The sequence below is a fragment of the Ruegeria sp. AF3 genome (assembly GCF_056536285.1).
Genome location: NZ_JBQFJM010000001.1, coordinates 1739398 through 1853731, shown reverse-complemented (window position 1 = coordinate 1853731; position 114334 = coordinate 1739398). Strand labels below are relative to the sequence as shown.

At 57.0% G+C, this 114334-nt stretch carries 109 protein-coding genes and 4 pseudogenes (2 of these 113 running past the window's edge); 66 read left to right on the top strand and 47 right to left on the bottom strand.

Going from position 1 to position 114334, the window contains the following annotated elements; translation table 11 throughout:
- The 9 genes from ACR3FC_RS09385 to ACR3FC_RS09345 form a co-directional block, all read right to left on the bottom strand.
- A protein-coding gene (locus ACR3FC_RS09385; protein WP_480476866.1) for a vWA domain-containing protein crosses the window boundary here: on the bottom strand, positions 1-56 show its 5' end (the start). 1135 nt of this gene lie to the left of the window's left edge; the window shows 56 of its 1191 coding nt (coding positions 1-56); it begins with the start codon at positions 54-56; its stop codon lies off the left edge, out of view.
- Complete coding sequence (locus ACR3FC_RS09380; RefSeq protein ID WP_480474465.1) at positions 56-922, bottom strand: AAA family ATPase; 867 nt, start codon at positions 920-922, stop codon at positions 56-58. Before ACR3FC_RS09380 ends, ACR3FC_RS09385 begins: the two co-directional genes overlap by 1 nt.
- A 104-nt stretch (positions 923-1026) precedes the next feature.
- Entirely contained in the window at positions 1027-3444 is a 2418-nt protein-coding gene (locus tag ACR3FC_RS09375) for an aerobic carbon-monoxide dehydrogenase large subunit (RefSeq protein ID WP_480474463.1), read from the bottom strand.
- Positions 3441-3935 (bottom strand): (2Fe-2S)-binding protein, encoded by a 495-nt coding sequence (locus ACR3FC_RS09370; RefSeq protein ID WP_480474462.1) that lies wholly within the window; start codon positions 3933-3935, stop codon positions 3441-3443. Before ACR3FC_RS09370 ends, ACR3FC_RS09375 begins: the two co-directional genes overlap by 4 nt.
- Before the next feature lie 14 nt (positions 3936-3949).
- Positions 3950-4783 (bottom strand): FAD binding domain-containing protein, encoded by an 834-nt coding sequence (locus ACR3FC_RS09365; protein ID WP_480474461.1) that lies wholly within the window; start codon positions 4781-4783, stop codon positions 3950-3952.
- Positions 4784-4922: 139 nt separating this feature from the next.
- Positions 4923-6020 carry an MHYT domain-containing protein gene (locus ACR3FC_RS09360; protein ID WP_480474460.1) on the bottom strand — a complete coding sequence of 366 codons (1098 nt, stop codon included), beginning with the start codon at positions 6018-6020 and terminating at the stop codon, positions 4923-4925.
- Positions 6021-6105: 85 nt separating this feature from the next.
- A complete protein-coding gene (locus ACR3FC_RS09355; RefSeq protein WP_480474458.1) occupies positions 6106-7599 on the bottom strand; it encodes a heme biosynthesis HemY N-terminal domain-containing protein in 1494 nt (497 codons plus the stop codon).
- A 10-nt stretch (positions 7600-7609) separates the two neighbouring features.
- The gene (locus tag ACR3FC_RS09350; RefSeq protein WP_480474457.1) at positions 7610-8896 is read right to left on the bottom strand and encodes a COG4223 family protein; all 1287 of its coding nucleotides are present in this window, start codon (positions 8894-8896) and stop codon (positions 7610-7612) included.
- Positions 8897-8950: 54 nt separating this feature from the next.
- Positions 8951-9664 (bottom strand): uroporphyrinogen-III synthase, encoded by a 714-nt coding sequence (locus tag ACR3FC_RS09345; protein WP_480474456.1) that lies wholly within the window; start codon positions 9662-9664, stop codon positions 8951-8953.
- Positions 9665-9762: 98 nt separating this feature from the next.
- Between ACR3FC_RS09345 and tsaD the strand changes: the two genes are divergently transcribed.
- From tsaD to ACR3FC_RS09320, 5 genes are all read left to right on the top strand, one after another.
- Positions 9763-10860: a tRNA (adenosine(37)-N6)-threonylcarbamoyltransferase complex transferase subunit TsaD gene (tsaD, locus tag ACR3FC_RS09340; RefSeq protein WP_480476864.1), complete on the top strand. Its 1098-nt coding sequence runs from the start codon at positions 9763-9765 to the stop codon at positions 10858-10860.
- Positions 10857-11819 (top strand): NAD(P)H-dependent glycerol-3-phosphate dehydrogenase, encoded by a 963-nt coding sequence (locus tag ACR3FC_RS09335; protein ID WP_480474455.1) that lies wholly within the window; start codon positions 10857-10859, stop codon positions 11817-11819. Before tsaD ends, ACR3FC_RS09335 begins: the two co-directional genes overlap by 4 nt.
- 1 nt (position 11820) lies before the next feature.
- A complete protein-coding gene (locus ACR3FC_RS09330; protein WP_480474454.1) occupies positions 11821-12090 on the top strand; it encodes a YciI family protein in 270 nt (89 codons plus the stop codon).
- Positions 12090-12512 carry an EVE domain-containing protein gene (locus tag ACR3FC_RS09325; RefSeq protein ID WP_480474453.1) on the top strand — a complete coding sequence of 141 codons (423 nt, stop codon included), beginning with the start codon at positions 12090-12092 and terminating at the stop codon, positions 12510-12512. The genes ACR3FC_RS09330 and ACR3FC_RS09325 overlap by 1 nt, the downstream gene beginning before the upstream one ends.
- Before the next feature lie 160 nt (positions 12513-12672).
- Positions 12673-13968 (top strand): hypothetical protein, encoded by a 1296-nt coding sequence (locus tag ACR3FC_RS09320; RefSeq protein WP_480474452.1) that lies wholly within the window; start codon positions 12673-12675, stop codon positions 13966-13968.
- A gap of 219 nt (positions 13969-14187) precedes the next feature.
- Here the strand turns inward: ACR3FC_RS09320 and ACR3FC_RS09315 are convergent, their stop codons facing one another.
- From ACR3FC_RS09315 to ACR3FC_RS09300, 4 genes are all read right to left on the bottom strand, one after another.
- Positions 14188-14529, bottom strand: coding sequence for a DUF2853 family protein (locus ACR3FC_RS09315; protein WP_480474450.1), 342 nt, complete (start codon positions 14527-14529; stop codon positions 14188-14190).
- Between the two features lie 137 nt (positions 14530-14666).
- The gene (locus ACR3FC_RS09310; RefSeq protein WP_480474449.1) at positions 14667-15416 is read right to left on the bottom strand and encodes an extensin-like domain-containing protein; all 750 of its coding nucleotides are present in this window, start codon (positions 15414-15416) and stop codon (positions 14667-14669) included.
- A gap of 13 nt (positions 15417-15429) precedes the next feature.
- Complete coding sequence (gene ahcY / locus ACR3FC_RS09305) at positions 15430-16818, bottom strand: adenosylhomocysteinase (RefSeq protein WP_480474448.1); 1389 nt, start codon at positions 16816-16818, stop codon at positions 15430-15432.
- A gap of 102 nt (positions 16819-16920) precedes the next feature.
- Complete coding sequence (locus ACR3FC_RS09300) at positions 16921-17235, bottom strand: hypothetical protein (RefSeq protein ID WP_480474447.1); 315 nt, start codon at positions 17233-17235, stop codon at positions 16921-16923.
- A 206-nt stretch (positions 17236-17441) separates the two neighbouring features.
- Here ACR3FC_RS09300 and ACR3FC_RS09295 point away from each other — a divergent pair, with 206 nt between their 5' ends.
- Together ACR3FC_RS09295 and ACR3FC_RS09290 are read left to right on the top strand one after the other, a co-directional pair.
- The gene (locus ACR3FC_RS09295; protein ID WP_480474445.1) at positions 17442-18035 is read left to right on the top strand and encodes an HD domain-containing protein; all 594 of its coding nucleotides are present in this window, start codon (positions 17442-17444) and stop codon (positions 18033-18035) included.
- Positions 18036-18046: 11 nt separating this feature from the next.
- Positions 18047-18760, top strand: a complete 714-nt coding sequence (locus ACR3FC_RS09290) for a hypothetical protein (RefSeq protein ID WP_480474443.1) — start codon at positions 18047-18049, stop codon at positions 18758-18760.
- A 33-nt stretch (positions 18761-18793) separates the two neighbouring features.
- Here ACR3FC_RS09290 and ACR3FC_RS09285 read toward each other — a convergent pair whose 3' ends face one another.
- Entirely contained in the window at positions 18794-19348 is a 555-nt protein-coding gene (locus ACR3FC_RS09285) for an ActR/PrrA/RegA family redox response regulator transcription factor (protein WP_050604676.1), read from the bottom strand.
- An 81-nt stretch (positions 19349-19429) separates the two neighbouring features.
- Positions 19430-20056: an SCO family protein gene (locus ACR3FC_RS09280; protein WP_480474441.1), complete on the bottom strand. Its 627-nt coding sequence runs from the start codon at positions 20054-20056 to the stop codon at positions 19430-19432.
- A 90-nt stretch (positions 20057-20146) separates the two neighbouring features.
- On the opposite strand from ACR3FC_RS09280, the gene regB reads away from it, so the two are divergent.
- The 10 genes from regB to ACR3FC_RS09230 all read left to right on the top strand — a co-directional run bounded on the left by regB (position 20147) and on the right by ACR3FC_RS09230 (position 32753).
- Positions 20147-21544 (top strand): sensor histidine kinase RegB, encoded by a 1398-nt coding sequence (gene regB / locus ACR3FC_RS09275; RefSeq protein ID WP_480474439.1) that lies wholly within the window; start codon positions 20147-20149, stop codon positions 21542-21544.
- Between the two features lie 66 nt (positions 21545-21610).
- Positions 21611-23116 carry a PAS-domain containing protein gene (locus tag ACR3FC_RS09270; RefSeq protein ID WP_480474437.1) on the top strand — a complete coding sequence of 502 codons (1506 nt, stop codon included), beginning with the start codon at positions 21611-21613 and terminating at the stop codon, positions 23114-23116.
- A 42-nt stretch (positions 23117-23158) separates the two neighbouring features.
- Complete coding sequence (gene tsaE / locus ACR3FC_RS09265) at positions 23159-23632, top strand: tRNA (adenosine(37)-N6)-threonylcarbamoyltransferase complex ATPase subunit type 1 TsaE (protein WP_480474435.1); 474 nt, start codon at positions 23159-23161, stop codon at positions 23630-23632.
- On the top strand, positions 23629-24633 hold the full coding sequence (locus tag ACR3FC_RS09260) for an aminoglycoside phosphotransferase family protein (protein WP_480474433.1): 1005 nt from the start codon (positions 23629-23631) through the stop codon (positions 24631-24633). The genes tsaE and ACR3FC_RS09260 overlap by 4 nt, the downstream gene beginning before the upstream one ends.
- Positions 24630-25316, top strand: a complete 687-nt coding sequence (locus ACR3FC_RS09255; RefSeq protein WP_480474431.1) for a nucleotidyltransferase family protein — start codon at positions 24630-24632, stop codon at positions 25314-25316. The genes ACR3FC_RS09260 and ACR3FC_RS09255 overlap by 4 nt, the downstream gene beginning before the upstream one ends.
- Positions 25309-28233 (top strand): double-strand break repair protein AddB, encoded by a 2925-nt coding sequence (gene addB / locus ACR3FC_RS09250; RefSeq protein WP_480474429.1) that lies wholly within the window; start codon positions 25309-25311, stop codon positions 28231-28233. Before ACR3FC_RS09255 ends, addB begins: the two co-directional genes overlap by 8 nt.
- Entirely contained in the window at positions 28230-31589 is a 3360-nt protein-coding gene (gene addA / locus ACR3FC_RS09245; protein ID WP_480474427.1) for a double-strand break repair helicase AddA, read from the top strand. The genes addB and addA overlap by 4 nt, the downstream gene beginning before the upstream one ends.
- A gap of 60 nt (positions 31590-31649) precedes the next feature.
- Positions 31650-31970, top strand: coding sequence for a thioredoxin (gene trxA, locus ACR3FC_RS09240; RefSeq protein WP_209505247.1), 321 nt, complete (start codon positions 31650-31652; stop codon positions 31968-31970).
- 73 nt (positions 31971-32043) lie between these two features.
- A complete protein-coding gene (locus ACR3FC_RS09235) occupies positions 32044-32394 on the top strand; it encodes a Lin0512 family protein (protein ID WP_480474426.1) in 351 nt (116 codons plus the stop codon).
- Positions 32391-32753: a Lin0512 family protein gene (locus tag ACR3FC_RS09230; RefSeq protein ID WP_480474425.1), complete on the top strand. Its 363-nt coding sequence runs from the start codon at positions 32391-32393 to the stop codon at positions 32751-32753. The genes ACR3FC_RS09235 and ACR3FC_RS09230 overlap by 4 nt, the downstream gene beginning before the upstream one ends.
- A 62-nt stretch (positions 32754-32815) precedes the next feature.
- Here ACR3FC_RS09230 and ACR3FC_RS09225 read toward each other — a convergent pair whose 3' ends face one another.
- Positions 32816-33010 carry a DUF1127 domain-containing protein gene (locus ACR3FC_RS09225; RefSeq protein WP_209505251.1) on the bottom strand — a complete coding sequence of 65 codons (195 nt, stop codon included), beginning with the start codon at positions 33008-33010 and terminating at the stop codon, positions 32816-32818.
- 197 nt (positions 33011-33207) lie between these two features.
- On the opposite strand from ACR3FC_RS09225, the gene hslV reads away from it, so the two are divergent.
- Positions 33208-33765 (top strand): ATP-dependent protease subunit HslV, encoded by a 558-nt coding sequence (hslV, locus tag ACR3FC_RS09220; protein ID WP_480474424.1) that lies wholly within the window; start codon positions 33208-33210, stop codon positions 33763-33765.
- Here hslV and ACR3FC_RS09215 read toward each other — a convergent pair.
- Positions 33757-34998 (bottom strand): MFS transporter, encoded by a 1242-nt coding sequence (locus ACR3FC_RS09215; RefSeq protein WP_480474423.1) that lies wholly within the window; start codon positions 34996-34998, stop codon positions 33757-33759. The genes hslV and ACR3FC_RS09215 overlap by 9 nt on opposite strands.
- A gap of 191 nt (positions 34999-35189) precedes the next feature.
- On the opposite strand from ACR3FC_RS09215, the gene hslU reads away from it, so the two are divergent.
- The 5 genes from hslU (at position 35190) to rfbA (ending at position 40163) form a co-directional block, all read left to right on the top strand.
- On the top strand, positions 35190-36497 hold the full coding sequence (gene hslU / locus ACR3FC_RS09210) for an ATP-dependent protease ATPase subunit HslU (protein ID WP_480474422.1): 1308 nt from the start codon (positions 35190-35192) through the stop codon (positions 36495-36497).
- A 311-nt stretch (positions 36498-36808) separates the two neighbouring features.
- Complete coding sequence (gene rfbC, locus ACR3FC_RS09205; RefSeq protein WP_480474421.1) at positions 36809-37366, top strand: dTDP-4-dehydrorhamnose 3,5-epimerase; 558 nt, start codon at positions 36809-36811, stop codon at positions 37364-37366.
- A 3-nt stretch (positions 37367-37369) separates the two neighbouring features.
- Complete coding sequence (rfbB, locus tag ACR3FC_RS09200) at positions 37370-38413, top strand: dTDP-glucose 4,6-dehydratase (protein ID WP_480474420.1); 1044 nt, start codon at positions 37370-37372, stop codon at positions 38411-38413.
- Positions 38410-39276: a dTDP-4-dehydrorhamnose reductase gene (rfbD, locus tag ACR3FC_RS09195; RefSeq protein WP_480474419.1), complete on the top strand. Its 867-nt coding sequence runs from the start codon at positions 38410-38412 to the stop codon at positions 39274-39276. Before rfbB ends, rfbD begins: the two co-directional genes overlap by 4 nt.
- Complete coding sequence (gene rfbA, locus ACR3FC_RS09190; protein ID WP_480474418.1) at positions 39273-40163, top strand: glucose-1-phosphate thymidylyltransferase RfbA; 891 nt, start codon at positions 39273-39275, stop codon at positions 40161-40163. The genes rfbD and rfbA overlap by 4 nt, the downstream gene beginning before the upstream one ends.
- 302 nt (positions 40164-40465) lie before the next feature.
- On the opposite strand, the gene ACR3FC_RS09185 is transcribed toward rfbA, so the two are convergent.
- Both ACR3FC_RS09185 and ACR3FC_RS09180 read right to left on the bottom strand, forming a co-directional pair.
- The gene (locus tag ACR3FC_RS09185; protein ID WP_480474417.1) at positions 40466-41641 is read right to left on the bottom strand and encodes a rhamnan synthesis F family protein; all 1176 of its coding nucleotides are present in this window, start codon (positions 41639-41641) and stop codon (positions 40466-40468) included.
- 159 nt (positions 41642-41800) lie between these two features.
- Positions 41801-42558 (bottom strand): annotated as a pseudogene (locus ACR3FC_RS09180) (IS5 family transposase).
- Between the two features lie 93 nt (positions 42559-42651).
- Between ACR3FC_RS09180 and ACR3FC_RS09175 the strand changes: the two are divergent.
- The 12 genes and pseudogenes from ACR3FC_RS09175 (at position 42652) to ACR3FC_RS09120 (ending at position 54042) form a co-directional block, all read left to right on the top strand.
- Positions 42652-42810 carry a transposase gene (locus ACR3FC_RS09175; RefSeq protein WP_480474416.1) on the top strand — a complete coding sequence of 53 codons (159 nt, stop codon included), beginning with the start codon at positions 42652-42654 and terminating at the stop codon, positions 42808-42810.
- 140 nt (positions 42811-42950) lie between these two features.
- Positions 42951-43259 (top strand): IS3 family transposase, encoded by a 309-nt coding sequence (locus ACR3FC_RS09170; protein ID WP_480476862.1) that lies wholly within the window; start codon positions 42951-42953, stop codon positions 43257-43259.
- 73 nt (positions 43260-43332) lie between these two features.
- Positions 43333-43626: pseudogene (locus ACR3FC_RS09165) on the top strand (integrase core domain-containing protein); the annotation flags it as partial.
- A 319-nt stretch (positions 43627-43945) separates the two neighbouring features.
- Entirely contained in the window at positions 43946-46579 is a 2634-nt protein-coding gene (locus tag ACR3FC_RS09160; protein ID WP_480474415.1) for a rhamnan synthesis F family protein, read from the top strand.
- A gap of 34 nt (positions 46580-46613) precedes the next feature.
- On the top strand, positions 46614-47543 hold the full coding sequence (locus ACR3FC_RS09155) for an NAD-dependent epimerase/dehydratase family protein (protein WP_480474414.1): 930 nt from the start codon (positions 46614-46616) through the stop codon (positions 47541-47543).
- 126 nt (positions 47544-47669) lie between these two features.
- Positions 47670-48419, top strand: coding sequence for a hypothetical protein (locus ACR3FC_RS09150; RefSeq protein ID WP_480474413.1), 750 nt, complete (start codon positions 47670-47672; stop codon positions 48417-48419).
- 18 nt (positions 48420-48437) lie between these two features.
- The gene (locus ACR3FC_RS09145; protein WP_480474412.1) at positions 48438-49115 is read left to right on the top strand and encodes an acetyltransferase; all 678 of its coding nucleotides are present in this window, start codon (positions 48438-48440) and stop codon (positions 49113-49115) included.
- Positions 49112-50032, top strand: coding sequence for a glycoside hydrolase family protein (locus ACR3FC_RS09140; protein WP_480474411.1), 921 nt, complete (start codon positions 49112-49114; stop codon positions 50030-50032). Before ACR3FC_RS09145 ends, ACR3FC_RS09140 begins: the two co-directional genes overlap by 4 nt.
- A complete protein-coding gene (locus tag ACR3FC_RS09135) occupies positions 50029-50988 on the top strand; it encodes a GNAT family N-acetyltransferase (protein ID WP_480474410.1) in 960 nt (319 codons plus the stop codon). The genes ACR3FC_RS09140 and ACR3FC_RS09135 overlap by 4 nt, the downstream gene beginning before the upstream one ends.
- Positions 50985-51404 carry a sugar 3,4-ketoisomerase gene (locus ACR3FC_RS09130; protein WP_209508306.1) on the top strand — a complete coding sequence of 140 codons (420 nt, stop codon included), beginning with the start codon at positions 50985-50987 and terminating at the stop codon, positions 51402-51404. The genes ACR3FC_RS09135 and ACR3FC_RS09130 overlap by 4 nt, the downstream gene beginning before the upstream one ends.
- Entirely contained in the window at positions 51401-52510 is a 1110-nt protein-coding gene (locus ACR3FC_RS09125) for a DegT/DnrJ/EryC1/StrS family aminotransferase (RefSeq protein ID WP_480474409.1), read from the top strand. Before ACR3FC_RS09130 ends, ACR3FC_RS09125 begins: the two co-directional genes overlap by 4 nt.
- Positions 52507-54042: a hypothetical protein gene (locus tag ACR3FC_RS09120; protein ID WP_480474408.1), complete on the top strand. Its 1536-nt coding sequence runs from the start codon at positions 52507-52509 to the stop codon at positions 54040-54042. The genes ACR3FC_RS09125 and ACR3FC_RS09120 overlap by 4 nt, the downstream gene beginning before the upstream one ends.
- A 255-nt stretch (positions 54043-54297) precedes the next feature.
- Here the strand turns inward: ACR3FC_RS09120 and istB are convergent.
- Together istB and istA are read right to left on the bottom strand one after the other, a co-directional pair.
- Positions 54298-55085 (bottom strand): annotated as a pseudogene (gene istB, locus ACR3FC_RS09115) (IS21-like element helper ATPase IstB).
- Positions 55083-56603, bottom strand: a pseudogene (gene istA, locus ACR3FC_RS09110) (IS21 family transposase); the annotation flags it as partial. The pseudogenes istB and istA, both read right to left, overlap by 3 nt.
- A gap of 494 nt (positions 56604-57097) precedes the next feature.
- Between istA and ACR3FC_RS09105 the strand changes: the two are divergent.
- The 5 genes from ACR3FC_RS09105 (at position 57098) to ACR3FC_RS09085 (ending at position 63295) form a co-directional block, all read left to right on the top strand.
- Positions 57098-57955 (top strand): glycosyltransferase family 2 protein, encoded by an 858-nt coding sequence (locus tag ACR3FC_RS09105; RefSeq protein WP_480474407.1) that lies wholly within the window; start codon positions 57098-57100, stop codon positions 57953-57955.
- Between the two features lie 372 nt (positions 57956-58327).
- On the top strand, positions 58328-59125 hold the full coding sequence (locus tag ACR3FC_RS09100; RefSeq protein WP_480474406.1) for an inositol monophosphatase family protein: 798 nt from the start codon (positions 58328-58330) through the stop codon (positions 59123-59125).
- 4 nt (positions 59126-59129) lie between these two features.
- Positions 59130-60824 (top strand): Na/Pi cotransporter family protein, encoded by a 1695-nt coding sequence (locus ACR3FC_RS09095; protein ID WP_480474405.1) that lies wholly within the window; start codon positions 59130-59132, stop codon positions 60822-60824.
- 153 nt (positions 60825-60977) lie between these two features.
- Entirely contained in the window at positions 60978-62078 is a 1101-nt protein-coding gene (locus tag ACR3FC_RS09090; RefSeq protein ID WP_480474404.1) for an alpha/beta hydrolase, read from the top strand.
- Entirely contained in the window at positions 62075-63295 is a 1221-nt protein-coding gene (locus ACR3FC_RS09085; protein WP_480474403.1) for an MFS transporter, read from the top strand. The genes ACR3FC_RS09090 and ACR3FC_RS09085 overlap by 4 nt, the downstream gene beginning before the upstream one ends.
- On the opposite strand, the gene ACR3FC_RS09080 is transcribed toward ACR3FC_RS09085, so the two are convergent.
- Genes ACR3FC_RS09080 through ACR3FC_RS09070 form a run of 3 tightly spaced genes read right to left on the bottom strand, consistent with a single transcriptional unit; the run spans position 63292 to position 65578 of the window.
- Entirely contained in the window at positions 63292-63879 is a 588-nt protein-coding gene (locus tag ACR3FC_RS09080; RefSeq protein WP_480474402.1) for a Smr/MutS family protein, read from the bottom strand. The two genes, ACR3FC_RS09085 and ACR3FC_RS09080, sit on opposite strands and share 4 nt — an antisense overlap.
- Complete coding sequence (mltA, locus tag ACR3FC_RS09075) at positions 63879-64919, bottom strand: murein transglycosylase A (protein ID WP_480474401.1); 1041 nt, start codon at positions 64917-64919, stop codon at positions 63879-63881. Before mltA ends, ACR3FC_RS09080 begins: the two co-directional genes overlap by 1 nt.
- Positions 64916-65578, bottom strand: a complete 663-nt coding sequence (locus ACR3FC_RS09070) for a Tim44/TimA family putative adaptor protein (RefSeq protein WP_480474400.1) — start codon at positions 65576-65578, stop codon at positions 64916-64918. The genes mltA and ACR3FC_RS09070 overlap by 4 nt, the downstream gene beginning before the upstream one ends.
- 108 nt (positions 65579-65686) lie before the next feature.
- On the opposite strand from ACR3FC_RS09070, the gene ACR3FC_RS09065 reads away from it, so the two are divergent.
- Positions 65687-66187: an FxsA family protein gene (locus ACR3FC_RS09065; RefSeq protein WP_480474399.1), complete on the top strand. Its 501-nt coding sequence runs from the start codon at positions 65687-65689 to the stop codon at positions 66185-66187.
- Between the two features lie 54 nt (positions 66188-66241).
- On the top strand, positions 66242-66742 hold the full coding sequence (gene secB / locus ACR3FC_RS09060) for a protein-export chaperone SecB (protein WP_209506872.1): 501 nt from the start codon (positions 66242-66244) through the stop codon (positions 66740-66742).
- Positions 66743-66766: 24 nt separating this feature from the next.
- On the opposite strand, the gene dnaQ is transcribed toward secB, so the two are convergent.
- Genes dnaQ through ACR3FC_RS09040 form a run of 4 tightly spaced genes read right to left on the bottom strand, consistent with a single transcriptional unit; the run spans position 66767 to position 69501 of the window.
- Positions 66767-67489 carry a DNA polymerase III subunit epsilon gene (gene dnaQ, locus ACR3FC_RS09055; protein ID WP_480474398.1) on the bottom strand — a complete coding sequence of 241 codons (723 nt, stop codon included), beginning with the start codon at positions 67487-67489 and terminating at the stop codon, positions 66767-66769.
- Positions 67482-68075 (bottom strand): dephospho-CoA kinase, encoded by a 594-nt coding sequence (coaE, locus tag ACR3FC_RS09050; RefSeq protein ID WP_480474397.1) that lies wholly within the window; start codon positions 68073-68075, stop codon positions 67482-67484. The genes dnaQ and coaE overlap by 8 nt, the downstream gene beginning before the upstream one ends.
- A complete protein-coding gene (locus ACR3FC_RS09045) occupies positions 68072-68905 on the bottom strand; it encodes a shikimate dehydrogenase (protein WP_480474396.1) in 834 nt (277 codons plus the stop codon). Before ACR3FC_RS09045 ends, coaE begins: the two co-directional genes overlap by 4 nt.
- Entirely contained in the window at positions 68902-69501 is a 600-nt protein-coding gene (locus ACR3FC_RS09040) for a Maf family protein (protein WP_480474395.1), read from the bottom strand. The genes ACR3FC_RS09045 and ACR3FC_RS09040 overlap by 4 nt, the downstream gene beginning before the upstream one ends.
- A 404-nt stretch (positions 69502-69905) precedes the next feature.
- On the opposite strand from ACR3FC_RS09040, the gene ACR3FC_RS09035 reads away from it, so the two are divergent.
- The 7 genes from ACR3FC_RS09035 to ACR3FC_RS09005 all read left to right on the top strand — a co-directional run bounded on the left by ACR3FC_RS09035 (position 69906) and on the right by ACR3FC_RS09005 (position 77277).
- Positions 69906-70355 (top strand): CopD family protein, encoded by a 450-nt coding sequence (locus ACR3FC_RS09035; RefSeq protein WP_480474394.1) that lies wholly within the window; start codon positions 69906-69908, stop codon positions 70353-70355.
- Positions 70356-70477: 122 nt separating this feature from the next.
- Positions 70478-71749, top strand: a complete 1272-nt coding sequence (gene rho / locus ACR3FC_RS09030; RefSeq protein WP_267364726.1) for a transcription termination factor Rho — start codon at positions 70478-70480, stop codon at positions 71747-71749.
- A 30-nt stretch (positions 71750-71779) separates the two neighbouring features.
- Positions 71780-73066, top strand: coding sequence for a tRNA uridine-5-carboxymethylaminomethyl(34) synthesis GTPase MnmE (mnmE, locus tag ACR3FC_RS09025; protein ID WP_480474393.1), 1287 nt, complete (start codon positions 71780-71782; stop codon positions 73064-73066).
- 12 nt (positions 73067-73078) lie between these two features.
- Entirely contained in the window at positions 73079-74947 is a 1869-nt protein-coding gene (mnmG, locus tag ACR3FC_RS09020; RefSeq protein ID WP_480474392.1) for a tRNA uridine-5-carboxymethylaminomethyl(34) synthesis enzyme MnmG, read from the top strand.
- The gene (rsmG, locus tag ACR3FC_RS09015) at positions 74947-75564 is read left to right on the top strand and encodes a 16S rRNA (guanine(527)-N(7))-methyltransferase RsmG (RefSeq protein WP_480474391.1); all 618 of its coding nucleotides are present in this window, start codon (positions 74947-74949) and stop codon (positions 75562-75564) included. The genes mnmG and rsmG overlap by 1 nt, the downstream gene beginning before the upstream one ends.
- A complete protein-coding gene (locus ACR3FC_RS09010; RefSeq protein ID WP_209506882.1) occupies positions 75557-76360 on the top strand; it encodes a ParA family protein in 804 nt (267 codons plus the stop codon). Before rsmG ends, ACR3FC_RS09010 begins: the two co-directional genes overlap by 8 nt.
- Before the next feature lie 20 nt (positions 76361-76380).
- Positions 76381-77277, top strand: coding sequence for a ParB/RepB/Spo0J family partition protein (locus ACR3FC_RS09005; RefSeq protein ID WP_480474390.1), 897 nt, complete (start codon positions 76381-76383; stop codon positions 77275-77277).
- Here ACR3FC_RS09005 and ACR3FC_RS09000 read toward each other — a convergent pair.
- The 4 genes from ACR3FC_RS09000 to rph are packed head-to-tail and all read right to left on the bottom strand — an operon-like array spanning position 77267 to position 80091.
- Positions 77267-77620 carry a YbaN family protein gene (locus ACR3FC_RS09000; RefSeq protein WP_480474389.1) on the bottom strand — a complete coding sequence of 118 codons (354 nt, stop codon included), beginning with the start codon at positions 77618-77620 and terminating at the stop codon, positions 77267-77269. The genes ACR3FC_RS09005 and ACR3FC_RS09000 overlap by 11 nt on opposite strands.
- A gap of 2 nt (positions 77621-77622) precedes the next feature.
- On the bottom strand, positions 77623-78777 hold the full coding sequence (gene hemW, locus ACR3FC_RS08995) for a radical SAM family heme chaperone HemW (RefSeq protein ID WP_480474388.1): 1155 nt from the start codon (positions 78775-78777) through the stop codon (positions 77623-77625).
- Positions 78767-79381: an RdgB/HAM1 family non-canonical purine NTP pyrophosphatase gene (gene rdgB / locus ACR3FC_RS08990; RefSeq protein WP_480474387.1), complete on the bottom strand. Its 615-nt coding sequence runs from the start codon at positions 79379-79381 to the stop codon at positions 78767-78769. Before rdgB ends, hemW begins: the two co-directional genes overlap by 11 nt.
- Positions 79378-80091 carry a ribonuclease PH gene (gene rph, locus ACR3FC_RS08985; protein WP_480474386.1) on the bottom strand — a complete coding sequence of 238 codons (714 nt, stop codon included), beginning with the start codon at positions 80089-80091 and terminating at the stop codon, positions 79378-79380. Before rph ends, rdgB begins: the two co-directional genes overlap by 4 nt.
- A gap of 112 nt (positions 80092-80203) precedes the next feature.
- Between rph and hrcA the strand changes: the two genes are divergently transcribed.
- Positions 80204-81268 carry a heat-inducible transcriptional repressor HrcA gene (hrcA, locus tag ACR3FC_RS08980; protein ID WP_480474385.1) on the top strand — a complete coding sequence of 355 codons (1065 nt, stop codon included), beginning with the start codon at positions 80204-80206 and terminating at the stop codon, positions 81266-81268.
- Positions 81269-81278: 10 nt separating this feature from the next.
- Positions 81279-81842 carry a nucleotide exchange factor GrpE gene (locus ACR3FC_RS08975; protein WP_480474384.1) on the top strand — a complete coding sequence of 188 codons (564 nt, stop codon included), beginning with the start codon at positions 81279-81281 and terminating at the stop codon, positions 81840-81842.
- A gap of 56 nt (positions 81843-81898) precedes the next feature.
- Here the strand turns inward: ACR3FC_RS08975 and mutS are convergent, their stop codons facing one another.
- On the bottom strand, positions 81899-84514 hold the full coding sequence (gene mutS, locus ACR3FC_RS08970) for a DNA mismatch repair protein MutS (RefSeq protein WP_480476860.1): 2616 nt from the start codon (positions 84512-84514) through the stop codon (positions 81899-81901).
- Between the two features lie 161 nt (positions 84515-84675).
- Here mutS and ACR3FC_RS08965 point away from each other — a divergent pair, with 161 nt between their 5' ends.
- Together ACR3FC_RS08965 and ACR3FC_RS08960 are read left to right on the top strand one after the other, a co-directional pair.
- The gene (locus ACR3FC_RS08965) at positions 84676-86931 is read left to right on the top strand and encodes an NADP-dependent malic enzyme (RefSeq protein ID WP_267363735.1); all 2256 of its coding nucleotides are present in this window, start codon (positions 84676-84678) and stop codon (positions 86929-86931) included.
- A 3-nt stretch (positions 86932-86934) separates the two neighbouring features.
- Complete coding sequence (locus ACR3FC_RS08960; RefSeq protein WP_480474383.1) at positions 86935-87807, top strand: ribokinase; 873 nt, start codon at positions 86935-86937, stop codon at positions 87805-87807.
- On the opposite strand, the gene msrA is transcribed toward ACR3FC_RS08960, so the two are convergent.
- The 4 genes from msrA to ACR3FC_RS08940 form a co-directional block, all read right to left on the bottom strand.
- A complete protein-coding gene (gene msrA / locus ACR3FC_RS08955) occupies positions 87804-88475 on the bottom strand; it encodes a peptide-methionine (S)-S-oxide reductase MsrA (RefSeq protein WP_480474382.1) in 672 nt (223 codons plus the stop codon). The genes ACR3FC_RS08960 and msrA overlap by 4 nt on opposite strands.
- Before the next feature lie 256 nt (positions 88476-88731).
- Positions 88732-89013, bottom strand: a complete 282-nt coding sequence (locus ACR3FC_RS08950; RefSeq protein WP_480474381.1) for an SCP2 sterol-binding domain-containing protein — start codon at positions 89011-89013, stop codon at positions 88732-88734.
- 79 nt (positions 89014-89092) lie between these two features.
- Positions 89093-89497 (bottom strand): DUF1810 domain-containing protein, encoded by a 405-nt coding sequence (locus ACR3FC_RS08945; RefSeq protein WP_480476858.1) that lies wholly within the window; start codon positions 89495-89497, stop codon positions 89093-89095.
- A gap of 32 nt (positions 89498-89529) precedes the next feature.
- On the bottom strand, positions 89530-90756 hold the full coding sequence (locus ACR3FC_RS08940) for an argininosuccinate synthase (protein ID WP_209506894.1): 1227 nt from the start codon (positions 90754-90756) through the stop codon (positions 89530-89532).
- A 142-nt stretch (positions 90757-90898) separates the two neighbouring features.
- Between ACR3FC_RS08940 and ACR3FC_RS08935 the strand changes: the two genes are divergently transcribed.
- Together ACR3FC_RS08935 and ilvA are read left to right on the top strand one after the other, a co-directional pair.
- Positions 90899-91660, top strand: a complete 762-nt coding sequence (locus ACR3FC_RS08935; RefSeq protein ID WP_480474380.1) for a hypothetical protein — start codon at positions 90899-90901, stop codon at positions 91658-91660.
- 58 nt (positions 91661-91718) lie between these two features.
- A complete protein-coding gene (gene ilvA, locus ACR3FC_RS08930) occupies positions 91719-92945 on the top strand; it encodes a threonine ammonia-lyase IlvA (protein ID WP_480474379.1) in 1227 nt (408 codons plus the stop codon).
- On the opposite strand, the gene ACR3FC_RS08925 is transcribed toward ilvA, so the two are convergent.
- Entirely contained in the window at positions 92942-93271 is a 330-nt protein-coding gene (locus ACR3FC_RS08925) for an Hpt domain-containing protein (RefSeq protein WP_480474378.1), read from the bottom strand. The two genes, ilvA and ACR3FC_RS08925, sit on opposite strands and share 4 nt — an antisense overlap.
- 162 nt (positions 93272-93433) lie before the next feature.
- Between ACR3FC_RS08925 and ACR3FC_RS08920 the strand changes: the two genes are divergently transcribed.
- On the top strand, positions 93434-94708 hold the full coding sequence (locus tag ACR3FC_RS08920; protein ID WP_480474377.1) for a PP2C family protein-serine/threonine phosphatase: 1275 nt from the start codon (positions 93434-93436) through the stop codon (positions 94706-94708).
- Here ACR3FC_RS08920 and ACR3FC_RS08915 read toward each other — a convergent pair.
- A complete protein-coding gene (locus tag ACR3FC_RS08915) occupies positions 94705-95148 on the bottom strand; it encodes an NUDIX hydrolase (RefSeq protein ID WP_480474376.1) in 444 nt (147 codons plus the stop codon). The genes ACR3FC_RS08920 and ACR3FC_RS08915 overlap by 4 nt on opposite strands.
- A gap of 76 nt (positions 95149-95224) precedes the next feature.
- Here ACR3FC_RS08915 and hslO point away from each other — a divergent pair, with 76 nt between their 5' ends.
- From hslO to ACR3FC_RS08875, 8 genes are all read left to right on the top strand, one after another.
- Entirely contained in the window at positions 95225-96211 is a 987-nt protein-coding gene (hslO, locus tag ACR3FC_RS08910) for an Hsp33 family molecular chaperone HslO (RefSeq protein WP_480474375.1), read from the top strand.
- Positions 96204-96800: a CoA pyrophosphatase gene (locus ACR3FC_RS08905; protein ID WP_480474374.1), complete on the top strand. Its 597-nt coding sequence runs from the start codon at positions 96204-96206 to the stop codon at positions 96798-96800. The genes hslO and ACR3FC_RS08905 overlap by 8 nt, the downstream gene beginning before the upstream one ends.
- Positions 96797-97951, top strand: a complete 1155-nt coding sequence (locus ACR3FC_RS08900; protein WP_480474373.1) for a CCA tRNA nucleotidyltransferase — start codon at positions 96797-96799, stop codon at positions 97949-97951. The genes ACR3FC_RS08905 and ACR3FC_RS08900 overlap by 4 nt, the downstream gene beginning before the upstream one ends.
- A 191-nt stretch (positions 97952-98142) precedes the next feature.
- Positions 98143-99981: an ABC transporter ATP-binding protein gene (locus tag ACR3FC_RS08895; protein ID WP_480474372.1), complete on the top strand. Its 1839-nt coding sequence runs from the start codon at positions 98143-98145 to the stop codon at positions 99979-99981.
- Positions 99978-101810 (top strand): ABC transporter ATP-binding protein, encoded by a 1833-nt coding sequence (locus ACR3FC_RS08890; RefSeq protein WP_480474371.1) that lies wholly within the window; start codon positions 99978-99980, stop codon positions 101808-101810. Before ACR3FC_RS08895 ends, ACR3FC_RS08890 begins: the two co-directional genes overlap by 4 nt.
- Before the next feature lie 39 nt (positions 101811-101849).
- Positions 101850-103079 carry a class I SAM-dependent RNA methyltransferase gene (locus tag ACR3FC_RS08885; RefSeq protein ID WP_480474370.1) on the top strand — a complete coding sequence of 410 codons (1230 nt, stop codon included), beginning with the start codon at positions 101850-101852 and terminating at the stop codon, positions 103077-103079.
- 21 nt (positions 103080-103100) lie between these two features.
- The gene (locus ACR3FC_RS08880) at positions 103101-103886 is read left to right on the top strand and encodes an ion transporter (protein WP_480474369.1); all 786 of its coding nucleotides are present in this window, start codon (positions 103101-103103) and stop codon (positions 103884-103886) included.
- Between the two features lie 59 nt (positions 103887-103945).
- Entirely contained in the window at positions 103946-104464 is a 519-nt protein-coding gene (locus ACR3FC_RS08875; RefSeq protein WP_480474368.1) for a L,D-transpeptidase family protein, read from the top strand.
- Here the strand turns inward: ACR3FC_RS08875 and ACR3FC_RS08870 are convergent.
- From ACR3FC_RS08870 to cysQ, 7 genes are all read right to left on the bottom strand, one after another.
- Positions 104448-105899 (bottom strand): nodulation protein NodH, encoded by a 1452-nt coding sequence (locus ACR3FC_RS08870; protein WP_480474367.1) that lies wholly within the window; start codon positions 105897-105899, stop codon positions 104448-104450. The two genes, ACR3FC_RS08875 and ACR3FC_RS08870, sit on opposite strands and share 17 nt — an antisense overlap.
- A gap of 6 nt (positions 105900-105905) precedes the next feature.
- Positions 105906-107606: a DUF5927 domain-containing protein gene (locus tag ACR3FC_RS08865; protein WP_480474366.1), complete on the bottom strand. Its 1701-nt coding sequence runs from the start codon at positions 107604-107606 to the stop codon at positions 105906-105908.
- Positions 107603-108589, bottom strand: a complete 987-nt coding sequence (locus ACR3FC_RS08860; RefSeq protein WP_480474365.1) for a glycosyltransferase family 2 protein — start codon at positions 108587-108589, stop codon at positions 107603-107605. The genes ACR3FC_RS08865 and ACR3FC_RS08860 overlap by 4 nt, the downstream gene beginning before the upstream one ends.
- Before the next feature lie 185 nt (positions 108590-108774).
- Positions 108775-109818 (bottom strand): glycosyltransferase family 2 protein, encoded by a 1044-nt coding sequence (locus ACR3FC_RS08855; protein WP_480474364.1) that lies wholly within the window; start codon positions 109816-109818, stop codon positions 108775-108777.
- A 7-nt stretch (positions 109819-109825) separates the two neighbouring features.
- The gene (galE, locus tag ACR3FC_RS08850) at positions 109826-110809 is read right to left on the bottom strand and encodes a UDP-glucose 4-epimerase GalE (RefSeq protein WP_480474363.1); all 984 of its coding nucleotides are present in this window, start codon (positions 110807-110809) and stop codon (positions 109826-109828) included.
- A gap of 71 nt (positions 110810-110880) precedes the next feature.
- Entirely contained in the window at positions 110881-111681 is an 801-nt protein-coding gene (locus ACR3FC_RS08845) for a 3-deoxy-manno-octulosonate cytidylyltransferase family protein (protein WP_267364430.1), read from the bottom strand.
- Entirely contained in the window at positions 111681-112478 is a 798-nt protein-coding gene (cysQ, locus tag ACR3FC_RS08840) for a 3'(2'),5'-bisphosphate nucleotidase CysQ (protein ID WP_480474362.1), read from the bottom strand. The genes ACR3FC_RS08845 and cysQ overlap by 1 nt, the downstream gene beginning before the upstream one ends.
- A 122-nt stretch (positions 112479-112600) precedes the next feature.
- Here cysQ and ACR3FC_RS08835 point away from each other — a divergent pair, with 122 nt between their 5' ends.
- On the top strand, positions 112601-113425 hold the full coding sequence (locus ACR3FC_RS08835) for an ABC transporter permease (protein WP_267364436.1): 825 nt from the start codon (positions 112601-112603) through the stop codon (positions 113423-113425).
- On the opposite strand, the gene ACR3FC_RS08830 is transcribed toward ACR3FC_RS08835, so the two are convergent.
- On the bottom strand, positions 113422-114024 hold the full coding sequence (locus tag ACR3FC_RS08830) for an alpha-ketoglutarate-dependent dioxygenase AlkB family protein (protein WP_480474361.1): 603 nt from the start codon (positions 114022-114024) through the stop codon (positions 113422-113424). The two genes, ACR3FC_RS08835 and ACR3FC_RS08830, sit on opposite strands and share 4 nt — an antisense overlap.
- A gap of 212 nt (positions 114025-114236) precedes the next feature.
- Here ACR3FC_RS08830 and dnaK point away from each other — a divergent pair, with 212 nt between their 5' ends.
- Positions 114237-114334, top strand: partial view of a molecular chaperone DnaK gene (gene dnaK, locus ACR3FC_RS08825; RefSeq protein ID WP_480474360.1) — the beginning only. It continues 1810 nt past the right edge of the window; the window shows 98 of its 1908 coding nt (coding positions 1-98); it begins with the start codon at positions 114237-114239; the stop codon falls past the right edge of the window.

The following is a 114334-nucleotide window of genomic DNA, read 5'->3' as shown; positions in this document are numbered from 1 at the left end:
CCCGACATACGGTCGGCAAGACCCGAGGCCCGAGAGGGAAAGCGCGTAACCTGCATCACGCGACCTTTCCAATCAGGCGATCCATCACCTCGGGCGGTGCCGCATTGTAATCTGCGGCAGTTTTCAGCAAACACACCAGCGTCGCCTGGACGTCTTCGCGGGATTTGGCCAGATCATTGACACCCAACCCGGACAGGGCTGCTGCCCAATCCAGCATTTCGGCGATGCCCGGTTTCTTCTCAAGGTCTTCCTGACGCAGCGCCTGTACAACACCGATGATCTGACGCGCCAGAATCCCCTCGATTTCAGGCAGTCGCGCCCGCAGGATTGCCAGTTCGGTCTCCCTCGAAGGATAGTCAAGAAAGCTGTACAAACACCTTCTGCGCAGCGCATCCGACAAATCCCGCGTCCCGTTGGCCGTCAGAATGACAACAGGCCGCACATGTGCCTGCACCGTTCCCAACTCGGGTATGGTGATCTGAAAGTCTGACAGGATTTCCAGAAGATAGGCTTCGAACTCCTCATCCGCCCGATCAATCTCATCAATCAACAGAACCGGAGGTTTCGTTTCCGAGATAGCCTCTAACAAAGGCCTTTTCAGCAAATATTCATCCGAAAACAGCTGCGCCTCCGCGACGCCGCCTTGCGCTTCGCTCGCCCGGATCGCCAATAGCTGTCGCTGATAGTTCCATTCATAGATGGCATGACTGGCATCCAGACCTTCGTAGCATTGCAGACGTATCAATCGCGTACCGCGCCAGGCTGCCACCGCTTTCGCAACTTCGGTTTTCCCCACACCCGCCGGCCCCTCCAGCAACAAAGGGCGCCCAAGTTTCCGCGCCAGATGCAGCGCCATGACCAACCGATCATCGGCAACATAGCCCTGCGCGGCCAACCCGTTCTGCACGTCGTTCAAGGTCAAAACCAGGATCCTATCTTCATCTGGCCCCAAATATCCCGGGGGAGGTTCGGAGGGGCAGAGCCCCCTCCGTCCAGTCGGACCGGCAACAGCCGGTCCGATCCCATTCACCCATGCATCCCCAGACCATTGGCAATCTTCCAAATCCGCCAGTGGTCGTGCGGCATATGGCTCTGCACCAGTCCAAAGGGTCGGAACGCGTCATGCACTGCGTTAGAGAAAGCGGGCACACCGCCGACATTTGGGCTTTCCCCCACACCCTTTGCGCCAATCGGATGGTGCGGGGACGGGGTCACCGTATGGTCGGTGGTATAGTTCGGCGTCTCCCACGCGGTCGGCAGGAAGAAATCCATCAGCGTACCGGTCTTCACATTGCCCATATCATCATAGGCAATCTCCTGACCCATCGCGATGGCCAACGCCTCGGTCACACCCCCATGGACCTGCCCCTCGATGATCATCGGGTTGATCCGAGTGCCACAGTCATCCAGCGCATAGAACTGCCGGACTTCCCATTCACCAGTATCCACGTCAATCTCCATGACACAGATATAGGCTCCGAACGGATAAGTCATATTGGGCGGGTCATAGTAACTGACGGCCTCCAGACCCGGCTCCAGCCCAGGAATGGCCTGATTATAGGCGGCGAATGCGATTTCCTTCATGGTCTTGAACCGCTCAGGCGCGCCTTTGACAGCAAAGCGATCCACGTCCCATTCGACGTCATTGTCGTGCACCTCCAGCAGATAGGCCGCGATCATCTGGGCTTTTGCCCGAATTTTGCGGGCCGCCATCGCCGTGGCCGCGCCAGCCACCGGAGTGGACCGGGATCCATAGGTCCCAAGCCCGTAGGGCGCGGTATCCGTGTCACCCTCTTCCAGCGTGATGTCATCGGCGGGCAGGCCGATTTCACTGGCGATGATCTGGGCAAAGGTTGTGGCGTGGCCCTGCCCTTGACTGATCGTCCCCAGCCGCGCGATCGCTGATCCGGTCGGATGAATGCGAATCTCGCAGCTGTCGAACATCCCCAGCCCGAGGATATCGCAGTTCTTCACCGGTCCGGCTCCGACGATTTCCGTGAAATGCGTCAGGCCGATGCCCAGCAGCTTGCGCGTTTTTCCTTCCTTGAAATCCGCGATCCGCTGCGCCTGTTCCGCCCGCAGACCCTCATAGTTCACAGCCTTCAGCGCTTTGTCCCAAGCGGTGTGATAATCGCCCGAGTCATATTCCCAGCCCAGCGCGGATTGATAGGGAAACTGATCTGCCTTGATGAAGTTGATCCGACGCAGCTCGGCCGCGTCCATGTTCAGCTTGATGGCCAGAACCTCGATCATGCGTTCGATGAAATAGGCGGCTTCGGTCACGCGGAAGGAACAGCGATAGGCCACACCGCCCGGCGCCTTGTTGGTATAGACGCCATCCACCGCCAAATAGGCAGTCGGGATGTCATAAGACCCGGTGCAGATATTCATGAACCCGGCAGGGAATTTGGTCGGGTCGGCACAAGCGTCGAAACCGCCATGATCCGCAGTGGTGTGACACCACAACCCAGTGATCTTGCCTTCCTTGGTGGCAGCAATCTTCCCCTGCATCCAGTAGTCGCGGGCAAAGGCAGTGGACATCAGGTTTTCCATCCGGTCCTCGACCCATTTCACCGGTTTGCCGGTAACAATCGAGGCCACCACCGAGCACACATAGCCTGCGTAGGCCCCCACCTTGTTGCCAAACCCACCACCGATATCGGGGCTGATCACGCGGATATTGTGCTCGGCCAGCCCCGAAATCAGCGACACAACCGTGCGGATCGCGTGCGGAGCCTGGAACGTCCCGTACAGAGTCAGCTTGCCAGTCACCTTGTCCATCGACGCCACGCAACCGCAGGTCTCAAGCGGGCACGGATGGGTGCGGTGGTAATAGATCATCTCTTCGGCGACCACGTCTGCCTCGGCCAGCACAGCTTCGGTCGCGTCCTTGTCGCCCTGTTCCCACGTGAAGATGTGGTTGTGATGCTTACGCGGCCCATGTGCGCCTTCGGTCTGACCTTCCAGATCTTCGCGGAGCACCACGTCCGACTTCAACGATTCGAACGGGTCCGTGATGACAGGAAGCTCTTCGTATTCGACCTCGACCAATTCAACGGCATCCGCCGCGACATAGCGGTCTTCGGCGACAACATAGGCAACTTCCTGGCCCTGGAACAGCACCTTGCCATCGGCCAGCACCATCTGCTTGTCACCGGCCAATGTCGGCATCCAGTGCAATCCCAAAGGCGACAGGTCTTCGGCGGTCAAAACGGCGATCACGCCGGGCAGTGCCAAAGCGGCCTCTTTGTTCACGCTGACGACACGGGCATGAGCATAGGGGGAGCGCACAAAATCGCCAAACAGCATCCCGTCCAGCTTGATGTCATCAACGTAATTACCCTTGCCTTGGGTGAAACGCACGTCCTCGACGCGCTTTCGGGCGCAGCCCATACCTTTGAGGTTGGCAGCGCGTTCTTCGGGGGTCAGAGTCTGGTCGTTCATTCCGCGGCCTCCTTCTGAGCATTGAGCAAATCAGCCGAGGCCGAGATCGCCTTGACGATATTCTGGTATCCGGTGCAGCGGCACAGGTTTCCGGCCATGCCGAAACGGATTTCCTCCTCGGTCGGGTTCGGGTTTTCCTGAAGCAGACGATGCGCCCGGGTGATCATGCCCGGCGTGCAGAACCCACATTGCAGCCCGTGATGTTCGCGAAACATTTCCTGCAACACTCCAAGGCTGCCATCATCATTGGTCAGGCCTTCAACGGTTGTGATCTCAGCACCGTTTACCTGCGCTACAAAGGCGGTGCAGGATTTGACCGACTTGCCGTCGATATCCACGGTGCAGGCACCGCAGTGGCTGGTTTCACACCCGATATGTGGGCCGGTGATTTTCAGGTCTTCCCGCAGGAAGTGGATCAGCAGCGTGCGCGGCTCGGCCAGACCTTCAACCTGCTTGCCGTTTACGGTCAGTTTGACATGCATTTTCGACATTGGTTCCCTCCCCCTCAGCCCGCGCGGCTTTGCGCACGGTCGATGGCGCGGCGCAGCACCACGGCTGCCACGTGTTTCTTGAATTCGACGGGGCCGCGGTTATCAGCGACCGGATCGATTGCGTCTAGCATTGCGGCAACGCACCCTTCGACATCGCCCGCAGCCAGCGCGGTGCTGGCCTCATCCGACCAGATGGGCGTGTCGGCCAGATTGGTCATCGCAACCGAGGCCTGACCGTTGCCAACCATCACAGCCGCAGCGGCGGTCGCATAATCTCCTATCTTGCGCTTTTGCTTTTGATAGGCCTGCCCCACGCCTGCACCCGGTACAGGGATCGAAATCCGGGTCAGGATTTCTTCGTCTTCGCGGGCGGTGAAATACGCGGCCTCATAAAAATCACGCGCGGCAACTGTCCGCTTCCCGTCCGGGCCGGACAACTCGAACGAGGCGTTCAAGCACTGCATCAGCCCCGGCATGTCATTGCCCGGGTCACCATTGGCCACATTGCCACCGACAGTACCCATGTACCGCACTTGCGGATCCGCAATCTGAAGAGCCGCCTCGCGGATCAGCGGAATGGCATCGGCCAGATCCCCATGGGTGATCAGCTCGTGCTGCGTGACCATCGCACCCAAAGTAACGGTGTCAGGCCCGACCTCAATCCCCTTAAGCTCTTCGATGGCCTGAAGATCGACCAGATGACCCATCTCGGCCATGCGAAGCTTCATCATCGGGATCAGGCTATGCCCGCCCGCGATCACGCGCGCCTCGTCCCCGTATTCCTGTAGAATGCCGATGGCCGAGGCAATGTCGCCTGGCCGGTGATACTCAAAGCCGGCTGGTATCATGTTTTTCCTCCCTGGGTCCGGGCGATATGCCTTGGGGGACCTGAGGTAAGGAAAGAACGGCGGATTTAACTGATCCAGTTAAGGAAAACGGAGCGCGCGGCTTGTTTCACGAAATGCGAAAGAACTGCACGAGTTGCGCCTACAATCCCAGTGCTTCGCGAATATCCGTCAGGCGGGACCGGCTGACCGGCACCTTGCTCAGCGCGTCAACGCCATCGAAATAGCAGGTGCCATTGTCCTTGTGACGTTCAAAGCGCGAGACGTGTTTCGGGTTCACCAGATAGCTACGATGCGCCCGCAGGAAGCCTTCGGGCAAAAGTCGCGTTTCCGCATCCGTGATCGACCAGGGGCAGAACAGTTTCTCTGCATTCATATAGAGAACCGTGTAATGCCCCTCGGCCCGAATGGCGGCGATCCGCGCGGGATGCGCAAAAAAGGTCTGGCCTTCGCGCTCATACGGAACACCAGCGCGCATTGGGGCGGGTTCCGACACAGGTCCCGAGGCAGGTGCAGCAGGTGCAGCCACGGGCTTTGGTTCTATGAACGTGATACCGGTCAATAGGAAAGCGCCACAGATCAGGAATACGGATACCGTCACCCCCATTGCCAAAACCTGATTATCCAGCGCTGGACCCGCCCCGCCGAGGCTGTCGCTCGCGACGAAATCAGTCAGGCCCGTGGCAACAAAGTGCATTGTGAACACCGCCAGTCCGAAACAAACCGTGCCAAGCAGGATGTTCCGTTGTGTCCGGTTGCCATAAGCCACCCAAATTGCAGCCACCGACAAGATTACTGATGCCAGTGCTGACAGAGCAACATCGAAAATGTCATAGACAGGGCGGCAAAGCTGCATACCAGCCATCCCGACAAAGTGCATCGCGACGATGCCCAGCCCGACAATCACACCAGATCCGATCATCGTCTGAACCGAGCGAGGCCGGAAATGCAGCAGCAGCAACGCCAGCCCGACCATCAGGATCGCGACCAGTGCCGACATCAGAGTGATCAGGGCATCATAGTAAAACAGAATTGGCAGTTGCAGCCCCAGCATCGCCACGAAATGCATCGACCAGATGCCGCCGCCCAGAATGACAGCGGCCAATGCCACCACGAACTTGCGCCGCTGGCTATCCAGCCTTGACGCGCCGTGCGTCAGGTACAGACCCGTGAACCCGGCCATGAGCGCCACGGCAAGCGAAGCCACCACCAACCAAGTGTTGTGAGAATAGTCCAGCATTTGGATTTGAACGCCCTCCCCGACGCGAGGATGACGTTAGCAAACCGAATTGATTGCGACAATTCACAGTTAGCAACAGCAGGGCTCAGACCTGTTTCTGAGCCTCTGCGTCGTCCGCCACCTCTACAGCATCCACTGAGACTTCAACCACATCATCGTCTTCCGCAGGCTCGACTGTTTCGGGTTCTTCGGTCTGGCTCTCAAGTGCACCGACGATCAGGGGCAGCATGTGAACCCCGGTCGCTGTTGCAATCTCGGGTGTCTGTGGCGTTTGCCAACTGAGCGTATCGAAGCTGTGGCAGTTCTGACAAACAGGTCCCCATTCGGGTTGAATGTCATGACAGTTGTCGCACACCCATTGCGGGCCGCGCGGCGCGTTCAGTGCCTTGGCAAGCCAGCCTTGGACAACAGCGTCGGTGGCACCCTCGCCGCGTTCAATGGCGGCCATCAATGTATAGGCGCGCGCGTCACCCCGTTTTTCCACGACATCACCCAGGGCACGGCGGGCTTCGGGGAAGTCTTCGGCCACAATGTTCAGTTCGGCCAGGATTAGACGGGTTTCCAGATTTTCGGGATGGGTGCGGGTCAGCGCCGTGAAACGCCTGACCCGTTGTTCCGGGGTTTCATCCGGCGCGATCTCGGCAAAGGCATGGGCCAGATCCGGATGTGGGCGAACTTCCCACGCTTTTTTCAGGATCTTGGTCGCTGCCCGGGACTTGCCCTTGGCGATATACGCGCGGGCCGCCATGGCGGCGGCAGGCACCAGGTCGGGCGACAGGCGATTGGCTTCGATCGCGCGCTCTTGTTGCTCGACAGTCGCGCCTTCATCCAGGATTCCCTTGGCTTCGGACAGCGCCAGAACCGCATCGCGACGTTTGAATACGTCGCGCGGCAGATACCCGGCTTTCAACTTGGAAGTCAGCGTCGACCGGGCACCAGCCCAATCCTGCGCCTTGGTCTGCAAATTCAGCAGAACATCCTGTGTCTCTTCGTGACGCGGTTTGATGGCCAGTGCCTTTTCGGCCAGCTTGCGGGCGGTTTCATCATCTCCCTCGGCCAGCTTCTGTTTCATGATACCGCGCACCCCGACAAATCGGGTCGCACTGTTTGTCACCAGTTTCTTGTAGGTGTCCGAAGCTTTCTTGGTGTCACCCGTCATCTCGGCAGCCTGCGCCACCAGAAGATCCGTCAGTTCCGGCTTGTTCAACAGCTTTTCGGCTTTACTGGCCTTGGTCATGGCAATGCGCCCCTCGCCCGAGGCCAACGCCATCAACCCATCGGCCAGCGCCTGATAGCCGCGCTGTTCCCGGCTGCGGTCGAAATAACGCGACAGGGCGGTTTCGTCGCCGTTGAGGAATTTGAGCGTCGCAACCAAAAGGCTGAGCAGTTTGAAGAACAGCCAGACCGCAAATACCAGAATACCCAGCGCAATCACCGACTGAAGCGGCCCAAGGGTGAATTCCGTGCCCGCGACGGTGATCTGCACCCCACCGCTGGTTTGCATCAGGAAGTGACCGCCCAGCGCCAGCAGGCCGATAATCGCAACAAAAACGAGGATCTTAAACAATGACCACAGCATGGCAGGTCCTTCAGTTCGAGTTCAGGCTGGAAGCCAGCGTATTCACGGCGTCAATGGCGGACGCTCGTGTCCCGGCCGCCTGCTCCCAATCGGCCATCGCAGCCTGCGCCACTTCGGGAAGTGATTTCAGTTCATTCAACGCTTTGGTCAGGTCGCCATTCGCAAGCTCAGCCTGCGCGCGCGACAAAACAGCGTCTGGACCATCACCTTGCTGAGGCGTGACGGAACGGGCGCCCGTTTGACGTTGCAGGAAGGCGACCAAACCCGTTCCTTTGTCAGCCTCGCGCGCCTCGGCCAATGCATTTCGCGCGGCAGGTTCGAACGACGCCCGAAGCGCGGTCAGAGTTTCCACGCCTTTTTCCGACGGGCCGGACAGGGCGTCCGGTACATTCACACCGCCTGCCTTCAGTTCAGCAACCAGTTCCGAAAAAGGCTGGCCGGTGTCCAGCTGTCCACGCAGACGCGCCAGAATGGCAGCATTCATTGCAGCTTGTGCATCTGCCGAGGCTTTCGCTTCGAGAGCCTGAGCGTCCGAAACCATTTTTTCGACTTCAGCCCGTTGCGCCGCCAGCGAGTCCTGAAGTTTCTTCAGTTCCGCCTCAAACGCGGCGGTTGCCTCGGGCGAGGCAGTGGAGGCGATCGGGGCTTTTTCCAGCGCAGCGACCCGGTCCGTCAATGGCGCGACCTGACCGGACAGCGCATCAACCGAGGATTTTACCGTGCCGAGGTCGCTCTCAACCGGTGTCAGCTTGTCCGACAACGTTTTGACCTGATCTGCCAGTCCAGACACATCAGGGCTGTTTGCAAGCGCCTGTGACAGCTTGGCGATCTGGTTCGACTGTTCTGTCAGCTTTGCTTCCAGCTCTGCCAGCGCTCCCGAGTTGTCCGGGCCGGTTGGCAACAGCCCTCCATTGCCCAGCGCGAAACCTGCAACGGCGGCCAGCGCCCCACCCAACAGGGCCGGAACGAAACCGCCGCGTTTTTCAACTACGCGTTCGACGGTCTTTTCAGTGACCGGGGCTTCGGCTTCGGCTTCGGCTTCGGCTTCGGCTTCGGCTTCGGCTTCGGCTTCGGCTTCGGCTTCGGCTTCGGCTTCGGCTTCGGCTTCGGCTTCGGCTTCGGCTTCGGCTTCGGCTTCGGCTTCGGCTTCGGCTTCGGCTTCGGCTTCGGACAGGTCTTCTTCTACAGGTTCAGCCGGGTCAACAGGCGTATCTTCCTGCCGCAGATCAGTTTCAACTGCATCATCTGCTAGGAGGGGTTCCACCGGCTTTTGATCGGATTTCTTCTTACCAGCCACCGCAATATTCCCCTTATCGAATCCAAATTCAGATGAATAACAGCCCAGGTTAAGTTAATCGGGGACCTCGCCACCCTCAACCCGCAACACATGTTTCACAAGCTTTTTAACAGCTTTACGCATTTTCTTCGGTGTCGGATGTTTTGCAATCTTCAGGTGCTCATAGTCCAAAGAATAAAGGGGATCAGCCGTAGCCTGGCTGATCGCAACCAGCCAAAGGGGGGCTGATCCGGCCCAGATATCGGCAAAATGTCGCGCCGTGCGCGGCGAGAAAAGCGGAGCAATTATCGGCAGATTTCCTTCGGCGGCCTCGGTGGCCTCGGGTGTTAGCGGCAACAACCGCTGCTGATAGACTGGCTGTTCCCGAACGGTCAGACCAGATTCGGTCAGGCGGCCAGCGATATTACCCCGTGTATGTTCACCCCGCAGGTGCAAAAGCGGGCTTTTGGGCCGATGCTTGAGCAGATGCCCAACCAATTCTTCTGCCGTGGTTCCGACCATCTTGGCCTGCCACCCATACCCTTTCGCGGTACCGGTTGTTGCGGGCCCCACGCAATAGGCCGGCAGAGTGCGGTCAACACCTTTCGAAACCGCCGCATTTACCGCATTGGCCGATGTAAAGATCAATCCTTTTACACCTTTGGTATCCACCGCAACTGGCAGTGGCCGGATTTCCATTATCGGCGAATAGAGGGCCTGTACCCGAGATCTGACGCGGGTTGGCAACTGCTCGACAAACCTTTCCGAGGCGGAGCGAGGGCGGGTCATCAACAAAAACAACGTGTGGCGCCTTGACCCTTCAGGATTGTTTGCATCCGCGCAGGGTGATACCCCGCCGTATATACATGATGCAACGGATCAGGGTGATGGTGCAAACACTTACCGTATTGGGTTTGGAAAGCAGCTGTGACGACACAGCCGCAGCTGTCGTGCGCCAGACCGAAGGTGCCAAAGCCGAGATCCTGTCTTCTGTGGTGCGCGGTCAAACCGATCTGCACAGCGCCTTTGGCGGTGTCGTGCCCGAGATTGCGGCCCGTGCGCATGCCGAAAAGCTGGATGTCTGTGTCATGCAGGCACTGGAGGCCGCCGGTCTGTCGCTGCGCGACATGGACGCTATTGCCGTCACCGCCGGGCCCGGTCTGATCGGAGGGGTCATGTCCGGTGTCATGTGCGCCAAAGGGTTGAGCGCCGCCACGGGCTTGCCGCTGATTGGCGTCAATCATCTTGCCGGTCACGCCCTGACACCCCGCCTGACGGACGGCATCGCCTTCCCTTACCTCATGCTTCTGGTGTCGGGCGGCCATTGCCAATACCTGATCGCCAATAACCCCGAGCAGTTTACTCGCCTGGGCGGTACAATCGACGACGCACCTGGGGAAGCCTTTGACAAGACCGCTCGCCTGCTGGGCCTGCCGCAACCCGGCGGCCCGTCTGTCGAGGCTGAGGCCCGTGATGGCAATCCCCAGCGGTTCCGTTTTCCCAGGCCACTGCTGGACCGGCCCGGCTGTGACTTGTCTTTTTCGGGGCTGAAAACAGCGTTGATGCGGATGCGCGACCAGATCGTAGCCGACAAGGGTGGGCTGACCCGTCAGGACCGTGCTGATCTGTGCGCAGGATTCCAGCAGGCCATAGTGGACACATTGGCCGAGAAAACCCGCCGCGCGATTGATCTGTACCTTGATCACAAACCTGTTGATCCCGTTGTCGCGGTCGCAGGTGGGGTGGCAGCGAATTCGGCTATTCGGACAGCATTAGAGTCTGTTTGTGCGCAGCAAGGCGCTCGGTTTACAGCACCTCCGCTGGCTTTGTGCACAGACAATGCCGCGATGATTGCCTATGCGGGCCTTGAACGCTTTCGCACCGGCGCGCGCGACGGTCTGGACCTGACTGCCCGCCCCCGCTGGCCGCTCGATCAACGCAGCCCGGCAATGCTGGGCAGCGGTAAGAAAGGGGCCAAGGCATGAACGTATCTGTCCTGGGATCCGGCGCGTTTGGTACCGCTTTGGCAATCTCGCTATCAGGCAACGGGCCAGTAACGCTGTGGTCCAGAAACGCCGATCAGGCGCGGCAGATGCATGAGACGCGCGAAAACTCCACCAGGCTGCCTGGTGTTTCCTTACGCACGAACATCGCCGTAACCGCAAATATCGCTGAGGCGTCGAAGGCTGACATTCTGCTTTTGGCCGTTCCTATGCAGCAATTGCGCAGCGCCTTGCAAGATCGCGCCCCGGTGCTGCACGGCAAGACACTGGTCGCTTGCTGTAAGGGGATAGAGTTGGATTCTGGCCTCGGGCCCGTTGCGGTCATCAGGGATGTTGTCCCTGACGCCCCGATCGCTTTGCTGACAGGACCCAGTTTTGCTGATGACATAGCGCGCGGTTTGCCCACTGCGTTAACGCTGGCTTGCGGTGATACGAATCTTGGCAAAACATTGCAGACCGAGCTGGCCACTGCGAACCTGCGCCTCTATCGGACCACTGACACCATAGGTGCTGAACTTGGCGGGGCGCTGAAGAACATCATGGCCATCGGTTGCGGCGCAGCAATCGGCGCGGGGCTGGGGGACAGCGCCCGAGCCGCGTTGATGACTCGCGGTTTTGCGGAAATGCAGCGCTTTGCCGCCCTGCGGGGCGCGCGTCCTGACACCCTGATGGGCTTGTCCGGGCTTGGAGATCTGGTGTTGACCTGTTCCTCAGAGCTGTCCCGAAACTACCGTTTTGGTCTTAGTTTGGGCCTGAACCAACCATTTGACCAACATACTACTGTCGAAGGCGTCGCCACCGCGCGCGCCATGTCAGAGATTGCCGTCAAGGAAGGGCTGGACATGCCCATCAGTACAACGGTGGCGGATCTGAGCCATGGTGCCTACAGTGTGACCGAGGCCATCCAAAACCTGCTCAATCGCCCACTCAAGGAGGAATAACATGCTGATCGCACTCATCGCCCGTGACAAAGCCGGGGCACTGCAAACCCGGTTGGACAATCGCGCGGCCCATCTGGCCTATATCGAAGAAACGGGTGTTGTATCGCAGGCAGGGCCGCTGCTGGATGGCGACGCCATGATCGGTTCGCTGGTTGTGCTCGACGTCGAAGATCTGGCTACTGCGCAAAACTGGGCAGATAATGACCCCTATGCGAAGGCTGGATTGTTCCAGTCGGTTGAACTGATTCCCTGGAAAAAGGTGATCGGCTGATGGCATATTGGCTTTTCAAGTCCGAACCTTCGACCTGGAGCTGGGAACAGCAAATGGCCAAGGGGGATAAGGGCGAGGAATGGGACGGTGTGCGCAACTATCAGGCGCGCAATTTCATGCGTCAGATGGCCATTGGGGATTGGGGGTTCTTCTACCACTCTCAAAAGGACAAGTCAGTTGTTGGTATTGTCGAAGTATGCGCCGAGGCACATCCCGACAATTCCACCGATGATGAGCGCTGGGAATGCGTGGATATCAAGGCCGTCCGGTCCTTTTCCAAACCCGTGACACTGGACCAGATCAAGGCCGACGAACGGCTTGCCGAAATGGTGTTGGTGAAAAACTCTCGTTTATCGGTGCAGCCGGTAACTGACGATCAATGGAAGGCGATCTGCGCCTTGGGTGAAACGCAGCCGGATTGACCTGCCGTCCTGTACAAGGTGCAAAACTTCTCAAACGCCCGGCAAGGTGTTATGTTTCCAAGGGCTACGCCGGGTAGGGACCTGAAGGTTATGATTGCTCTGATCGTAACCGCTTGGTGTTGTTCGGATAAATTCGATATGTTTTGAAAGTTTGAACCCCGTGTCTGACACTGAAAACGGCAACGGGACACTCGATAACACCGTTGCTGCGAAAAGCACGAGAACCTGGGAAGCGCGCCTGAAAGAGGCGCGGGAGAAGCGCGCGTCGGTGCTTGCGGGGGCGCAAGAAGAGGCGCTGAAAGAACCTGCTTCGACCTCTGCGCAATCGGACGTTCTGCCCCCACCGGACGATACAGATACTGAGCAGATCGTTTCCGAACGGGTCCGCTCGCTAAATCTGGACAAGCCACGCGTCAGAAAAAAACGGAAAACTCGGGTCGCGTTAGTACTGGTTGCCCTTTTGTGCGGGGCCGCCTTGCAATGGGTCATTGCAAATCTTTTAGATGACTGGCCAACCGCAGACGCAGAAGATCAGGCCGTTCTGAATGCGCTTTCTGAAACCTTTCTGGCCCCCGAAGAACCGCCTGAGGCCGCAGCCACCAGCCTGCCGGACCCGAAAGACGCCCCTATACCAGAGGATCTGTTGGTTTCAGGGCCCCCTGAGCCTGAGCCTCTCTCAATACCCGCTGACGTCAGCGAACTCTTGGACAAGCCAAATAGCGAGTCAGTCGATCCGGTTGTTTTGGATCAATCCAGTGCAACCCTTTCCCAGGAACTGGAAAACACTGTCATGCCGGAAAGCGAGTTTGCAACCGGCCCGAATCCCGAAGCGGTAACGGAGAAGCCGGAGATTTCCTTAACACCGCCCAAGATTTTCATTCCTGCCCGGATGGAACCCACGTTGGCCGCCGCGACCGCCTCAGACATTCAAGCCGCGATTCCTGCCTGGTATGAACCACGACTTCGCAATCCCAATCCGCTGAACAAGGGCGGATTATCGCAGATATCACAGATAACCAATGATCCCATTCCGCAAGAGATCGACACACCCGCCAACCCGCCCTACGCCGAGGTGAAACCGCTTCTTGTGACGCCGATCATTGATCTTGAGGTCTCGCTTTTTGTACCGTCGAGAGTTTCGCAAGAGACCAGCAACCGGGCGTTGGAACTGCTTGTCCGAGGTCAGGCAACAGTGGTGGCAACAGCTCGGGTGGGATACCGGGTCAGAGAAACCCAGGTCCGGTTTTATCACCCCGATGACGCCGAAAACGCCGCGATGGCCGCCGATGCACTGGGGGGTATTTCACGGGACTTCACAAGCTCGGGCAGCAAGACGCGCCCGGGGCGGATCGAGGTTTATCTGGAAGGCAGCGGCGGAAATGCGGACGACAATTCAACGGTTCAACCTGACAGAGCAGAAAACCTCATCGCGCGTATTCTTAAAGAGTTCAGATGAGTAATGAGGGAAGGCTCTGACGATACAGAACCTTCCCTACCCCCGCGTGCTCCCTACTCACCACACGCGTATGGAAATATCTGGTTCTGACCGTCCTGGTCACGGATTGACCTTAGCCCAACCGCGCGCAGCGTTTCAAACGCCAAGTCCTTAAAAAACAACTCAAATACGAAACGCCTGCCGGAAAGACGACAGGCGTTTCAGGATTGCGCGGTTAGATCAGCCGTAAACAGCTTCTTTCCCGAAATGCTTGGTCAGCATGTAATAGACCACGGCGCGGTATTTGTTGCGCTCGGACATGCCATAAGTTTCCATGGCTTTGTTGATCGCTGCCATCAGCTCGGGACCATCTGACAGGCCCAGTTTCTTGATCAGGAAGTTGTTCTTGACGGTTTCCAACTCGGGCGCCTGGCTGGCTGCAACAGTTGCCGCATCTGCGTCATAAATTGCCGGGCCGCAACCGATTGTGACCTTGGTCAGCAGGACCATATCGGGGTTCATCCCACATTTGTTTTTCAGATCTTCAGCGTATTTGGCTATCAACTCGTCGCGCTTGCCCATGTCCCAATCTCCTTTATCCGTTAATCCGGCACCAATCACCGATGGCCGAGACTAGACGTGTCACAGGTCAGCCCAAAAGGATAAAATATTGCGTTTCCTCCCCCTTAACGAGGGCTGGAATGCACGGGCTACAAGACCTATCTACAATACCCCCAGCCCGAACCTTGCAGGTGAAAATGATCCGCGTGCAAGCGATTGAAGTCCGGGCCCAGAACCACACGAAACCAATCGCACGCGCCCCGCCAGATTTGCCGCAGGAATGCGGGTTCGGGTCCGGAGCCCTGCCAGTCATTTAACAGGGTCAGCACGCGGCCATCGGTCGTCTCCACACCGATGATATCGATCGAGTCCGCACGGGCATGGCTGCTCCATCCGTTGTTTTCACCTCGTAGGGTGCGCATGCGCCTGCAATTGTAGCTTCCGACATGGCGCAATCGGGCAATGCCGGTTCCAAGCAGTTCGTACGCGGCCGGCTGAACGACATGGTGTTCCCACATCGTCAGCCGCAATGTTGTGGCGCAACTGGTTTCAACGGCTTCGATGTGCGAAGTGGCCAGCCGGGTCAGAAGGCCCCGTGCGGCAATGCCACAGTTCTGATCAATGACCAGATCCTCCATCGCCTCGAAATGAACGCCTGCTTCGGTCAATGTAGCCCGACACTGGGTTTCATCCGCCAAGGCCCGGTTCAGTTGATACCTGGTGACCGGCGTGACCGGCGCGCTGACTTTAAGGTCATGCAATGGGTTCCAGTGAGATGGCACCGGTGTCTTTGGATGCGCCAGCAGCACCCAGCCACCGCCACCCAGCACGATCGCCACAACCAGAACCCTGAAAACAAAGAACGCCGCCGAGTAAAGAAACCGGCGGCGTCCGTTATTCTGTGTCATCGTCAGACGACAATCAGTAGCGGTAGTGTTCCGGCTTGTATGGACCTTCTGGTTTGACACCGATGTACGCGGCCTGATCCGCATCCATCTTCGTCAGCTTCACGCCGATGCGATCCAGATGCAGGCGGGCTACTTTTTCGTCCAGATGCTTGGGCAGGATGTAGACCTTGTTCTCGTACTGATCACCTTTGGTGAACAGCTCGATCTGTGCCAGAACCTGGTTGGTGAACGAGGCCGACATCACAAAAGACGGGTGACCTGTGGCGTTGCCAAGATTGAGAAGGCGGCCTTCAGACAGCAGGATCAGACGGTTGCCCGAAGGCATCTCGATCATGTCCACCTGCTCCTTGATATTGGTCCACTTGTGGTTCTTCAGGCTGGCCACCTGAATCTCGTTGTCGAAGTGCCCGATATTGCCGACGATGGCCATGTCCTTCATCTCGCGCATATGCTCGATGCGGATCACGTCCTTGTTGCCGGTGGTGGTGATGAAGATATCCGCGCTGGCAACTTCGTCTTCCAGCAGGGTTACTTCGAACCCATCCATCGCAGCCTGCAGCGCGCAGATCGGGTCAACTTCGGTCACCTTCACGCGCGCACCCGCGCCACGCAAGCTGGCGGCTGAACCCTTGCCGACGTCGCCATAGCCGCAAACCACGGCAACCTTACCGGCCATCATTGTGTCGGTGGCGCGGCGAATACCGTCAACCAGCGATTCCTTACAGCCGTATTTATTGTCGAATTTCGACTTTGTGACCGAGTCATTCACGTTGATCGCCGGGAAGGGCAGGTGGCCGTCTTTCACCAGTTGATACAGGCGGTTCACGCCGGTGGTGGTTTCCTCGGAAACGCCTTGGATCTGGTCACGTATCTTGGTGAACCAGCCGGGGCTTGCCGCCATGCGCTTGGCGATCTGCTTCTTGATCACCTCTTCCTCTTCCGAACCCGGAACAGGGATGACGTCTTCGCCCGCTTCCGCACGTGCACCCAGCAGGATGTACAGGGTCGCGTCGCCACCATCGTCGAGGATCATGTTCGGGCCGTCTTCGAACAAGAAGGATTTATCCAGGTAATCCCAATGCTCTTCCAGCGTCTGACCCTTGATGGCGAAGACGGGAATGCCTGCCTCGGCAATCGCGGCTGCTGCATGGTCCTGGGTCGAGAAGATGTTGCACGACGCCCAGCGCACATCCGCGCCCAGCGCAACCAGCGTTTCAATCAGAACAGCTGTCTGGATGGTCATGTGCAGCGATCCAACGATACGCGCACCTGTCAGAGGTTTGCTTTCCCCATATTCCGCACGCAGGGACATCAAGCCCGGCATCTCGGTTTCGGCAATGTCCAATTCCTTGCGGCCGAACCCGGCCAGCGAAATGTCTTTAACGATATAGTCCACGGCCATCTGGCGCTCCGTTTTCGGTAAATCACAGTCCCGGCTGCCCCTAGCACTCCTTGGGGCAGGTGGCAACTTTGAAGACTGTTACCGGAAGCTTGGTGGCCGCTTTCAGCTTGGCGTGCCTTCGATTTTTATCTTTGGTATCGCTTCAAAAAAATCGGTGCCAACGGCAACAATACAACTGATTCCGTTCGCATTGGTTACCAAAACGGTATAGCTGCCCGTTTCCTTCGAGGCCCACACCTCCATCACAGACTGCGCGTCGCGCGTCTTTTGCAGGCCGCCAAAGGCCAATTCCTCGGCATAGTTTTCCTGCAATTTGGTGACGATGTCGCCGCGCTCTGCACAACTCCGGGCAAAGGCTGGTGGGGCGGTCGCAGCCATTCCAAAGGTCAGGGCAATGGCGAATAAACGCTTGAACATGACAAACTCCTATCGTTTCGCGTTTCACGGTCGAGAGGAGCACACCGGGAGAAGCATGTGCCCCCCTCGGTTTTGATGTCGGGATCATGGCGCGCCGTTTCAAAGCACAAATGCTCAAGAAACTGTTGGCAGCAAGTGATCCAGACAGGTACATCATAGCACAAAAATATGGCGCAATCGCGTCCGGTCAGGCGAGGCATAGCAAAATGGCAACACAACCCAGGGCATGGCAGCGCATGTTATCGGGGCGTCGGCTGGATCTGCTGGACCCGACCCCGGTGGATATCGAGATCGAAGATATCGCGCATGGGCTTGCTTTTGTGGCACGTTGGAACGGGCAGACACGCGGCGATTTCGCCTATTCCGTGGCCGAGCATTCCCTATTGGTTGAGGAACTCTTCGGAAGAATTGCGCCCAAGACACCCGTCAAATGGCGGCTGGCAGCCCTGTTACATGATGCGCCGGAATACGTGATCGGCGACATGATTTCGCCGGTCAAATCTGCCGTGGGCCCCGGTTACGGCGCGCTGGATGACCGGTTGGCGGCGGCGATCCACATCCGGTTCGGCCTGCCCGCTGAAGTGCCGAAAACGGTGAAACGGCAGATCAAAAAGGCCGACAAGATCAGCGCCTGGATGGAGGCAACCCAGATCGCAGGCTTTTCCGAGGCCGAGGCGACGAAATTCTTTGGTCGCCCGGATAAAGCGGTGATGGAGGGATTGGAGATCACGCTTAGGCCACCGGTTAAGGTGCGGCGGGCATTCTCTGATCGGTATAAAGTTTTGTTGTCAGAGTTTTAAGGACAGTTTGAGTGATTAAGTTTTTTCTTTCAGTTAGTTTAATATGCTGTGCTGCATTCAAGGTTTCCGCATCACCAGAAGACGATGCAAAGTACATTGCAAGTCAATTTCTACTGGAAGAACAGATTCTTACGTTGCGGAAAAATGCCTCAATATATTATGTTGAATACCTCAAGGAACTGTTGGGTAAACACAACATCCGTGTAACAGACACTAAGCGCCTTGTAAGCCTTGTACCCGAAGAAATTACGGATATTGCCATCAACGGGCATCTTGATGAAATTGCGCAATGGCAACTTGATGCATACACCACACAGCAGTTGAGCAAGGTCAAAGAATTTTATCTCACCGGCACTTGGCAGAAACTAAGAAAGCTAAGTTACAAAGAATGTAAGGCTGGATGGGTAGAAAAAACTGTCATTGTTCCACAAGTGCACGGATATGAAGAAGCCCGAATTCAAAGACATCTTTCCCCAAAAGAGTTCCAGAGTTATCTGGATTTCTTTGGCAGCGAAACCGGAAAAGCCTTTGGTAAACTGCATGAATACGAGGTTGTGTGCAGTGAGCAGTATACATCTACAAACGTTTTCATACTAAGACGTGGAGAAACAACGTTAAGAACAGAATTTGTACTTAGTGCGCTTAAAACAAAAGGGCTATTTCAGTTCTCAAACCCAGTTGCCCGTAAAGAGTTTATTGCAAAAATCGAGAGTGAGATTCGATAAACCTCACTCTGCGAACAAACGCTCGATTTAAATTCACCGCGGGCTGCGTTTCGCCAGTATCCGCTGCAAGGTCCGGCGGTGCATGTTCAGCCGCCGCGCCGTTTCGCTGACATTGCGATCACACAGCTCATAGACCCGCTGGATATGTTCCCAGCGCACGCGGTCCGCGCTCATGGGGTTTTCCGGCGGCGGGGGCAGTTCGTCGCCCTTGGCCAGCAAGGCGTTGGTGATGTCGGTGGCGTCGGCGGGTTTCGACAGATAATCGGTTGCGCCGATTTTTACCGCGGCGACTGCGGTCGCAATCGCCCCGTACCCGGTCAGAACCACGACCCGGCTGTCGGGGCGCTTTTCGCGCAGAACCTCAACCACATCCAGACCATTGCCATCCTCCAGTCGCAGGTCAACAACTGCGTAAGCCGGTGGGCGGGCGGTGGAAATTGCACGACCTGCGGCGACGGATCCTGCGGTTTCAACCTCGAACCCACGCTTTTCCATGGCCTTGGCCAAACGTCTCAGGAACGGCTCGTCATCATCCACCAAAAGCAGGGATTTGTCAGGGCCGATATCAAGCTGAGAACTGTCTGCCATATGTTAGGTCTTTCCGCTATTTCATGCCTTTGGCTTAAACATGAGTAATAGCAGCGCAGAAACAAAGGTCAAACAACCTTGTTAATGCGCAGCCTGGTCCAGAAAGCACCCGACCTTGTCCGCCATCTGTTCGGCCGTGTCATCGCGCTTGAAGAATTCAAGGAAACCATGTTCGGGCGTCACCAGATAGGTGAAGGTGGAATGGTCAACAAGATAGAATTCGTCGCTTTTATCCTGTGCCTTGTAAAAGGTCTTGTAAGCCTTGCTCGCCGCCCTGACCTGTTCGGGTGAACCGGTCAGCGCAATCGTCTTACCGCCAAGATTGAAGGCATAATCATCCACAACCTCGGGCGTGTCCCGTTCGGGATCGATCGAGATGAACAGCGCCGTTGCCGACTGCCCGCGCTGGTTCAGGATATCCACGGCCTCAACATTGCGGGACATGTCAAACGGGCAGACATCGGGGCAGAATGTATAGCCGAAATAGACAAGTGTGGGTTCGGTGATAACATCTTTGTCGGTCACCGTCTCACCTTTGCCATTCACCAGTTCAAACGGCCCGCCGATAGCAGCGGTCCCCCCGGCGATCTGCCCGGACCGGCACTGTGCAAACTGGTCACCAGAACCGCCCCCACGCGTCAAAAGCCACATCGCACCTAGGCCAATAGCCAGAACGAGAGTTGCAAGAATTGCGTATAGGCGGGTCATTTCGGTTTTCCGGTCGCAAGGAGTTGTTGATCGTTTCGGCTGGGACACCTAACAAGATGACCAGCCTTTGCAACAGGACATAAGCGACCAATGGCAGATTCCAATCAGACTTTTTGGCGCGGCCAGGAACGCAGCAGCTGGATCCGCCTGCGCACCCTTATCCTGTTGCGATGGGTTGCCATCTTTGGTCAGATCACCGCCATCACCGTGGCCCAGCAATACTATCATGTGCAGCTGGAACTGGGCCTGTGCTATCTGGCCATCGGGATCTCGGTCATGGGTAACCTGACCGCCATTCTGTTGTTTCCACAGAATAAGCGGATGTCCGAGTTCGAAAACTTCCTGATGGTTCTGTTCGATCTTCTGCAACTGTCGATCTTGCTGTATCTGACAGGCGGGCTGAACAACCCCTTTGCCCTTCTGCTTCTGGGGCCGGTCACGATTTCCGCCAATGTGATGAGCACACGGTCGACCTTGATTGTCGGGGCTGTTGCAATTGTTCTGACCACTCTGCTGGCGGAATTCCACCTGCCGCTGCGGACCAACATCGGGGTGGTTTTGGACATTCCGGAAATCCTGCTGTTTGGCAACTGGGCGGCTATTATTATCGCCATCGTCTTTATCGGTGCCTATTCTCACCGCGTCAGTTCCGAGGTTCAGTCCATGTCCGAAGCGCTGGCTGCCACCCATATGGCGCTGGCGCGCGAGCAAAAACTGACCGATCTGGGCGGCGTGGTCGCCGCCGCCGCGCACGAGCTGGGCACCCCTCTGGCAACAATCAAACTGACGAGTGCGGAACTGATCGAAGAGCTGGACGACCGTCCCGACCTCAAGGAAGACGCGGCCTTGATCCGCGAACAGGCCGATCGGTGCCGCGACATTTTGCGCGATATGGGTCGTGCCGGAAAAGATGACCTGCATTTGCGGCAGGCTCCACTTTCAACAGTGGTGAACGAAGCCGCCGAACCGCATGTTGACCGGGGCAAGGTCGTTCATTTTTCGGAAGGCCCGGCGCAGGACGGAGATGTGCTGCAACCCTCGATTCTGCGAAAGCCCGAGATCATTCACGGACTCCGCAACCTGATCCAGAATGCCGTAGATTTCGCCCGCGCCAATGTCTGGGTCGAAGCCGAATGGACGGACAGCAAAATCACCGTCAGCATCATGGATGACGGGCGCGGCTACCCGTCGCACATGATTGGCCGCATCGGTGATCCCTTCATGCGCCGCAGACGGGCCGAAGCCGACCTGCGAACCCGTCCGGAATACGAAGGCATGGGACTGGGGCTGTTCATCGCAAAAACGTTGCTGGAACGCAGCGGCGCCGAGCTGAAATTCGCTAATGGCACGGATCCGTATCAGCGTCTGACCGATCAAAAAGACAGGACAGGTGCAATCGTCAAGGTCTCGTGGCCGCGCAACCTGATTGACGCGCAAAAAGGTGACACTCCGGTTCCATCCGGTTCCAACAAACGCATTCAAGTATGAGTTAAGGAGCCGTTAACCTATCCTGCCCATAGTCAGCCGGGGTTTGGTTCTACCTTGGGGAAATTAATGGCCGATTGGATCATTCTGGCCGCGATCAGCCTGGTATCGGGATGCTTTGCCGTACAGTGGTTATTGCCACGCCAGACGCGACGCGACGATGTCTTTGGCTTGTTTTCAACAACATCCCTGTTTGATGCGGTATTCCTGTTTGATGGTGATCACCTGATCAGCCACTCCGATATCGCGCTTGCCGGGTTCGAGCATGTTGGAAGCTGGCAGGATTTGCACCGCCTGCTGAAAAGAGATTTCCCCACCTTCCCCGAAACACCCGAAAAAGTTCGCGACCAAAACGTACTGGTAATCTCGGCCATTGATTGCACAGTCGAACGCGAAGTGGTGTGTGAATGGATCGACGGGATTGTCCGCGTGCGTCTGCACGAACCGGCCCGAATCTCTCCGACCAGGTCAAGCGCGCTGAGTGAACCGAGCCGTCTGGCCATGGAACAGGCCCCCTATCCGGTATGGTTGCTGGATCACAACAGCCAGGTGCAGTGGTGCAATGCAGCTTATGTCACGCTTGTTCGCCGGGCACGTGGTCAGGATGCCGATCTGACTGCCCCTCTGTTCCCGGACACCTCTGATGCTCCGTCGCTCGGAAAATCAAGAGTGGCGGTGGAAGTGACAGGAACCAACAGCAAGTTGTGGTTCGACCTGACGCAGATCGTGCAGGACGACGGGCGGTTATGTTACGCCACAGACATCAACGCTATTGTCGAAGCAGAAACCGCGCAACGCAAGTTCGTGCAGACCATGACCAAGACCTTTGCTCAACTTTCGATCGGCCTGGCCATTTTCGACCGCAACCGACAACTGGCGTTGTTCAACCCGGCCCTGATCGATCTGACCACGCTGCCGCCGGATTTCCTCAGCTGCCGCCCGAACATCAGCAGTTTTTTCGACCGGCTTAGGGATCAGCACATGATGCCAGAGCCCAAGAACTACCGTACATGGCGGCGTCAGATGAACGACCTGCTCGAAGCAGCCGAGGGCGGTAATTATCACGAAACATGGTCGCTGCCCTCTGGCTCAGTTTATTCTGTAAGCGGCAGGCCGCACCCCGACGGGGCTGTTGCGTTTCTGTTCGAAGATATTACGGCCGAAATCACGTTAACGCGCCGCTTCCGGTCCGAGATGGACTTGATGCAATCCATATTGGACAAGCTGGCCGATGCAATCGCTGTATTTGCCGATGATGGCACCCTGGCCCTTACCAACTACGCCTACGAAAAGCTTTGGGGCGACGCACAGGAAATCGGCTTTCAGACAGACACGGTCACCGATGTCACGCGGCGGTGGCAGGACCATTGTGTTGCTACGCCGATTCTGGGAGAGATCCGGGATTTCGTCGAAATGCGGGATAACAGGGCGGAGTGGACGGCTGAAATCCGGATGCGGTCGGGCATCACTTTGGACTGCACGGTTTCACCGGTTCATAACGGTGCGACGATCGTGCGGTTTGCACCCGTGGATCTTCTGACAAAAACCGCCCCGTTGAAACAGATCAGCGCCTGAACCGGGGTTGCAGCCGATTGGGCAGAACGTCATTGTGGCGCCATGACGACGCCCCCCCAAACCCTGACCTTCAGATCGCCCGATGAAACCGCAGATTTTGCGACCCGTGTCGGGTCTTCGCTTGATGCCGGGGATGTCCTGTTGCTTAGTGGTGCAATCGGCAGCGGCAAGACGCATTTCGCACGCAGCCTCATTCAATCACTCATGCCTGAACCGGAAGATGTGCCGTCACCCACATTCACTTTGGTTCAGACCTACGACACCCCGGCCGGTGAGATCTGGCACTGCGATCTTTATCGGCTGAACGCGTTAGAGGAAGTGGATGAACTGGGTTTGGTCGATGCCTTTGACACAGCAATCTGCCTTGTGGAATGGCCGGAAAAGCTGGGCGCACTAGCCCCTGCCGCTGCGTTAAAGCTGGCCTTCGAAACAGACCCTGACACAGAAGATACCCGCCACGTGTCCTTGTCATGGGCCGATCCGAAATGGGTAAAAAAGCTGGAGAATGCCGGATGACAAACAGGACAGTCCTGGCAGAAGCCCTTATTGCACAAACTCCTTGGGCCGGGGCAACGCGTGCACCACTGGCCGGCGACGCATCGAACCGCCGGTACGAACGTGTGACCGATCCGGTCAGTGGGCGAACGGCTGTCCTGATGGATGCGCCACCTGACAAGGGCGAAAGCGTCGAATCGTTTGTGCGCATTGCCGAGTATCTGCGTTCGATTGGACTGAGTGCGCCCGAGATTTACGCAGAAGACGCTGAATATGGATTTCTGCTGCTGGAAGATCTGGGTGATGATCTGTTTGCACGTGTTCTGAAAAAAGACCCGTCCAAAGAACGCCTTTTGTACGAGGCCGCAACAGACGTGTTGCTTCACCTGCATCAGGCCCCATTATTGTCGCTACCGTCCTACGACCCGGCCCTGATGACGGACCTGGCGGCGCTGGCGCTTACGAAATATGCCGCTGGAATTCAGGGCAATGTTGATCAGGACGTTCTGGACCGGTTCGAACTTCGGTTTGCCGATATTCTGCACCGTGAAACCTCTGGGGGCAAAGTTGTCATTCAAAGGGACTATCACGCGGAAAACCTTCTTTGGCTGCCCGAGCGCGACGGCATAAGGCGCGTCGGATTGCTGGATTTCCAATTGGCCATGCTGGGGCACCCCGCCTATGATCTGGTGTCCTTGCTTCAGGACATTCGCCGCGATGTTTCGGTCGGGACAGAAATGCAGATGATCAACCGTTATATTGCAGAGTCAGGTATGGATGATCACGAGTTTCGGACCGCGTACAGCGTATTGGGCGCGCAGCGAAATCTTCGCATCCTTGGCGGTTTTTCGCGGCTGGCAACCGATTACGGCAAGCCGCAATATCTGGACATGATCCCGGCGGTCTGGTCGCACCTCATGCGGGATCTGGAACACCCTGCCCTTGTTTCGGTGGCCTCGCTGCTGCACGACGCTCTGCCCCGACCAACACCTCAGAATTTGGCCAGGCTGAGGCCCCAATGACCGGATCACCCTTTGCCGTAATGTTGTTTGCCGCCGGGTTTGGCACCCGTATGGGCGCGTTGACCAAGGACCGACCCAAACCGCTGATCGAAGTGTCCGGGCGCGCCCTGATCGACCACGCGCTGGATCTTGTCGACAACCTTGGCCCTGTTCGCACAGTGGCAAACGTGCATTACCACGCCGATCAGCTCGACGCGCATCTCAGGCCCAAAGGCATTCTGATATCGCCGGAAGAGCCGGAGATTTTGGAAACCGGCGGCGGGTTGCGCGCAGCCCTGCCATTGCTGGGCACCGACCCTGTGTTCACACTGAATACCGACGCAATCTGGTCCGGCCCAAATCCATTGATGCTGCTGCAAAACGCATGGGACCCGTCCCGCATGGATGCGCTTTTGATGTGTGTTCCGACTGCGCAGGCCATTGGTCACGACAGGCCGGGTGATTTTACCGCCGATCAGGTGGGGCGGATCACGCGTGGGCCCGGCTTGGTTTACGGGGGCGCGCAGATCCTCAAGACACAAGGGTTGCACGCCATTTCGCAACCGGCGTTTTCGTTGAACCTGCTTTGGAACCAGATGCACGATCAAGGGCGTTTGTTCGGCATTGAGTATCCCGGTCGCTGGTGTGATGTGGGCCACCCAGATGGGATCGCTCTGGCCGAGGATTTGCTGGCAGATGTTTGACCCCGGACCCCTGCCCCGCGTCTTCGCCGTCCCGCCCGGTACGGATTTCCCCAAGGCGTTGGTCGACGGCCTGAGGCGGCGTTGTTCAGGCCCGCCCGAGGCTTTGGCGCGGGTGGGGCTGGTGTTGAACACGCGGCGTATGGAACGGCGCGTACGTGATCTGTTCAATCAGGGGCCACCATGCCTGCTGCCCCGCATATCGCTGCTAACCGATCTGGGGGACAACGCTGATCTGGCGCATATTCCACCTGCCATCCCGCCCCTTCGGCGGCGTCTGGAATTGTCTCAGCTGGTGGCCAAATTGTTGGAACAACAACCGGATCTGGCCGCCCGGTCGTCGATTTTTGACCTGTCCGACAGTCTGGCGGCGCTGATCGACGAAATGCAGGGCGAAGGTGTGTCACCGGACACGATCCGGGGGCTGGATGTCAGCGACATGTCCGGCCATTGGGCGCGGGCTCAGAGCTTTATCGGTATCGCAGATCATTTCATTGACACGGGCTCGCAGGTGATGGACGCGCAGGCCCGCCAACGTCGCGTGGTCGAAAACCTGATCGCCCGCTGGCAAACCGATCCCCCCCTGCATCCGGTTATTCTGGCCGGGTCAACCGGTTCGCGCGGCACCACGCTGATGCTGATGGACGCCGTCGCGCGCTTGCCGCAAGGGGCGCTGGTACTGCCCGGATACGATTTCGACCAGCCGGATCACGTTTGGGAAGGGTTGGATGATGCGTTGACTTCGGAAGATCATCCGCAATACCGGTTTCGCAAGTTGATGCGCGGGCTGGGCCTGTCACCCGGCCAGATCACCCCCTGGACAGACCTGAACGCCCCCTCGCCTGCCCGTAACCGTCTGGTTTCCCTGGCTTTGCGCCCGGCCCCGATCACCGATGCCTGGATGAGCGAAGGCCCGAAACTGGCTGATCTACTCGGCGCAACCAAAGACCTGACACTGGTCGAGGCGCAATCACCGCGGGACGAGGCTTTGGCCATTGCCCTGCGCCTGCGACAGGCTGCTGAAACCGGTCAGACCGCCGCCCTGATCACGCCCGATCGCATGTTGACCCGTCAGGTCAGCGCCGCGCTGGACCGGTGGAACATTCTGGCGGATGACAGCGCCGGCCTGCCGCTGCAACTCTCGCCTCCGGGCCGGTTTCTGCGACATGTGGCTGGTCTGTTCACGCGCCGTCTGGAGGGCGAGGCGCTGCTTACCTTGCTAAAACACCCTTTGTGCCATGACGGCAGTGAACGCGGTAACCATTTGCTGCACACGCGTGATCTGGAACTGGACCTGCGCCGCAATGGCCCGCCATTTCCGGATGGCACCAGCCTCGCAGCATTTGCAGTACGCAAAGAAGCCCCCGAAAGCTGGGCCCACTGGGTTGTTCACCACTTCTGCGATCAACAGATCTGTGGCGAGTTGGCGCTTTCCGACTGGGTAGATCGGCTCACAACACTTGCCGAGGCGATCTCGGCCGGCAGTGCAGGTGAAACCGGCACGCTTTGGGACAAGAACGCGGGTCAAAAAGCGCTGGCAGTGCTGAATTCCTTCAGGGATGAGGCGCAACATGGCGGGCCGATGACAGCCCATGATTTTGCCGATCTTCTGGGCGCGTTGCTTGCAGGGGAAGAGGTCCGCGACCGCGACGCGCCACATCCGCATATCATGATCTGGGGCACACTCGAAGCGCGGGTACAAGGTGCGGACCTGTTGATCCTTGGCGGATTGAACGAAGGCAGTTGGCCAGAAGCTCCGGCTCCTGACCCCTGGCTGAACCGGCAGATGCGTGACAAAGCGGGGTTGTTGCTGCCCGAACGGCGGATTGGCCTGTCGGCGCATGATTTTCAACAGGCCATCGGCGCGCCCGAGGTCTGGCTAACCCGCGCAACCCGCTCGGACGATGCGGAAACGGTGCCGTCCCGTTGGGTGAACCGGCTGACAAACCTGTTGCAAGGCCTGCCTGAGCAGGGTGGCCCCCAAGCGCTGGCCGAAATGCGCGCCCGTGGCCAAAACTGGCTGAATTGGTCCGACGCTCTGGAAGACGCGCCGCGCATTGACCCCGCGCAACGCCCATCCCCGCGCCCGCCAGTTGCCGCGCGTCCACGTCACCTGTCAGTAACGGAAATCAAGCGGCTAATTCGCGATCCTTATGCCATCTATGCCAAGCATGTGCTGCGTTTGAAACCTCTCGACCCGCTTGTCCAGGCACCCGACGCGTTGCTGCGGGGGATCGTAATCCACGAAATCCTCGAACATTTCGTCAAGGATAGCGTGCTCGACAACGCCTTGCTGACGCGTGAGAATTTCCTGAAGCGCGCGCACGCATTGCTGGAGCAGCATGTCGCCTGGCCCACGGCGCGGCACCTGTGGCTTGCGCGACTGGAACGGATCGCAGACGACTTTATCAGCGCCGAACTTTCGCGCCGGGGTGATGGCGGGCCAGTGGCCTTTGAAGCGGCGATGAAGCTGGTGCTGAACCCGCTGGATTTCACCATAACAGGGCGCGCCGACCGGATCGATCACAACAGCCGGGGGGCCTTGCGGATCATCGACTATAAAACCGGCGCGCCTCCGACAGAAAGCCAGCAGTCCAAATTCGACAAGCAATTGCTGATCGAGGCCGCAATGGCCGAGCAGGGCGGTATCGAAGGGCTTGACCCGATGGCGGTGGCAGAGGCGATCTTCATCGGGATGGGTGGTGCCTATAAAGAGGTGCCCGCGCCGCTGCTGAAAGAACCCGCCGACAAGGTTCTAGCCGAGCTGAAAGAGCTGATTTCGGCTTATTTAGAATCTGATCAGGGGTATTCGTCCCGCCGAATGCTACACAAGGATACGGATATCGGTGACTATGATCATCTGGCCAGGTTCGGCGAGTGGGACCGGACAGCCGAAACGCGCCCCGAGGATTTGACATGAGCGCGCGCAACGAAGCAACCGAACGGCAGGTGCAGGCCGCGCGACCAGATGCCTCGACCTGGCTGGCCGCCAATGCGGGGTCTGGAAAGACACGGGTTCTGACCGATCGGGTGGCGCGCCTGCTGCTGGGTGGCGTCCAACCGCAGCACATTCTTTGCCTGACCTATACCAAAGCCGCTGCCAGCGAGATGCAGAACCGGTTGTTTGACCGTCTTGGCAAATGGGCCATGCTGGAAGATGCCAGGCTGCAAAAGGACCTGGCCGAATTGGGCGTGACTGGCACCATCGATTCAGATCGATTGGCCCAAGCGCGCACCCTGTTTGCCCGCGCCATTGAGACGCCGGGTGGCTTGAAGATTCAGACAATTCACTCTTTCTGCGCCTCGTTGCTGCGTCGTTTCCCGCTCGAGGCCGGGGTCAGCCCGCAGTTTTCGGAAATGGAAGACCGTGCGGCAGCTTTGCTAAGGGAAGAAATTGTTGAAGATTTTGCAGAAGGCCCGCAGGCCGGGCTGATCGAAGACGTGGCCCGGTTTGTCACCGATACAGGCTTTGACAAGCTGACTGCGGCGATCACCCAGAAACGCAACCTGTTCGCGCGGCAACTGGATTGGTCTGATCTTCTGCAACGCTTCGAACTGCCCTCGCATTTCGACGATAATGCGTTGTTCCAAAGCGTTTTTCAGGGTGGTGAGGTCCAGCTGATCCAATCAATGCTGCCCGTATTGCTCGAAAGTGGAGGCAATAATGCCAAGGCTGCGGCAAGGCTGGCAGGGTTCACCGACGCACGATTGGCTCACTTGCCCATGCTGGAAGACGTGCTGCTGACCGGAAAAGGCGCAAAAGAACCGTTTACCGCCAAGATCAACGGCTTTCCCACCAAACCCCTTCGCGAAGGTGCGCTGGCGGACCGGATGCCTCAACTCGAAGCTCTCATGCTGCGGGTCGAGGCCGCGCGTGAACGCCGACTGGCGCTGGTTGCCGCCCAGAAAACCGCCGTTTTGCACCGCTTTGCCGCTGCATTTCTACCGGAATATGAACGCCGCAAGCAGTTGCGGGGGTGGCTGGATTTCGACGACCTGATCCTGCGCGCACGTCAGGTTCTGAATGACCCGGCGGTGGCCGAATGGGTGCTGTACCGTCTAGACGGGGGTATCGACCACATTCTTGTCGACGAAGCGCAAGACACCAGCCCCGATCAATGGGATGTGGTCGAAAAACTGGCTCAGGAATTCACCAGTGGGGAAGGGGCCCGATCAGGGGTCGAGCGCACGATTTTCGTGGTCGGCGATAAAAAGCAATCGATCTATTCCTTTCAGGGCGCCGACCCGCAAGCTTTTGACCGGATGCAGGAAGAGTTTGACCGAAAACTCGCTGAATCAGGCTCTAAACTGTGGGATTCGACGCTGGAATATTCATTCCGATCCTCCAGCGCGATCTTGTCTCTGGTCGACACGCTTTTTGAGAACCGCGCCGATGCGGGATTTCAGAAGGAAAGCCAGCACCGCGCCTTCAAATCCGATTTGCCCGGTCGGGTTGATCTTTGGCCCGTCGTCGAGAAAGTCGAAGACGCGGAAGAGGGGGATTGGACCGATCCGGTGGACCGGCCCGGATCGCGGCATCATACCGTTATTCTGGCCAAACGGGTGGCTGAGACGATCAAAGAAATGATCGATGGCGGCGAAACGATCCCTGAAGACGGGGACACGCAGGGCCAGTTTGTTCGACGCAAAGTGCAACCGGGTGATTTTCTGATCCTTGTGCAACGCCGGTCCGACTTGTTTGCCGAAATCATTCGCGCCTGCAAGGTTGCCGGGCTTCCCATCGCCGGGGCGGACAGGCTGAAAGTGGGTGCCGAACTTGCGGTCAAGGATCTGGCTGCGCTGCTTAGCTTTCTGGCCACGCCCGAAGACAGCCTGTCGCTGGCGACAGTTCTGAAATCCCCACTGTTCGGATGGTCCGAGCAGCAGCTTTTCGATCTGGCCCATCGGCGGGAGGAGCAATTCCTGTGGGCTGCTTTGCGCAGACGCGCCGACGATTTCCCCAAAACCCTGGCCGTGCTGAACGATCTGCGCAGTCAGATCGACTTTCTGCGCCCCTATGACCTGATCGAACGCATTCTGACCCGACATGACGGGCGGCGAAACCTGTTGGGCCGACTGGGACCCGAGGCAGAAGACGGTATCAATGCCCTGCTGTCGCAGGCGTTGGCCTACGAGCGGACGGATATCCCCAGCCTGACGGGATTTCTGGTCTGGATGCAGACCGACGATCTGGAAATCAAACGACAGATGAGCGGGGTCGGCAATATGATCCGGGTGATGACGGTGCACGGCTCGAAAGGTCTGGAGGCTCCGATCGTCATTCTGCCGGATACCGGCAAACGTCAGCCGCCACGCGACGCCGAAATCATGGTGGCAGACGGGACACCGCTGTGGAAGGTTTCGGCAGACCAATCGCCAAACCTGATCACTCACGCCCGGTCAGAGGCGCGCACCCGCGAGGAAAACGAGCGGCTTCGCTTGCTATATGTGGCTCTAACACGGGCCGAAAAGTGGCTGATCGTGTCGGCGGCGGGTGATCTGGGTAAAGATGGCAACAGCTGGTACCAGATGGTAGAGGCGGCGATGGAAAAGGCCGGGGCAACGCAACTGCCTGGTTCAGATACACGTCGGCTGTCCCATGGCGACTGGGATGGGTTGCCATTGGTCGAGCAGTCAGTTGCATCGGCCAAACATGCAGAACTGCCCGACATGTTCCTGCACCCCGCACCGGAACCAGTTGTACCGGCGGCCTCTATCAGCCCTTCGGATCTGGGTGGGGCCAAGGCGTTGCCGGGTGACGCTGGTATGGATGAAGACGCTGCTAAACTGCGCGGAACCCGCGTGCACCTGCTGCTTGAGCATCTGCCCAAAGTCACGCAGAACCACTGGCCAGAGCTTTGTGCCCGCCTGCTGCCCGACATGAGGCAAGAGGATCAGGGCGCATTGCTGACCGAAGTCACAGGCGTACTGACATCCGAAAGCCTGCGACACATTTTCACGCCGGACACATTGGCCGAAATACCTGTTACTGCCGACCTGAACGGGCAGCGAATGTATGGGATTGTCGACCGCCTGATCGTGACAGACACCGATGTCCATGTGATTGATTTCAAATCAAATGCCACCGTTCCGAACCGGGTCAAAGATTGCCCCGAAGGGTTACTTCGCCAAATGGGCGCGTATGCGCAGGCCCTGTCGCAGATCTATCCAAACCATAAGATACGCACCGCAATCCTCTGGACAAGAACGGCAAATCTTATGTGGCTGCCACACGATCTTGTGACGGATGCCCTGGCCTGCACCCAGATATCTTGACCTTGCCTACTGCCGCCCCTACCTTCACAACCCAAGCGCATTTCATTCAGGAGACATAATATGTCGACCGTAGCCGTCACCGACGAAACCTTTGACGCCGAAGTCAAGAACTCGGACGTTCCAGTTGTAGTGGATTTCTGGGCCGAATGGTGCGGACCCTGTAAGCAGATCGGTCCGGCACTGGAAGAGCTGGCCGCCGAATATGGCGGCAAGGTCAAGATCGCCAAGGTGGACGTGGACAACAACCCGAACTCTGCCGCCGCCATGGGCGTGCGCGGCATTCCGGCGCTGTTCATCTTCAAGGACGGTCAGGTTGTATCGAATCGCGCAGGCGCTGCCCCCAAAGCCGCGCTGCAAAGCTGGATCGACGAATCCATCTAATCTGGCGATAACGAATTGTTCGAAAGGCGCCTCTGATCGGGGCGCCTTTTTTGTTGAATCGGCGGGGAAACCAATGGCGAAAACGCGCGTTCTTGTAGAGTTCGGGATGGGCACATCCCTGCGCCGGATGGACTATACCGAGGCGTCGCTGCGGGCGATCAGAGACGCGCTGTGGCACAACTCGGTCAATATGGCCGAGCTGTTTGGTTTCCCGAAAGAGGTGATGATCATCGATGCCGAGATCGGCGTGCAGCAGCCGGATCAAGTGGATACAGACGCCCTCAAAGCCGTTTTCCCTTATGGCCAGCCCAACATTACTGTCACAAAGGGTGGGCTGGACATCGAAAAACCGCATGGCGACGGCCACACGGTCATCGCCAACGCCGCACTGATCGTTTCTTGCGACATGGACCCTGCGCAATGAGTGAAAAGCGGATCATCCTGGAAATGGGCACCGGCAATGACCTTTATGGTCAGGATTATACCAAAGCAGCCCGCCGCGCGGTTCAGGACGCGCTGCATCATTCATCCATCACGCTGTTTTCAAAGCTGGGGATCGATCACAACGAAATGCGCGTGCGTGTGACAATCGGCGTTCAGAATCCGGAACAGGTGAACTGCGAGCTGGTTGCTGCCGACTTGCCACGGGGCCGGGCCGAGGTTCGCGCGGTCAAAGGTGGTCTGGATGTCGCCGATGAAGAGACTGGCACTCTGCACGTCATTGCAACTGCTGCGGTCGAGGCCTTTTTGCCCGATCTTGCCGGGAAATACGCCCAGGGCTGAGCAACGAAAAAGCCGCTCGGAAATCCGGGCGGCTGGTTCGGTTTGACGATCTGTCGGTTGGATCAGATTTTAGCGATATCCGCGCGGCTCAGACCGATATCGTCCAGCTGCGTGTCGCTGAGTTCCGACAGAAGGTTCCGTGTTTTACGGGCTTCATTCCATGCGACAACATTGTCGAATGCATTGATGAAAACGTCCGCCACGTGCAGGATGGTAGCTGCTCCGAGCGGCGCATGAATATTAGCTGTAGTTGCCATGTGCGCAGTCCTTATTGAAGAAACAGCCGACCCGTTGTCGGTTGTGAGCCTCATCTAGTACCGCTTGGCCGGACTCACAATTGCTGGTCCGGTAACCCCGAATTGCATTTTTTGCATATCTTTTGGGCAGTTTGGCAATGGGTTGCGCCAACAACCGGTCCGGCCCATATATACCGCCAGCAAAAGCGGAGACGATCATGGCAGATAACGACTTTCCCGGTTGGCACGGCACAACGATCATTGGCGTCAAGAAGGACGGTCATGTCGTCATTGCCGGCGACGGTCAGGTGAGTCTGGGTCAAACCGTGATCAAGGGCACAGCGCGCAAGGTGCGCCGCCTGTCTCCCGGAGGGTTCGAGGTCGTGGCAGGTTTTGCCGGATCGACAGCGGATGCCTTCACATTGCTGGAACGGCTCGAAGCCAAGCTTGAGGCTACGCCCGGTCAACTGGCCCGCGCCTCGGTTGAACTCGCCAAGGACTGGCGCACCGACAAGTATCTGCAAAAGCTTGAGGCGATGCTGATCGTGACAGACGGCAGAGATCTTCTTGTCATCACCGGGGCAGGGGACGTTCTGGAACCCGAACACAATGTGGCTGCCATCGGGTCGGGAGGCAATTTCGCTCTGGCCGCCGCGCGTGCCATGATGGACAGCGACAAATCCGCAGAAGACATCGCCCGGCAATCCATGGCCATCGCAGCAGATATCTGCGTCTACACCAATGGCAACCTGACGGTTGAGACGATCTCAGGCTAAAAGCGCCTTGATCTCTTTGCCTTTCCATCGACGGTGCATGCCGATCAACCCCAGGATCGCCGCAACGATCACGATGTAATAGGGCACGCGGATATCGATGCTCATCAATCCGCCACCGATCAGTGACATGATCCCTCCCGCAAGGCAGAACACGGCAGTGGCCACGCCCATGGCCCAGCCCTGATCCGCCTCGCTGACGCTTGAGGAGAACAGGCCCAACAGCGTTGGATAGGCGATGCCGAACAGGAAATAGAAGAAGAACACGGGGACATAGCTGAATACACCGCTTGGGCTGAAGGCAAAGGCAAACCCGCAAATGACCATCACCACAAGCGACGTGTAAATGATCGCGTGTTTGCTGAACCTTTCCTGGGCAGGCTTCACCAGGAACGTACTGGAAAAAGCCAGCGCCACACCGATGACAACCATCGCCACGCTGCCACCAATGACCCCATACCCGAATGCGCTGGTCAGGAAATTGTCGACAAACACGTAGAATGTGACATTGGCGATCATGAAAAACGAATAGACCGGCAGGATTTTCAGAACCAGCGGGTGTTCGCCAACTGCGATCAGACTGTCGGTAATATCGCGGGGACGAAACACAAAGGGCTCGCGCCTGGTTCGGGTGTCCTTGAAAAACAGAAGCACCAGAAATATCGCCACCAGAACCAACACGAACGCGCCATAGAACGGGGTTTTCAGCGTGGCAAAGCCGCCAAACAGCGCCGAATCCGACAAAACTGCGCCGATGATCGGCCCGCCGACAAGGCCAAAGCTGACACCTGTCACGATGTAGCCCATGTTTCGGTCCCGGTCAGACGCGTCAGTGCTGCCATCGATCATCGCTGCCTGCGCGATGGGCTGATTGCCCGCAGTGAACCCGGTAATCGAACGGCCGACGATCAGCAGAAGCAGGTTATTGAGATAAAGCGCCACAATGGTCAGCGCATATCCGGCCAACGCCCCCCCAAGGCAGACCAGCAACGCATTCTTTCGCCCGATCGAGTCAGACACTTTCGAGACATAAACAACACCCAGAAACCACGACAGGAAAAAGCATCCGATCACCAGACCGTAGTAAAAATGCCTACGGCCCACTGGCGTGCTTTCCGGCAGGAAACCTGAGCTCGTTTCCATGATCAGCGAATTGATGATGGGAAAGACCAGACCTTGCCCAATCAGATCCACAAACACCACAAACAACAGGGTAATCTTGGCAATCTTCGTCATTCTGTATGCTCCTGACGCTCGTAACCCTGACGCAACCGTAACAGAGGGTTCGTGTTTTCCCCAAGCAAAGGATTTGCAAACCGCATGAGGCATTGTTAACCAACGCGGCCAAGACCCGCGGTTTGCTTGTTTTCGTCAAAGCCATGATTACCTAGACCGCATCACGCAAATACGACCGAGAGGATTGCCCTTTGACCGACCTGACCCCGCGCGAGATTGTCTCGGAACTGGATCGATTCATTATCGGGCAAAAGGATGCCAAGCGCGCTGTGGCCGTTGCCCTGCGCAACCGCTGGCGCCGCAAGCAGTTGCCGGACGATATTCGCGAAGAGGTGTATCCAAAGAATATCCTGATGATCGGCCCCACCGGTGTCGGCAAGACCGAGATCAGCCGCCGTCTGGCCAAGCTGGCGCGCGCACCCTTTATCAAGGTCGAAGCCACGAAGTTCACCGAGGTAGGCTATGTCGGTCGCGACGTGGAACAAATCATCCGCGATCTGGCCGATGCCGCCATTCTGCAAACACGGGAATTCATGCGCGAAGACGTCAAGGCCAAAGCCTATCAGGCCGCCGAAGACCGCGTGATTGACGCCATCGCTGGTACGGATGCCCGTGAAGGCACACGAGAGATGTTCCGCAAAAAGCTCAAGGCGGGTGAACTGGATGAAACGGTCATCGAACTGGACGTCGCGGACAGTTCAAACCCAATGCCGATGTTCGATATCCCAGGACAACCTGGCAGTCAGATGGGGATGATGAATCTGGGCGATATCTTTGGCAAGGCGTTTGCCGGGCGCACTGTAAGGAAACGTCTGACTGTCGCCGAAAGCTATGACGTGCTGATCGGAGAAGAGGCAGACAAGCTGCTGGACGATGAGACGGTCACCCGCACCGCATTGGAATCGGTGGAACAGAATGGCATCGTTTTTCTGGACGAGATTGATAAGGTCTGTGCCCGCACAGAAGCGCGTGGCGGTGATGTAAGTCGCGAAGGGGTGCAGCGCGACCTGCTGCCCCTGATCGAAGGTACAACCGTCTCGACAAAACACGGTCCGGTGAAAACCGACCACATCCTGTTCATCGCATCCGGCGCGTTCCATATCGCCAAACCGTCAGACCTTTTGCCCGAGCTGCAAGGCCGTCTGCCCATCCGGGTAGAGCTGCGTGCGCTGACCGAGGAAGACTTCGTGCGCATCCTGACTGAAACCGACAACGCACTGACCCGGCAGTATACAGCCCTCATGGCCACCGAAGAGGTCACGGTTGGGTTTACCGAAGATGGTATTGCCGCCTTGGCACGGATCGCAGCCGACGTGAACCAGAGCATTGAAAACATTGGTGCGCGGCGACTTTACACAGTCATGGAACGGGTCTTTGAAGAGCTGTCATTCACTGCACCAGACAGGGCCGGAACAGAAATAACTGTCGACGCACAATTCGTGGACGACAATCTGGGTGAATTGACCAAATCAGCAGATTTGAGCCGTTACGTTTTGTAGCAGCTCGGATCCGATACTGCCGCTTTTCTGCGTTTCTTTCATCCGCTCTTTCGTTCCAAGCAAAGCGGTTTACTATTTGTGTGATTATATTTATGGCCACCGGCAAGGACTGGACAACCAGAAATTTAGCAAAGAGCCCAATCAAGAAGGTCGCCGAAACCATCAGACGCATAACTCGACAAAAGAGCTTGCCCATTCAATTTGTTCGCGCAGTCAGTTAACTACGCTCTGAAAATTTCGAATCGAAGTCACATTTCATACACGTGTGGCAAAGCCAAAACACAGGCAACAGGTGGTTGAGGTTAGGTGTTATGGAGATTGAGCAGACGGGGTTGTCGGGTGTGTTGGTTATTCGCCCGCAGCGGCATGGGGATTTGCGCGGGTTTTTTTCTGAGAGCTGGAACAAGGCGCGGCTGGAGGAGGCTGGGGTTGTGTTGCCGGAATTTGTGCAGGACAACCATTCGCTGTCGTCCGCGGTGGGGACATTGCGCGGCCTGCATTTTCAGGCGCCTCCGCATGCGCAGGGCAAATTGGTGCGGGCGGGCCGGGGGGCGCTTTATGATGTCGCTGTCGATATCCGCAAGGGATCGCCGACCTATGGGCAATCTTTCGGCATCGAGCTCAGCTTTGAGAACGGGCGACAGCTTTGGGTGCCGCCGGGTTTTGCCCATGGTTTTGTGACGTTAGAGCCCGACACCGAAATCTGCTACAAATGTACCAGCTCTTACAATGCGGATGCCGATGGGGGTGTGCGCTGGGACACCTGTGGTATTGATTGGCCCTTGCAGGGGAACCCGGTGCTGAGCGACAAGGACAGGATTGCGCCTGCCCTGGCCGATTTTGACAGCCCGTTTGTTTACGAAGGATAGAATATGAAACTGTTGGTGACAGGTGGTGCGGGTTTCATCGGGTCCGCGGTCGTGCGGCGTGCCATTGCTGATGGACATCAGGTCGTGAACCTTGATGCGCTGACCTATGCGGCCTGCCTCGACAATGTTGCCGAGGTTGCAGAGAACCCGAACTATGCCTTTGTTCACGCAGATATCCGCGACCCTGCGGCCCTGAAGGCGGTGTTTGCCGAACATGCGCCTGATGCGGTAATGCACCTGGCGGCAGAATCCCATGTTGACCGGTCCATCGACGGGCCGGGGGCTTTCATCGAAACCAATGTCCTGGGCACATACAACATGCTGGAGGCGGCGCGCAGCTATTGGGCCGGACAGGGAAAACCGGACACTTTCAGGTTCCACCATATCTCGACCGATGAAGTCTTTGGCAGCCTGGGGCCCTCCGGCCAGTTCACCGAGGATACTCCCTATGATCCGCGGTCACCCTATTCCGCATCGAAAGCCTCCAGCGATCATCTGGTCCGGGCCTGGCACGAGACCTATGGCCTGCCGGTGGTGCTGACCAACTGTTCGAACAATTACGGACCCTATCATTTCCCTGAAAAGCTGATCCCCGTTGTGATCCTGAACGCAATCGCGGGCAAGGCGCTGCCGATCTATGGTGACGGCTCGAATGTCCGCGACTGGCTGTATGTCGAGGATCACGCCGACGCGCTTTTGCTGGTGGTGCAAAAGGGGGCTGTCGGCCGGTCCTACAACATCGGTGGCGAGAACGAGCGCAGCAATCTGGAACTGGTGCAGACGCTTTGCACGATCCTGGACGATCTGCGCCCGAAACCGCAGGGGGTCTATGCGGACCAGATCACCTTTGTCACAGACCGCCCCGGGCATGATGCGCGTTACGCCATCGATCCCTCGCGGATGCGCAACGAAATGAACTGGCGCCCATCCGTGACGGTAGAGGAGGGTCTGCGCAGAACGGTTGAATGGTACCTGAACAATGAAGAGTGGTGGCGGTCCCTGCAAGGCCGGTCCGGCGTTGGCGAACGGCTGGGGGTCAGCGCGTGAAACTTCTGGTCTTCGGGGCGACCGGTCAGCTGGGCCGGGAACTGATCCGGTGTGGCGGGGAAATCTCGGTTGAAGCGCTTGGGCGCGACAAGGCGGATTTTACCGATCCCGAAGGGTGCGCGGCCTTAGTTCGCAACACCGATGCGGATGCGGTGATCAACGCCGCCGCATATACCGCCGTCGACAAGGCCGAAGCGGAGGAAGACCTTGCCCTGCTGATCAACGGAGCCACGCCCACGGCGCTGGCCAAAGCCGCGGCCGGGCGCGGATTGCCGTTTGTTCAGGTCTCGACAGATTATGTGTTTGACGGGGCGGGCACGGCCCCGTTCTTACCCAACCACGCGACCGGCCCGCTGGGCGCCTATGGGCGCACCAAGCTGGCGGGTGAGGCCGGTGTGATTGCGGCGGGCGGACCCCATGCAATCATACGAACCTCGTGGGTGGTGTCGTCACATGGGCATAACTTCGTCAAAACCATGCTGCGCCTCGGCAAAGAGCGTGACCACCTGACGATCGTCGCAGACCAGATTGGCGGTCCAACCCCGGCATCGGCACTGGCCGGGGCCTGTATCGGCGCGGCCCGTGCCCTTTTGACAAACCCGGATGAAAAGACCGGAATTTACCATTGCAGCGGTGGCCCTGATGTCAGCTGGGCCGATTTTGCCCGCGAGATCTTCGATCAGGCCGGCATTGACTGCAATGTCGAAGACATCCCGTCCAGCGCATACCCGACCCCCGCGAAACGCCCCCTGAACAGCCGCCTGGACTGCACGACACTGACAACGGACCTGGGCGTGCCCCGTCCGGATTGGAAGGCGGGCCTGCACAGCATACTTGAAGACCTTGGAGAGCTCGGCACATGACGACCCGGAACGGCAAGAAACGCAAAGGTATCATTCTGGCAGGCGGGTCAGGTACCCGTCTTTATCCGATCACGATGGGCGTCTCGAAGCAGCTTTTGCCCATCTATGACAAGCCGATGATCTATTACCCCCTTTCGGTGCTGATGCTGGCCGGGATCCGCGACATCGCGATGATCACGACGCCGCAGGATCAGGAGCAGTTTCAGCGCCTGTTGGGCGACGGAAGCCAATGGGGCCTGTCCCTGACCTGGATTGTTCAACCTTCTCCTGACGGGTTGGCGCAAGCCTATATTCTGGCAGAAGACTTTCTGGATGGTGCCCCCTCGGCCATGGTGCTGGGCGACAACATTTTCTTCGGGCACGGCCTGCCCGAGATCCTGCAATCGGCAGACGCCAAAGAGACGGGAGGCACCGTCTTCGGCTATCGGGTCGCTGATCCCGAACGCTACGGGGTCGTGGCCTATGACGAGGCTGGCGCCGTCACCCAGATTGTCGAGAAACCTCAAGTGCCGCCATCGAACTACGCCGTGACCGGGCTGTACTTTCTGGACGGCTCTGCCCCTGAACGGGCCCGCGCCGTAAAACCGTCTGCACGCGGCGAGCTTGAGATTGTCACCTTGCTTGAAATGTACCTTGAGGCCGGGTTGCTCAGCGTCAACCGCATGGGACGCGGTTATGCCTGGCTGGATACCGGAACCCATGCAAGCCTGCTGGACGCCGGAAACTTCGTGCGCACGCTTCAGGACAGGCAAGGCCTGCAAACCGGATCACCCGACGAAATCGCCCATACGCTGGGCTGGATCAACGACCACGACCTCGAAGCCCGCGCCCGCAAATTCGGCAAAAACGAATACGGAAAATACCTCAAAAACCTGCTCAGTCATTAGGCTAAGCCAGCGGCATCTGCTGTGGTAAGGCGGTTCCAGAAAACTTCGCAAATTGAGTCAAGCGGGTTTGGTTCCTGATCCCGCAACTTAACACCATGCCTTTCACTGGCGGTAAGGTGTCTCGCACGCTCCCCTGCGCTTGCCGGTGGATCGTCAACCATGGTCTGTCGGAAAAACACATTTAAGTCAAACTGATCGGCAGAAGAGAAGAGCGGCTGAAAAAAACTGATCCCGTTCAGTTTTCATGGAGCGGCTCAGTCTTGCTTTGCCCAATCACAGCCGGAATCCTGAAGCTTGTTACTTCACTGTATATGGGTTTCCGCGTCTTGGCGTACTATTTTGGATGCTTCTTGTTGAATGTCCTGGCCCACCGGCCCTCGGATTCGGGAAATAATTGCCAACATCAACCCAGCCCCCTTCGGGGATAGCCACAGCGGAGACTTTTTGAGAAACTGAAAACCACGATGAGACATAGTGTAGGATGGCAGGCAATAGGCGCAGGCGTAACGCGACACGCTTGTCAGGATAAATGCAATACGGTCGGAACGCCCCTCTGCGCTAAGTGCATCAAGGCTCAAAACTTGTTCTTTTACTGCGTCCAAGGCAACGTCGCCGGGAATAACGTCGCCGGGAATGATAAGTTCCCGCGCAACCCTATCGACTTCCTTGTCCGTCAAGGCTGCCAATTCGCGGTCAAGCGCATCAACCTCGCATGTGGCGCGATGCGTATACCCATGCTTCAAAACCCATTGTGACAATCCAATTTCACCACGGCGTACCGTTCTTGTTTTGTCATTTCGAATTTCTAGTTTGCGCCAGTACTTTACAAAACCTGGGTTTCTTAAGATGGCTGGACCAATACCAAGTGCATAAGAAGCATAGTGGAAATTTCGGTGCGTCACTCGAAACTTCCACGTAATTTCCCGAAATTTCGCCGGATCGACCCGAGGCATCGCAAAGTTGGAAGTAGCTGCTGCGAAATCCACATCTAAGTCGCGGGCGTCATCAAACCAAGTGCGTTTTTGTGGGACCAACCATGCGGAATCATTTAAGAGCCAAAGCCGAGTCAGCTCTGGGAAACGGTTGGCCACCTCCAGTACGCCATCCCGGTACCCGCCAAAATCATATCCGAAGTTTGGACGTTCTATAATCAGTGAAGCGTGTGGGCTAAGTTCAGCAAAATCTGCCGTGCTGAGCGGCAGATTGGATACGACGACTGGGGAAATGCCTGCCTGAACCATCTGCTCCAAGGCATACAGATGGGAAGGCAAGACTCCCGTTTTAGGAAAAATAAGAAATATTCCGATTTCTGAACCAAATGAAACTGCGCCTCGAGAGCGCTTCACTTGCCGAGACAATACCCAGTCGTAATACCGACGGAGATATAAATGCCGCAAAAGCTCGGCGGGTAGGTGCATGAGCTTGCGGCCCGCGCGCGCCAATTCTCGCTGAATTTTCCATAACGGTGGTAAATTCATTCACACTTGTCCAATTGTCGTTTCGATTTCAGTTTCCAAGCTGACTAGGTCGTCACAAATGGGCCGAACTCTTAATCTAAGTATCAACTGATACTGAATGGTTCGAAACGCCTCTAGCACATGCCCTTGGGTTTCAAAACCCAAAACTAGGGTCAGGACTCATAGCCAGTAAATGACGAGTGCGGCGAGTGCGATGGCAGAGAGGAAGACTTTTGGGCAGCGGTCGTATCGGGTTGCCACGCGCCGCCAATCCTTGAGCCTGCCGAACATGATCTCGATCCGATTTCGGCGTTTGTATCTGCGCTTGTCGTACTTGACGGGTTTCTTCCGCTGTTTTCGGCCAGGGATGCAGGCGCGTATCCCTTTGTCTTTCAACGCTTCCCGGAACCAATCTGCGTCATAACCGCGATCCCCGAGCAGCCAATCGACGTTCGGCAGGCTGCTCAGTAATGCCCGCGCTCCGATGTAATCGCTGACTTGCCCGGCTGTGATGAACAGATTAAGAGGACGTCCCTGACTGTCACAAATCGCGTGGAGCTTGGTGTTCATTCCTCCCTTGGTGCGTCCGATCAGGCGTCCGCGCCCCCCTTTTTCACGCCCATGCTGGTCGCTGTTCGGTGGGCCTTGAGATAGGTCGCGTCGATCATGACAGTCTTCTGTTCGCCGTGCTCGGCAGCCAGACCCGCCATCATCCGGGCGAAGACACCCTTGTCGCTCCACCGCTTCTAGCGATTGTAGAGCGTCTTGTGCGGGCCATAGGCTGTAGGCGCATCACGCCATCGTAACCCGTTGCGATTGACGAAGATAATACCGCTCAAAACACGTCGATCATCGACTCGGGGCTTGCCGTGGGATTTCGGGAAGAAGGGCTCAAGACGCGCCATATGCGCATCCGTCAGCCAGAAAAGATCAGACATGTTCACCGCTCGTTTTTCGAACCGTGAATCACGACCCTCCGCGCAAATCAATGGGTCCTGAGCCTAGAATTCCATCCAAGAAAAGGATGGACCATGAAACGCAGATTTTGTGATGAGCAGATCATTGGGATGATCAAAGAGTATGAGGCAGGCGTGAAAGCGCAGGTGCATTGTCGCAGATACGGCATCAGTGATGCGACCTTCTATAGGTACAAAGCAAAGTTTGGCGGCATGAACGTGTCTGATGCCTAGACGCAGCAGGCGCTGGAAGACGAGAACAACAAGCTGAAGCGCATGTTGGCGGATGCGATGCTGGACAATGAAGCCCTTAGGGATCTCGCGACAAAAAACTACTGACGCCTGATGTGAAGCGACGAGCCGTGCGCGATGTGATGGATTGGTACGGCTTGTCTGAGCGTTGGGCGTGTGAATTGGCTGATTTGCATAGGTCAGTCTTTCAGTATCAGAAGCGGGATCAGGGCGATGGTGCAATACGCAAAAGGCTGCACGAACTGGCGAAAGAGCGTCGTCGGTTCGGCTATCGTCGTTTGGGCATCTTGTTAGCCAGGGAAGGTTTTGAGGTGAACCACAAGAAACTGTTCCGGCTCTATCGCGAAGAAGGGTTGGCTGTGCGTCGTAGACGGTCTCCTCTGCAGGGTGGTTTGTCGCAAAATCACGTAAGACCCGAGAACAGACTATGATCGCCTGCTGCGCTATTTGATGGCCGCGCAGGCAAACATAGCCTCTTTATCAACATCATTCCTAATATGTTGCGGGACCGAAATCATTGCGCAGATGGTATGTGGCTGGATCGCGGCGGTCGGGGCGAATACGGCCTACATCAAACCGGGATCACCATGGGAGAACAAATACTGCGAAAGCTTCAACGCACGGTTCCGCTACAACCTGTTGACTGGTGAATTCTTCTACAGCTTGTGGGAAATCCAAATCCGGATCGAGCATTGACACGTCCACTACAACACCGTCAGGCCGCATAGCGCATTGGGGTATCGTCCGCCTGCGCCGAAAAGCACCTTGCTGATGGACCAAAGGCCAGCATTGCACTAACAATCAAACCGGCCCACCCGGTGGAGACGCGCCAGGTTTTGCTTCGCGATCATCTGATAATTTGGCGATATCCAGCTGACCAGTTCAGTTTGGAAGGACACAGACCTCAAAAAGCTTGATCCAGAGGAACAATCAAGTATGACAACCGTACATCAGCGACCACATGAAGGAAATTGTTTGATTATCCAGCGTGGTCGTAGCCACTTCGGACGAACTGGATAACCAAAAGTTGAGGTAGTCATAAGTGTTCAGGGCTGGCTCCACCATTTAGGGGCCTCAGCTGGCCAAATTACACTCTATTGCATAAGCAGATTTCTGAATGTCAAAAAATAAATCCAATGAAACAAGCGGTCCCCACACGTTGCGGGAATTGGATGCCGAGAATGCACAAGCTTCGCGCAATGAGATTCTCGCAGAACTGTCGCGAACAGCTGCGGAACTTGAATACCTGCGCACTACGTCTCAGGAAAGCCAAAATCTTTTTTATGAATTGGCCGAAGCACGGGACAAGCCCTGGGAATCGCTGAAGCACAAACAAGTAAGCAAGTTTCTTTATTGGCTTGCCAGACAGGAGTCTTTGTTTTCCGAACGCCGCCGAGAGCGCTTTTTGTCCTCGGCCAAAAAGCGCGACCCCAAGCGCTCAATACAACATTTGGCTGAGATGGGCGCACTCGAAAGTTCAGACGGTGGCGGCAGCTTTGCACGCACCAAAAACCAAGATAACTCTTCGAGGGGTTCGACCCTAGCCAAAGTGACGAATCGGAAACATGACAGCACCGTTATGGTTGTGAGTCATGATGCCACTCGGACAGGTGCTCCAATACTTGCTTTGAACCTCGTTAAAGAGCTTGGCAAAAACCACAATGTTATATCCGTCACCCTTGGTGGTGGCGAACTTGCTAATGAATTTCGAGCCGAGAGCGTAGAGTTTTTCGAACTTAACCGTAGGTCCGTAAAACAAGCTGAAATTACAAAGAGGATTGTAGAGATTTGCGCCAAGAATGGTGTAAGGGCCGGATTCGTAAACAGTGTTGAATCCAGATCCACCCTTCCCGGCCTCAGGGCGGCAGGCATTCCGTCGGTCGCCCTACTGCATGAATTTGCCACCTACATTCGGCCTACGACCGCATTCTCTGATGTCCTCGTGAACGCGGACCATGTCGTGTTCTCCGCGGACATAACTTTGGACAATGTGCTTTCCGAACTTGGGGTGGAAAGGCCGGTGAATGTCCATATTTTGCCTCAGGGCAAGTGTAGTAGCCAATCGGCCGACGAAGCGCCCAACAAGATCGAAACGGCCTGGTTAGACAGTGTGCTTAGACCTGGCGGAGCAGCGGATGAAACCTTTGTCGTTATCGGTGCGGGTACGATTGAAACACGCAAGGGGATTGATCTGTTCGTTGAAGTGGCCAATAGGGTCATTCGGGGTCCCGGAGGTGGACGCTTCCGGTTCGTTTGGTTCGGACACGGCTACGATCCAGTTCGTGACACACAGCGTTCGGCCTACTTGGCGGATCAGATCGAACGGGCAGGGATTCAATCGCAAGTGCAAATCGTGCGCTCAACGACAGAGATCGAACACGTCTACAAAACCGCGGATCTGTTGTTGCTTTCGTCTCGTCTCGACCCACTTCCGAACGTGGCTATCGATATGCTTGTTGCGAACAAGCCTATGGTTTGCTTTGAGCGCACGACGGGCATAGCCGACCTGTTAGAGTCCGCGGGCTTGAAAGAGGCCTGTATAGCTAGCTTCCTTGACACGACAGAGATGGCCGAAAAGATTGTTGCGTTGGCTCATGATGCTGACCTTCTTGCGGACGTACTGGCACGAAGCCAGAAGTTGGCGCGCGAAACCTTCGATTTTGCGGCATACACCCATCGGCTGGAGAACCTAGTCGTTAGGGGCGGGTGTAAATCGGAAAACATTATCAGGGATGCGAAGCGGTTGAAAACGTCGGGCGCATTTCGACAGGACTTCTTCAGTAATCCACTTAAAGAGAAGACGACCCAGGATCAGGACATTAAGAACTACCTGAATTCAAATGTGAGCGGTGCACCTTCACGGAAACCTGTGCCAGGCTTCAATCCTCTGATCTACGCGGAGGAACACGGATGGAAATTGTCCAACGACCCCTTCATTTCCTATATTGACGAAGGCTGTCCGGAAGGGCGCTGGAAGTCCGAAGTTATAAATGAGACTAGCGGCATCGACCCGGATGTGTTGCGTACGACAAAAGTGGCCCTTCATATCCACGCATTTTTCCCTGATGAAGTCGGAAACATCTTAACGCGCTTGTCTGCGAACCAAGTAAAACCCAGCTTGTTCGTAAGCGCACCGCAAAGCCAGTTAGAGCTGGTTAAAGACGTTATAAGCACTTACAACGAGCAGGTTGTCGCTCTGCGAGCTGTCCCGAATAGAGGTCGAGATATTGCGCCGTTTCTTACTGAATTCGGTCAGGAGATGGCGGCGGATTTCGACATTGTTGGGCATCTGCACACGAAAAAATCCGGGGATGTTCAGGATCGAAAGGTCGTTGCGAACTGGGTCGAATTCCTAATGCAAAATACCGTAGGCGGTAAGATCGACCCGACAATGCTCGACCGGATTGTGACGGCTATGGCAAAGAAGCCGGAGGTCGGCATAGTTTATCCTGACGATCCCAATCTTCTCGGTTGGGCGAAAAACAAGGCTATCGCCGGTCACATCGCACAACGACTAGGGATAACAAAACTTCCGCAGCATATTAACTACCCGATGGGTACTATGTTCTGGGCGCGCGCGGATTTGATCGAACGATTTCTTGAGCTAAACTTGGGGTGGAACGATTATCCGGCAGAACCCGTGCCTTACGACGGCTCGTCCTTGCACGCGATTGAGCGGCTCTTTGGTGTGGCGCCAGCGAGTTTCGGTTATCGCACCGGTGTGACTAATGTGCGCGGGCTAACTCGATGAGACGCAGTTCAAAATGGATTTGGCGGGACGACCCATGAAGATCTTAGTGCTTGGTGGTTGTGGATTCATCGGCTCTCACGTGGTCGATGCCCTTCTTCGAGACGGCCATGAAATTCGAATATTCGACCGGAACGAGGAAAGCTTCCGACTGGCCTTGCCATCGGTAGAATACCGGCTCGGCGATTTCACTGACCAGGCTGCCGTGCGCGATGCTGTGGAGGGGATGGAGGCCGTGTTTCACCTCGTCTCCACCACGTTTCCGAGCACCGCGGCTCTCGATCCCAAACGGGACGTACGCGAGAATCTTCTAGGAACGCAACAACTTGTCGAAGCGATGCTGGATGCAAACGTCTCGCGACTTCTGTTCCTTTCCTCTGGCGGTACCGTTTACGGGATCACGGAAACCGTTCCCATAGACGAAACGCACCCACTTCGCCCCATCAACTCCTATGGTATCACTAAAGTCGCAATTGAAAGCTATTTGGAAATGTACCGGCGCACTCGGGGATTGTCGCCCATCATCATACGGGCGTCGAATCCGTTCGGACCTCGACAGGGCCACACCGGTGTTCAGGGCGTAGTCGCCACGTTCCTCAACCAGATCGTCAATGGCGCAGCGGTGGAGGTCTGGGGCGACGGCTCAGTTGTGCGCGACTACGTTTTCGTTCGCGATCTGGCGCGCTTTTGCACCCTTGCTGGCACCTCCAGGAAAGAAGGTGTCTTCAACGCCGGCAGCGGCAGCGGTACGTCACTTGTAGAATTGTTGGCAGCCATGGAGGATGTGACGGGACGCGCCTTCGAACGTCGCTTTAAACCGGCGCCCGCTACCGATGTGCCAGTTTCCGTCCTTGACTGTTCGGCGGCGCTTGAAACCTTCAATTGGTCTGCTGAAACAGACATGCTTACCGGACTGCAAGAGACATGGGACTGGATCATGGGCCTCAATCTAGGTTCCAAAAATTGAGAGAGCACTTCGATACATCCGCGGGTGATTGCAGGATCTCTTGTCTGCGACGGCAGTTTTTTGTTAAGGAACGCACTTATTGTGGTTATTCACACGCCAAGACGGCACACATGAAGGAGAAGCGGAATGCCACCCAAGACTGATTTCTCCAACATCGGGTTTGCCGACTTTCAGCGTATGGCTAGTGACAGTAACCTTTCGCGCTATGAAAAAATTGGATTTCCGGACACCTATCGCGAGGGCCAAGAAGAAGAGATTTTTTTGGATATCTGCGCCAAGCTGACGAATCTTTCGGGAAAAGCCCGGAGGGTCGTTGACATAGGTCCCGGTTGCAGCGATCTGCCTTTCTTGCTTATTGACTTGTGCGCACGTAACCAACACGCCCTTTCGCTGCTGGATGGCAAAGAGATGCTTTCCCAACTACCCGACAGTGAAGATATTCAAAAAATCGATACACTCTTCCCCAATTGCCCAAGCTTTCTTGCGGAGGAAAAAGGGCGAATCGACGCGATCCTGTGTTACAGTGTTCTTCATTATGCATTCGAAGAAGGGTCCGTTTTTAGGTTCCTGGATGAGGCCCTCAGTCTGCTGTCGCCGGGTGGTCAACTGCTGATCGGTGACATTCCCAACATCTCGAAGCGCAAGAGGTTCTTTGCAAGCGACGCCGGTGCAGACTTTCACCGGGCTTTCATGAAAACGGACGATGCACCTGATGTTCGGTTCAACGTGCCAACCCCTGGACAAATTGACGATGCTGCCATCTTTGGCTTGCTCCAGCGGGCAAGGAGCGCTGGTTTTGACGCCTATGTCGTGCCGCAGAGCCCAAAACTCCCTATGGCAAACCGGCGTGAAGACATCTTAATTGTGCGGCCTTAGAAGCGGGAGAGTGCGAGCATGGACAAGACATCGGAAGTGGTTATTTTGGGCGACCATGCCTTCGCAGAAGTCGCCTATGAATGCTTTACACACGATTCGAAATTTGAGGTGAAAGGTTTCGCAGTTGAAGAGGCATACCTTACTTCAGAAACGAAGTTCGGGCTACCCGTGGTTCCTATTGAGAGGATCGAAGATTATTTCGACCCCGAGCGCGTGCATTTCTACGCTGCGCTGGTTTACACGCAGCTCAATCGCCTCCGAACGCGCCTTTACGAGGTCGCAAAGGCAAAGCACTTCAAACCCGCGTCCTATATATCGAGCCGTGCATCGGTTTGGCACAACGTTACTCTCGGTGAACACTGCTTCGTTTTCGAAGACAACACGATCCAGCCATTCGTACAGATCGGCGACAATGTCGTGTTGTGGAGCGGCAACCACATTGGGCATCACAGCAGGATCCGCGACAATTGCTTCGTGTCTTCCCACGTTGTGATCTCTGGATTCTGCGACATCGGTGAAAACTCATTCCTCGGCGTGAACGCTTCGCTTGCTAACAATCTCACGATTGGCGAGGATAATTGGATCGGTCCGGGTGTCACACTTCTTCAGAACACAGAAGCAAACCAGCTTTTCAAGGGTGAACAGCCGGCCCCCTCACGTGTAACGCCTAAGCGTATGTTTAAGGTGCGGTCTTGATTTGGAACAAACGTGGCATCGTCTGGGCACCCACTAAACAGCTTGGTGGCTACACTCACGGGATGGGTCCAACGCCTTTCCGAATAGACGAAGACACACTGCGTGTCTTCGTCACTGTGCTCGATTCCAAAGGCCGCGGGCACATTCAATATGTCGATGTTTTGGCGGAGGACCCTACCCGCGTGGTTGGGCAATCGGACGGCCCGGTCCTCGGTCCCGGTATTCCCGGATCTTTCGACGACAACGGCATCATGGCGCTAAGTCCGGTGCGTGCGCCATGCGGCCGTATCTTTCTCTACTACGCCGGGTTTGAGATCTGCCATCACATCCGCTATCGCATCATGACCGGCCTCGCTATAAGCGAAGACAATGGAAAGACGTTTCAGCGTTATTCGAACACACCCATCCTCGATCGCTCGGATGAGGAGCTGTACTTTCGCGGCGGTCCGTTCGTGCTTCTGAACGATGGAAAATTTCGCATGTGGTATGTCGCGGGAAGCCGTTGGATCGACGTGGCTGGAAAACAGATGCCGGTTTACGACTTGCGCTATGCGGAGTCGGACGACGGCATGACCTGGCCCTCTCGGGGCTGCGTGTCGATGGCACTGACCGACGGCGACGAACACGGGTTCGGCCGTCCTTGGGTGGTTAAGCGCGGGCCAGACGACTATCAGCTCTTCTATTCAATTCGCCGTACTTCGCTTGGAGCCTACCGCCTTGGCTATGCGGAATCCAGCGACGGACTTTCGTGGACGCGCAAAGATACGGAGATGGGTCTTGATGTCACGCCGGGTGGTTTCGACGGAAAAGCAATCATGTATTCGGCTGTGGTCGAAGCGCAGGGCCGGACCTGGTGTTTCTACAACGGCGACGGCTTCGGTGCCGCTGGTTTTGCGGTAGCGGAACTTGCTGAATGACCCTAGTGATTAAACCCTTTTCATTGGATGATAGCCCACTTTGGGACGCATTTTGCCATGTTGCTGTTAACGCGACGCTGCTGCACAGCCGTCGCTTCTTGTCCTACCACGGCGACAGGTTCGAGGATCTTTCGCTCCTCCTTTATGACAAAGACCAGCTTCGCGCGATACTTCCCGCGGCACGCGCACCGAACGATGCGACGCTTGTGGTCAGTCATCCCGGCGCAACTTATGGCGGGTTCGTTCACGCCGGGCAACTTACGGGAGAAAGCGCGATTGACGCTTTTCATGCAGTTGCGGCACACTACCGAAGCGTCGGATGTGACCGGTTGCTCTACAAGCCGGTGCCTCACATTTATGCGCGGTCACCCGCAGCAGACGACCTCTATGCGCTATTCCGCCTTGGGGCGGAACGCCAGCGCTGCGATCTCTCCAGCACTATTGACCTATCGTTTCGTAGACCCGTCTCCAGTCGACGCAAAAGGTCCTTAAAAAAGGCGCGACGCGTCGTGAGTGTCAGTGCAGATATTGCGAAGCTGGACGCGTTATGGGATGTGGTAGAAGACAATCTCGCACGCAAACACAAGACGCGACCGGTGCACTCCCGTACCGAGATCAAGGATCTCGCGGGACGATTCCCGGATGAAATTAAGCTACGCACAGCACACATAGGCGACAAAATCGTCGCAGGAACCCTTTTGTTCGCTTCGCGACAGGTCTGGCACGCGCAGTATATCGCCTCGAGCGAAGACGGATATGCTGTGTCCGCTCTCGATGCAGTATTCGATACCTCAATCAAAGATGCCAAATCGGCTGGCGTGCGATACTTCGATTTCGGTTCAAGCAACGAAGACCATGGTCATGTCCTTAACGCCGGACTTTATCGATTCAAGACAGAATTCGGTGGCGGAGGGGTTGCTCATGAGTTCTACATGGTTCAACTAGACTCCCTATGAAGCCAAACGTCTCTGACCTAAAAATTCTAGAACTGCCTAAGCGTTCCGATGTCCGAGGCAATCTGACCTTTATTGAATCCGAAAGGCATGTGCCTTTCGACATCCGGCGCGTCTTCTATCTCTACGACGTTCCCACTGCTGAAAGTCGTGGTGCACATGCTCATCGCGCACTGCATCAGTTTCTTATTTGCCTCTCGGGAAGTTTTGATGTTGAAGCCGATGATGGTATTGCAAAACGAACCATCCACCTGAATAGGCCTTGGCTAGGCCTACATGTCCCACCGATGATCTGGGCCTCCGAGGTGAATTTCGATGCGGGGTCCGTCTGTCTTGTGCTCACTTCAGACTATTACGACGAGGCTGATTACATCCGGGACTACGACACATTCCTTGCCCTCAAAAGAGCTTTGCAATGAAGGTTCCTTTCCTCGACCTCGGCGAGGCCTATCGCACCTTGCAATCGGACATCAATGAAGCTGTCACTCGTGTTCTGGCATCAGGTTGGTATGTCCTTGGCGAAGAAGTTGATCACTTCGAAACCGCCTTTGCAGCATACTGCGGCTCGGCGCATGCCGTCGGTCTAGCAAGTGGTCTGGACGCCTTACATCTTGGGTTGCGCGCACTGGGTATCGGTGAAGGCGACGAGGTGATCGTGCCTTCAAATGGGTACATCGCGACGTGGCTTGGCGTCAGCATTGCTGGCGCTACACCTGTACCGGTGGAGCCAGAAATGGCGACACACAATATCGACCCAAGCCATATTGAAGCAGTGATCACGCCCCGTACACGCGCTATCGTCGCGTTGCACCTTTACGGCCTACCTGCCGACCTCGGGCAGATAATGGGTATTGCGCGCCGATACAATCTGCGCGTTGTTGAAGATGCCGCACAGGCACACGGTGCGCGATATCGAGGAGAAAAGATCGGACAACACGGCGACGTGGTCGCGTGGAGCTTCTATCCAAGCAAAAATCTTGGCGCTCTGGGCGATGCTGGGGCGGTAACGACAAATGACGCCGATGTTGCTGAACGCATCCGCATTCTACGCAATTACGGGTCGCAAGAGCGATACGTGAATAAGGTCCGCGGCATCAACAGCCGGCTCGACCCGATCCAGGCGGCTGTTCTGAAAGTCAAACTTGATCACCTTGACGCTTGGAATGCGCATCGCGCCAAGATTGCAGCACTCTACCGGGAGCGGCTTGCCAATGCACCTGGTGTGGTCCTGCCGATTGAGCCTGAGGGTTTCCAATCGGCTTGGCACCTTTTTGTAGTGCGGGTCCAGCAGCGACAGCAGCTGCAAGAGGCGTTGAACAAGTCAGGCATCGGCACACAAGTCCATTACCCGATTCCGCCGCATATGCAGGAGGCCTATGCTGATCTGGGGTTTACACCAGACAACTTTCCAGTCGCACGTCGGCTAGCCGACGAAGTGCTAAGCCTTCCTTGTGGCCCGCAGATGCCCCTAGAGGCAGTCGACATGGTTTCCGAACGAGTTCTTAAGGCTATCAAGTCATCATGAGAGGTACGACCCTGCCAGAATTGGCCACGCTGCAAAATCAGATTCGCAACGCGCTCGCCATCAGAGATATTGCTTCTGCGCTCGACAGTGTTCGATGGTTCGTCGATTCAATTCTAACTAATCCACGCGCAATAACCCGTGTATTGGGAAGTGAAGAACTGGATGCGCTCTGCCAGGACATCGCGGAAGAAATCAAATGCAGCGTCCCGCGAGATGCGGCAGATCGTTCGGGCACGGTTATCATCGCCTCCGAGCTTTCTAGGGCCGGCGGCCACGAACAGGTTATGGCGGACATCGTGAATCTAAACCTGTTCGACTCGCCGGTCACAATATTGCTGACGGACTGCTTTGACCGGGCCGATACCGCAATTGCGGAGGAATTCGCGGCATTCAACCAAGTGGAGGTGACTACTGTGCAGGGCGTGGATAGTGCCGCGCGCTTGGATAGTGTTTGTAAATACCTTTGTGACAAGGCCCCGGAAAATCTTCTTCTCTTCTTCCATCATCAGGATACCATCGGGTTTTGCGCCGCATTGGCTGCAGGTATCCCCAATACCATCTTCGTCCACCATGCAGATCATCACCTCAGTCTTGGTGTGACTTGCAAGCAGTTTCGACACGTCGATCTCGCTAATATGGCATTCGAGAATTGTCGCCACAATTTTGGGATCACAGATAATATCTACTGGCCCCTGATCCTGCGCAATGATGTAGGTGTACAAAATAGGGAGTTCAACAAAAACCATTGCTGGAGAAGTTGTTCCGTCGGACGAGCGGACAAATTTGCAACAAATGGCTACGCCTTCGACTATGCATCGCTTCTGCCAAAAATCCTCAAGGCCACGGGCGGAACCCACGTTCATATCGGACCCTTGTCAACCAATCTCAGTAGCTCCATCGAAAAGAGTTTTGTAGACAATGGCGTCCCACTTGATCGGGTAAAGTTTATTTCCTACGCGCCTTCTGTCGCGCAGGCTTTGATCGACGAAAATGTCGACATTTTTCTTGGTTCCTTTCCAACAGGTGGCGGGAAATCAACAATTGAGGCTATGGCCGCAGGCATCCCCCTATTGATGCATCAGAATTATCGCCACCGCATGTTTTGCGGAGCTGACGTGGCCTATCCGGGCGCACTGACTTGGCAAACGGAAGAAGAGCTTTTTGAGGTACTCGCTGGCCTATCTCCAGAAATTCTATCGGATCATGCCAGTCGGTCACGTGCGTGTTTCGAACGAAACCATTCCAGTGATGCACTCGTTTCTGCTATTAAGAGCCAGAATTGTGTGCCGCCGCCCCTAATTGAACACCCTGTAAATCACTTGTTCTTTTTTCTAGACGAGGAGCGTGATAGGCGTGCGTCTGAGGAGAGCAGGCTCATTGCCGAAAACAAGGTGTTGACCCTTGAAGAAGAGATTGCCGAACTTGAGGGCAGACTTGCAGGTCTTGAAGAGAAGCTCACGTCACCCCGTAAACTGTGTCGAGAACTGGCCCGTCAGCTCAATCGGCGGCTGCATGGCAAGAGACCGAGGTGAAGTTTGGTCTGACTAGGGGTGGGGGAGCGACCAAAATTGACCCGGCCCCTTGATCTGGGCCGATTGGATGTAGAATCCGTGCCCGTTTTGCTGTGCTACCCACCCCTCTGCCACCTGGGCATAGAGTTTTCCGCATTGCCGAGATTGCCCATGCACTGAATGCTCGATCATGATCTTCCCGTCTGTTGATTTCCGCTGAGAAGTGACCCGGTATTTTCACCGAGATTTGACCCACCTTTGTTTATGTCTCAGCGTTTATGTTGTGGTCAATGTTGGCGTTTCCTTTCTCGTTTTCCTTGCTTCAGAACTTGCCTTGAAGCGGTAGCTGTCGTTACCGGTTTCGAGGATGTGGCAGCGGTGCGTGAGGCGGTCGAGGAGAGCTGTTGTCATCTTTGCATCCCCGAAGACCTGCGCCCATTCAGAGAAGCTGAGGTTGGTTGTGATGATGACGCTGGTGCGCTCATAGAGCTTGCTGAGCAGGTGGAATAGCAGTGCGCCGCCGGATGAGCTGAATGGCAGGTAGCCGAGCTCGTCGAGAATGACCAAGTCGACCTTGGTCATCATCTCAGCCATCTTCCCGGTTTTGCCTAGCACCTTTTCCTGCTCCAGCGCATTGACCAGTTCCACTGTCGAATAGAAGCGGACTTTACGCCTGTGATGTTCGATGGCCTGAACGCCGATGGCAGTCGCGATGTGGCTCTTGCCAGTACCGGGGCCGCCGATCAGGACAACGTTCTCTGCATTTTCCATGAACTCTCCGCGGTGCAATTGCCGGACAGTGGCCTCGTTGATCTCACTGGATTTGAAGTCGAAGCCTGCGAGGTCTTTGTAAGAGGGAAGCGCGCCACCTTGGTGTGATAGGCGATTGACCGCACCTCCCGCTCAGCGATCTCAGCTTTGAGAAGCTGAGACAGCATCGGTGTTGCGGTCTCGAAGGCGGGCGCGCCCTGAGCGACCAGATCCTCTACTGCATTTGCCATGCCATACAGCTTGAGGCTGCGCAGCATGATCACGACGGAAGCTCCTGCTGGATCATGACGCATGGCGCTTCTCCCGGTTTGTCTCAGATCATCGTAGCGGTCCACGTTTGCCTTCGGGGTCGTTTCCAAAGCCAGCGCATCTGGTGGGTCGATCTCTGGAAGGTCTGTTTGCTTCTTGTCAATCAAGCGGTGCAGCAGGTTCAGGATATGCGTCTTGGTAGGAACCCCGGCTTCCAACGCCAATTCTACGGCGCGTAGAACTGCGTCCTCGTCGTGATGCAAAACCAGTGACAGGATATCGACCATTTCCCTGTCACCACCCTCTTTGCGGAGCATATGATCCTGGAGTCGACGGAAGGCATCTGGCATCTCTGTGAACGGCGCACCGTTACGCAGAGCACCCGGTTTACGTTGGATGACTGCCAAATAGTGACGCCAATCGTAGACCACTCTGCCAGGCTTGCGATGTGACCGCTCTATGATCCGCTCATGTGAACAAACGGTTTGGCCCTCAGCCACGATGACCAGACGTTCGGGGTAGACATGCAGGCTGATACGCTGGTTGGCAAAGCTGGCCGGCACGCTGTACCGGTTGCGTTCGAAGGTCACCAGGCATGTCGGCGATACCCGTTTGCTGTGTTCGACAAATCCATCGAAGGCGGGCGGCAGCGCCATCAACGTGGGCTTCTCAGCTTCCCATGCATCAGCAACAGTACCCGGCAATTCCCGGTGCTTTGTCTCGGCCCATAGGGCGACACAGCGATCCTCAAGCCATTGGTTCAGCTCGCCCAGATCCTTGAAGATGGGCATGACCTGCCACAGCCGGTTGCGCGCATCGCGGACGTTCTTCTCGACCTGACCTTTCTCCCAACCCGCAGCAGGGTTGCAGAACTCTGGTTCAAAAACATAATGGCTGGCCATGGCCTTGAAGCGGGCATTGATGTCACGCTGCTTGCCTCGGCCCACACGGTCCACGGCCGTCTTCATATTATCGTAAATCCCGCGGCCGGGAACGCCACCAAACACGCGGAACGCATGCCAATGGGCGTCAAACAGCATCTCATGCGCTTGCAACGGATAGGCTCGCACGAGGAAAGCCCGGCTGTGTGAGAGTTTGATATGGGCGACCTGAAGCTTGACCCGATCTCCACCGATATTGGCCCAGTCTTCGCTCCAGTCGAACTGGAACGCTTCACCCGGCTGGAATACCAGCGGCACGTAAGTTCCGCGTCCCGTCGTCTGTTCCGCACGGTGCCGATCTGACCGCCACGTCCGCGCGAATGCGGCAACACGGCCATAGGATCCTTCATAACCCAGCTTCACCAGATCAGCATGCATCTGCTTCACCGTGCGCCGCTCCTTGCGGGGCTTGCGTGTCTGGGCGAGCAGCCAGGCAGACAACCGATCCGCATACGGATCCAATTTGCTAGAACGCGGCGGTGTCTTGAACTTCGGTTCTACAGCGCCTTCGCGTAGATACTTTTTGATGGTGTTGCGAGACAGCCCCGTGCGCCGTGAAATCTCGCGAATTGGCATTTTGTCACGCAATGCCCAGCGTCGTATGACACTCAAAAATCCCATGTCGATCACTCCAAATCTCCCCAAACGAAAACGTCGGGGCAATGTGCTCACATGGGTCAATTCTCAGTGAAAATTATCTGGCTTACCGGCTCACTTCTCAGCGGAAATCAACACATCGCTTCCACTCCTTCTCCCAGCCAAGGACTCGTTGCGGAAAACTCAAGTCAAAAATGGCCGGAAAATGGGTTTCAGAGCAAAAGGCCTATCCCAGTTGGTAGGCCACTTTCGGGGGGCTACTCCAAACCCTGACGACGGACATGGCACGAAAACTGAAGGAATGCGGAACGCGAAAATGCCTTAGGCGAGGTCGGGGAATCTACTGATCATCACCCAGCGCATTGGCCAATTTGGATTGCAAACAATAACTTGACGATGCCATTTGGACGACTTAGGTGAGGTAGATCTGGCTTGTTAGGAAAGTCTTTCCAAGGAAAGACGAATTAAAACTAGTTCAATATCATCGAATTTGCGAACTGACGACGTACGGATAAGCATTGGAACCGCGAGTTACAATTATCAGTGTAACCTACAACAGCGTCAGCACTCTTCCTCAGATGCTGGCGTCGGTTCCCGATGGTGTTCCCATAGTGTTAGTCGATAATGGCTCGGACGATTTAGAAGAGCTAGAGCGGCTCGCACAACTCAAGAACGCCAAACTCATTCTAAACGACCAGAACGCGGGGTTTGGGGTAGGGTGTAACCAGGGTGCGGCCGGGGTCGAGACCGAGTTCTTGTTGTTTTTGAACCCAGATGCGCGCTTATTGAAGGGAAGCTTGGAGAAGTTGCTGGCCGGCGCAGACCTGCACAAAACTGCCTCAGCATTCAATCCGGCATTTACCCAAAAGTCTGGCAAAGGGTTGCTGAAACGATCCAGTGTCTTGCTACCACGTAATAAGTGGTTGCGCGGGATTGAAACCGATACTGATTTACAGGTTCCGATATTGTCTGGCGCAGCGTTGCTTGTGCGCCAGTCGGCGTTCGAGAAGGTCGGTGGATTCGATGCAAATATCTTCTTGTACCACGAAGATGACGACATCTGTCTGCGTTTGAATGAACAAGTGGGGCCCTTGATATTCCTTCCCGACGCGGAAGTAACCCATATTGGTGGAGAATCTTCTCCCAAAAACCCAAAGATAGCTGCGATCAAAGCCTGGCACATGGGTCGCTCGCGTGTTTACGCGGCACGCAAACACAAACGCCCGGCTCCTTTTTTGAATGCATTGATAAGTGCTTTACTGCAGGTGGCTTCACCTCTGGTTTTGTTTTCAAAACGAAAACGCGCCAAACAGGTGGCTTTTCTGCGGGCTGTATGGTCAGCGCGGAACTTGTCTTCATCGACTTCGGGCAAATAGCACGAGTAAGATGCACGGCTTTTTTCAAGCTTTCTAACCTCCAACGGGCCTCTGACATTGGGGTATGACTGTTTTGCAGACAACTGGCCTGATTCCACCTAAAATGGTCGACATGTTATTTCACAAAATCCACACATTTATCTTGAATACGAGGTAATGTAAGATTTTTTTGTTGTATTTGGGTGGTTTTGTGGGATTACTGTGGAAACTTGTGGTGGAATTTGAGGACCCCGATGCAGCAAGACTCACTTCAGACAAAAAGTGAGTGCCAAAGGCTTTTGTTTGGGCTTTACCCAGACCGACGCCGACAAGGGGCTTTCTAACTTATCGCCTCCAATACCCGCGCTTCATCGCTAAACAGGATAGAATCGAATGCTGAATCCAAGGACCTCACAGACCGACGAAAGCGCCGACCTGCTGTCTCATGCGGTAAAGATAGCTGACCTGGCCAGCGAAGCAGCGCGGGGGTATTTTCGTGGCGCGCTGGGGGTCGAGTTCAAATCGGATGAAAGCCCGGTGACACAGGCCGACAAGGGTGTTGAATCCCAGGTTCGCGCCTATCTTGAACAGTATTTCCCCGATCACGGCGTCTTTGGAGAAGAACATGGGTTCGAAGGGCAGGAGTGCCGCGAGGTTTGGATCATCGACCCGATCGATGGAACCCGGTCATTCCTGTCAGGTCATCCGCTGTTTGGATTTCTATTGGGGCATCTGGTTGACGGAAAACCGGATATCGGCGTGATCGGCATGCCAGCGATAAATGAAGTGTTTACCGGCGTTTTTGGCCAGGGCGCCACGTTGAATGGCCATGCGATCACGACTTCGGCCCAAACGCGGCTGGATCAGTCCATTCTTTTTGTAAACGAAGGGGACAAGATCTATCGCGATCATCCGGCGTTATTCGACAGGCTGATGCAATCTGGACAGACCAGACGGTTCGCCTATGATTGCTACCCCCATGCCCTGCTGGCGGCGGGTCATGTGGATGCTGTGATCGACTATGATCTACAGCCCTATGATTACCTGCCAGTGCTGGCCGTGGTTGAAGCTGCGGGTGGGGTGATGACAGATTGGCAGGGTCAGCCGCTTGACTTGAATTCTGACGGCCGGGTGATTTCAGCGGCTACACCCGAGCTGCACGGGGAAATGTTGGACTTGGTGAACGGGTAGGATCATGGCGATAGTAAGCTTTCTCATCAGCCTGGCCGGAGCCACGATGCTGCTGCTTTACGCAGTGCGGATGGTCCGCACTGGGATCGAGCGCAGCTATGGGGCTTCGTTCCAGCGCCTCATGACGGGCCAAAGCCATTATGCGCAGGCGTCAATGGTGGGTATTGTGATGGCGGTGGTTCTGCAAAGCTCGGCAGCGGTTGCCCTTTTGACATCGGGTTTTGCTGCCGGAGGTTTCCTGACCTTTCCCACCGGTCTTGCAATCGTGCTGGGCGCTGATCTCGGTTCGGCGCTGATTATTCAGGTGTTGTCATTCCAGCTGGGTTGGCTGATACCTTTGCTTCTGGCAGTTGGCGGGTATCTGTTTGTCAAGACCGAGGCCAAGAGGCCCCGGCAATTGGGGCGCATCCTGATGGGGATTGCGTTCATCTTGATTTCATTGCGCTTTTTGCGCGAAGCCATGGACCCGATCCGGGACAGTGCCTTTCTGCCTGCCGTCGCCGAGTATCTGGCACGCGACTATATTACAGCGTTTCTGGTCGGCGGCGCACTGGCCTTTGTCATGCATTCCTCGGTCGCGGCAATCCTGATGTGTGTGACGCTGGTCCAGATTGGCGCGATTCCGTTTGCCGCCGGGCTGTCGCTGGTATTGGGGGCCAATTTCGGTTCAGCCTTCATACCTGTTTGGCTGAGCCGGGGGATGGAGATGCCTGCCAGGCGCATACCTTTTGCCAACCTGGCCTTGCGCGGCAGCTGGGCGATAGTCACCCTTTTCGCGGCGACTGCGGCACTGCGTGCCGGTGTTCTGGGGGATTTGCAGGGCGGTCAGATGCTGGTCAATGCGCACCTGGCATTCAATGCCTCGTTGCTGGTGCTGGCGCTGCCGTTCTGCGGGCGATTGCGAGTGCCGTTCGAGCAGTTTTTTCCGGACCCGAAATCTGCGAACGCGCTGGCCCAGTCAGGTCGCCCGGCCAGTGCGCTGGACGTACGCACTGCTGGCAGCCCGTCCCAGGCGCTGTCCAGCCTCAAGCGTGAACTGCTGCGAATGAGTGATCTGGTCGAGTCGATGTTCCGCCCGTCGCTGGAATTGTACCGCAGCGGCGACAAGGACCAGATACGCGCCGTAAGGGACATGGACGAAGATGTGAACGACTGCCTGTCGGGTGTTCGAAAATTCGTGGCCGCCATTCCCGAGGAGACATTCGGAAAGCAGAACGCAAAAGTGGCGCGCGACCTGATGGAATACGCAATCCGGCTGGAAACTGCGGGCGACGTTGTTGCCAAGCGGCTGACTGTTCTGGCGGGCGACATGCGGAAGAAAGGTGCTTCATTTTCAAAAGACGGCTGGTCGGAACTGGTTGAGATGCACGAAGGCATCCTCGCCAACCTCAAACTGGCCTCAAACGTTCTGATTTCGGACGATCTGGAAAGCGCCCGTCTGCTGAGCCTTGAGAAAACCGAAATCAAACGGGCCGAGCGTGACAGCCGCAAACGCCACCTCAAACGCTTGCAGCACGGCAGTACGGAAAGCTTTGAGACTAGCGATATCCACTTGGAAACCCTGCGCGCGTTCCGGGAATTCAACAGCCACATCGCTGCGGTGGCCTATCCGATCCTGTATCGAAACGGGCAATTGCTGGAAACACGCCTGATCGAAGAAATGCCGCGCAAAGAGCAGGGCGAGGACACAGAGGTCTAGGCTATCGGTACCGGCAAAGGTCGGTTTCGTAGGGGTGCGGTCTGTTACAGATTGTAACCGCTCAGGCCGGTTTCTGCCGCTTTTGCGCGTGGCCGTGCTGGACGCGGGATTAGAATAAGGTAGCGTGTCGGCACTTGTTTCCGGGGGCTTTCTGTGCTGCGTTTCTTAATCTTCATTCTGTGTCCGGTCGTGCTGGCGGCCTGCGTCGACCGGACCGTATCCGAAACGGTCCCATCTGCATTGAAAATCGGAACTCCCGAAACAGTTTTTGCGGCCACCACACGTGCACGCGAGCCCGATGGCGCGTATGGATTCCGCCGCGCAGAACGCCTGCAATTTCTGGAAACGACCGTGTCGATACCACCGGGCCGTTCACCGGGAAGCCTTAAATTTTCATACGCAAACCCTGACCCGAGAAAGCAGTTCGTACTGGCAGAGGTCGATCAGCTAAGCGGGCCGCAACAGTTGAAGGACAGGCTGAGTGGGGCTGACGAAGTCACGATTTTTGTGCATGGCTATAACTCCACTCAGACAGAGACATTGTTCAGGGCTGCTCAGCTGTCACATGATATCGGTATTCCCGGTCAAATCCTTGTCTATTCATGGCCCAGCCGCGCGACAGGCTATGGTTATGCCTATGATCTGGACAGCATGTTGTTTGCCCGTGATGGGCTGGAGGAAACCATTCGTCTTCTCAAGTCGATGGGGGTCAGGCGGGTGGCCCTTGTGGCGCATTCAATGGGCGGCGCGCTGGCTATGGAGATGATACGGCAAACCGAACTGAAACAGCCGGGCTGGGCAAAGAGAAATCTGGAAGGTGTTATTCTGATCTCTCCCGATCTGGACGTGGATGTTTTTCGGTCGCAGATGAACAGTATCGACAATCCTCCTGATCCTTTTGTCGTGATGGTGTCCAAGAAAGATAAGATCCTGAACATCTCAGGCCGGCTGAGGGGAACCGCCGATGGTGAAAGGCTGGGCAATATCGGATCGGCCGAGAAACTGTCCGAATATCCGATTGAAATCGTGGATACGACTGCCTTCAACAGCGATGCGGAATCTTCCCATTTTGTGGCCGCCACTTCTCCAGCCCTGTTGACTATCCTCCGCTCCGTGCGCCGGGTCAGCGAAACCTTTGGGCGCGATGACCGGCGCGGGATCGACATCCTCGTACCGCCAAGCCAGCGCAATCCTGTTGGCGCAACAGAAATCGTGCTGACTGAAACCGGCCAGGCCCAGGTGAGCAATCCGTGACGCGGGTTTCCCTGCACCGGTTTCTTGTGGACAACGCGACCTGGCTTGCGACCGGCGTTCTGCTGACATTTCTATCCAGTTTTGGGCAAACCTTTTTCATCTCGGTCTTTGCTGGTGAAATCCGCTCTGAATATGGCCTCAGCCACGGCGCATGGGGTGGGCTGTACACGTTAGGCACGACCCTGTCTGCAATCGTGATGATCTGGGCTGGAGGGTTGACGGATATCTTCCGCGTACGGGTATTGGGCCCAGTTGTGTTGGCGGGACTGGCGTTGGCCGCCATTGTTATGGCGCTGAACACCTGGCTGCTGCTGTTACCGCTGGTGATCTTTCTGCTGCGGTTATTTGGGCAGGGGATGAGCACGCATCTCGCCGTGGTCGCAATGGCCCGCTGGTTCACGGTTACGCGGGGCAAAGCACTTTCCATCGCATCCACCGGCTATGCGCTTGGTGAGGCGTTGTTGCCGCTGATTTTTGTTGGCGCCATGGTCTATCTGGATTGGCGCTGGCTGTGGGTTGCCGCGGCGGGCATCACGGCGCTGGGTATTCCGGTTCTGATGCGGCTGCTGCGAGAAGAGAGAACTCCACAAAGCCTCGCCAACGCGTTTTCAGCATCGGGAATGCAGGGAAAACACTGGACCCGGCGGGACGCTCTGTTCCATCCTTTGTTCTGGTTTATGGTGCCATCAGTGCTTGGGCCATCCGCATTCATCACCGCATTTTTCTTCCATCAGGTTTTTCTGGCCGATGTGAAGGGATGGCAGCATATCCAACTGGTGGCTCTATTCCCGATCTTTACCGGAATATCTCTGTTTTCCATGTTTGTCGCAGGCTGGGCGCTGGATAAATGGGGGACCGCCCGGATCATGCCCTACTACCAGCTTCCGATCGCACTTGGGTTCGTCATTCTGGGCACAACCAATTCGATCAGCGGCGCGACCCTGGGGCTGGTCTTCCTGGCTTTGACCGTTGGAGCAAACAGCACATTGCCCAGCGCATTCTGGGCCGAATTCTACGGAACCCGGCATATCGGTGCGATCAAGGCGATGGCCGCGGCTGTCATGGTGCTGGGGTCGGCCATCGGCCCCGGCCTGACCGGCGTTCTGATTGACCTTGGCGTTTCGCTGAACACACAGTTCATCTGGGTTGGGGTGTTCTTCGTGCTGGTTTGCGTTCTGGTCCGAACAGGTATTTCCCACGCCCGTCGGGATTTTTAGCGCATTCGTCTGAGATAGACGTAATAAGCACCCTCGCCGCCATGACTGATATGCGCGGGCGTGATCTGCATCACCGCCTTCGCCAACGGCGGTATGGACAGCCAATGCGGCACTTGATTGCGTAATACGCCACGCGGCGTCGGGATTGGGCCGGGTTCGTTGCGGTCCTTGCCCTTGCCGGTGACCACCAGAACCAGTCGTTTACCTTGTGCCTGCGCGCTCAGGATAAAACGGATCAACGCAGGATGGGCCGTATCAACCCGCATACCGTGAAGATCCAGCTTGCCTTCGGGCTTTAGCTTACCGCGCTTCATCCGGCCAAAAGCCTTGATATCCATCTGAACAGGCGCGGCACGCAGCGCGTCCGTCAACGATGGTTTCAGATCGTTTGGCTTCGAGTTCGGCTGAAGGTTCTGACCAAGCTCAAACACCTCAAACCGGGGTTTTGGTGTTTTTCTGGGCCTGGGTTTCGGCAGGGTGGTCGGATGGACGGTCTGAGGACAGTCCGGATGCAGACGCTCGGCCTGTTTGGTGACCTTGCGCCAAAGCTCGATCTCATCGGTTGTCAGTTTGCGCCGGGTCATCAGAATTCATCCGGCAACAGGGCATAGGCGCGCTGAATAGGCAACAACAGAACCATCCGACCCGGATCTTTCAGCCTGCCCGCAGCCTGTCCGGCTTCTTCACCGGTACCGAAAAAGATGTCCGCCCGTTGCGCACCTTTGATGGCCGCGCCTGTGTCCTGCGCGATCATTAGCCGTCGCAACGGGTTTTCACCGTCCTTTTCCACCCAGACAGGTGCGCCCAATGGTGTATAGGCGGGGTCCGCCGCAATCGAGCGCATTGTCGTGATCGACCGGTTCATCGCCCCCAAAGGTCCAAATTCAGGGGCAACGCGTGAAACTTCGCGAAAAAACACGTATGACGGGTTGTGAAACAGCAACTCGGCACCGGCCTCGGGGTTCTTGCGCACCCAGGCGCGGATCATCTGGGCGCTGACCTCATGCGCACCCAGAACCCCGCGTCGCACCAACTCGACACCGATCGACCGATAGGGGTGACCATTCGCACCACCATATCCAACCCGCAGCGCACCGCCATCCGACAATCGAATACGCCCCGAGCCCTGAATTTGCAGAAAGAACAGCTCAACTGGGTCGTCGACCCAGGCAATCTCTAGCCCGCGGCCCTGCATCACATCGCCGGTCAGGATGTCACGACGGCTCAGCCATGGTCCTTCCGCACGGGCTTCGGGTGGCATCTTGTAGATCGGGTATTTGAAACGGTCTGTCCGGGTGCGCGCGCCGTCAAGCTCGGGTTCAAAATAGCCGGTAAACAGGCCCTCTTTGTCATCCTCGACCAGAACAGGGCGGAAGAATAACTCGAAAAAGGCGCGGGCAGCATCCGGTTCATATGTTCTGGCCACACCACACAAGGCGCGCCAATCCGGGTCATCCAGATCACCGCACGTGTTCAGAAAAACGGAAAGGGCCGCGCCGTGGTCGTCCTCCGCCCAGCCCTGCAGATCGTCAAACGACAGAATGGATCGCGTTGCCTCGGCTCCGGCAGCGCTGGCGGTGGTCATTGCGCCCACCAGTAAAAGCGACCGAAGCGTTGCAATCATGCGTCCGTGGCGACAAGCAGCCAGTTCGGATCGTCCTTGCCCATGACACGGGCAAAGGTCCAGCTGTCTTTCTGGCGCTTCACGGTATTCGGGTTGCCTTCGACGATGTCGCCTCCGCGATCGCGCACGACCGAGGTCAGCTCTCCCACGAACTTCATCGTGATTTCGGCCTGGTTTGAGTCCTTGTCGAATTTCACATCCGTCAGGGTGGTTTCCCGCACGCCGATGAATTCAGCCTCGATGGTCAGGCCCTGATCTTCACGTGCTGCCACGACCGAAACGAAAGTCTCGAACACTTCTTCCGACAGGAAAGGCTGGATTTCATCCAGATTGCCCCTTTCAAACCCCATCACGATCATCTCATACGCACCGCGCGCACCCTGAACGAACTCGCCGACCGAGAAGCCGGGCTCGACACGTTTCATTGCAGCCAGGGTTTGCGCCTGTTCGCTGTCTTCGGCGACATGGTCGGTAATGTCATGATCCGGGCCGCCATCGATCACCTCGAAACCGCGGCGCGATTTATGGGCTTCGGGCTGTTGCTGCACAGGCGGTTTTTCAAAGCCTTCACGCGTGCCCAATACGCTTTTGAGGCGCAGGATCAGGAAAATGGCAATTCCGGCCAGGACCAGGAGCTGGATCATAGGGTTGTCGCTCATTTCATTCTCTTTTCAACGCCGCGACTTTGTATACACGGCCTCATGCCACTATGTAGGTGACAGTGAGTGGCAAGTCCACAGCCCGGCCTAAGGGAAAGGATAACGCAAATGTATCTGTTCTTGGCATTTTTGTTGGTGCCCATAATCGAAATCGCGCTGTTTATTCAGGTTGGTGGTTTGATTGGGTTGTGGCCGACACTTGCCATCGTAGTGCTGACCGCGGTTCTGGGCACGGTTTTGGTGCGGACACAAGGTCGCATGGCGCTTGGACGGCTGCAACGGTCCTTTGCCGAATTGGACGATCCGACCGAACCCCTGGCCCATGGGGCAATGATCCTGTTGTCGGGCGCTTTGTTGCTGACACCGGGTTTTTTCACTGATGCCGTTGGTTTTGCGTTGTTAGTTCCCGGTATCCGCATCGCCGTTTTCCGGTACCTGAAATCCAAAGTTACAGTGACTCAGTTCCAGATGGGGCCGGGCCCCGGATATCAAACCCGGGGGAACCCTTTCGATCAGGGCGATATCATCGATGGGGAATTCACCGAAGTTCGGCCAAAAAAAGACTCGTCGAAGCCTTCGAAATGGGTGGAAGGCCCCCACCAGCATTGAGGTGCCGCGCCCAACTTGCTAAGCAGTGGCGAATTTCATTTTTGGAGTAGATCCATGGCCGAAGAAAACGCTGCAGAAAACACTGCGGCCCAAGCCGCCCCGCAGGTTCAGATGCGTGTTCTGGGGCAGTTCATCCGTGATATGTCCTTTGAAAACGTGATGGCGCAAAAGGGCGTTTCCGGAGACGTACAACCGGAAATCGCCGTTCAGGTGAATCTGGATGCCAAAAAACGCGCGGCGGACCATCAGTTCGAAGTTTCGATCAAGCTGAACCTGACATCCAAAGCCAAAGGCATGGATGACATCTTGTTCCTGTGTGAACTTGACTATTGCGGAATGTTCCACGTGGAAGGTGTGCCGGAAGATCAGCTGCACCCGTTCCTGATGATCGAATGCCCGCGCATGTTGTTCCCGTTCCTGCGCCGCATTGTCAGCGATATCACACGCGATGGCGGCTTCCCGCCGGTCAACCTGGACAATATCGATTTCGTTGCGCTCTATCGCAATGAGTTGATGCGCCGTCAGGCCGAACAGGCCCAAAAAGCAGACGCGTAAGGTTTTGACCCGCGCCTGTCCGGATCAGGCGCGGGTCCACAAGGCGTTCTCGCCCAGTTTTTCCACGAAAGCTTCATGTGCTGCGCGTTCATCCTCGGTGATCCGGGATGGCAATGGTGTGCTGCGCGGTGTAGCTCGCCAATCATCGCTGCCGCCGTCCGCAGAAGATGTGGATGTCGACAGACCAAAATCCGGCTGCCGCCCACCGATCAATTCCAGGTAAACCTCGGCCAGAATTTCCGAGTCGAGCAACGCGCCGTGCAACACACGGTTCGAGTTGTCGATATTGAAGCGACGGCACAGCGCATCCAGTGACGCTGGCGAACCGGGGAACCGTTTACGGGCAATTGCCAGTGTATCCAACGCCTGCTCCATGGGGATAAGCGGGGCACCCATCCATTTCAACTCGGCATTCAGGAACTTCATGTCGAATGAGGCGTTGTGGATCACCAACCGCGCATCGCCAACAAATTCGCGAAATCCATGGCCAACCTTTGCAAAGACCGGCTTGTCTTTCAGAGTCACTTCGCCCTTTTCAGGCGGGCGCGGGGTGTCCAGCAGATCGGGACCAATACCATGCACGCCAAACGCTTCTTCCGGCATCGAGCGTTCGGGGTTGATATAGACGTGATAGGTTTCACCGGTGGCAACGTGGTTCCACAGCTCAACGGCGCCGATTTCCACGATCCGATCCCCGCTTTCGGGGTCAAACCCGGTGGTTTCGGTATCCAGTACAATCTCACGCATGTGCCATCCCCGCCCGTATCTGCCTGACCACATCCTGCACCTGCGCGCGGGCGTGGTCCAGAGTATCGGTCACGATCACAAAATCCGACCGTGCGCATTTTTCATCGTTCGGCATCTGTTTGGCGCGGATTTGCTCGAACTGCGCCTCGGTCATCGTGCCCCGTTCCATAACGCGCCGCTTTTGGTCTTCGGCCGGGACCGAAACGCAGGCCACCGCATCCATTGCTGCATCACCGCCCGTTTCAAACAAAAGCGGGATATCGAACACCAGGATGTCGCTTGTAGCGCTTTCGCGAAATTCTGCGCGGTCAGCAGCGACCAGTGGATGCACAATCGCCTCAATCGTTTTCAACGTGGTCGGGTCATCCGCGATAATCCGTTTCAACGCGTCTCGGCTGACCACCCCATCAAGTATCGCATCGGGAAAGGCTGCCCGCATTGGCTCAACCGCTGCTCCACCAATGGCATACAGCCGATGCACTGCCGCATCCGCATCCCACAATGCGCACCCTTCTTCAACGAACATCTGCGCTGTGGTGCTTTTCCCCATACCGATTGAGCCTGTCAGGCCAAGCGCAAAACTCATGCCAGGGCCGCCACGCGCGTATCCGCGTCTACTTCGGGGCGGACCCCAAACCAGCGTTCAAACCCGGGAACGGCCTGATGCAGCAACATCCCGAGACCATCGACCGAGGTGCATCCGGCCTCCTCAGCAGTTTGCAGCAGGCGGGTTTTCAACGGGGCATAGACCAGGTCCGTTACCACGGCACCGGGCTGCAACCCATCCAACGGCACGCGCAGCTCTGGCTGGCCCTGCATCCCCAGTGAGGTCGTATTGACCACCAGTTCGGCGTTTTCGATGACATTCCCCGCCTGAACCCAATCGACCACGCGAATGCGTTGGCCGAATTCTTCCTTCAGATGATCCGCGCGGGCGCGCGTCCGGTTGGTCAACAGGATTTCCGGCACTCCGGCATCAGACAAGGCCTGCAAAACGGCACGGGCAGCACCCCCGGCACCAAACACAACCGCCGGGCCATCTTTCGCATTCCAGTCAGGTGCGCCACTGCGCAGGTTTTCCATAAACCCGTACCCGTCAGTGTTATCTGCATGTATCGAACCATCATTTCTAAACACCAGCGTATTTGCAGCACCGATCACGGTTGCACGGTCAGAAACGTGATCTGCGATCTTCAACGCCGCTTCTTTGTGCGGAACGGTCACGTTGGCCCCGACAAAGCCCGCTTTGGGCAGGGTTCGCAGCACAGTCTCCAGATCAGCAGAGGCGACGTCCATCGGGATATAATGCCCGGCAAGCCCATAGGTCTTTAACCAATGCCCGTGCAGCTTGGGAGAGCGCGAATGCCCGATGGGATGCCCAATCACTCCGGCCAAAGGAACCCGATTGTCCGTCATTGCTCGATCATCCCTTTGACAGCCAGAAAATTGAGAAGCTCTAACAGGGGCATACCCAAAACGTTAAAATAGTCGCCGTCAATGGTGGCGAACAGGCGAACGCCTTCTTCTTCCAGCTTGTAGGCTCCGACGGCATGGCGAATGCTGTCCCAGTTCCGCGCAACATAGTTTTTCAGATAGGCGTCAGAACTGGCCCGCATCCGCAAACGCACTTGCCCTACATGCCTCCAGATCGGCTCACCGTCCTGATAGATCACAGCTGCGGACAAAAGCATGTGCCGCTTGCCGCGCATGGCTTTCAGTTGGTCCAGCGCCTGTTCCGGGGTTTCGGGCTTTGACAGCAGCAGCCCTTCGAAATCCAGCACCTGATCACACCCGATCACCATGGCGCCGGGGTTCTTGTCGCTGACCTTACGCGCTTTGATCTCAGCCAGCGTGTCGGCAATATCGCGTGGCGAAGCATTTTCCGCCAGCAACGCCCTTTTGACCGCCTCTTCATCCACGCGCGCCGTTTGCACCGCAAACAGCACACCTGCGTTCCTTAGCAACTGCGCGCGAATAACGGATCCCGAAGCCAGAAGAATGGGGACAGGCATGTGGAAAACCCCGTGTGCATATCGATAAGAGTTCTGGGGTGTTTTGTATGGTTTTCCGGTTGACACGCAACCCCGGGAATTTTGTGGCAAAGATCCCCGAGTCGCTCAAATCTCATCCTGTCGGGACAAGGATAACTCCAATTCTTGGGATAACAGATCTATCCAGCGATACCCATCGGGTTATCCACAGGTCAAGTATGGTAGAACCATTGTAAATATTTGATTTTTATATTAATTTCCCACTATCAACAGAATCACTGGCGATCTCAGATATTCTGTCCCCCTGGGGAAAACGCTAGGGTAAAAAAGTAATCCACGGATTTCTGGCACCCTACAAAACCATCATCCTTTTTCTTTTCTTATTTTTTTATTAGGGAGGGTTCCGAACAACGTTCGGAGCCGGCATGACAGACCTTCTTTTCACGATTTACCCGTGGGTGAAGTCATTACATATCATGGCCGTGATCTCATGGATGGCGGGCTTGTTCTATTTGCCCAGACTGTTTGTTTATCACGTCGAAAAAGCGCAGGCTGTAGAGGGCGCGCAAGACATCTTCTTTGAAATGGAAGACAAGTTGCTGCGGGTGATCATGCGCCCCGCGATGGTTGTAACCTGGGTATGTGGGCTGATCATGGTGTTCACGCCGGGGATCGTCGGATGGGATTTTGCATGGCCCTGGGTAAAAGGCGCGGGCGTGATCGCGATGACCTGGTTCCACCATTGGCTTATGGCCCGAAGGAAGGATTTCGTGGCAGGCCGGAATAAGCTCACTGGGCGGCAGTATCGCATGATGAACGAGGTTCCGACCATTCTGATGGTAGCTATCGTTCTGGCGGTCATTCTGAAGTTCTGAACGCCTGTTTGACTCCGAACGGCGCTGCGCTTATGTAGATCACAACACGCCCGTCCGGGCGGCGTATTTTCCGTACTGAAATTCCACTTCAAGCCGCGTTCTCAGCGGTGAAGGTATGTATCATGTCCAATGAATCCCTGAATCTGGCCGACCTGAAAGCCAAAAGCCCCAAAGACCTTCTGGCAATGGCCGAAGAGCTGGAGATCGAAAACGCCTCGACCATGCGTAAGGGCGAGATGATGTTCCAGATTCTGCGCGAACGTGCCGATGATGGCTGGACCGTCGGCGGTGATGGCGTACTGGAAGTGCTACAGGACGGGTTCGGCTTTCTGCGCTCGCCCGAGGCGAACTATCTGCCGGGTCCTGACGATATCTATGTCTCGCCTGATATGATCCGTCTGCATTCATTGCGGACCGGGGACACGGTCGAGGGTGAGATCAAGGCGCCGGACGAGAATGAGCGTTATTTCGCGCTGACCAAAGTCACCATGATCAACTTTGAAGATCCCGAAAAGGCCAAGCACAAGATCCTGTTCGATAACCTGACGCCTCTGTACCCGGATGAGCGTCTGAAGATGGAAATCGAAGATCCCACCATCAAGGACAAGTCGGCGCGCGTGATCGATCTGGTTGCGCCGATCGGTAAAGGTCAGCGTTCACTGATCGTGGCACCGCCGCGGACCGGTAAAACCGTGATCCTGCAGAACATCGCGCATTCGATCGAACAGAACCATCCGGAGTGTTACCTGATCGTCCTGCTGATCGACGAACGCCCGGAAGAAGTGACCGACATGCAGCGCTCGGTTAAGGGTGAGGTTGTGTCGTCAACCTTCGATGAGCCCGCGACGCGCCACGTGGCCGTGTCGGAGATGGTCATCGAAAAAGCCAAGCGTTTGGTCGAACATAAACGAGATGTTGTTATTCTTCTCGACTCAATCACAAGACTTGGTAGGGCCTTTAACACAGTGGTCCCGTCCTCGGGTAAAGTTCTGACCGGTGGTGTGGACGCAAACGCCCTGCAACGGCCCAAGCGATTCTTCGGTGCGGCGCGGAACATTGAAGAAGGTGGTTCGCTGACCATCATCGCCACCGCACTGATCGATACCGGCAGCCGGATGGACGAGGTGATCTTTGAAGAATTCAAAGGTACTGGTAACTCGGAAATCGTTTTGGACCGCAAGATTGCAGACAAACGCGTGTTCCCGGCGATCGACATCCTCAAATCCGGTACACGGAAAGAGGACCTGCTGGTCGACAAGGGCGATCTGGCCAAAACCTTTGTTCTGCGCCGTATCCTCAATCCTATGGGCACCACCGACGCAATCGAGTTCCTGTTGTCGAAGTTGAAACAGACGAAGACAAACGGCGAGTTCTTCGATTCAATGAACACCTGACACAGGTCTTAAGCGACGCGAGGCCTACGAATGGATACGATATTCGCCTTGGCCAGCGCGCAAGGCAAAGCAGGGGTGGCGGTCATTCGCCTCTCTGGCCCCGAAGCGCATTCCGCAGCCGCATGTCTGAGCGGCGCGGAACTGCCCAAGCGGGGAATAGTCTTGCGCACCCTGCGGGATCAGGACGGATCACGTCTGGATGATGGTCTGGTTCTGACCTTTCAGGCACCGGCAAGTTTCACCGGGGAAGACGTGGCAGAACTTCAGATCCATGGCAGCACGGCCTCGGTCAATGCGGTTCTGCGCTGTTTGTCGAACACCGATGGGCTGCGGCTGGCGGACCCGGGTGAATTCACACGCCGGGCCCTTGAAAATGGCAAGATGGATCTGACACAGGTCGAAGGCCTTGCGGACCTGATTGACGCGGAAACCGAGGCACAGCGTAAGCAGGCCCAGACCATTCTTGCCGGTGAGCTTGGCACGCTGGCCGAGCGCTGGCGGCGCGATCTGATCCGCGCGGCATCGTTGCTGGAAGCCGTCATCGATTTCGCTGATGAAGACGTCCCCACCGATGTCACGCCGGAAGTCCGCGATTTGACAAGCGGTGTTCTGGCAGATCTTCGTCGAGAAGCAGATGGGGTGAAGATTGCCGAGCGTATTCGTACCGGATTTGAAGTGGCTATTGTTGGTCTTCCCAATGCAGGAAAATCAACCCTGTTGAACGCGCTTGCAGGACGTGAAGCCGCAATTACCTCGGAATTCGCAGGCACAACCCGGGATGTGATTGAGGTTCGTATGGATCTGGCTGGCTTGCCGGTGACATTGCTGGATACGGCCGGGTTGCGGGAAACCGAAGATCACGTCGAGAATCTTGGGATCGAGCTGGCTCGAAAACGGGCAGAAGCGGCAGACTTGCGTGTTTTTCTGACCGAAGTCCCGGAAGAGCTGGATGTAGCTGTGCAGGATGGCGATATCCATGTTCTGCCCAAAGCAGACCTGCGGGAAGATAAGAGTGAAGGTGTTTCAGGAAAGACAGGACAGGGGATTGATGCGCTTGTCGACCAGATTTCGTGGGTCTTGAGTGAAAGAACCACAACACATGGTATAGCTACGCGTGAACGCCATCGCGCTGCGATGAACAAGGCATCGGCTTCACTTGTTGCTGCGATCACGGTTCTGGAATCAGGCCCGGACCTGTATGATATCGCTGCGGAGGAGTTAAGAACCGCCATACGGGCGCTTGAATCTCTGGTCGGCAGAATTGATGTCGAGACACTGTTGGATGAAATCTTCTCCAGCTTTTGTTTGGGAAAATAAGGATTGTTTCACGTGAAACATTCAAACTTTGATGTCATCGTGGTTGGGGCCGGCCATGCCGGTACGGAAGCCGCGCACGCCGCTGCCAGGATGGGTGCGAAAACCGCTTTGGTGACATTATCTGCGACCGATATCGGCGTCATGTCCTGCAACCCGGCTATCGGTGGGTTGGGGAAGGGACATCTGGTTCGAGAGATTGACGCGCTGGACGGTGTAATGGGTCGCGTCGCTGACCAGGCTGGTATTCAGTTTCGACTGTTGAACCGGCGAAAAGGTCCGGCTGTTCAGGGTCCCAGAACGCAGGCTGACCGCGCCCTGTATCGTGCGGCAATGCAAAACGAAATCAGCAACCAAGAAAACCTGTCCGTTATCGTTGGGGAGGTTGTAGACTTCCTGATGGACGGACACCGTGTCGCCGGTGTCCTGCTTGGAGATGGGTCGGAAGTGCATGCCAAAGCCGTTGTTCTGACTTCCGGAACCTTCCTGCGCGGCGTCATCCATATCGGCGACGTGTCACGGGCTGGTGGGCGGATGGGAGATCGCCCGTCGATAAAACTGGCCGAGAGGTTGGATAGCTATAACCTTCCGCTGGGACGCTTGAAAACCGGCACACCGCCGCGTCTGGATGGGCGCACTATCGACTGGTCAGGTTTGGAAAGACAGGACGGGGATGAGGACCCGACCTTGTTTTCTTTCCTGTCAACATCGGTAGTCGCGCCTCAGATTTCCTGCGGTATTACACATACCAATGCCAAGACGCATGAGATCATCGAAGCAAACCTCTCAAAATCGGCGATGTATGGGGGCCAAATCGATGGCATAGGTCCAAGATATTGCCCTTCGATCGAAGATAAGATTGTTCGCTTTGCAGATAAGGACTCGCATCAGGTTTTTCTTGAGCCCGAAGGCGTCAATGATCACACGATTTATCCCAACGGTATTTCAACGTCACTGCCTCAGGACGTGCAATTGGAATACGTTCGGTCGATCAAAGGGCTCGAAAAGGCGGACATTCTTCAACCGGGCTATGCGATCGAATATGATTATGTGGACCCACGTGTCTTAACCGCGTCCTTGTCGCTACCCGACGTTCCGGGACTATATCTGGCAGGGCAGATCAACGGAACCACAGGATATGAGGAAGCTGCGGCACAAGGGATGGTTGCTGGCCTTAACGCGGCGCTGGACGTACAGGGCCGCGAACCGGTCATTTTCACCAGATCAGACAGCTATATCGGCGTGATGATAGACGACCTGACGACACGTGGTGTGGCAGAGCCTTATCGAATGTTCACCTCCAGGGCCGAGTTCCGACTGTCTCTGCGTGCAGATAATGCAGATCAACGGTTGACGCCGATTGGGTTGGAACTTGGCTGTGTCGGAGAGAGGCGTCGGGCGCATTTTGAGAAGAAAATGAGCCAGCTTGATGCAGCGAAATCCAAGCTGACCGCTCGCACATACACACCCAAAGAAGTTCTTTCAGCCGGGATCAACGTCAACCAGGATGGAAACCGCCGAGATGGAATGGCAATTCTGGCATTTCCGGATACATCTTTCGAGGACTTGTTTCCATTGATACCAGATCTACAAGATGTAGACGTGGCGATCCGGCTTCAAATCGAACGTGACGCACTTTATGCGAACTATATCGACCGGCAAAAGCGCGATGTTGAGGCTATGAAGCGGGATGAATCCTATGTTATCCCGCGTGAATTTGACTATTTTGGCTTGGACGGGCTGTCTTCTGAGATGAAGCAGAAACTGTCACAGGCCAAACCGTCGAACATAGCGCAAGCAAGCCGAGTCGAAGGCGTTACACCGGCTGCGCTCACCCTTGTCCTGGCGAAATTGCGCCGCGATCAACGAGCGCGTCAGGCGTGATGGCCGATTTTTCCAAGTTTGATGGCTTGAATGTTTCACGTGAAACATTCGAACGTCTGAAAATCTATGTTGATCTGGTGAACCGCTGGAATCCCAGGATAAATCTTGTTTCACGCAATAGTCTGGAATTCATGTGGGATCGGCATATTCTGGATTCTGTCCAAGTTTTTCGATGCGCTGAAACGTTTGACACTTGGGTGGACCTTGGCAGCGGTGGCGGATTCCCCGGAATGGTGTGCGCCATTATTGCTGCCGAGGAAGCTCCGGCCGCCAGTTTCTCCCTAGTGGAAAGCGACCAGAGAAAATCAGCTTTTCTGCGTAACGTCGCCCGTGAATGTGGCGTGTCGTGTAAAGTGATTTCCAAGCGGATCGAGGTGGTTGAACCCCTGGGCGCAAACATCGTTTCGGCGCGCGCGCTGGCGGATCTGCGTACATTGTTATCATTCTGTGACAGGCATTTAGGTGAAAACGGGACCGCGCTGTTGCCCAAAGGTGCAAACTGGAAAAAAGAGCTGGATGAGGCGCGTGAGGAATGGAATTTCGATGCTGAGGCTATTACAAGTTTAACTGAACCTCAGGCCGTTATCCTTAAGATCAAAGGAGTATCACGTGGTTGATCTGTCTCGACCGTCCGGACCCCGGATAATTGCGGTTGCCAATCAGAAGGGCGGAGTAGGGAAAACAACCACAGCAATCAACCTAGCGGCAGGGTTGGCCGAAGCTGGCTGCAGGGTATTGGTGGTTGACCTCGATCCACAAGGGAATGCATCAACCGGTTTAGGGGTCGAAGATCGGGATTGGACCACTTATGATCTCATCCTGGATGACGCGCCCTTGGAGGCAGTGGTTCAGGAGACGGAGATCGAAAACCTTCTGGTTGTCCCTGCAACGGTTGACTTGAGCTCGGCAGATATCGAGCTGATTTCCAACGAAAAACGCAGCTATCTGCTGCACGATGCGCTGCGTCAGACGGCAGTGGACGCGTTTGAGCTGGATTTCATCCTGATAGATTGCCCGCCGTCACTGAACCTCTTGACCGTAAATGCGATGGTTGCCGCCCATTCTGTCCTTGTGCCGCTGCAAAGTGAGTTCTTTGCGTTGGAGGGTCTTTCGCAATTGATGTTGACGATCCGGGAGGTCCGGCAAACCGCAAATCCAGACCTGAGAATCGAAGGTGTTGTGTTAACCATGTATGACAACCGCAACAACTTGTCCCGCCAGGTCGAAAAGGATGCGCGTGACAATCTGGGTGAGATGGTTTTTAAAACAAAGATACCCAGGAATGTGCGGGTCAGCGAGGCGCCATCCTATGCGCTGCCGGTATTGCAGTATGACTCGGGATCACTTGGTGCGATGGCGTATCGGCATCTGGCCCGTGAGATCATGCATAAGAACAACAAGACCGCAGCATGAGCGGTGGTGAGGAGGCCGACATGAGCACTAGGAAAGCGAAATCCAGAGGGTTGGGCCGCGGATTATCCGCGCTCATGGCGGACGTTAATCCAGAGGCGGGCAACCGAGTACCATCTGACGTGCGCAGACCTGATCTGAAAGTTCCGATTGAAAAGCTGAAGGCAAACCCAAATCAGCCGCGACGCACATTTCAGCCCGAACAATTGGATGAGCTTGCTGCGTCGGTTCGGGAAAAAGGTATCATCCAACCCTTGATCGTACGTCCAACAGGGGTCGGAGAATACGAAATCGTCGCTGGTGAACGCCGGTGGCGGGCTGCTCAGATGGCGCAGCTGCACGAGATCCCTGTGATTGTGCGCGAATTCGATGATACCGAGGTACTGGAAGTTGCGATCATCGAAAACATCCAGCGCGCTGATCTGAACGCAGTGGAAGAGGCCGCCGGATACAGGCAGTTGATGGATCGCTTTGGCCACACGCAGGAAAAGCTTGCCGAGGCTTTGGGGAAAAGTCGCAGCCATATTGCGAACCTGTTGCGGCTTTTGTCTCTGCCAATTGACGTGCAAACTCTTGTAATTGAAGGGAAATTATCGGCTGGTCATGCGCGGGCGCTGATTACGGCGGAAAATCCCTCGGAATTGGCAAACCTGATCGTCAAGGATGGTCTGTCTGTGCGCGCTACCGAGGCGCTGGTCAAGAAACAGCAGCAGGGCGACACTGCACGACCTGCTCCCAGATCCAGGAATCTGGATGCCGGAAAAGATGCTGACACACGCGCGCTGGAAAAAGACCTGTCTGCGATTCTGGCAATGAAAGTCTCAATCAACCACAAGGCGGGAACGGAATCCGGTCAGGTTGTTCTGACATATGAAAACCTGGATCAGCTTGACGATCTTTGTGCAAAGCTCAGCCGTTAGGGCGCGTCCAGATAAATATCAGGACGCCACCCAGAACAATGATCTGAATGATCAGCACGAAGGGCGGAACGGATAGTAGCAAAGACACCCCGAAAACGGCGGAGACCGATAAGGTTGCTGCCTTTTTTGCGGCCGGGCGTATTGCGCCCGAACTCTGCCAATCCAGTATCATTGGCCCGAAAATCCGGTGCGACAGTAGCCAGTTATGCAACCGTGAAGAGGATCGCGCAAAGAAAAACGCTGCCAGCAACAAAAACGGAACCGTTGGAAGAAGAGGCAGAACAACCCCAATCGCGGCCATCGCAACGCAAAGCAATCCCAGCCCCGCCCAAAGATACTGCATATTCAGCCCATCAATTCCCGGATTACAGCATTCAGCACGGCGCGCCCCACTGGTGTTGCTCTGAGTTTGTTGTTTTCACGTTCAATCATATTAATGCCGACCAGATGGTCCACGGTTTCGTCAGAAAGTGGATGGCCTGACAGGGCTTCCCACCTATCTATATCTAGTCCTTCTGATATCCTCATGCCCATCATAAGGTATTCGTTCGCCTGATCTTCAGGCGAAAGGACATAGCGTTTCTTTTCTCCGTCACCCTTTGCAGCAGCGTCAAGCCAGCGCTGCGGGTTCAGATGGGTTTCGGTCGCGTGTCTTTCACCACCCACCGTTATTCGCCCATGAGCACCGGGACCAATGCCGACATAGTCCCCGTAACGCCAATAGACCAGATTGTGCTGCGACTCTGCACCGGGGCGGGCGTGGTTGGACACCTCATAGGCGGGCAGGCCGTGTTTCTCGCAAATCTCTTGTGTTGCAAGGTACATGTCGGCCGCACTGTCATCTTCGGGCAAGCCGCGCAGCTTTCCGACAGCATAACGATCGCCAAAAGCCGTGCCTTCTTCGATTGTCAGCTGATACAGCGACAGGTGATCCACGGCCATGGACAGCGCTTCGTTCAACTCGGCCCACCAAGCGTCCAACGTTTGGTGTTGCCTGGCATAGATCAGGTCAAAACTCACCCGTTCAAAACAATCACGGGCGATGTCAAAAGCAGAGCGGGCCTCGGCCAAAGTGTGAATTCGCCCCAAGCGGCGCAGGTCTTCGTCGTTGAGCGCCTGCACGCCCATCGATATCCGGTTGACGCCTGCATCACGATAGGCCGCGAACCGCCCGGCCTCGACTGATCCGGGATTTGCCTCCAGCGTGATTTCCATGGTGTTGGAGGGGTGCCAGAGCGCACGGGCCTCACCGATCACGGCGGCAACGGTTTCCGGGTCCATCAGAGACGGGGTTCCACCGCCGAAAAAGATCGTGTTCAGCACCCGATCCGGGGTTTCGGCAGCCGAGCGCCGCAATTCGCTTAGATAGGCGTCAAGCCATTGTTTTTGATCAATGTTTCTGGAAACATGGCTGTTGAAGTCGCAATAGGGGCACTTGGCCTCGCAAAAAGGCCAATGCACGTAAAGGCCAAAGCCCCCGTTGCGCCAATCATCCGCCAAAGCAGCCTTTCACGAACTTCTCAACCGCGCGACCGCGATGGCTGATCTTGTTCTTTTCCCAGCGATCCATCTCGGCAAAGGTAATGTCGTATCCTTCGGGAACAAACATCGGATCATAGCCGAATCCACCTTCGCCGCGGATGGGCCAGACAAGATGACCGGGGGCAACACCTTCAAACACTTCATCGTGCCCATCAGGCCAGGCCAGCACCAGTGTGCTGCGGAATTGCGCGGTGCGGGGGTGGGGCGCGCTCTTTGCCTCAAGCTCATTATGGGCGCGGGTCATCGCCATCAGGAAGTCGCGACTGTTGCCGGTTTCGGCCCAATCAGCGGTATAAACACCCGGCGCGCCGTCCAGCGCGTCGATGGTGATTCCAGAATCGTCTGACAGGGCGGGCAGCCCGGTGGCCTTTGCGGCGGCGTGGGCCTTGATCCGGGCGTTGCCGACAAAGGTGTCCTCGGTCTCTTCCGGTTCAGGCAGGTCCATGTCCGCCGCACCCACAACCGTCACGCCAAAAGGTTCGAGGAGATGCGCCATCTCCTCAAGCTTGCCTTTGTTGTGGGTCGCGACCAGAAGCCTGTCGCTGTCAAACTTACGGGTCATGCGGTGGCGGCTTTCTGGGCTGCGGCCAGCTCGGCAACGCCTTTTTCCGCCAGATCCACAAGCTGATCCATCTGGGTGCGGCTGAATACAGAACCTTCGGCGCTCATCTGGACCTCGATCAGTTTGCCTGACCCGGTCATGATAAAGTTGCCGTCGACACCGGCCTCGCTGTCTTCGGGATAGTCGAGATCCAGAACAGGCTGGCCCGCATAGATACCGCAGGACACGGCGGCGACCGGATCAACCAGCGGATCTGAAATCACGTCACCTGCCTTCATCAGTTTGTTGACGGCCAATCGCAGAGCAACCCAGCCGCCGGTGATCGAGGCACAGCGGGTGCCGCCATCGGCCTGGATCACATCGCAATCAACCGTGATCTGACGTTCGCCAAGTGCAACCCGGTCGACGCCGGCCCGCAGGGCGCGACCGATCAGGCGCTGAATTTCCACCGTACGGCCACCTTGCTTGCCCGAGGCCGCTTCACGCCGCATCCGGGTGTTGGTGGCGCGGGGCAGCATACCGTATTCGGCGGTGACCCAGCCAAGCCCCGAACCCTTGATAAAAGGGGGTACCCGATCTTCGATCGTGGCGGTGCACAGCACATGGGTATCGCCCATCTTGATCAGGCAGGAACCTTCGGCATGTTTGGTGAACCCAGTTTCGATTGAAACGGCGCGCATTTCACTTAAGTCTCTTCCAGAGGGTCGCATGGGAAATCCTTTGTTTGCTGGGTTGGGGATACCGCCCCGCAGCATTACGATGCAACCCCGATTGACCTTTCATTTGCCTGCTATTTAATGACGAACCAGCAGGGGAAGACGCATGAGCGAAGCGAGCAAAATTTTGGACGAGATGAATGACCGGTCGCGCGAGGTGTTCCGGTTGATCGTCGAAAGTTATCTAGAAAGCGGAGAGCCGGTCGGAAGCCGAACCCTGACGCGCAGCCTGTCGGAAAAGGTCAGTGCCGCAACCGTGCGCAATGTGATGCAGGACCTGGAGTTTCTGGGTCTTCTGGACAGCCCGCATATCAGCGCGGGTCGGGTACCGACGCAGCAAGGACTGCGTATGTTCGTGGACGGTTTACTTGAGGTTGGCGATCTGGGCGTCGACGACAAGCAAAAACTGGAAGAAACATTAGGCTCTAACGCGGGCGATGTTGGCGGAATGCTGGATCGGGTCGGGTCAGCTTTGTCACACCTGACACAAGGTGCGTCGCTGGTCCTGACGCCAAAGCATGAAGCAGAAATCAAGCATATCGAGTTTGTTTCCTTGGGGCATGACAAGGCTTTGGTGGTTCTGGTCTTTTCGGACGGCCATGTCGAAAATCGTCTGTTCACACCGCCACCCGGCCAGACGCCCAGTTCGATGCGCGAGGCCGCGAATTTTCTGAATGCGCTGATCGAGGGGCGCACGCTTAGCGAAGTACGCCGTCAGATGCAGAAACAGATTCAGGCGCGCAAGCAGGAAATAGATGCGTTGGCGCGCGAGCTGGTGGAAAGTGGGCTGGCGGCCTGGGACGGAGACGGAGCCGACTCGGCCCGTTTGATCGTGCGGGGGCGGGCGAATCTGTTGAACGAACCCGGTCAGGCCGGAGAGTTGGAGCGTATTCGCAGCCTGTTCGATGATTTGGAGCGCAAGCGCGACATCGCGGATTTCCTCGAATTGACGGAAGGCGGCGAGGGTGTGCGCATTTTTATTGGGTCTGAGAACAAACTTTTCTCACTTTCGGGTTCCTCTTTGGTGGTGTCTCCATATATGAACGCTGATCGAAAGATAATCGGTGCGGTCGGGGTCATCGGACCCACGCGTCTGAATTATGGACGGATCGTGCCGATCGTGGATTATACGGCGCAACTGGTCGGCAAGCTGATATCCGACCGGAGTTAGAGGGTAAGAGATGGCAGAGCCCAAGAACGAAGATTTTCTGGACGATATCATGGCGGCAGAAGCGGAAGAGCTGGCCGAGGAGTTTACTGAGATCAGTGACGAGGCGTTGGAGCTGGACGAGCTGCGCGCTGAGCGGGATGAGTATAAAGACAAATTCATGCGCGCGCTTGCCGACGCCGAGAACGCGCGCAAACGCGGTGACAAGGCGCGCCGCGATGCCGAGCAGTATGGCGGTTCCAAGCTGGCCCGCGATATGCTGCCCGTTTACGACAACATGAAGCGCGCGCTTGAGGCCGCGACCGACGAGCAGAAAGAGGTTGCCGCCGGACTGCTGGAAGGCGTCGAACTGACCATGCGTGCCCTGAAGGATGTGTTCCAGAAACACGGGATCGAAGTGATTACACCCCAGGTTGGCGACCGGTTTGATCCGAATGTGCACGAAGCAATGTTCGAGGCCCCGGTCCCGGGCACGCGGGCAGGGGACATCATTCAGGTGTCTGCCGAGGGTTTCATGCTGTACGACCGCCTGTTGCGTCCGGCTCAGGTCGGGGTCTCTTCAACGCCAGCAAGCTGATTGGCTTTTAAAAGCCAAGCCTTCGGCGAGAGTATTTTTGAAAAGATGAAGGGCGGTCAGGATCTGGCCGCCTCTTTCAATTTGTAGATCAGATCCAGCGCCTCGCGCGGGGTCAGTTCGTCGGGCAGGACACCCTCCAGCATCTCGGTCACCGGCGAGGTTTTCGGTGCGGGCGGGGGTGGCGGCGCGGCTGCCGAGAACAGCGGCAGGTCGTCAATCAGCGCCTTTTGCTTGCCGCCTTCGCGTTCGGTTTTTTCAAGCTGGTCCAGAACCACCCGGGCACGTTCGACGACAGAAGCGGGTAAACCGGCCAGCTGCGCAACCTGCACCCCATAAGACCGGTCAGCCGCGCCCTTGTGAACCTCGTGCAGGAAGATGACTTCGCCATCCCACTCTTTGACCGCTACGGTGGCGTTATCGACACCTTCGAGTTTGCCGGCCAAAGCCGTAAGCTCATGATAATGCGTGGCAAACAATGCGCGACATTTGTTGGCCGCGTGCAGGTGTTCCAATGTGGCCCAAGCGATGGACAGGCCGTCATAGGTGGCGGTGCCACGACCGATTTCGTCCAGAATGACCAGAGCGCGGTCATCGGCCTGATTCAGGATGGCGGCGGTTTCGACCATTTCGACCATGAAGGTCGACCGCCCCCGCGCCAGATCGTCCGAGGCTCCGACGCGGCTGAACAGCTGACTGACGACGCCAATATGCGCCTCTTCGGCCGGAACATAGCTGCCCATTTGGGCAAGCAGTGCGATCAGGGCGTTCTGGCGCAGAAAGGTTGACTTACCGGCCATGTTCGGACCCGTCAGTAACCATATCGCCGCGCCGTTTTCGACGGTCAGATCGCAATCATTGGAAATGAATGCATCGCCGCTTTGCTGCCGGAGGGCGTGTTCCACAACCGGGTGTCGACCGCCCTGCACATTGAATGAGCGAGAGGCATCAACCCTTGGACGGCACCAGTTTTCACCCCGCGCAAGATCAGCCAGAGCGGTCGTCAGGTCCAGTTCCGCAAGCCCGCGGGCGGCTTGATTCAATCGGGAAGCGAGGTCCAAAATAGCGCCAGAGAGCCTTTGATAGAGCCGCTTTTCGATCTCCAGCGCCAGATTTCCGGCGTTCAGGATACGCGTTTCGATCTCGGACAGTTCGACGGTTGTAAACCGCACCTGATTGGCTGTCGTCTGGCGATGGATATAGGTTTCGCTAAAGGGTGTGTTCAGCATCTTTTCGGCATGGGTGGCCGTGGTTTCGATGAAGTAGCCCAGCACGTTGTTGTGCTTGATTTTCAGCGAGGTGATGCCGGTGTGTTCGACGTAATTTCGTTGAAACCCGGCGATGACGGACCGGCCTTCGTCGCGCAGGGTGCGGGCCTCGTCCAGTTCAGCGTCAAAACCTGGCGCGATAAAGCCTCCGTCGCGGGTCAGAAGCGGGGGCTCGGCCACCAACGCCTCGTCCAGCAAGGTCAGCAAGTCATCGAAGCCAACAAGGTTCTGAAGCGCGGTTGCCAGCAACACCGGTAAATCCTGACCGGTGCAGATTTCGGCAATCGTGGCCGCCTGGGTCAGGCCATTGCGAATGGCTGTCAGGTCACGAGGTCCGCCGCGCTCGAGTGACAAACGCGACAGGGCGCGGTCCAGATCCGGGGTTTTGCGCAAGGCTTCGCGCAGATCAGACGCGATCAAGCTGTCACCAGCGGTGAAACTGACTGCGTCAAGCCGGGCATGGATCACATCCAGATTTCGAGAAGGGCTTGAAAGCCGCTGTTCCAGCAATCGCGCGCCGCCGGGGGTAACGGTCCGGTCAACGACAGAAAGAAGCGATCCTGCGCGCCCGCCAGATAGGGAACGGGTCAGCTCAAGGTTTCGACGCGTTGCAGCGTCGATCTGAACGACGCGATCCTCAGTTTCTTTCAGCGGCGTTTGCAGCAGGGGCAGTTTGCCCTTTTGCGTAATCTCCAGATAGTCGATCAGCGCGCCCATCGCGGACACTTCGGCGCGGCCGAAACTGCCGAACGCGTCCAAGGCACCCACGTGAAACAGCCCGCAGATGCGCTTTTCCGCCGCCGTGCTGTCGAAACTGGCGCGCCCGACCGGCGTCAGTGAAATCCCCAGATCAAGCAGCGTTTCGTTCAGCTTTTCCTGCGTTCCATCGGCCACGATCAGTTCGGAGGGCGCAAGCCGGGCAAGCTCGGGGCTGAGCCGGACCGAGGTCAGTGGCATCACGTGAAACGCGCCCGTCGAAATATCGGCCCAGGCAAGCGCGGCGTCGTCCCGGACCTCGGCATAGGCAGCCAGAAAGTTGTGTCGGCGCGCCTCAAGCAACGCATCCTCGGTCAGTGTTCCGGGCGTGACGAGTCGCACGACATCACGTTTTACGACCGATTTAGAGCCTCTTTTCTTTGCTTCAGCCGGGCTTTCCAACTGTTCGCAGACCGCAACGCGAAAGCCCTTGCGGATCAGGGTCAGAAGGTACCCTTCGGCTGAATGCACCGGCACGCCGCACATCGGGATGTCTTCGTCATTGTGCTTGCCGCGCTTGGTCAGCGCGATATCCAGCGCCTCGGCAGCGTTGACGGCATCCTCGAAAAACATCTCATAGAAATCACCCATGCGATAAAACAGCAGGGCATCCGGGTGGGCCTCTTTGATTTCGAGGTATTGCGCCATCATTGGCGTGACTGTGGACAAAAGCGGCCCCCTTTTGGCGTATTCCGGGCGCGACCTTACAAATCCCGCATCTTCTGTAAAAGCCGAAAACTCATTCTCGTTGAGGCGGGCGTTCTCCTGCGCTATGAGGCGTCAGCCCTGAAGTCATGGAAACGACATTTAAGATGCCCAAAGCGAAGATCACCAAAGAAGAGGCATTGGCCTTTCACCTGGACCCCACCCCCGGCAAGTGGGAGGTGCAGGCCACCGTCCCCATGACAACGCAGCGAGATCTGTCGCTGGCCTACAGCCCGGGTGTGGCCGTTCCCTGCGAGGCTATCGCGGAAAACCCGGAAACGGCCTATGACTATACCAACAAGGGCAACCTGGTGGCCGTAATCTCGAACGGGACGGCGGTGTTGGGCCTTGGTAACCTCGGCGCGCTGGGCTCGAAACCGGTGATGGAAGGCAAATCGGTCCTGTTCAAACGGTTCGCCGATGTGAACTCGATCGATATCGAGCTGGACACCGAAGACCCGGATGAATTCTGCCGTGCAGTGCGTCTGATGGGGCCAACCTTTGGCGGCATCAATCTGGAAGACATCAAGGCGCCCGAGTGTTTCATCATCGAACAGCGACTGAAGGAAGAGATGGACATCCCCGTCTTTCACGATGACCAGCACGGCACGGCCGTGATCTGTGCGGCGGGCCTGCTGAACGCGCTGCATATCTCGGGCAAGAAGATCGAGGACGTGAAAATCGTTCTGAATGGTGCAGGTGCCGCGGGGATTGCCTGTATCGAACTGCTCAAGGCAATGGGCGCGCGGCACGAAAACTGCATTGTCTGCGATACCAAGGGCGTGATCTATCAGGGCCGGACCGAGGGCATGAACCAGTGGAAATCGGCCCACGCGATCACAACCGACTTGCGCACATTGGAAGACGCGATGAAGGGGGCGGATGTGTTCCTGGGCGTTTCGGTGAAAGGCGCGGTCACGCAGGATATGGTTGCCAGCATGGCTGACAATCCTGTCATCTTTGCGATGGCCAACCCCGACCCCGAGATCACTCCGGAAGAAGCGCACGAGGTTCGCGTGGATGCGATCGTTGCCACCGGGCGCAGCGATTATCCAAACCAGGTGAATAACGTTTTGGGTTTCCCCTACCTGTTCCGCGGTGCGTTGGACATTCACGCCCGCGCCATCAATGATGAGATGAAGATCGCCTGTGCCCACGCACTTGCCAATCTGGCGCGCGAGGATGTGCCGGATGAGGTCGCAATGGCCTATGGCAAGTCGCTGACCTTTGGGCGTGACTATATCATCCCCACCCCGTTCGACCCGCGTTTGATCCACCGTATTCCACCGGCTGTTGCCAGGGCGGGGATGGACACCGGTGCCGCGCGCCGTCCGATCATCGACATGGACGCGTATGAGCTGAGCCTGAAATCCCGGATGGACCCGACCGCCAGCATCCTGCGCGGTCTGAACGCCCGAGCGCGTCAGGCGCAAAGCCGCATGATTTTCGCCGAGGGTGACGATCCCCGGGTATTGCGCGCAGCGGTCATGTATCAGCGGTCTGGTTTCGGCAAGGCACTTGTGGTGGGTCGGCCGGACGATGTGAAGACCAAACTGGAAGCAACGGGCCTGGGCGACGCTGTGCGTGAAATCGAGGTCGTGAATGCGGCCAATACCACGCATCTCGAAACCTATTCGAACTTCCTGTATCAGCGCCTGCAGCGTAAGGGCTTTGACCGCAAAGATATTCACCGTCTGGCCGCACGGGACCGGCACGTGTTTTCCTCGCTGATGCTGGCCCATGGGCATGGTGATGGTCTGGTCACTGGCGCAACCCGCAAGTCCGCGCATGTGCTCGACCGGATCAACCATGTGTTTGATGCCGATGCGGCCAACGGTGCCGCCGGTGTGACAGCTTTGCTGCATAAAGGCCGGATTGTTCTGATTGGCGACACGTTGGTACATGAATGGCCCGACGAAAACGATCTGGCGAATATTGCCGAGCGTTCGGCCGCAGTTGCCCGGCATATGGGGCTGGAGCCGCGCGTCGCTTTTGTCAGCTTCTCGACCTTTGGCTATCCGGTGTCAGAACGTGCTGAAAAGATGCACCGTGCCCCGGCTGTTCTGGATCGGCGCGGCGTCGACTTTGAATACGAGGGTGAAATGACGGTGGACGTCGCCCTGAACATCGAACAGCAAGCGGCCTATCCGTTCTCGCGCCTGACCGGTCCGGCGAATATCCTGATCGTTCCGGCCCGGCATTCGGCATCAATCTCGACCAAGCTGATGCAGGAAATGGGTGGTGCGACCGTGATTGGCCCGATCCTGTCGGGCATCGACAAGCCGATCCAGATCTGTTCGACCGTCTCGACCGCAAACGATATTCTGAACATGGCCATTCTGGCCTCTTGCGACATCGGATAAATCATGACGATCTGGAATCTCGGCTCGATCAACGCGGATATGGTCTATGACCTGCCGCATCTGCCTGCACCGGGTGAAACTCTGGCTGCCCGTAGGCTGGATCGGTTCCTGGGCGGCAAGGGGGCCAACATGTCGGTGGCCGCGGCGCGTGCGGGATCACGCGTCAGCCATATAGGTGCCGTGGGGCCCGATGGGCGCTGGGCCAAGGATCGACTAACAGAATATGGTGTGGATACACGCCATATCTCTGAGGTGGATGTTCCCACGGGCCACGCCATCATTGCGGTGGATGCCGAGGGTGAAAACCTGATTATCCTGTATCCCGGCGCCAATCACGCATTGGAACCCGCCCATCTGGGGCAGGCGCTGGCCTCGGCAAACACCGGTGATCTGCTGATCTTGCAGAATGAAACCAATGCCCAGGTCGAAGCGGCGCAGCTGGGGCGCAAGCTTGGCTTGACCGTCTGTTATGCCGCAGCCCCGTTTCAGGCAAAGGCCGTTCAGGGCGTTCTGCCTTTTCTGGATTTTCTGATCCTGAATGAGGTGGAGGCCGAGCAACTGCGTCAGGAAACCGGTCTGAGCATCGCCGATCTGCCTGTTCGGCATGTCATCGTTACCCTCGGCTCAAAAGGCGCGAGGTACTTGCAGCAGGGCAACGATCCGGTCGAGTTTCCCGCGCATAAGGTGCGGGCGGTGGATACCACAGGGGCAGGCGACACCTTCACCGGCTATGTGCTGGCAGGCATGGATCGCGGAATGCCAATGGAACAGGCCATATTGCAGGCAAACCGCGCCGCAGCTCTGATGGTCATGCGGCACGGAACGGCGGATGTCATTCCCGATCTGAAAGAAGTGCGTGACGCATCCTTTGACTAGGACCCTGCAAATGGCGCTTCCCCGCCCCAAAGCTGCTTGACGCGCGCGTCACGACCACAGGCTTTGCGATACGCTTTGTAGGCGTTGTGCTGACGCTTTGGTCCAAAGCGGGTAAGGACCAGTTTGTTGCCTTTGTAATAATTCTGATGATACGCCTCGGCGGGGTAAAAGGGTCCTGCGCTCAGAACCGGGGTGACAATGGTCTGCCCCAGCGCTTGCTGCGCGTCTGTTTTGGCTTGTTCCGCCAGCGCCTTTTCTCCTGTGTTAGAGACGAATATCGCAGTTCGATAGCTTTCGCCCCGGTCGCAGAACTGGCCACCGGCGTCTGTCGGGTCAACCGACCGGAAAAACATGCTCAGCAACGATGCGCGAGAGACCCGCGCCGGATCGAACGTGATCTGAACCGCCTCGTAATGGCCGGTCCCCCCTTTTGAAACCTGATCATATGTCGGGTCCGCAGATGTCCCGCCGGTGTACCCCGACACCGCATCGATAACGCCGGGCACGGATTCGAAATCGGATTCCACGCACCAGAAACACCCTCCGGCCACCGTCAGCGTTTCGGTTCCTGCAGCCGGGGCAGGCAGCGCGCGCAACAGGGCAGCCAATGCAATCAGTGTAAACAGAAGGGCTGGTCTGACGGTTTCGAAATAAGCGGTCCGCATCATGTCAGGTCTCCTTTTAAGATGAGATTGACGCGGGTTCGACCGCCTTGCAATTGCCTGTCATGCAATGTCACGCGCTGGTGAGACGAGTTTATCGTCTGCGATCACCTGTATACGGCTCATTTGATGGGTGGGCGAAACCTCCGCTCATTTGCAACAGATTATGCGCGACAGGTATCCCGATGCGGAACTGCGATACACCGCGGGTGGAACCGCCAGTCTGGCTGGACTCGGACCAAAGGCCAGCTTTGCGGCAAATTCAGCCCAGCAGTTGCCCCAGCTTCATTGCAACACCCATATTGCCCGAGATCTTGAGCTTGCCCAAAGCAACGCCGGTCATCGGGTTCAGCTTTCCGGTCAACAGCTTGGTCAGGTTTTCCTGCGAGATGCGGATTGTGCAATCCGTGTCCCGATCCTGCGTTGTTGCCTGATTTTCTGCCAGGACAATCACACCGTCCGCGCCACAATCGAACTTCAGTGAACCGTCAAAGCTTTTGCCGTTCAGCCCTTTTTGAATTCCATCGGCGATGTCCTGAAGCATTCGGGGTCCTTTCACGGTTTCCGAATGCGTAATGCGTCAGGTGCCGAACAGGCAAGGCTGACCCAACTGGAACTTCTGATCACGATGCGCCGAGGAATTGAACCGTCCGGTCACAAGGCTTACCGCCATAGAAGGCGTCCAGAACAGCACGAAACTCGGGCGGAGCATCTGCCACAGACGAAAACAATGTCATCGAAGATCGCAGCTTTTTCGCGTCAATCCCGCCCAGAATGTCGCTGGCATCGCGTCCTGCGTGCAGCAACATCAGCGAGGCCGCCTGCCTAAGCCGGTCGCGCAGTTCCGGGTGGTTCAGATAGCGTGTCGCCTCGTCCAGATCTTCAATGCCGTAGAGCTGTGCCATATGGGATTGGCCTAGCTCGGCCAGTTGCGGAAACACGAACCACATCCAGTGGCTGGTTTTCTGCCCCTGTTCAAGTTCGCGCAGGACATCGGCCCAAACCGTGTCCTGCGCCTCGATGAACATGTCGAGTTCGTCGTCGCTATCGTCTTCGTCGATCACTTGGACAGGCGCTTGTTGCGCGCAGCCAGCAGTTTCAGACGCAGCGCATTCAGTTGGATAAAGCCTGCCGCATCTTTCTGATCGTACGCACCTGCATCCTCTTCGAAGGTCACATGCGCCTCAGAGTACAGCGAATGATCCGACCAGCGACCCACGGTCGAGGCCAGACCTTTGTACAGCTTCACGCGAACGGTGCCGGTGACATGCTCTTGCGACCTGTCGATGGCGGCTTGCAGCATCTCGCGCTCGGGGCTGTACCAGAAACCGTTATAGATGAGTTCCGCATATTGCGGCATCAGCTGGTCTTTCAGATGCATCGCGCCACGGTCCATGGTGATGGATTCAATGCCACGGTGCGCTTCCAGCAGGATGGTGCCGCCGGGTGTCTCGTAGATACCGCGCGACTTCATGCCTACAAAACGGCCTTCGACCAGGTCCAGACGGCCAATACCGTGCTTGCCGCCGTATTCGTTCAGCTTGGTCAGGATCGTAGCCGGGCTCATCGCCTCGCCGTTGATGCTGACCGCGTCGCCTTTTTCAAAGCCGATCTCGATGAACTCAGGCTCGTTCGGGGCGTCCTCGGGGTGGACGGTTCGCTGATAGACATAGTCGGGCGCCATATCGGCAGGGTCTTCCAGAACCTTGCCCTCGGATGAGGTATGCAGCAGGTTCGCATCGACCGAGAACGGCGCCTCACCCCGTTTGTCCTTGGCAATCGGAATCTGGTTCTGCTCGGCGAATTCAAGCAGCTTGGTACGGCTGGTCAAATCCCACTCGCGCCAAGGGGCGATCACCTTGATATCGGGGTTCAGCGCATATGCTGCCAGTTCGAACCGGACCTGGTCATTGCCTTTGCCGGTTGCACCATGGGCGACGGCATCAGCACCGGTTTCGGCAGCGATCTCAATCAGGCGTTTCGAGATCAGCGGCCGCGCGATCGAGGTGCCCAGCAGGTACAGACCTTCATATTGCGCATTGGCACGGAACATCGGGAAGACGAAATCGCGGACGAATTCCTCGCGGATATCCTCGATATAGATGTTCTCGGGCTTGATCCCCAGCAATTCGGCCTTTTGGCGCGCGGGCTCCAGCTCCTCGCCCTGACCCAGATCGGCAGTGAAGGTCACGACCTCACAGCCATACTCGGTCTGCAGCCATTTCAGAATGATCGAGGTATCAAGGCCACCGGAATAGGCCAGAACAACTTTCTTGGGCGCGGACATCTGACTTCCCTTTATGCGTAGAACGATTGGCCCCTAGCGGGTTTTGGACGCGGGGGCAAGTTGGTGCGCGTTGACGAAGGCCGGGAAATGAGGTGAAACGGAGGGAAAGAGAACAAGGATTGGTTGAGAGGGCAGTTTTAGGATGCTGGGCTACAAGATTTTTAGGCATGCGGTATTAATGCTTTTGGACAACATATCAGTCGCGTTGAGATTAAGCTTTTTTCCGTTTCTTGTTTTAGGCACCGCATTCTATTTTTTGACTATTTTTCAGACGGAAAGTTTGCCGGAGACCGATAAACTCTCTCCGATGTTGGGCGTGTCTCTAGCTGGCTTTGTACTCGCAGTCCTCTATTTGATCGTACTGGTTTGGGTGGCCGTAGGCTGGCATCGTTACGTACTTCAGAACGTTGAACCACATCTCGCGTGGCCAGTATGGGACGGAGACCGTATGTGGGCCTATGGCGGCGCATTTCTTCGGATTATCCCATTGAGCATTCTACTGAGTCTTGTCGCTGTTTTTATTTTTCTGGTACCTGCAGCCGTTTTTTATGATGGCGGGGTGTCAACTGATGACGGCACCTTTCTTGGTTTTTTGCTTGGTGTCGTCATTTCGTACATTTCGTTTAGGCTTTCGCTCGTGTTACCGGCTGCGGCAGTTGGGGAATTTATGAAAGTTCCAGATTCGTGGCGCAAAACCAAAGAGTTCTCTAAGCCGATTTTTGTTGCCGCACTTTGTGTTGGAGTTCTTACAGCAATACCGAATTTGTTGCTACATACACCTCTGGCCCCAATCATAGGCAGCTTTGTCTATTTCCTAGTTGCGCAATGGTTTCTGCTCATGCTGGGCGTCAGCATCATGACGGCCCTTTACGGTATTGTCGTCGAGAAGCGCGAACTACGCTGACGCCCGTACACATATGTATTCCTTGCCCTTGTCGTACTGATGCGGCAGTGAAGCGGTCATGACCGACTTCATGACCCGCGCCCGAGCCGCCGAAAAGGCGATGCGCTCTGTCTTCCCGGCAACGCCGTTGCAGCGCAATGCCCACCTGTCCGAACGTTATGGGGCGGATATCTGGCTCAAGCGCGAAGACCTGAGCCCGGTGCGCTCCTACAAGATCCGCGGTGCGTTCAACGCAATGCGCAAGCAGCAGGGGCAGGACCTGTTCGTCTGTGCCAGCGCGGGCAATCACGCGCAGGGCGTGGCCTTCATGTGCAAGCATCTGGGCGTCCGAGGCGTGATCTTCATGCCGGTTACCACTCCGCAGCAGAAAATCCAGAAAACCCGCATTTTTGGCGGGGACAACGTCGAGATTCATCTGATCGGTGACTATTTCGATGACACACTTGCTGCCGCTCAGGCATGGTGCACGCAGCAGGGCGGATATTTCCTGTCACCTTTTGACGATGCCGATGTGATCGAAGGGCAAGCCTCGCTGGCGGTTGAAATCGAAAGGCAGATGGGCGGTGCGCCCGATCACGTTGTGCTTCCCGTGGGTGGAGGCGGCATGTCCGCCGGTGTCGCCACATGGTTCGGGGACCGCACCCATTGCCTGTTCGTCGAACCGGCCGGAGGGGCCTGTCTGCGCGCAGCCCTGGCGGCGGGGCATCCTGTTTCGCTGGATCGAGTGGATACCTTTGTCGATGGCGCGGCGGTCGGGCGGATCGGTGAAAAGCCGTTCGAGTTGTTGAAATCACGTCACCTGTCGGATGTTCTGGTCCTGTCCGAGGATCGTATCTGCACCACCATGATCGAGATGCTGAATGTCGAAGGCATCGTGCTGGAACCTGCGGGGGCGCTGGCGATCGAGGCAGTAGGCGATATCCAAAGCTTTGTGCGCGGAAAGACCGTGGTCTGCCTGACATCCGGCGGCAATTTCGATTTCGAACGCCTGCCCGAGGTCAAGGAACGTGCACAGCGGTATTCCGGTGTGAAAAAGTACTTCATCTTGCGCCTGCCGCAGCGACCCGGTGCCCTGAAGGAGTTCCTGAATATTCTCGGCCCCGAGGATGATATCGCGCGGTTTGAATACATGAAGAAATCGGCGCGCAATTTCGGTTCGGTTCTGATCGGGATCGAAACCCGCAAGCCCGAAAACTTCATGCGCCTGTTTGCCCATCTGGACGATGCCGGGTTCACCTATACCGACATCACCGAGGACGAGACGCTGGCACAGTTCGTGATCTAGCTCAGGTTCTCATTCAGCTCAGCCTCAAACATGGTTTTCGAGCTGTCGAAAGCGGCCAAAAGCGCCGGCAGATCAACCTCGGCCCCTTGCCCTGCTGCGGCCTGCCGTTCCCCATCCTGGCAGAGTTTCGAGAATTGATCGAACCCCAGACTCAACGCGCTGCCTTTCAGGAAATGCAGGTTCTGTTCCAGCTCGGCCCGGTTGGTGTCGCGGCGCAGGCGGGTGATCACGTCCTGCACTTCTTCCAGAAATATCTCCACCACCTCATCGAATTCCTCGGGGCCGACTTCATCCCGCAACTGCCTGACTCTGGCCCAGTGGATCATCCTATACACCAGCTAATGAATGGTCATGGTTCTGAATAGACGCGTCCGGTAAAAAGCAGGTTAACGGGGCCACGCTTCGGCAATCGTCACTCTTCACCGGATGTTAAATCAGTCGGCGATAGGGTCGCCATAAGTGACGAAACTCATCAGAGCAGAGGGTAAATGGTGCCGGGGGCGAGTCTTGAGGAAACCAGAACTGATCTGGATTTCGGCGCGATCCGCACGGTGCTGGTGGTGGATGACAGCCGCTTGCAACGGCGCATTCTGGTGGCCTCGCTCAGGAAATGGGGGTTCGAGGTGATCGAGGCCGATACAGGCCATGCCGCTTTGGCGCTTTGTGTCGATAATCCGCCCGATCTTGTGCTGAGCGACTGGGTCATGCCGGGGATGAGCGGCCTTGAATTCTGCTGTGCCTTTCGGGCCTTGGAAACGGATCAATACAGCTATTTCATCCTTCTGACATCCAAAAGCGAAAAGCAGGAAGTCGCGCGCGGTCTGGATGCCGGGGCCGACGATTTTCTGATCAAGCCGCTTGAGGCGGACGAACTGCGCGCCCGGATTTCAGCTGGTGCGCGCATTCTGGACATGCAGCGCGAGCTCTCCCAGAAAAACCGCCTGATTGAATCCGCGCTCAAGGAACTCAGGCTTGCGCATGACGCGATCGACAAGGACCTGATGCAGGCGCGGAAAATTCAGGAATCGCTGGTTCCCGAACTGACCCGGACATTCGGCAAATCGCGGGTCAGTTTGTTGCTGAAACCTTGTGGTCATATCGGCGGTGATCTGGTGGGGATGTTCTCGCCCGGGGTGAACCGGCTTGGGTTCTACAGCATCGACGTATCCGGGCATGGTATCACCTCGGCCATGATGACGGCGCGATTGGGGGGATATCTGTCCAGCAAGCATTTCGATCAGAACGTCGCGATGGAGCGGAGGTTCGACAAGTTTTACGCACTTCTGCCACCAGAACATGTGGCTGAAACGCTCAATTCCCGGCTGATGGCCGATGAAGGTATCGAAGAGTATTTTACGATGGTCTACGCCATCGTCGACCTGCGCAACGGGCATCTGAAGATGGTGCAAGCCGGGCATCCGCATCCCCTGCTGCTGCGGCAGGGTGGCCGCGCTGAGTTTCTTGGTGACGGAGGCTTGCCCATAGGATTGATCGAAGATGCGAGCTTTCAACAAATCGAAACGCAGATGCAGCCCGGCGACAAGCTGCTTTTGTACTCGGACGGGTTTACCGAATGCCAACTGGCTGGTGGCGGTTTGTTGGACGAAGACGGTTTGCGTCAGATGGCCCAACAGAGCATTTCGGAAAGGGGCGGGTCAGAGTTTCTGGACGATATGTTCTGGCGTTTGACACAAGTGATGTCACCGAAAGACGGTATCGGAGACGACGTCTCGGCCGTCTTCTTTGAATATAACGGACCTTAAAGCGAGCCGAGGTGTATTTCGGCAAAATGCCGGTCACCGTCATTTCCCAGTAAACCGACGGCGTCGGCGGTTTCCATCCACAACGCTTCGTGAAACGCCTCGGTCGGCGGTCCTATGCGGCGTACGGGGCGGGCGCGATAGATCAGGCAGACCTTCTCGGCCCACAGGTCGTATTCCGGCATATAGGTGAAGCGTCGAAAGGCGCCAATCCGTCGGGGTGCAGCAATAATCCACCCGGTTTCTTCAAAGACTTCACGATGCAGGGCGGTAACAGGTGATTCGCCCGGATCAATACCCCCGCCGGGCAATTGCAGGTCGGGTCCGGGTTCTGTCTGGCAGGTCAGCAAAAGGTGACTTCTGCGGGGCAAAAGTGCGTAAACACCGACCCGTCGCGTGTATTTCCGCCCCGGCTCTGGGGTTTCACCGAACCGCCTGATCATGTATGGCCCCTTAAAACCTAATCTGTTCGACCTATATGGTGCCGGTATGCCAACCTGTGGCGCGTAAGGAAACCCCATGTCTCTTGGAACGAAAATCGCGTGGGACGATACCGTCCTGCCCTTTCAACTCGATGTATCGGATATGCGTGGCCGTGTGGCTCGTCTGGATGGTGTGCTGGATGGCATCCTGAAGCAGCATGACTACCCCGAACAGGTCGAGGCGCTGGTGGCCGAGATGGCCCTGCTGACCGCATTGATCGGGCAGACGGTTGCGCTGCGCTGGAAGCTGTCGTTGCAGGTGCAGTCCAAGGGGCCGGTGCGCATGATTGCGACCGACTATTACGCACCCAAGACCGAAGGCCAGCCTGCGCAGATCCGGGCCTATGCCAGCTTTGACCGTGACCGGCTCACCGATACGGCCCCCTTCGATCAGGTGGGCGAAGGGTATTTTGCCATCATGATAGATCAGGGCAAAGGCACGCAGCCCTATCAGGGCATCACTCCGCTGACCGGAGCCTCTCTCAGCGCCTGCGCCGAGGCCTATTTTGCGCAGTCCGAACAGCTGCCAACCCGGTTCTCGCTGAGCTTTGGCAAATCGACCGAGCCCGGCGTGAATGAACACTGGCGTGCCGGTGGTATCATGTTGCAGCATATGCCCAAAGCCTCGCCATTCGCCGCCTCGGGGGAAGGCAATGGCGAGATTCTGACCGCCAGCGATCTGGTCGACGGCGAAGAGGGCGAAAACTGGGGCCGGGTCAATATCCTGCTGGACACAGTCGAGGATCTTGAGTTGATCGGTCCTTCAATTGCGCCGACTGAATTGTTGGTCCGGCTATTCCACGAAGAACAGCCACGGGTCTATGATGCGCAGTCCGTGCAGTTTGGCTGCACCTGCTCCGAAGACCGGGTGCGGCAGAGCCTGTCGATCTATTCGGCAAAGGACCTCGAAAAGATGACGACGCCCGAAGGTCAGGTCACTGCCGATTGCCAGTTCTGCGGCGCACATTACGTGCTCGATCCGTCAACGGTTGGCTTTGAAGCCGAAGACCGCAAGGGTGCTTGACCCGATTGAACAGATCCGGACGGCGCTGCGCCGTCCCGGTCACGGGTCCAGCGACTTTGACCTGAACCCGGACACTTCCCTGCCGCCCGGGCGTCGCCTGCGCCCGGCGGGGGTTCTGGTTGCAATCTCGCTTGCAGATGACACCCCTCGGGTGATTCTGACGAAACGGTCCTCGGCCCTCAAACACCACCCGGGTCAGATCGCGTTCCCCGGCGGCAAACAGGATGAAGGGGATGCAGATGTCACGGCTACGGCCCTGCGCGAAGCACAGGAAGAGATTGGTCTTCCCGCGGATCTTCCAGAAATTCTGGGTTACCTGCCGACGCATGAAACAGTCACCTCTTTCACGGTTACACCCGTGGTGGCCGTTCTTCGAAAGGGATTCCAACCTGTTCCGGAACCCGGCGAAGTCGACGAAGTCTTTTCGACCCCCCTTGCGCATCTCTTGAATCCCAAGAACTATCTGGTTGAATCGCGCCGCTGGCGTGGCCAGAAACGCAGATATTACACAGTTCCGTACGGCCCTTATTACATATGGGGCGCGACGGCCCGCATATTGCGCGGGCTTGCTGCACGGGTGAATGAATGATGCAGATTGAAGAACTTTGGGTCAGCGAACCGGCGACCCAAAAGGTATGCGCCGCCCTGACCTCATCCGGGGCGCAAGCGCTTTTTGTGGGCGGGTGCGTGCGCAATGCGCTGCTGGGCGCGCCGGTGTCGGATATCGACATTGCCACTGACGCCCGGCCTGAACAGGTTGTCGAGATGGCGCAGGCAGCGGGCCTCAAGGCCATCCCCACCGGTATCGACCATGGCACGATTACAGTGGTCAGCGCCGGTATCCCGCACGAGATCACCACTTTCCGGCGTGACGTCGAAACTGATGGCCGCCGCGCCGTCATCGCCTTTTCCGATAACGTCGAAGAAGATGCCGCGCGGCGCGACTTTACCATGAATGCGCTTTATGCACTGCCAGATGGCACCGTGTTAGACCCCCTTGGCGGGCTTCCCGACCTTCAGGCCCGGCGCGTGCGGTTCATCGGCGAGGCCCAAGATCGCATTCGCGAAGACTATCTGCGGTCACTGCGCTATTTCCGGTTTCACGCTTGGTATGGTGACCCGGATGCCGGTTTCGACCCGGACGCGCTGGCTGCCATTGGTGCCAATCTTGATGGGCTGACCTCGTTGTCGCGGGAACGCGTCGGGGCCGAGCTGCTGAAACTGCTGGGCGCGCCTGATCCGGCCCCGGCCATTGCGACGATGCGCAGCACCGGCGTATTGGCGCAATTGCTGCCGGGCGCGGATGACCGGTCGCTGGCACCGCTGGTCGCTTTGGAAAATGCGGCAGGTGCCGAGCCGAACCCCCTGCGTCGTCTGGCGGCTATCGCGACGCCCGATGATGCCGCAACCCTGCGCCTGAGCCGTTCGCAACTGCAACGCCTGACCGGAATGCGGACCGAAGCGCAGTCAACCACCAGCGTGGCTGAACTGGGCTATCGGTATGGTGACGAAGGCGGTTTGAACAAAACCCTTTTGCGGTGCGCCTTCTTTGAACAACCCTGGTCCGAAAACTTCAGACAGGACCTGCACGCAGGTGCAGCCGCGCGTTTCCCGATACAGGCCAAGGACCTGATCCCCGGGTTCACCGGCCCGGCGCTGGGCCAGAAACTGGCCGAGCTTGAAAGCCTCTGGATCGCGTCGGGTTTTGAGCTGTCACGCGAAGACTTGCTTGCAAGCTGATGTTTAGTCTCAAAAGGGGATGACAACTTTTGCCCATTGTGGTTAGGTGCGCCCGTCATATGGATGGAGGAATGCGAATGTATTACGGGATCTGGTTCGGCTAAAGCCGGGACACTTGCCCCGTAAAGGGTGGTGTTCAGGCGCCATCTGTCTTCGCACGTCTTTTTCTCTGCTCAATCGGAGCACACTCCATGTTTCGCTATTTCGAAAACCTTGTTGACCCTTTTGTCGCCTATCATGAGGCTGACACGCCGCCGACCCGGCTGTGGCCGTTCCTGCTGGACTATTCGCGCCCGTTCTACCGGGTCTTTGTCTGGGCTGCGCTGATTTCCATTATCGTCGCCGGTGTCGAGATCGGGTTGATCTATTATATGGGTCGTGTCGTCGACCTGTTGGGCGGTACCCCAACCGAGGTTTGGCAGAACCACGGGACCGAGCTGCTGTTGATCGCGGCCTTTGTCCTGTTTCTGCGCCCTTTGTTGCATCTGGTCGACGTGCTGATCCTGAACAACACGATCCTGCCGAACTTTGGCACTCTGATCCGATGGCGCGCCCATAAACACGTTCTGCGTCAGTCGGTTGGCTGGTTCGAAAACGATTTTGCAGGGCGAATTGCCAACCGGATCATGCAGACACCGCCCGCAGCGGGTGAGGTGATCTTTCAGGTCTTTGACGCGATTTCCTTTTCACTGGCCTACCTGGTCGGTGCGGCGATCCTGCTTTATGTAGCGGATGCGCGCCTGTTGATCCCGCTGCTGATCTGGTTTGTGTTCTACGCGATGCTGGTGCGCTGGACGGTTCACCGTGTCGGGCCGGCGTCCAAGGCGGCATCCGATGCGCGGTCAACTGTTACCGGCCGCGTCGTGGACAGCTATACCAACATTCATTCCGTCAAGATGTTCGCCCATGGCCCGCAAGAGCTGGACTATGCCCGCGAAGCGATCGAGGAAACGCGCCGGACATTCCAGATCGAGATGCGGATTTTCACCATCATGGATGCGGTTCTGGTCACCCTGAACGGGGTGCTGATCGTGGGTGTCGTGGGCTGGGCAATTGCCTTGTGGATGCAGGGTTCCGCTTCGGTCGGCGTCGTCGCGGCAGCAACCGCACTGACCCTGCGCCTGAACGCCATGACCGGATGGATCATGTGGGCGCTGACCAGCTTCTTCCGCCAGCTTGGTATCGTGGCTGAGGGGATGGAGACCATTGCCCAACCCATCGATCTGCTTGACGCGCGCGACGCCAAACCCCTGCGGTTGACCAGGGGTGAGATCCAGATCCGCAATCTCTCGCACCATTACGGGCGCGATGCCGGTGGGCTTGACCACATCAACCTGACCATTCAGCCCGGCGAAAAGATCGGCCTCATTGGGCGGTCGGGTGCCGGAAAATCGACTCTGGTAAAGCTGCTTTTGCGATTTTATGACGTCGAACGCGGTGCCATTCTGATTGATGATCAGAACATTGCGGGTGTCACACAGGACAGCCTGCGCAGCCATATCGGCATGGTCCAGCAAGATAGTGCGTTGCTGCATCGCTCTGTGCGTGACAACATCCTTTACGGTCGTCCGGACGCGACCGAGGCGCAGATGATTGCCGCAGCCAAACAGGCCGAAGCGCACGCGTTCATCCTTGACCTGCAAGACCCGCAGGGGCGCACCGGGTATGATGCGCATGTGGGTGAGCGGGGCGTAAAGCTGTCCGGTGGTCAGAGGCAGCGGGTAACGCTGGCCCGGGTGATCCTGAAGGACGCGCCAATACTTTTGCTGGACGAGGCGACATCGGCGCTGGATTCCGAGGTCGAAGCATCAATTCAGGAAACCCTCTACGGAATGATGCAGGGCAAGACCGTGATTGCCATCGCCCACCGTCTCAGCACCATTGCGCAGATGGATCGCATTCTGGTGATGGACGGGGGCCGCATCGTCGAAGAGGGCGCGCATTCTGATCTATTGGCGCAGGGTGGCCTTTACGCGCAGTTCTGGGCGCGGCAATCTGGCGGCTTCATGAACCCGGAGGCCGCTGAATGAAGATTGCCGATCTCATCTATCCGTTCAGGACCACAGAAACGCCCCCGCCGCAGACATTGGGGGCGTTCATTCGCTGGAGCCTTTCGGGCGCGTGGCCCATGCTGTTTGTCGCCGCGTTCTTTTCGGCCCTGGCTGGCGCGATGGAGGCTGGAACAGCGTGGATTCTGGGGCGTGTGATCGATGTGGCAACATCCAGCGGGCCCGAGCATTTCATGACCGCCGGGAATATGTGGATGATCTTTGGGGCGGTGGTGTTCTTCATGCTGCTGCGCCCGATCCTGTTTGGGCTGTCTTCGATTTCGAACAACTATATCGTGATGCCCAACATCACGCCTTTGGTGCTGGCCAAGCTGAACCGCTGGACGCTGGGCCAGTCTGTCACCTATTTCGACGATGATTTCGCCGGGCGCATTGCCCAGAAACAGATGCAGACGTCGAACGCCATGGCCTCGGTCGTGTCCGAAACGATCAGTGCGATTGTGTTTGCGTTGGCGTCGCTAGCGGGCTCTTTGCTTTTGTTAGGGTCTATTCATCCTTTGGTGATGCTGCCCTTTGCAGCCTGGCTGGTGGTCTATTTCCTTCTGGTGCGCTGGTACCTGCCGCGTATTCGCATACGCTCGGCTGCACGTGCAGGGGCGCGGGCGATGGTTTCGGGGCAGGTGGTCGACACGATCACCAACATCAAAACCGTCAAGCTTTTTGCGCACTCGGATTTCGAAGATCAGGCCGCGCGGCACTCGATGGTCGAGCTGCGGAAAAAATCACTGGCGTTCGGCAAGCTGTCGGCCAGTTTCCGGTTCGTCCTGATGGCGCTTGCCGGCATTCTGCCTGTTCTCCTGCTGGGGGCGACGCTGTGGTTATGGCAGTTCGGAATGGCAACCGCCGGTGACATCGTTGCCGCTGGCGCGGTGTCGGTTCGGATTTCGCAGATGACCGGATGGGTCAGCTTCACGTTGATGGGCCTCTATGCCAATGTGGGTGAGATCGAAAACGGGATGAAGACGCTGGCCAGACGGGACAGGGTCGAGGATGCGCGCAGCGCGAAAGATCTTGATGTAACCGTAGGATCCATCTCGTTCGAAGATGTCAGTTTTGCTTACGGCCGGGACGTCGGCGGTGTTACGGACCTGACGCTCACCGTGCAACCGGGCGAAAAGCTGGGAATTGTCGGTGCCTCAGGGGCGGGCAAATCAACACTCGTTTCGCTTCTTCTTCGGCTCTATGACAGGGAAAACGGCGCTATTTGCATCGATGGGCAGGACGTGTCGCAAGTCACGCAGGACAGTTTGCGCCGCCAGATCGGCATGGTCACGCAGGAAACGGCGATGTTCAACAGGTCCGCCCGCGAAAACATCCTCTATGGCCGCCCGGACGCGTCCGAGGCCGAGTTGATCAAGGCCGCAATCAAGGCCGAAGCGCATGACTTCATCCTGAGCCTCAAGGACGCCCAGGGCCGTACCGGCTATGACGCTCATCTGGGCGAGAGAGGTGTAAAGCTCAGCGGTGGTCAAAGGCAACGGATCGCCCTTGCACGCGCTATTCTTAAGGACGCACCCATTCTGGTTCTGGACGAGGCAACCTCGGCCCTTGATTCCGAGGTCGAGGCGTCGATTCAATCGGCGCTTCATCGGGTGATGCAGGGAAAAACCGTTCTGGCCATCGCCCACAGATTATCGACACTCAGCGAGATGGACCGGATCATCGTTCTGGATCAGGGGCAAATCGTGGAAACCGGAACCCACGAAGACCTTTTGGATCAGGGCGGGCTTTACGCCCGGTTCTGGCATCGGCAATCTGGTGGCTTCATTCAGGCAGAAGCTGCCGAATAAGGGTTTTGTTGCACCCAAAGCCCGGATATCAGGCCCCTCATGACGCAGAAATACACAATCACCCGGCTTGGCCATCAGGGCGACGGCATCGCTGATGGGCCCGTTTATGCCCCGCGCACCCTTCCGGGTGAGGTTGTCAGCGGCACCCTTGTTGATCAGGTGCTGACCGATATCCGCGTCGAGGTGCCGTCTGATGACCGGGTAAAGGCCCCGTGTCGCCATTACAAAGCCTGCGGTGGCTGTCAGTTGCAACACGCCTCTGATGCGTTTGTCGCCGACTGGAAGCTGAGCATTGTCCGCAACGCCCTGTCCGCGCAGGGGGTTGAGGCGCCGATGCGTCCGATACACACATCTCCCGAACACTCACGCCGACGCGCCACGATTGCCGTCAGGCGGACCAAGAAAGGCACATTGGCCGGGTTCCATGGACGTGCATCGGACACGATCACCGAAATCCCGGATTGCCGTTTGCTCGATCCGGCCCTGATCGCCGCCATCCCCGTGGCCGAGGCGCTGGCGGTTCTGGGCGGCAGCCGCAAGGGCGTCTTGGCCGTCACGCTCACCCTGTCCGAAGGCGGGCTGGATGTGGCCGTCAAGGGCGGCAAGCCCTTGGATGGGCCGCTGGAGCTGGCACTGGCGCAAGAAACCGAAAAACACGGTCTAGCGCGGCTCAGCTGGGATGGTGAAGTGATCGCCATGCGCCACGCTCCGGTTCAGCGCTTTGGGGCCGCCGTCGTCACGCCGCCGCCCGGTGCCTTCCTTCAGGCGACCAAAGACGGAGAACAGGCTCTATTACAGGCCGTTTCCGAGGCGGCGCAGGGTGCGAAACGAATTGTTGACCTGTTTGCGGGCAGCGGCACATTCTCATTGCTGCTGGCGGAAAAAGCCGAGGTTCACGCGGTAGAAGGTGCCGCAGACATGATGCAGGTACTGGATCAGGGCTGGCGCAGGGCGCAAGGTCTGAAACGCGTGACGACCGAGGCCCGCGACCTGTTCCGTCGTCCGTTGATGCCGGATGAACTGAAATCGTTTGACGCAATCGTACTGGACCCGCCCCGCGCCGGTGCCGAGGCGCAGGTGGCCGAGCTGGCACAGGCCAGACGCCCGGTGATTGCCTATGTCTCGTGCAACCCCGTCACCTTCGCGCGCGATGCAAAAATATTGGTTAACGTTGGCTATACCCTTGAATGGGTGCAGGTCGTTGACCAGTTTCGATGGTCGTCACATACGGAACTTGCTGCGCGGTTTACCCTGAACGCCGCATCTTGATCAGACAGGAGAAAGCGACCCATGGGTTTCAGACAGCGTCTGCTGAACATCATCGAAGCGCCTGCATTCGGGCAATTCATAACGGCTGTCATCATCTTTAACGCAGTGCTCTTAGGGATGGAGACGTCGCCGACCCTGATGGAAGCCGCCGGGCCGCTGATCGTGATGCTGGACAAGCTGTGCCTTGCGATCTTTGTGGCGGAAATTACCATGAAACTGATCGCGACCGGACGCAGGTTTTTCACAAACGGTTGGAACAATTTCGATTTCCTGATCGTCGGCATTGCGCTTGTTCCCAGCGCCGGAGGCCTGTCCGTTCTGCGAGCCCTGCGAATCCTGCGGGTATTGCGCGTGATTTCCGTTGCGCCAAGACTGCGCCGGGTGGTTGAAGGGTTCATCTCGGCCCTGCCGGGAATGGCCAGTGTGTTCCTGCTGATGGCAATTCTGTTCTATATCGGTGCCGTGATCTCGACCAAGCTGTTCTCGGCAACCTTCCCGGATTGGTTCGGCGATCTTGGCCGGTCAGCCTATACACTGTTTCAGATCATGACGCTGGAAAGCTGGTCGATGGGGATCGTCCGCCCGGTGATGGAGGTTTATCCCTACGCCTGGCTGTTCTTCGTCCCCTTCATCATGGTCACCACCTTTGCGGTGGTGAACCTATTGGTGGGTCTGATCGTAAATTCCATGCAGGACGCGCACCATGCAGAGGATGAGGTCAAAACTGATGCGTATCGTGATGAGGTTCTGGAACGCTTGGAGAGCATCGAGCGGCATCTGACCGAAAACTTGAACATCAAAAAGTGATTTCAGTTTTCGCATTTTTTGGCATAATAAGCCCCAAAAAACAAAGCAGGCAGTGAAACATGGATCGTCGAGCATTCGGATTGGGGGCGATGGCAACGCTGGGCCTTTCGGCTTGTGCATCAGCCCGACCAAATTTTCTGACTTATGATGGGCCCGAGGTCACCTCGCTGGTGGTCAACAAGGGCGCGCGCAAACTTTATTTGTTGCACCACGAAAAAGTCCTCAAGGAATATGATGTGGATTTGGGGTTTGCGCCGCAGGGCACAAAAACCAAACGCGGAGACGGCCGCACGCCCGAAGGAAGTTACCTGATCGATCGGCACAACCCCAACAGCCGGTATCACCTGTCTATCGGGATATCGTATCCCAACTCTCAGGACATCGCCAAGGCCAAGGCTGAGGGAGTTGATCCGGGTGGGGACATCTTCATTCACGGGCAGCCAAATCTGCGATCCGAGTTCAAACGCGCCAAGAAAACTCCGGATTGGACCGCGGGATGCATCGCGGTCAAGAATGACGAGATCGAAGAAATCTATGCGATGGTCAACCGGGGGACGCTGATCACTCTGCGCCCTTAGGGGGCACTGGCGCCCACGCTGCAATCCCGAATGTTTCATAGTCGTGCTGGTAGACCTCGGATGCCAGCGCTTCAAGCTGTTCGTCATAGATCTGATCCAGCGTAAACGGAACATCTTGCGCGCACTGGCCGGGGACAGGCGGATTGAGGTGGCCTGTTGAGCGGGCCAGATCCGGCAGAGCCGTGATCAGCTCCTCTTCCCGCAGAATAACGTCGGGCATCAGAAAGCTGGCAATGCCATCCAGCGTACGGGACTGGCTGCACCACGTCCCGTCAACGCGGATCGGCGTCTGACCGTTGAGGTTCATGCGCAGGAATCCGAGGAACGCCAGAAATGCATCCCGATGCTGTTCGACCGGGTAATTGTTGTCGCGCACCTGCCCGGGGATTGGCAGGTCGAGGCGGTTGCGCAGGTAATTGCGGACCATCTTGTAACTGCCCGGCCCGGTATCCAGAATGTACTGGCAGAACGCCGAATGCGCCCGTGCCAACGGGTGGCGCAACACGGTGAACTTTCGGTGTCCGGGGTGGTCTTGCATCCAGACGCGGATTTCCTTGCGGTTCCGGTTTGTGACCAGATCGTCCGTAGAACAGCCATCCAGGCTGGCCATCCATTGCGCAATAACAGGCTCTATGCCGCCGCGAATGGGCAAATACATCAATGCTGATCTGGCTGCGGCGACGTATTGCGGCACCGCCGCGCCCCGGTTTGGTTCGAAACGGGCGGGCTGGTGCAATCCGAACCTGTCCAGCTTGGACAGGGCGTCTTGCATCTCATCGGGGTTGGTGACTTTCGATACGGCAGGAGCCGGGTTTTGCGGTTTCAGAGTATCGTCAAGTTTGCTCAGCCGCGCCTCAACCCCCAGCCATGCGGCCAGACCGTTCAGAACGTCCAACTCGGCCAGGTCGTCATAGGTAATGAAAAAGGCAGTCTGACCGGTCTTCTGTAAATGCCGCCGCAACATGTGCTGGTGGCTGTGGACCTGATCCAGATACTCAGAAAACTCGGCCCCGTCGAACGCAACCTGTGCATCGACGCGGCGCTTCACGTTCTTCAGCTGCCATTGCTGCGTGGCGCGCGCGATCTTCAGGGACAGAAAACTGTCCAGCGGATTGCGCGTGAGAATGATCTTGGCACAGCGCGGATCGTTCAGCACTGGCTTCAGAATGCGTGGATCGTGGTCCTGGAAATACCGAAAACCGTTCAAGTCGCCCGGTGCCGAACGGATTGCCGACAACAGCCGCATCGGATCTGCATCGCGGTCTTCCAGCGACAGACCCAGAAGGGTATCGGATTTCAGGTTGCCGGCAAAATGCGGGTTGAAGGCTTCGCCGTGGCAGGAAACCCCGTCCAGCGCGTTCAGATTGGCCTCAAGCAGGTTCGACCCTGTGCGCATGGCAGCCAGAACAACGAAGTAGTCACAATTGGCTGGCATGGATGATTACTGCACCAGATAGGGTTTGCGATAGGGTTTCGTCTGACGGCCGAACACATCGTCCGAAGGAAAATCGCCCATCAGGTAAGGGTGCATTCCCTGGTTCTTGAGGTTTTGCAGGAACTTCCCGAACCCGGACAGATCGACCATGGTGGGCACTTCGGTCAGGTGGCTGGCCTGATGCGCGCCAATCTCGTCAAGGATTGTCTGCAAGGGCTCCATCGGTGCTTCAATGAAATCGGCCAGAGACCAGCTGCGCATCCGCGCCTTGGTCCAGACCGAGGTCAGAACCTCAAGCTGTTTGGTTTCGATCTGTTGCAGACGCGCGGCCTCGCACCGGATATCCGAAAAATTCAGGTTCGACCGGAATAGCGGAATTGCCCAGGCCCCGGTGATGACCGAGATTTGCGCATTCTTGTCCCGCGCCAGAAACCAATTGATGTCCTGCGTGTCGCGGGGGCTGAACTGGAAACACTGGCGTTCGCCGCGTGTGTTCCAGATCAGATTCGACAGAAAGGCCGTCGGATTGTAATCGCGCAGCAAAGCACAATCGCTAAGCGCACCGTTTGTGATGGTTTCACCCTTTGCAAATTCCGCACGCTCGGGTCCAAACAGATGCCCGTGCACGCGAGTGCCTGTGGCCGCGGCCAGCCAATCTTCGAAATCTTCAAACAGTTCGGAAAAGCCCTGAAATACGGAATAGGGTGACGAGGTAAGGCCGTTTTCACTGCCGTGCCGGGGAAACCGGCTTTGCATGTAAAGCCCGTCACGCCCCCGTGTCCGCCGCTCGACCGCCTTGGAAAACACGCGGTCAATCTTGCCGGGATTGGGTTCTGCCGGTTTCATCGCACTGGCCTGATCGGTCAGAAACGCCTGATACAGCCGTTCCGCACGGGGCCAGATCTTGCGGGCAACAAAACAGTCTGATCGCCGCAGCAATTGCAGATGATCGTCGTAAAAAATGTGCGGTCGGCCCTGATAGTCGAACTTGGACAGGGTCAGGGATCGGCTCTCGATATGTGTAGAATACAGCCGCGCCAATGTCTGGAAATAGCTTTCATCCGGAATCCACACATGGCGGAAGTAGCTGTCATATTGTTTGCGCTTGGGGTCCTGTAGAATGGCAGACAGTGTTTGACGGGTCAGGCACCACCACTGGCTGCCCATATGCGGGACGAGACCGTCGGGGATTTTCCTGCGAAACCCGACCGCGCGCTGAAGCTTTACATATGCGTCGAACAATCCGCGCTGTTTTCGCCAGGAAAACGGGAACCGTAGCGTAAACCTCTCATGATCCAACCCGCCGATTGTCCAGCTGACATCAGACGTTGTCGCGCTTTCGATGAAATCGACACGAGGCCGGTCGGCCAGGTAATCGATCAGCTCCTGAACCGGGCGCAGCGGCAGGCAGGCCCCCGACGACAGGAAGACGTGGCGCGTTTCCGGAAATTGCTCCAGCATCAGTTCGGACGCGCTTTGTGAGGCAGCAACGATGCCCCACCCGCCCCAGTCGCATTGATGCCGGTCAGAAAATGCGATCCGGGGGTTGTCGGAACAGGACGCGACGCATCGCGCAAATTCTTCACCGGGCACCTTGCGATCCACATGGATCACAACCGGGCATCCGGCAGCGGTCCAATGACGCGCGACCTGTTCGGCCCGGTCCAGCGAGGTATGAACCAGCATGACGATGCCCAGACCGCTCATGCCCAGTTTCCTTTTGACATCAGGCCCAGAATCTCAAGCTGCCGCCAGTTGATATAGGCCTCAGACCATTCGCACCAGAATACGGGCTTGTCTTCAAGCTGTGCGGCATAGGCCTTGTATTCGCCCGAACCGCTATAGTGCTGGCTGCGCTGCAATTCTTCGCGTGCCTTGTCGCCAAGGGTGTCGATCAGCTTGGCATGAAGCAAAGAACCGCTGGCCTTTTCCCCACCCCATTCGTCGTACACCTGATTCAGCCCGCGCGGCAAAAGCGAGTGGGTCGAGCTGACATAGACATACCGCCGATCCCATTTGACCAGCGGGATCTTGTTCAGTGCCGGGGCTTTGGATGGCTTGTCGCGAAAGAACACCCGCGCCCGCGCGCCCCCCTGAATCCACAGGTTCTTGTAATCGGGGTTCTTGGTGATCGTGTAATTCCCCGGATCGAACCACCGTGCGATTTCAAAGGGATCCTGCCCCTCGCGATAGGTTTCGGCATCGACAGGCCCTTCGGGATACATGTCGATCAGCATGGTGCCAAAGCTGCGCACGGCGCTTCCGTCCAGCCAGTCTGTCAAGGCGCGGATCGGGCGGGTGTCGCAGAAGGGGTAGATGAAAAACTCATCCGGGTCGACGCTCAGAACCCAATGTCCATGCGCGTATTTGCGCAAAAGGTAATTCGACCAGTCAAGACCATAGCTTGCACGTTTGTAGCTGCTTGTCGTCCGCCAGACCGATACATCGGCCTGCTCTTTCAGGAATTCGAAACTGCCGTCATCGCTGTCATTGTCGATGATCAGAAAATGGTCGATGCCCAGTTTGCGGTAATATTCCAGAAAGTACGGCAGGCGAATTTTCTCGTTTCGCACAACGCTCATCAACAGGATATCGTCACTGCGGATGGCAGACGTGTTGGTGCTGGCGGGCTTAAGTTCGCGCCGACGTCTGAGGCAGCGCAGAATACGGCGCTTGCGCCGCAATCTCATCTTGTATGAATCAAACAGGCTCACGCGACTGCCCAACCTTTATTATGACGCGAGCTTTCCCCGAACCTGCCGTGACCGCTGGTGCGACAGGACATTGTGGGTTTATGCCACTTCTACCTCTTCTGAGGCAACTTTTTTAAACCCCGGAAATGGTAAAGGTGCCGTTGATCCCCCTCGATTTGTTTTCAACGCCAGCCGCCGTCACGCATCAGCCCCATTTCCAGCAACTGCGACCAGCCGGTATAGCGCACCGAAAGCGGGGTCCACATGTCTGGTTGATTGAGTATCTGATCGTAATACGCGCCGAACTGGTTCGGGTCATGAAAATGCTGGCGGCGCAGCTTTTCAGTTTTGGACTTTTCAATAATGTCCGGCAGAAATTTAGTGTGCAGCAGAACGCCGGACGGGGTGTCGCCGCCCGGCCCGTCATACTCTGCGTTCAGGCGGCGGGGCAGGGCGGAATGGCACGAGTTTACATAGGCATGGCGCCGCGACCAGTGCATGAGCGGGATCTTGTTCAGCGTCGGGGATCGCTGCTGCGTCTGGGCAAAAAACACCCGCTCGCGTGCGCCGCCCTGAACCCACAGGTTTCCCATCGGGCTTTGCCGCTGCGCACGATACGGGCCTGCGTCAAACCAGTTCAGCACCTCGATCGGGTCCGTATCCGGGTCATAGGTTTGTCCGCCCAACGGTCCTTTTGGATACAGATCCAGCATCAAAGCGCCAAACCCGGGCCGCCCCTGCCGGTCCAGCCATTCTGTGAGCTCATGCAGAGATTGGCGGTCGTGCCGGGCATAAACCAGCAGCTCATCCGCGTCGACCATCAGGCACCAGTGGCCATGGCCGTATCGCATCTGTAGCCAGCTCAGCCAATCCAGCCCGAAGCGTGATCCGCGATAGCTGGACCGGGTCTGCCAAAGGGAAACATCCGGTTGCCCTTGCAGGTATTCAGCCGAGCCGTCATCGCTGCCGTTGTCGACGATCAGAAAATGGTTCACGCCCAGCTGGCGATAGTGACGGAAGAACCAGGGCAGGCGGGTGATTTCATTCCGCAATGTGGTAAAGGCCAGAATATCGTTGCCCCGTATCCTGCTTGTCTGATCTTTCAGGCAGGTCAGTTGATGTCGGCTGCGCATCGAGCGCCAAAGAAGGCGTCGCCGTTTCCATCGCAACCGGTATTCCTGTCGCCAACCGATATCAGGGAGTGTCTGAACCGTATTGGACGTCACCGGGGCCTCATTTCTCGTAGTGGCCGTTCTGATGCCAGCGCCAGGCATCCGCAATCATCGTCTCTAACGTTGACCTTTTCGGCTTCCATCCCAGTTCGGTTTGGGCGCGGACAGAGCCGGAAACCAGCTTGGTGCAATCGCCCGCCCGACGGGCACCGACCGAATACGGCACCGAGCGGTTGGTGACGGACTTGGAATGCTCGATCACCTCAAGCACGGAAAACCCCGAGCCGGTGCCCAGATTGAAAACACGGCTTTCTTTACCCTGCTCCAGCCAACCCAGCCCCAGAACATGCGCGTCGACCAGATCACAGACATGGACGTAGTCACGGATACATGTGCCGTCGGGCGTATCGTAATCGGTGCCAAAAACGGTCAAACCCTCGCGCTTGCCTTCAATCGCATCCAGCATCAGGGGGATCAGATGGGTTTCAGGCCGGTGAAACTCGCCCACTTCGCCCTCGGGATCGGCGCCAGCAACGTTGAAATACCGGAAAATGACATGGCGCAGCCCATGGGCCGCTTCGAAGTCCCTCAGGATATCCTCGATTGCGCGCTTCGATGCACCATAGGCGTTCAGCGGGTGTTGGGCGGTTGCCTCGTCCAGCACCACATTGTCATGCTCGCCGTAAGTGGCGCATGTGGACGAGAACACGAAATCCAGACAGCCCGCCGCAACCGCAGCCTCGATCAGCGTCAACGATCCGGTGACATTGTTCGACCAGTACAACCCGGGCTGCCGCATCGCGTCGCCCACCTGGCTGAGCGCCGCAAAATGCATCACCGCAACCGGCTTATGCTTGGCAAATACCTCGTCCAGGCGTGCCCGGTCCAACAGGTCGCCCTGTTCAAACGGACCGTATTTCACTGCATCCTGCCAGCCGGTGACCAGATTGTCATAGGCCACGGGAACATAGCCCGCCTGCGCAAGCGCCTTGCAGGCATGCGACCCGATATATCCGGCACCACCGGTCACGAGGATTGGTTTCATGAAACGTCCTTTGGATTCAGATTGCCTGTCATCGAGATATGGGAACCGCGGGGCGTCATGGGCAAAACCGGCTACTCCAGCCCCATCGCAGCCATCATCTCTTCGATCTTGGGTACGTCCTGCGGGTTGTTCAGCTCCCAGAACTGACGGCCCTTGGCGTCAACCTCGACGCACAGAACCTTGCGGCCATTTTCCATGAACCTAAGCTGTTCCAGACCTTCCAGCTTTTCCAGAGGGCCCGTTGGCCAGCCCGGATAGGCCGCCAACGCATCAGGTCGATAGGCATAGACGCCAACATGGTGAAACACCGGTGTGGGTTCATCCCCGCCATAGGTCTCCGAAGTAAAAGGCACGACCTCTTTCGAGAAATACATCGCGCTGTTGTCGCGCCCGAACACGGCGGTTGTTCCGCCAACGCGGCCATGTTTGCGGTCGTTCAGCAGGCTGTTCAAAGCATCCCCGTCGCAACGCAGGACCGGTGTGGCCACGCCAGCATCGGGTGCCGCGCGCAGCCCTGTGATCAGGTCCTCGACAAACCAATGCGGTGTCAGGGGTGCATCGCCCTGAAGGTTGACCACGATGTCATAGCCGCTGCCCAGAACCTTGTGCGCCTCGGCGCAGCGTTCGGTGCCGTTCTGGCAATTTTCCGAGGTCATCACCACCTCGGCGCCAAAGCCTTCGGACAGCTCGCGGATGCGGTCGTCATCGGTTGCGACCACAACCCGGTCCACGCCCGCGACAGAAGTGGCTGCTCGCCAGGACCGTTCGATCAGTGTCATCGAAACGCCGGTCGCGCCGGTCAGCGGCACCAATGGCTTGCCCGGATAGCGGGTCGAGGCATAGCGGGCGGGGATGGCGATCAGAACTGACATCAGGCCTCCTTCAGCTTAACACCCGGAGCGTACGCGATAAAAAACGGGTTCGCATAGCCCTCTTTGCCATAGAGAAGCGGCGCGTGATCGTCAAATCGCACAACCTGGCCTCCGGCCCCGGCCAGTACCGCGTGCCCTGCCGCCGTGTCCCACTCCATCGTGCGCCCGACCCGCGGATAAAGATCCGCCTCGCCCGTCGCAACCAAACAGAACTTGAGAGACGATCCCGCGCTTTTGCTGTCCCTGACCTGATACTTGTTGATGTAATCCTCGGTGGCCTGATCCCGGTGCGACTTTGACGCCACGACCAAAAGCGCGGAATTGTCTGGGTTAGAGACTGATATTGGGGTCAGGGTGCCGGGTGCACCCTTGTCAAACGCGCCCGTTTCCTCGACCGCCTGACCATCGGGCTGCGTATAGAACATGCGACCCCGCGCTGGGGCATAGACCACGCCCCGTGTCGGCGTTCCGTTCTCGACCAGTGCGATGTTGACGGTGAAATCGCCACGGCGGTTGATGAATTCCTTGGTGCCATCCAGCGGATCGACAATCAAAAAGGTATCCCCCTTTTCGGAATGCGAGGCGGCCTGTTCTTCGGTGATCAGCAGGATATCGGGGAAGGCCTGACGCAACCCGGCTGAAATCAGCGCATCGGCTGCCTCATCCGCTTCGGTCACAGGGCTGGAGTCTGATTTGACTTTGACGTCGAAATCGTCTGCCTCATAGATTTCCATGATCCTGTCGCCTGCCTCAAGGGCCAGACGCCGGATGACGGGAATAAGCGCGTCGTAGGTCACAAAAATGCTCCGTTCCTGTGGTTTGTTGATCCAAACTCGTGACCGACTTATGATGCGACGGTTACCGAACGGCAAGATATTCATGCCAGGTTAGGGACGACGAGGCAGGAAAGACCCTTTAAGTGTTCTATTACAAGCGCAATCAAACGCTGCTGGGCGGTGCACTGACGACTGCGGAACTGGTGTTCCACGCGGTGGTGCGGAACGTGCGCGCGCAGCATCCGAATGCGGTGATCGCGATCCTGCTTAACGTTGTGCAATTGCTGGTGATGATGGTCACCTTCTATCTGCTTATGTCGCTGATGGGCCGGGGCGGGGTCGCCAGGATCAGGGGCGAATTTCTGCTGTATGTCCTGTCGGGTGTGTTCCCGTTCATGTTGCACATACAATCGATCGGCGCGATTTCCGGGGTTGGATCCTCCAATAACCCGATGATGCTGCATTCGCCGATGAACGTAATGGTCACGATTCTCGCGGCGGCCTTCAGCACTTTCTATAAGTTCCTGCTGGCCATGTTCATCATCCTGTTCGTCTACAGTGTCGCGGTTGCTCCGCTTGAGGTGCAGAACCCCGGCGGCGCCTTCGCAATGCTGGTGCTGGCCTGGTTTACCGGCTGCGCGGTGGGGCTTGTGTTCATGGCGTTGAAACCGTGGGCCCCGACGACCGTTTCGATGCTAACCAATATATATCGCCGTCTGAACATGGTGTTTTCCGGCAAGATGTTCATTGCGAACGCATTGGGTGGCGGGCTGTTGATGATGTTTGCCTGGAACCCGCTGTTTCACATCATCGACCAGACCCGCGGGTTCGTGTTCCGCAACTATTATCCAAGAAACACCAGCTGGGAATACGCGGCCTGGGTTGGAATCGCCCTGTTGATGATCGGTCTTATGGGTGAATTCTTTACCCGTCAGCACGTCTCGAAAAGCTGGAATGCGCGCCGCTAACGCGCCACCCGCAGCGTAAGATTTATGCGCCCGCCTTTGGGCAGCAGGCGCGAGGATCCGAACCTGATCCGATCCACACCGTGATAGGCAAGCCGCGCCGGACCGCCCATGACGACCACATCCCCCGAGCTCAGCCAGATCGACTCGGTCTTGCCGCCGCGCGTCGTGCTGCCAATCCGAAACAAGGCATCGTCGCCCAGCGAAACCGACAGGACGGGCCACGAAAAATCTGCCTCGTCCTTGTCCTGGTGCAGGCCCATTTTTGCGCCTTCCCCGTAGTAGTTGATCAAACAGCAATCGGGCGCTCGCTCGGTGCTGACCAGATCGCGCCAGATATCCAGAATGGCGGCGGGGATTTCCGGCCAGTCACCACCTTTGGGGTGCTGATCCTGATACCGGTATCCCGCCTTGTCGGTCACCCAACCCAGATCGCCTGCCGAGGTCATCCGAACTGACATCTCCTTGCCCGAAGGAGTAACCGGTCGGAACAGGGGCGCGGCTTTCAGAATCGGGCGCAAATCCGCGATCACCCGCGACTGGGCCGCAGGATCAAGATAACCTTTCCCGATATCGAACCCCCGCAAAACCAATCGCGCCATTCCGGAAACCCCAATCCTTTCCAATTCCTTGCCAAAAAAGGCATCAGAATCCCTAAAACCTGCGTTCTACGGTGCTTGCAGGCCTCAGGTCTCGCCCTTATATACGCCGGGACGCGCGATGGTAGTGCTGTCGCGCACATCAGATCGGGGGCGGGATGCCGTAACGGGTCCTGTCGTCGAGACATCGCCTTGAAGAGAAAGGGATTGCAAAAATGGGAAAAGTAATCGGGATTGACCTCGGGACCACAAACTCGTGCGTGGCCATCATGGACGGTTCGCAGCCGAAGGTTATCGAAAACGCCGAAGGGGC

What these genes read in the sequence shown, in the direction of transcription:
- rph (WP_480474386.1), bottom strand. Translation starts at nt 80,091, where the DNA reads ATGCGACCCTCTGGAAGAGACTTAAGTGAAATGCGCGCCGTTTCAATC.
- ACR3FC_RS08925 (WP_480474378.1), bottom strand. Translation starts at nt 93,271, where the DNA reads ATGATCCACTGGGCCAGAGTCAGGCAGTTGCGGGATGAAGTCGGCCCC.
- rsmG (WP_480474391.1), top strand. Translation starts at nt 74,947, where the DNA reads ATGGCCGATTTTTCCAAGTTTGATGGCTTGAATGTTTCACGTGAAACA.
- ACR3FC_RS09185 (WP_480474417.1), bottom strand. Translation starts at nt 41,641, where the DNA reads ATGAATTTACCACCGTTATGGAAAATTCAGCGAGAATTGGCGCGCGCG.
- regB (WP_480474439.1), top strand. Translation starts at nt 20,147, where the DNA reads ATGGCAGATTCCAATCAGACTTTTTGGCGCGGCCAGGAACGCAGCAGC.
- ACR3FC_RS08860 (WP_480474365.1), bottom strand. Translation starts at nt 108,589, where the DNA reads ATGAGATTGCGGCGCAAGCGCCGTATTCTGCGCTGCCTCAGACGTCGG.
- galE (WP_480474363.1), bottom strand. Translation starts at nt 110,809, where the DNA reads ATGAAACCAATCCTCGTGACCGGTGGTGCCGGATATATCGGGTCGCAT.
- ACR3FC_RS09215 (WP_480474423.1), bottom strand. Translation starts at nt 34,998, where the DNA reads ATGACGAAGATTGCCAAGATTACCCTGTTGTTTGTGGTGTTTGTGGAT.
- ACR3FC_RS09005 (WP_480474390.1), top strand. Translation starts at nt 76,381, where the DNA reads ATGAGCACTAGGAAAGCGAAATCCAGAGGGTTGGGCCGCGGATTATCC.
- ACR3FC_RS08960 (WP_480474383.1), top strand. Translation starts at nt 86,935, where the DNA reads ATGACGATCTGGAATCTCGGCTCGATCAACGCGGATATGGTCTATGAC.
- ACR3FC_RS09035 (WP_480474394.1), top strand. Translation starts at nt 69,906, where the DNA reads ATGACAGACCTTCTTTTCACGATTTACCCGTGGGTGAAGTCATTACAT.
- ACR3FC_RS08950 (WP_480474381.1), bottom strand. Translation starts at nt 89,013, where the DNA reads ATGCTTCAGGACATCGCCGATGGAATTCAAAAAGGGCTGAACGGCAAA.
- ilvA (WP_480474379.1), top strand. Translation starts at nt 91,719, where the DNA reads ATGACCGACTTCATGACCCGCGCCCGAGCCGCCGAAAAGGCGATGCGC.
- ACR3FC_RS09345 (WP_480474456.1), bottom strand. Translation starts at nt 9,664, where the DNA reads ATGACCCGCCCTCGCTCCGCCTCGGAAAGGTTTGTCGAGCAGTTGCCA.
- ACR3FC_RS08900 (WP_480474373.1), top strand. Translation starts at nt 96,797, where the DNA reads ATGATGCAGATTGAAGAACTTTGGGTCAGCGAACCGGCGACCCAAAAG.
- addB (WP_480474429.1), top strand. Translation starts at nt 25,309, where the DNA reads ATGTTTGACCCCGGACCCCTGCCCCGCGTCTTCGCCGTCCCGCCCGGT.
- dnaQ (WP_480474398.1), bottom strand. Translation starts at nt 67,489, where the DNA reads ATGCGTGAGATTGTACTGGATACCGAAACCACCGGGTTTGACCCCGAA.
- ACR3FC_RS09160 (WP_480474415.1), top strand. Translation starts at nt 43,946, where the DNA reads ATGTCAAAAAATAAATCCAATGAAACAAGCGGTCCCCACACGTTGCGG.
- ACR3FC_RS09175 (WP_480474416.1), top strand. Translation starts at nt 42,652, where the DNA reads ATGAAACGCAGATTTTGTGATGAGCAGATCATTGGGATGATCAAAGAG.
- ACR3FC_RS09000 (WP_480474389.1), bottom strand. Translation starts at nt 77,620, where the DNA reads ATGCAGTATCTTTGGGCGGGGCTGGGATTGCTTTGCGTTGCGATGGCC.
- ACR3FC_RS09325 (WP_480474453.1), top strand. Translation starts at nt 12,090, where the DNA reads ATGGCATATTGGCTTTTCAAGTCCGAACCTTCGACCTGGAGCTGGGAA.
- hslO (WP_480474375.1), top strand. Translation starts at nt 95,225, where the DNA reads ATGTCTCTTGGAACGAAAATCGCGTGGGACGATACCGTCCTGCCCTTT.
- ACR3FC_RS09255 (WP_480474431.1), top strand. Translation starts at nt 24,630, where the DNA reads ATGACCGGATCACCCTTTGCCGTAATGTTGTTTGCCGCCGGGTTTGGC.
- ahcY (WP_480474448.1), bottom strand. Translation starts at nt 16,818, where the DNA reads ATGGCCGTGGACTATATCGTTAAAGACATTTCGCTGGCCGGGTTCGGC.
- ACR3FC_RS09370 (WP_480474462.1), bottom strand. Translation starts at nt 3,935, where the DNA reads ATGTCGAAAATGCATGTCAAACTGACCGTAAACGGCAAGCAGGTTGAA.
- trxA (WP_209505247.1), top strand. Translation starts at nt 31,650, where the DNA reads ATGTCGACCGTAGCCGTCACCGACGAAACCTTTGACGCCGAAGTCAAG.
- secB (WP_209506872.1), top strand. Translation starts at nt 66,242, where the DNA reads ATGGCCGAAGAAAACGCTGCAGAAAACACTGCGGCCCAAGCCGCCCCG.
- ACR3FC_RS09300 (WP_480474447.1), bottom strand. Translation starts at nt 17,235, where the DNA reads ATGTTCAAGCGTTTATTCGCCATTGCCCTGACCTTTGGAATGGCTGCG.
- ACR3FC_RS09375 (WP_480474463.1), bottom strand. Translation starts at nt 3,444, where the DNA reads ATGAACGACCAGACTCTGACCCCCGAAGAACGCGCTGCCAACCTCAAA.
- hrcA (WP_480474385.1), top strand. Translation starts at nt 80,204, where the DNA reads ATGAGCGAAGCGAGCAAAATTTTGGACGAGATGAATGACCGGTCGCGC.
- ACR3FC_RS09360 (WP_480474460.1), bottom strand. Translation starts at nt 6,020, where the DNA reads ATGCTGGACTATTCTCACAACACTTGGTTGGTGGTGGCTTCGCTTGCC.
- ACR3FC_RS09040 (WP_480474395.1), bottom strand. Translation starts at nt 69,501, where the DNA reads ATGCCTGTCCCCATTCTTCTGGCTTCGGGATCCGTTATTCGCGCGCAG.
- ACR3FC_RS09280 (WP_480474441.1), bottom strand. Translation starts at nt 20,056, where the DNA reads ATGACCCGCCTATACGCAATTCTTGCAACTCTCGTTCTGGCTATTGGC.
- ACR3FC_RS09120 (WP_480474408.1), top strand. Translation starts at nt 52,507, where the DNA reads ATGAGAGGTACGACCCTGCCAGAATTGGCCACGCTGCAAAATCAGATT.
- ACR3FC_RS08935 (WP_480474380.1), top strand. Translation starts at nt 90,899, where the DNA reads ATGCTGGGCTACAAGATTTTTAGGCATGCGGTATTAATGCTTTTGGAC.
- rfbB (WP_480474420.1), top strand. Translation starts at nt 37,370, where the DNA reads ATGAAACTGTTGGTGACAGGTGGTGCGGGTTTCATCGGGTCCGCGGTC.
- ACR3FC_RS08870 (WP_480474367.1), bottom strand. Translation starts at nt 105,899, where the DNA reads ATGCCAGCCAATTGTGACTACTTCGTTGTTCTGGCTGCCATGCGCACA.
- ACR3FC_RS09155 (WP_480474414.1), top strand. Translation starts at nt 46,614, where the DNA reads ATGAAGATCTTAGTGCTTGGTGGTTGTGGATTCATCGGCTCTCACGTG.
- ACR3FC_RS09315 (WP_480474450.1), bottom strand. Translation starts at nt 14,529, where the DNA reads ATGGGCAAGCGCGACGAGTTGATAGCCAAATACGCTGAAGATCTGAAA.
- ACR3FC_RS08945 (WP_480476858.1), bottom strand. Translation starts at nt 89,497, where the DNA reads ATGTTCATCGAGGCGCAGGACACGGTTTGGGCCGATGTCCTGCGCGAA.
- ACR3FC_RS09065 (WP_480474399.1), top strand. Translation starts at nt 65,687, where the DNA reads ATGTATCTGTTCTTGGCATTTTTGTTGGTGCCCATAATCGAAATCGCG.
- mutS (WP_480476860.1), bottom strand. Translation starts at nt 84,514, where the DNA reads ATGATGGCGCAATACCTCGAAATCAAAGAGGCCCACCCGGATGCCCTG.
- ACR3FC_RS09130 (WP_209508306.1), top strand. Translation starts at nt 50,985, where the DNA reads ATGAAGCCAAACGTCTCTGACCTAAAAATTCTAGAACTGCCTAAGCGT.
- ACR3FC_RS08880 (WP_480474369.1), top strand. Translation starts at nt 103,101, where the DNA reads ATGGGTTTCAGACAGCGTCTGCTGAACATCATCGAAGCGCCTGCATTC.
- ACR3FC_RS08845 (WP_267364430.1), bottom strand. Translation starts at nt 111,681, where the DNA reads ATGTCAGTTCTGATCGCCATCCCCGCCCGCTATGCCTCGACCCGCTAT.
- ACR3FC_RS08940 (WP_209506894.1), bottom strand. Translation starts at nt 90,756, where the DNA reads ATGTCCGCGCCCAAGAAAGTTGTTCTGGCCTATTCCGGTGGCCTTGAT.
- ACR3FC_RS09235 (WP_480474426.1), top strand. Translation starts at nt 32,044, where the DNA reads ATGGCGAAAACGCGCGTTCTTGTAGAGTTCGGGATGGGCACATCCCTG.
- ACR3FC_RS09330 (WP_480474454.1), top strand. Translation starts at nt 11,821, where the DNA reads ATGCTGATCGCACTCATCGCCCGTGACAAAGCCGGGGCACTGCAAACC.
- ACR3FC_RS08830 (WP_480474361.1), bottom strand. Translation starts at nt 114,024, where the DNA reads ATGGCGCGATTGGTTTTGCGGGGGTTCGATATCGGGAAAGGTTATCTT.
- ACR3FC_RS09045 (WP_480474396.1), bottom strand. Translation starts at nt 68,905, where the DNA reads ATGACGGACAATCGGGTTCCTTTGGCCGGAGTGATTGGGCATCCCATC.
- mltA (WP_480474401.1), bottom strand. Translation starts at nt 64,919, where the DNA reads ATGATTGCAACGCTTCGGTCGCTTTTACTGGTGGGCGCAATGACCACC.
- ACR3FC_RS08865 (WP_480474366.1), bottom strand. Translation starts at nt 107,606, where the DNA reads ATGAGCGGTCTGGGCATCGTCATGCTGGTTCATACCTCGCTGGACCGG.
- msrA (WP_480474382.1), bottom strand. Translation starts at nt 88,475, where the DNA reads ATGATGCGGACCGCTTATTTCGAAACCGTCAGACCAGCCCTTCTGTTT.
- ACR3FC_RS08885 (WP_480474370.1), top strand. Translation starts at nt 101,850, where the DNA reads ATGACGCAGAAATACACAATCACCCGGCTTGGCCATCAGGGCGACGGC.
- ACR3FC_RS08975 (WP_480474384.1), top strand. Translation starts at nt 81,279, where the DNA reads ATGGCAGAGCCCAAGAACGAAGATTTTCTGGACGATATCATGGCGGCA.
- ACR3FC_RS08920 (WP_480474377.1), top strand. Translation starts at nt 93,434, where the DNA reads ATGGTGCCGGGGGCGAGTCTTGAGGAAACCAGAACTGATCTGGATTTC.
- rdgB (WP_480474387.1), bottom strand. Translation starts at nt 79,381, where the DNA reads ATGACCCGTAAGTTTGACAGCGACAGGCTTCTGGTCGCGACCCACAAC.
- ACR3FC_RS09145 (WP_480474412.1), top strand. Translation starts at nt 48,438, where the DNA reads ATGGACAAGACATCGGAAGTGGTTATTTTGGGCGACCATGCCTTCGCA.
- coaE (WP_480474397.1), bottom strand. Translation starts at nt 68,075, where the DNA reads ATGAGTTTTGCGCTTGGCCTGACAGGCTCAATCGGTATGGGGAAAAGC.
- ACR3FC_RS09335 (WP_480474455.1), top strand. Translation starts at nt 10,857, where the DNA reads ATGAACGTATCTGTCCTGGGATCCGGCGCGTTTGGTACCGCTTTGGCA.
- ACR3FC_RS09150 (WP_480474413.1), top strand. Translation starts at nt 47,670, where the DNA reads ATGCCACCCAAGACTGATTTCTCCAACATCGGGTTTGCCGACTTTCAG.
- ACR3FC_RS09225 (WP_209505251.1), bottom strand. Translation starts at nt 33,010, where the DNA reads ATGGCAACTACAGCTAATATTCATGCGCCGCTCGGAGCAGCTACCATC.
- tsaD (WP_480476864.1), top strand. Translation starts at nt 9,763, where the DNA reads ATGGTGCAAACACTTACCGTATTGGGTTTGGAAAGCAGCTGTGACGAC.
- hslV (WP_480474424.1), top strand. Translation starts at nt 33,208, where the DNA reads ATGGCAGATAACGACTTTCCCGGTTGGCACGGCACAACGATCATTGGC.
- ACR3FC_RS08875 (WP_480474368.1), top strand. Translation starts at nt 103,946, where the DNA reads ATGGATCGTCGAGCATTCGGATTGGGGGCGATGGCAACGCTGGGCCTT.
- rfbA (WP_480474418.1), top strand. Translation starts at nt 39,273, where the DNA reads ATGACGACCCGGAACGGCAAGAAACGCAAAGGTATCATTCTGGCAGGC.
- ACR3FC_RS09355 (WP_480474458.1), bottom strand. Translation starts at nt 7,599, where the DNA reads ATGCTGTGGTCATTGTTTAAGATCCTCGTTTTTGTTGCGATTATCGGC.
- ACR3FC_RS09270 (WP_480474437.1), top strand. Translation starts at nt 21,611, where the DNA reads ATGGCCGATTGGATCATTCTGGCCGCGATCAGCCTGGTATCGGGATGC.
- ACR3FC_RS09230 (WP_480474425.1), top strand. Translation starts at nt 32,391, where the DNA reads ATGAGTGAAAAGCGGATCATCCTGGAAATGGGCACCGGCAATGACCTT.
- mnmE (WP_480474393.1), top strand. Translation starts at nt 71,780, where the DNA reads ATGGATACGATATTCGCCTTGGCCAGCGCGCAAGGCAAAGCAGGGGTG.
- ACR3FC_RS08915 (WP_480474376.1), bottom strand. Translation starts at nt 95,148, where the DNA reads ATGATCAGGCGGTTCGGTGAAACCCCAGAGCCGGGGCGGAAATACACG.
- addA (WP_480474427.1), top strand. Translation starts at nt 28,230, where the DNA reads ATGAGCGCGCGCAACGAAGCAACCGAACGGCAGGTGCAGGCCGCGCGA.
- ACR3FC_RS09135 (WP_480474410.1), top strand. Translation starts at nt 50,029, where the DNA reads ATGACCCTAGTGATTAAACCCTTTTCATTGGATGATAGCCCACTTTGG.
- ACR3FC_RS09080 (WP_480474402.1), bottom strand. Translation starts at nt 63,879, where the DNA reads ATGACCCGGCGCAAACTGACAACCGATGAGATCGAGCTTTGGCGCAAG.
- ACR3FC_RS08890 (WP_480474371.1), top strand. Translation starts at nt 99,978, where the DNA reads ATGAAGATTGCCGATCTCATCTATCCGTTCAGGACCACAGAAACGCCC.
- ACR3FC_RS09070 (WP_480474400.1), bottom strand. Translation starts at nt 65,578, where the DNA reads ATGAGCGACAACCCTATGATCCAGCTCCTGGTCCTGGCCGGAATTGCC.
- ACR3FC_RS09295 (WP_480474445.1), top strand. Translation starts at nt 17,442, where the DNA reads ATGGCAACACAACCCAGGGCATGGCAGCGCATGTTATCGGGGCGTCGG.
- rho (WP_267364726.1), top strand. Translation starts at nt 70,478, where the DNA reads ATGTCCAATGAATCCCTGAATCTGGCCGACCTGAAAGCCAAAAGCCCC.
- ACR3FC_RS08965 (WP_267363735.1), top strand. Translation starts at nt 84,676, where the DNA reads ATGCCCAAAGCGAAGATCACCAAAGAAGAGGCATTGGCCTTTCACCTG.
- ACR3FC_RS09365 (WP_480474461.1), bottom strand. Translation starts at nt 4,783, where the DNA reads ATGATACCAGCCGGCTTTGAGTATCACCGGCCAGGCGACATTGCCTCG.
- ACR3FC_RS08895 (WP_480474372.1), top strand. Translation starts at nt 98,143, where the DNA reads ATGTTTCGCTATTTCGAAAACCTTGTTGACCCTTTTGTCGCCTATCAT.
- ACR3FC_RS09170 (WP_480476862.1), top strand. Translation starts at nt 42,951, where the DNA reads ATGGATTGGTACGGCTTGTCTGAGCGTTGGGCGTGTGAATTGGCTGAT.
- ACR3FC_RS09095 (WP_480474405.1), top strand. Translation starts at nt 59,130, where the DNA reads ATGGCGATAGTAAGCTTTCTCATCAGCCTGGCCGGAGCCACGATGCTG.
- ACR3FC_RS09285 (WP_050604676.1), bottom strand. Translation starts at nt 19,348, where the DNA reads ATGGCAGACAGTTCTCAGCTTGATATCGGCCCTGACAAATCCCTGCTT.
- tsaE (WP_480474435.1), top strand. Translation starts at nt 23,159, where the DNA reads ATGACGACGCCCCCCCAAACCCTGACCTTCAGATCGCCCGATGAAACC.
- rfbC (WP_480474421.1), top strand. Translation starts at nt 36,809, where the DNA reads ATGGAGATTGAGCAGACGGGGTTGTCGGGTGTGTTGGTTATTCGCCCG.
- ACR3FC_RS09100 (WP_480474406.1), top strand. Translation starts at nt 58,328, where the DNA reads ATGCTGAATCCAAGGACCTCACAGACCGACGAAAGCGCCGACCTGCTG.
- ACR3FC_RS09125 (WP_480474409.1), top strand. Translation starts at nt 51,401, where the DNA reads ATGAAGGTTCCTTTCCTCGACCTCGGCGAGGCCTATCGCACCTTGCAA.
- ACR3FC_RS09260 (WP_480474433.1), top strand. Translation starts at nt 23,629, where the DNA reads ATGACAAACAGGACAGTCCTGGCAGAAGCCCTTATTGCACAAACTCCT.
- ACR3FC_RS09310 (WP_480474449.1), bottom strand. Translation starts at nt 15,416, where the DNA reads ATGACACAGAATAACGGACGCCGCCGGTTTCTTTACTCGGCGGCGTTC.